This is a genomic window from Caballeronia sp. LZ035 (assembly GCF_031451175.1).
Lineage (GTDB): Bacteria > Pseudomonadota > Gammaproteobacteria > Burkholderiales > Burkholderiaceae > Caballeronia.
Map to the genome: position 1 here is coordinate 980,009 of NZ_JARUXS010000001.1, position 113,853 is coordinate 1,093,861.

100 protein-coding genes, 1 tRNA gene, 1 other RNA gene, 1 pseudogene and 1 riboswitch (1 of these 104 running past the window's edge) are annotated in these 113,853 nt (G+C 64.5%); of the genes and pseudogenes, 55 read left to right on the forward strand and 48 right to left on the reverse strand.

The window, feature by feature from the left end:
- Both QCE88_RS04605 and QCE88_RS04610 read left to right on the forward strand, forming a co-directional pair.
- Positions 1 to 118, forward strand: a pseudogene (locus QCE88_RS04605) (DNA polymerase III subunit chi); the annotation flags it as partial.
- A 103-nt stretch (positions 119 to 221) separates the two neighbouring features.
- Positions 222 to 560 carry a DUF2486 family protein gene (locus tag QCE88_RS04610; RefSeq protein WP_309899588.1) on the forward strand — a complete coding sequence of 113 codons (339 nt, stop codon included), beginning with the start codon at positions 222 to 224 and terminating at the stop codon, positions 558 to 560.
- Between the two features lie 27 nt (positions 561 to 587).
- On the opposite strand, the gene QCE88_RS04615 is transcribed toward QCE88_RS04610, so the two are convergent.
- Together QCE88_RS04615 and ilvD are read right to left on the reverse strand one after the other, a co-directional pair.
- Positions 588 to 920 (reverse strand): c-type cytochrome, encoded by a 333-nt coding sequence (locus QCE88_RS04615; RefSeq protein WP_309899590.1) that lies wholly within the window; start codon positions 918 to 920, stop codon positions 588 to 590.
- 122 nt (positions 921 to 1,042) lie between these two features.
- Complete coding sequence (ilvD, locus tag QCE88_RS04620; protein ID WP_309899592.1) at positions 1,043 to 2,716, reverse strand: dihydroxy-acid dehydratase; 1,674 nt, start codon at positions 2,714 to 2,716, stop codon at positions 1,043 to 1,045.
- Positions 2,717 to 2,824: 108 nt separating this feature from the next.
- On the opposite strand from ilvD, the gene QCE88_RS04625 reads away from it, so the two are divergent.
- Complete coding sequence (locus tag QCE88_RS04625) at positions 2,825 to 3,784, forward strand: LysR family transcriptional regulator (protein ID WP_309899594.1); 960 nt, start codon at positions 2,825 to 2,827, stop codon at positions 3,782 to 3,784.
- A gap of 58 nt (positions 3,785 to 3,842) precedes the next feature.
- A complete protein-coding gene (gene lgt, locus QCE88_RS04630; protein ID WP_309899596.1) occupies positions 3,843 to 4,745 on the forward strand; it encodes a prolipoprotein diacylglyceryl transferase in 903 nt (300 codons plus the stop codon).
- 34 nt (positions 4,746 to 4,779) lie between these two features.
- On the opposite strand, the gene QCE88_RS04635 is transcribed toward lgt, so the two are convergent.
- The 5 genes from QCE88_RS04635 to QCE88_RS04655 form a co-directional block, all read right to left on the reverse strand.
- On the reverse strand, positions 4,780 to 5,508 hold the full coding sequence (locus QCE88_RS04635) for an SIMPL domain-containing protein (protein WP_309899597.1): 729 nt from the start codon (positions 5,506 to 5,508) through the stop codon (positions 4,780 to 4,782).
- Positions 5,509 to 5,596: 88 nt separating this feature from the next.
- Complete coding sequence (locus QCE88_RS04640) at positions 5,597 to 6,055, reverse strand: EVE domain-containing protein (RefSeq protein WP_309899599.1); 459 nt, start codon at positions 6,053 to 6,055, stop codon at positions 5,597 to 5,599.
- Positions 6,056 to 6,151: 96 nt separating this feature from the next.
- A non-coding RNA gene (gene ssrS, locus QCE88_RS04645) (6S RNA) lies at positions 6,152 to 6,333 on the reverse strand.
- A 117-nt stretch (positions 6,334 to 6,450) separates the two neighbouring features.
- Positions 6,451 to 6,765: a cell division protein ZapA gene (locus tag QCE88_RS04650; RefSeq protein ID WP_309899601.1), complete on the reverse strand. Its 315-nt coding sequence runs from the start codon at positions 6,763 to 6,765 to the stop codon at positions 6,451 to 6,453.
- Positions 6,762 to 7,148: an ATPase gene (locus tag QCE88_RS04655; protein ID WP_309899603.1), complete on the reverse strand. Its 387-nt coding sequence runs from the start codon at positions 7,146 to 7,148 to the stop codon at positions 6,762 to 6,764. Before QCE88_RS04655 ends, QCE88_RS04650 begins: the two co-directional genes overlap by 4 nt.
- A 284-nt stretch (positions 7,149 to 7,432) precedes the next feature.
- Positions 7,433 to 7,788: riboswitch (cobalamin riboswitch) on the forward strand.
- Between QCE88_RS04655 and QCE88_RS04660 the strand changes: the two genes are divergently transcribed.
- The 6 genes from QCE88_RS04660 to QCE88_RS04685 all read left to right on the forward strand — a co-directional run bounded on the left by QCE88_RS04660 (position 7,779) and on the right by QCE88_RS04685 (position 14,008).
- Positions 7,779 to 9,785 (forward strand): TonB-dependent receptor domain-containing protein, encoded by a 2,007-nt coding sequence (locus QCE88_RS04660; RefSeq protein ID WP_409018039.1) that lies wholly within the window; start codon positions 7,779 to 7,781, stop codon positions 9,783 to 9,785. Its footprint overlaps the riboswitch before it by 10 nt.
- A gap of 17 nt (positions 9,786 to 9,802) precedes the next feature.
- Positions 9,803 to 10,822, forward strand: a complete 1,020-nt coding sequence (locus QCE88_RS04665) for an iron ABC transporter permease (protein WP_309903397.1) — start codon at positions 9,803 to 9,805, stop codon at positions 10,820 to 10,822.
- Complete coding sequence (locus QCE88_RS04670; RefSeq protein ID WP_309899607.1) at positions 10,819 to 11,607, forward strand: ABC transporter ATP-binding protein; 789 nt, start codon at positions 10,819 to 10,821, stop codon at positions 11,605 to 11,607. The genes QCE88_RS04665 and QCE88_RS04670 overlap by 4 nt, the downstream gene beginning before the upstream one ends.
- Positions 11,608 to 11,617: 10 nt before the next feature.
- Positions 11,618 to 12,685 (forward strand): nicotinate-nucleotide--dimethylbenzimidazole phosphoribosyltransferase, encoded by a 1,068-nt coding sequence (cobT, locus tag QCE88_RS04675; protein ID WP_309899609.1) that lies wholly within the window; start codon positions 11,618 to 11,620, stop codon positions 12,683 to 12,685.
- Position 12,686: 1 nt separating this feature from the next.
- Complete coding sequence (locus tag QCE88_RS04680) at positions 12,687 to 13,448, forward strand: adenosylcobinamide-GDP ribazoletransferase (RefSeq protein ID WP_309899611.1); 762 nt, start codon at positions 12,687 to 12,689, stop codon at positions 13,446 to 13,448.
- The gene (locus QCE88_RS04685; RefSeq protein ID WP_309899613.1) at positions 13,433 to 14,008 is read left to right on the forward strand and encodes a histidine phosphatase family protein; all 576 of its coding nucleotides are present in this window, start codon (positions 13,433 to 13,435) and stop codon (positions 14,006 to 14,008) included. Before QCE88_RS04680 ends, QCE88_RS04685 begins: the two co-directional genes overlap by 16 nt.
- On the opposite strand, the gene QCE88_RS04690 is transcribed toward QCE88_RS04685, so the two are convergent.
- Genes QCE88_RS04690 through cobU form a run of 4 tightly spaced genes read right to left on the reverse strand, consistent with a single transcriptional unit; the run spans position 14,009 to position 17,432 of the window.
- Positions 14,009 to 14,905, reverse strand: a complete 897-nt coding sequence (locus QCE88_RS04690) for a cobalamin-binding protein (RefSeq protein ID WP_309899616.1) — start codon at positions 14,903 to 14,905, stop codon at positions 14,009 to 14,011.
- Positions 14,902 to 15,912, reverse strand: a complete 1,011-nt coding sequence (gene cobD, locus QCE88_RS04695) for a threonine-phosphate decarboxylase CobD (protein ID WP_309899618.1) — start codon at positions 15,910 to 15,912, stop codon at positions 14,902 to 14,904. The genes QCE88_RS04690 and cobD overlap by 4 nt, the downstream gene beginning before the upstream one ends.
- 13 nt (positions 15,913 to 15,925) lie before the next feature.
- Entirely contained in the window at positions 15,926 to 16,867 is a 942-nt protein-coding gene (gene cbiB / locus QCE88_RS04700; RefSeq protein ID WP_309899620.1) for an adenosylcobinamide-phosphate synthase CbiB, read from the reverse strand.
- Positions 16,868 to 16,883: 16 nt separating this feature from the next.
- Positions 16,884 to 17,432: a bifunctional adenosylcobinamide kinase/adenosylcobinamide-phosphate guanylyltransferase gene (gene cobU / locus QCE88_RS04705; protein ID WP_309899622.1), complete on the reverse strand. Its 549-nt coding sequence runs from the start codon at positions 17,430 to 17,432 to the stop codon at positions 16,884 to 16,886.
- A 58-nt stretch (positions 17,433 to 17,490) separates the two neighbouring features.
- Between cobU and QCE88_RS04710 the strand changes: the two genes are divergently transcribed.
- Positions 17,491 to 18,975, forward strand: coding sequence for a cobyric acid synthase (locus QCE88_RS04710; protein ID WP_309899624.1), 1,485 nt, complete (start codon positions 17,491 to 17,493; stop codon positions 18,973 to 18,975).
- On the opposite strand, the gene QCE88_RS04715 is transcribed toward QCE88_RS04710, so the two are convergent.
- Positions 18,969 to 19,388: a PaaI family thioesterase gene (locus QCE88_RS04715; RefSeq protein WP_309899626.1), complete on the reverse strand. Its 420-nt coding sequence runs from the start codon at positions 19,386 to 19,388 to the stop codon at positions 18,969 to 18,971. The genes QCE88_RS04710 and QCE88_RS04715 overlap by 7 nt on opposite strands.
- Positions 19,389 to 19,609: 221 nt before the next feature.
- Between QCE88_RS04715 and QCE88_RS04720 the strand changes: the two genes are divergently transcribed.
- Positions 19,610 to 20,236 carry a ParA family protein gene (locus QCE88_RS04720; protein ID WP_309899628.1) on the forward strand — a complete coding sequence of 209 codons (627 nt, stop codon included), beginning with the start codon at positions 19,610 to 19,612 and terminating at the stop codon, positions 20,234 to 20,236.
- A gap of 241 nt (positions 20,237 to 20,477) precedes the next feature.
- Here QCE88_RS04720 and panD read toward each other — a convergent pair whose 3' ends face one another.
- The 4 genes from panD to QCE88_RS04740 form a co-directional block, all read right to left on the reverse strand.
- On the reverse strand, positions 20,478 to 20,864 hold the full coding sequence (gene panD, locus QCE88_RS04725) for an aspartate 1-decarboxylase (RefSeq protein WP_309899630.1): 387 nt from the start codon (positions 20,862 to 20,864) through the stop codon (positions 20,478 to 20,480).
- A gap of 65 nt (positions 20,865 to 20,929) precedes the next feature.
- Positions 20,930 to 21,763, reverse strand: a complete 834-nt coding sequence (gene panC, locus QCE88_RS04730) for a pantoate--beta-alanine ligase (RefSeq protein ID WP_309899631.1) — start codon at positions 21,761 to 21,763, stop codon at positions 20,930 to 20,932.
- Positions 21,764 to 21,832: 69 nt separating this feature from the next.
- Positions 21,833 to 22,660 (reverse strand): ScpA family protein, encoded by an 828-nt coding sequence (locus QCE88_RS04735; protein WP_309903399.1) that lies wholly within the window; start codon positions 22,658 to 22,660, stop codon positions 21,833 to 21,835.
- Positions 22,661 to 22,734: 74 nt separating this feature from the next.
- Positions 22,735 to 22,923, reverse strand: coding sequence for a DUF3460 family protein (locus QCE88_RS04740; protein ID WP_309811417.1), 189 nt, complete (start codon positions 22,921 to 22,923; stop codon positions 22,735 to 22,737).
- A gap of 404 nt (positions 22,924 to 23,327) precedes the next feature.
- Here QCE88_RS04740 and QCE88_RS04745 point away from each other — a divergent pair, with 404 nt between their 5' ends.
- Positions 23,328 to 25,133, forward strand: coding sequence for an autotransporter assembly complex family protein (locus tag QCE88_RS04745; protein WP_309899634.1), 1,806 nt, complete (start codon positions 23,328 to 23,330; stop codon positions 25,131 to 25,133).
- Positions 25,134 to 25,170: 37 nt separating this feature from the next.
- The gene (locus tag QCE88_RS04750) at positions 25,171 to 29,313 is read left to right on the forward strand and encodes a translocation/assembly module TamB domain-containing protein (protein ID WP_309899636.1); all 4,143 of its coding nucleotides are present in this window, start codon (positions 25,171 to 25,173) and stop codon (positions 29,311 to 29,313) included.
- 155 nt (positions 29,314 to 29,468) lie between these two features.
- Here the strand turns inward: QCE88_RS04750 and metG are convergent, their stop codons facing one another.
- Positions 29,469 to 31,622: a methionine--tRNA ligase gene (gene metG / locus QCE88_RS04755; RefSeq protein ID WP_309899638.1), complete on the reverse strand. Its 2,154-nt coding sequence runs from the start codon at positions 31,620 to 31,622 to the stop codon at positions 29,469 to 29,471.
- Between the two features lie 132 nt (positions 31,623 to 31,754).
- On the opposite strand from metG, the gene QCE88_RS04760 reads away from it, so the two are divergent.
- Complete coding sequence (locus QCE88_RS04760) at positions 31,755 to 32,261, forward strand: type II toxin-antitoxin system HicB family antitoxin (protein WP_309899640.1); 507 nt, start codon at positions 31,755 to 31,757, stop codon at positions 32,259 to 32,261.
- Positions 32,262 to 32,499: 238 nt separating this feature from the next.
- Here QCE88_RS04760 and QCE88_RS04765 read toward each other — a convergent pair whose 3' ends face one another.
- A complete protein-coding gene (locus QCE88_RS04765; protein WP_309899642.1) occupies positions 32,500 to 33,156 on the reverse strand; it encodes an OmpA family protein in 657 nt (218 codons plus the stop codon).
- 263 nt (positions 33,157 to 33,419) lie between these two features.
- On the opposite strand from QCE88_RS04765, the gene apbC reads away from it, so the two are divergent.
- From apbC to QCE88_RS04785, 4 genes are all read left to right on the forward strand, one after another.
- A complete protein-coding gene (gene apbC / locus QCE88_RS04770; protein ID WP_309899643.1) occupies positions 33,420 to 34,508 on the forward strand; it encodes an iron-sulfur cluster carrier protein ApbC in 1,089 nt (362 codons plus the stop codon).
- A gap of 117 nt (positions 34,509 to 34,625) precedes the next feature.
- On the forward strand, positions 34,626 to 35,159 hold the full coding sequence (locus QCE88_RS04775; protein ID WP_309899645.1) for a superoxide dismutase family protein: 534 nt from the start codon (positions 34,626 to 34,628) through the stop codon (positions 35,157 to 35,159).
- Between the two features lie 163 nt (positions 35,160 to 35,322).
- A complete protein-coding gene (gene dcd / locus QCE88_RS04780; RefSeq protein ID WP_309899647.1) occupies positions 35,323 to 35,892 on the forward strand; it encodes a dCTP deaminase in 570 nt (189 codons plus the stop codon).
- 105 nt (positions 35,893 to 35,997) lie between these two features.
- On the forward strand, positions 35,998 to 38,283 hold the full coding sequence (locus QCE88_RS04785; protein ID WP_309899649.1) for an arginine/lysine/ornithine decarboxylase: 2,286 nt from the start codon (positions 35,998 to 36,000) through the stop codon (positions 38,281 to 38,283).
- A gap of 120 nt (positions 38,284 to 38,403) precedes the next feature.
- Here the strand turns inward: QCE88_RS04785 and QCE88_RS04790 are convergent, their stop codons facing one another.
- On the reverse strand, positions 38,404 to 39,549 hold the full coding sequence (locus tag QCE88_RS04790) for a helix-turn-helix domain-containing protein (RefSeq protein ID WP_309899651.1): 1,146 nt from the start codon (positions 39,547 to 39,549) through the stop codon (positions 38,404 to 38,406).
- 407 nt (positions 39,550 to 39,956) lie between these two features.
- Here QCE88_RS04790 and QCE88_RS04795 point away from each other — a divergent pair, with 407 nt between their 5' ends.
- Both QCE88_RS04795 and QCE88_RS04800 read left to right on the forward strand, forming a co-directional pair.
- Entirely contained in the window at positions 39,957 to 42,557 is a 2,601-nt protein-coding gene (locus QCE88_RS04795) for a glycosyl hydrolase family 18 protein (RefSeq protein WP_309899653.1), read from the forward strand.
- 110 nt (positions 42,558 to 42,667) lie between these two features.
- The gene (locus QCE88_RS04800) at positions 42,668 to 43,057 is read left to right on the forward strand and encodes a putative holin (protein WP_309899655.1); all 390 of its coding nucleotides are present in this window, start codon (positions 42,668 to 42,670) and stop codon (positions 43,055 to 43,057) included.
- 22 nt (positions 43,058 to 43,079) lie between these two features.
- Here QCE88_RS04800 and gstA read toward each other — a convergent pair whose 3' ends face one another.
- From gstA to QCE88_RS04820, 4 genes are all read right to left on the reverse strand, one after another.
- A complete protein-coding gene (gene gstA / locus QCE88_RS04805) occupies positions 43,080 to 43,685 on the reverse strand; it encodes a glutathione transferase GstA (protein WP_309899657.1) in 606 nt (201 codons plus the stop codon).
- A gap of 72 nt (positions 43,686 to 43,757) precedes the next feature.
- Entirely contained in the window at positions 43,758 to 44,687 is a 930-nt protein-coding gene (locus QCE88_RS04810) for a bestrophin family ion channel (protein ID WP_309899659.1), read from the reverse strand.
- 156 nt (positions 44,688 to 44,843) lie between these two features.
- The gene (gene argH, locus QCE88_RS04815) at positions 44,844 to 46,247 is read right to left on the reverse strand and encodes an argininosuccinate lyase (protein ID WP_309899661.1); all 1,404 of its coding nucleotides are present in this window, start codon (positions 46,245 to 46,247) and stop codon (positions 44,844 to 44,846) included.
- Between the two features lie 77 nt (positions 46,248 to 46,324).
- Positions 46,325 to 47,131, reverse strand: coding sequence for a helix-turn-helix transcriptional regulator (locus QCE88_RS04820; protein ID WP_309899663.1), 807 nt, complete (start codon positions 47,129 to 47,131; stop codon positions 46,325 to 46,327).
- Positions 47,132 to 47,272: 141 nt separating this feature from the next.
- Between QCE88_RS04820 and QCE88_RS04825 the strand changes: the two genes are divergently transcribed.
- Positions 47,273 to 48,037, forward strand: a complete 765-nt coding sequence (locus tag QCE88_RS04825) for a class I SAM-dependent methyltransferase (RefSeq protein WP_309899664.1) — start codon at positions 47,273 to 47,275, stop codon at positions 48,035 to 48,037.
- Positions 48,038 to 48,082: 45 nt separating this feature from the next.
- On the opposite strand, the gene ppc is transcribed toward QCE88_RS04825, so the two are convergent.
- Positions 48,083 to 51,187, reverse strand: coding sequence for a phosphoenolpyruvate carboxylase (gene ppc / locus QCE88_RS04830; RefSeq protein WP_309899667.1), 3,105 nt, complete (start codon positions 51,185 to 51,187; stop codon positions 48,083 to 48,085).
- A 331-nt stretch (positions 51,188 to 51,518) separates the two neighbouring features.
- Between ppc and hemC the strand changes: the two genes are divergently transcribed.
- The 4 genes from hemC to QCE88_RS04850 all read left to right on the forward strand — a co-directional run bounded on the left by hemC (position 51,519) and on the right by QCE88_RS04850 (position 57,533).
- Entirely contained in the window at positions 51,519 to 52,526 is a 1,008-nt protein-coding gene (gene hemC / locus QCE88_RS04835) for a hydroxymethylbilane synthase (RefSeq protein WP_309899669.1), read from the forward strand.
- Positions 52,526 to 54,637, forward strand: coding sequence for a fused uroporphyrinogen-III synthase HemD/membrane protein HemX (gene hemDX / locus QCE88_RS04840; protein ID WP_309899671.1), 2,112 nt, complete (start codon positions 52,526 to 52,528; stop codon positions 54,635 to 54,637). The genes hemC and hemDX overlap by 1 nt, the downstream gene beginning before the upstream one ends.
- Positions 54,637 to 55,830, forward strand: coding sequence for a heme biosynthesis protein HemY (locus QCE88_RS04845; RefSeq protein ID WP_309903401.1), 1,194 nt, complete (start codon positions 54,637 to 54,639; stop codon positions 55,828 to 55,830). The genes hemDX and QCE88_RS04845 overlap by 1 nt, the downstream gene beginning before the upstream one ends.
- Positions 55,831 to 55,976: 146 nt before the next feature.
- Positions 55,977 to 57,533, forward strand: coding sequence for a GDSL-type esterase/lipase family protein (locus QCE88_RS04850; protein ID WP_309899673.1), 1,557 nt, complete (start codon positions 55,977 to 55,979; stop codon positions 57,531 to 57,533).
- 7 nt (positions 57,534 to 57,540) lie between these two features.
- Here the strand turns inward: QCE88_RS04850 and QCE88_RS04855 are convergent, their stop codons facing one another.
- The 5 genes from QCE88_RS04855 to trxB all read right to left on the reverse strand — a co-directional run bounded on the left by QCE88_RS04855 (position 57,541) and on the right by trxB (position 61,396).
- The gene (locus tag QCE88_RS04855; RefSeq protein ID WP_309899675.1) at positions 57,541 to 57,864 is read right to left on the reverse strand and encodes a rhodanese-like domain-containing protein; all 324 of its coding nucleotides are present in this window, start codon (positions 57,862 to 57,864) and stop codon (positions 57,541 to 57,543) included.
- 80 nt (positions 57,865 to 57,944) lie between these two features.
- Complete coding sequence (locus QCE88_RS04860; RefSeq protein ID WP_309899677.1) at positions 57,945 to 58,598, reverse strand: protein-L-isoaspartate O-methyltransferase; 654 nt, start codon at positions 58,596 to 58,598, stop codon at positions 57,945 to 57,947.
- A 138-nt stretch (positions 58,599 to 58,736) separates the two neighbouring features.
- A complete protein-coding gene (locus tag QCE88_RS04865; RefSeq protein WP_309899679.1) occupies positions 58,737 to 59,357 on the reverse strand; it encodes a trimeric intracellular cation channel family protein in 621 nt (206 codons plus the stop codon).
- Complete coding sequence (locus tag QCE88_RS04870; RefSeq protein ID WP_309899681.1) at positions 59,347 to 60,177, reverse strand: Smr/MutS family protein; 831 nt, start codon at positions 60,175 to 60,177, stop codon at positions 59,347 to 59,349. The genes QCE88_RS04865 and QCE88_RS04870 overlap by 11 nt, the downstream gene beginning before the upstream one ends.
- Before the next feature lie 223 nt (positions 60,178 to 60,400).
- Positions 60,401 to 61,396 (reverse strand): thioredoxin-disulfide reductase, encoded by a 996-nt coding sequence (gene trxB, locus QCE88_RS04875; RefSeq protein WP_309899682.1) that lies wholly within the window; start codon positions 61,394 to 61,396, stop codon positions 60,401 to 60,403.
- A 420-nt stretch (positions 61,397 to 61,816) separates the two neighbouring features.
- On the opposite strand from trxB, the gene QCE88_RS04880 reads away from it, so the two are divergent.
- Complete coding sequence (locus tag QCE88_RS04880; RefSeq protein ID WP_309899683.1) at positions 61,817 to 64,132, forward strand: DNA translocase FtsK 4TM domain-containing protein; 2,316 nt, start codon at positions 61,817 to 61,819, stop codon at positions 64,130 to 64,132.
- Positions 64,133 to 64,164: 32 nt separating this feature from the next.
- Complete coding sequence (gene lolA / locus QCE88_RS04885) at positions 64,165 to 64,845, forward strand: outer membrane lipoprotein chaperone LolA (RefSeq protein ID WP_309831027.1); 681 nt, start codon at positions 64,165 to 64,167, stop codon at positions 64,843 to 64,845.
- A 43-nt stretch (positions 64,846 to 64,888) separates the two neighbouring features.
- Here the strand turns inward: lolA and QCE88_RS04890 are convergent, their stop codons facing one another.
- Complete coding sequence (locus QCE88_RS04890) at positions 64,889 to 65,359, reverse strand: hypothetical protein (protein WP_309899685.1); 471 nt, start codon at positions 65,357 to 65,359, stop codon at positions 64,889 to 64,891.
- Positions 65,360 to 65,595: 236 nt separating this feature from the next.
- A complete protein-coding gene (locus tag QCE88_RS04895) occupies positions 65,596 to 66,507 on the reverse strand; it encodes a LysR family transcriptional regulator (RefSeq protein WP_309899686.1) in 912 nt (303 codons plus the stop codon).
- A gap of 114 nt (positions 66,508 to 66,621) precedes the next feature.
- Here QCE88_RS04895 and speB point away from each other — a divergent pair, with 114 nt between their 5' ends.
- Positions 66,622 to 67,638, forward strand: coding sequence for an agmatinase (gene speB / locus QCE88_RS04900; RefSeq protein WP_309899688.1), 1,017 nt, complete (start codon positions 66,622 to 66,624; stop codon positions 67,636 to 67,638).
- A gap of 21 nt (positions 67,639 to 67,659) precedes the next feature.
- Here the strand turns inward: speB and cytX are convergent, their stop codons facing one another.
- Positions 67,660 to 68,988 (reverse strand): putative hydroxymethylpyrimidine transporter CytX, encoded by a 1,329-nt coding sequence (gene cytX / locus QCE88_RS04905; RefSeq protein WP_309899690.1) that lies wholly within the window; start codon positions 68,986 to 68,988, stop codon positions 67,660 to 67,662.
- A 178-nt stretch (positions 68,989 to 69,166) separates the two neighbouring features.
- Between cytX and QCE88_RS04910 the strand changes: the two genes are divergently transcribed.
- The 4 genes from QCE88_RS04910 to QCE88_RS04925 all read left to right on the forward strand — a co-directional run bounded on the left by QCE88_RS04910 (position 69,167) and on the right by QCE88_RS04925 (position 73,281).
- On the forward strand, positions 69,167 to 70,483 hold the full coding sequence (locus QCE88_RS04910) for a replication-associated recombination protein A (protein ID WP_309899692.1): 1,317 nt from the start codon (positions 69,167 to 69,169) through the stop codon (positions 70,481 to 70,483).
- A gap of 78 nt (positions 70,484 to 70,561) precedes the next feature.
- On the forward strand, positions 70,562 to 71,860 hold the full coding sequence (gene serS / locus QCE88_RS04915; RefSeq protein WP_309899694.1) for a serine--tRNA ligase: 1,299 nt from the start codon (positions 70,562 to 70,564) through the stop codon (positions 71,858 to 71,860).
- 124 nt (positions 71,861 to 71,984) lie between these two features.
- A tRNA-Ser gene (locus QCE88_RS04920) sits at positions 71,985 to 72,075 on the forward strand.
- Between the two features lie 228 nt (positions 72,076 to 72,303).
- Positions 72,304 to 73,281: an Abi family protein gene (locus QCE88_RS04925; RefSeq protein WP_309899696.1), complete on the forward strand. Its 978-nt coding sequence runs from the start codon at positions 72,304 to 72,306 to the stop codon at positions 73,279 to 73,281.
- Positions 73,282 to 73,419: 138 nt separating this feature from the next.
- Here QCE88_RS04925 and QCE88_RS04930 read toward each other — a convergent pair whose 3' ends face one another.
- Positions 73,420 to 73,773 carry a hypothetical protein gene (locus tag QCE88_RS04930; RefSeq protein WP_309899698.1) on the reverse strand — a complete coding sequence of 118 codons (354 nt, stop codon included), beginning with the start codon at positions 73,771 to 73,773 and terminating at the stop codon, positions 73,420 to 73,422.
- A gap of 208 nt (positions 73,774 to 73,981) precedes the next feature.
- Here QCE88_RS04930 and map point away from each other — a divergent pair, with 208 nt between their 5' ends.
- The 6 genes from map to QCE88_RS04960 all read left to right on the forward strand — a co-directional run bounded on the left by map (position 73,982) and on the right by QCE88_RS04960 (position 78,030).
- Positions 73,982 to 74,764 carry a type I methionyl aminopeptidase gene (map, locus tag QCE88_RS04935; RefSeq protein WP_309899700.1) on the forward strand — a complete coding sequence of 261 codons (783 nt, stop codon included), beginning with the start codon at positions 73,982 to 73,984 and terminating at the stop codon, positions 74,762 to 74,764.
- 178 nt (positions 74,765 to 74,942) lie between these two features.
- Positions 74,943 to 75,467: a GNAT family N-acetyltransferase gene (locus QCE88_RS04940; protein WP_309899703.1), complete on the forward strand. Its 525-nt coding sequence runs from the start codon at positions 74,943 to 74,945 to the stop codon at positions 75,465 to 75,467.
- Between the two features lie 151 nt (positions 75,468 to 75,618).
- Positions 75,619 to 76,386 (forward strand): septum site-determining protein MinC, encoded by a 768-nt coding sequence (gene minC / locus QCE88_RS04945; RefSeq protein ID WP_309831050.1) that lies wholly within the window; start codon positions 75,619 to 75,621, stop codon positions 76,384 to 76,386.
- Between the two features lie 89 nt (positions 76,387 to 76,475).
- A complete protein-coding gene (gene minD / locus QCE88_RS04950; RefSeq protein ID WP_309899705.1) occupies positions 76,476 to 77,291 on the forward strand; it encodes a septum site-determining protein MinD in 816 nt (271 codons plus the stop codon).
- 9 nt (positions 77,292 to 77,300) lie between these two features.
- Positions 77,301 to 77,555, forward strand: a complete 255-nt coding sequence (minE, locus tag QCE88_RS04955; protein ID WP_035926261.1) for a cell division topological specificity factor MinE — start codon at positions 77,301 to 77,303, stop codon at positions 77,553 to 77,555.
- Between the two features lie 313 nt (positions 77,556 to 77,868).
- Positions 77,869 to 78,030 (forward strand): hypothetical protein, encoded by a 162-nt coding sequence (locus QCE88_RS04960; RefSeq protein WP_309899707.1) that lies wholly within the window; start codon positions 77,869 to 77,871, stop codon positions 78,028 to 78,030.
- Between the two features lie 461 nt (positions 78,031 to 78,491).
- Here QCE88_RS04960 and QCE88_RS04965 read toward each other — a convergent pair whose 3' ends face one another.
- A complete protein-coding gene (locus QCE88_RS04965; RefSeq protein ID WP_309899709.1) occupies positions 78,492 to 78,671 on the reverse strand; it encodes a hypothetical protein in 180 nt (59 codons plus the stop codon).
- Positions 78,672 to 78,957: 286 nt separating this feature from the next.
- On the opposite strand from QCE88_RS04965, the gene opgC reads away from it, so the two are divergent.
- Entirely contained in the window at positions 78,958 to 80,148 is a 1,191-nt protein-coding gene (opgC, locus tag QCE88_RS04970) for an OpgC domain-containing protein (protein WP_309899711.1), read from the forward strand.
- Positions 80,149 to 80,975: 827 nt separating this feature from the next.
- Here the strand turns inward: opgC and QCE88_RS04975 are convergent.
- Positions 80,976 to 82,280: an MFS transporter gene (locus tag QCE88_RS04975; protein WP_309899713.1), complete on the reverse strand. Its 1,305-nt coding sequence runs from the start codon at positions 82,278 to 82,280 to the stop codon at positions 80,976 to 80,978.
- Positions 82,281 to 82,628: 348 nt separating this feature from the next.
- Positions 82,629 to 83,117 carry a TonB family protein gene (locus tag QCE88_RS04980; RefSeq protein ID WP_309899716.1) on the reverse strand — a complete coding sequence of 163 codons (489 nt, stop codon included), beginning with the start codon at positions 83,115 to 83,117 and terminating at the stop codon, positions 82,629 to 82,631.
- A 138-nt stretch (positions 83,118 to 83,255) separates the two neighbouring features.
- Here QCE88_RS04980 and QCE88_RS04985 point away from each other — a divergent pair, with 138 nt between their 5' ends.
- A complete protein-coding gene (locus QCE88_RS04985) occupies positions 83,256 to 83,414 on the forward strand; it encodes a hypothetical protein (RefSeq protein WP_309807578.1) in 159 nt (52 codons plus the stop codon).
- A 33-nt stretch (positions 83,415 to 83,447) separates the two neighbouring features.
- On the opposite strand, the gene QCE88_RS04990 is transcribed toward QCE88_RS04985, so the two are convergent.
- Complete coding sequence (locus QCE88_RS04990) at positions 83,448 to 83,765, reverse strand: hypothetical protein (RefSeq protein WP_309807579.1); 318 nt, start codon at positions 83,763 to 83,765, stop codon at positions 83,448 to 83,450.
- Between the two features lie 252 nt (positions 83,766 to 84,017).
- Here QCE88_RS04990 and QCE88_RS04995 point away from each other — a divergent pair, with 252 nt between their 5' ends.
- From QCE88_RS04995 to QCE88_RS05005, 3 genes are all read left to right on the forward strand, one after another.
- Complete coding sequence (locus tag QCE88_RS04995; protein ID WP_409018042.1) at positions 84,018 to 86,423, forward strand: heavy metal translocating P-type ATPase; 2,406 nt, start codon at positions 84,018 to 84,020, stop codon at positions 86,421 to 86,423.
- Between the two features lie 38 nt (positions 86,424 to 86,461).
- Positions 86,462 to 86,779, forward strand: coding sequence for a zinc-ribbon domain-containing protein (locus QCE88_RS05000; RefSeq protein ID WP_309899718.1), 318 nt, complete (start codon positions 86,462 to 86,464; stop codon positions 86,777 to 86,779).
- Positions 86,780 to 87,624: 845 nt separating this feature from the next.
- A complete protein-coding gene (locus tag QCE88_RS05005; RefSeq protein ID WP_309899719.1) occupies positions 87,625 to 88,842 on the forward strand; it encodes a class I SAM-dependent methyltransferase in 1,218 nt (405 codons plus the stop codon).
- Positions 88,843 to 91,082: 2,240 nt separating this feature from the next.
- On the opposite strand, the gene QCE88_RS05010 is transcribed toward QCE88_RS05005, so the two are convergent.
- Positions 91,083 to 91,766, reverse strand: a complete 684-nt coding sequence (locus QCE88_RS05010; protein ID WP_309899721.1) for a GntR family transcriptional regulator — start codon at positions 91,764 to 91,766, stop codon at positions 91,083 to 91,085.
- 111 nt (positions 91,767 to 91,877) lie between these two features.
- On the opposite strand from QCE88_RS05010, the gene QCE88_RS05015 reads away from it, so the two are divergent.
- The 4 genes from QCE88_RS05015 (at position 91,878) to QCE88_RS05030 (ending at position 95,254) form a co-directional block, all read left to right on the forward strand.
- Positions 91,878 to 92,723 carry a fumarylacetoacetate hydrolase family protein gene (locus QCE88_RS05015; protein ID WP_309899723.1) on the forward strand — a complete coding sequence of 282 codons (846 nt, stop codon included), beginning with the start codon at positions 91,878 to 91,880 and terminating at the stop codon, positions 92,721 to 92,723.
- A gap of 4 nt (positions 92,724 to 92,727) precedes the next feature.
- Positions 92,728 to 93,378, forward strand: coding sequence for a polysaccharide deacetylase family protein (locus QCE88_RS05020; RefSeq protein WP_309899725.1), 651 nt, complete (start codon positions 92,728 to 92,730; stop codon positions 93,376 to 93,378).
- Positions 93,379 to 93,441: 63 nt separating this feature from the next.
- Positions 93,442 to 94,740 (forward strand): MFS transporter, encoded by a 1,299-nt coding sequence (locus QCE88_RS05025; protein ID WP_309899727.1) that lies wholly within the window; start codon positions 93,442 to 93,444, stop codon positions 94,738 to 94,740.
- 262 nt (positions 94,741 to 95,002) lie between these two features.
- The gene (locus QCE88_RS05030) at positions 95,003 to 95,254 is read left to right on the forward strand and encodes a hypothetical protein (protein WP_309903609.1); all 252 of its coding nucleotides are present in this window, start codon (positions 95,003 to 95,005) and stop codon (positions 95,252 to 95,254) included.
- Positions 95,255 to 96,177: 923 nt separating this feature from the next.
- Here the strand turns inward: QCE88_RS05030 and QCE88_RS05040 are convergent.
- The 8 genes from QCE88_RS05040 to QCE88_RS05070 form a co-directional block, all read right to left on the reverse strand.
- Positions 96,178 to 96,684: an MFS transporter gene (locus QCE88_RS05040; RefSeq protein ID WP_309899731.1), complete on the reverse strand. Its 507-nt coding sequence runs from the start codon at positions 96,682 to 96,684 to the stop codon at positions 96,178 to 96,180.
- A gap of 58 nt (positions 96,685 to 96,742) precedes the next feature.
- Positions 96,743 to 97,414, reverse strand: a complete 672-nt coding sequence (locus QCE88_RS05045; protein ID WP_309899733.1) for an MFS transporter — start codon at positions 97,412 to 97,414, stop codon at positions 96,743 to 96,745.
- Positions 97,415 to 97,596: 182 nt separating this feature from the next.
- Positions 97,597 to 97,728, reverse strand: coding sequence for a hypothetical protein (locus QCE88_RS05050; protein WP_309899735.1), 132 nt, complete (start codon positions 97,726 to 97,728; stop codon positions 97,597 to 97,599).
- Positions 97,729 to 97,870: 142 nt separating this feature from the next.
- Complete coding sequence (locus QCE88_RS05055) at positions 97,871 to 98,818, reverse strand: phosphotransferase (RefSeq protein ID WP_309899737.1); 948 nt, start codon at positions 98,816 to 98,818, stop codon at positions 97,871 to 97,873.
- Positions 98,812 to 100,353 carry a hypothetical protein gene (locus QCE88_RS05060; RefSeq protein ID WP_309899739.1) on the reverse strand — a complete coding sequence of 514 codons (1,542 nt, stop codon included), beginning with the start codon at positions 100,351 to 100,353 and terminating at the stop codon, positions 98,812 to 98,814. The genes QCE88_RS05055 and QCE88_RS05060 overlap by 7 nt, the downstream gene beginning before the upstream one ends.
- 260 nt (positions 100,354 to 100,613) lie before the next feature.
- The gene (locus QCE88_RS42030) at positions 100,614 to 100,946 is read right to left on the reverse strand and encodes a helix-turn-helix domain-containing protein (RefSeq protein ID WP_409018043.1); all 333 of its coding nucleotides are present in this window, start codon (positions 100,944 to 100,946) and stop codon (positions 100,614 to 100,616) included.
- Positions 100,947 to 102,450: 1,504 nt separating this feature from the next.
- Positions 102,451 to 103,887 (reverse strand): MFS transporter, encoded by a 1,437-nt coding sequence (locus QCE88_RS05065; protein ID WP_309899740.1) that lies wholly within the window; start codon positions 103,885 to 103,887, stop codon positions 102,451 to 102,453.
- Between the two features lie 24 nt (positions 103,888 to 103,911).
- Positions 103,912 to 104,385 (reverse strand): nuclear transport factor 2 family protein, encoded by a 474-nt coding sequence (locus QCE88_RS05070; protein ID WP_309899742.1) that lies wholly within the window; start codon positions 104,383 to 104,385, stop codon positions 103,912 to 103,914.
- Positions 104,386 to 104,609: 224 nt separating this feature from the next.
- Between QCE88_RS05070 and QCE88_RS05075 the strand changes: the two genes are divergently transcribed.
- Together QCE88_RS05075 and QCE88_RS05080 are read left to right on the forward strand one after the other, a co-directional pair.
- Positions 104,610 to 105,233, forward strand: coding sequence for a TetR/AcrR family transcriptional regulator (locus tag QCE88_RS05075; protein ID WP_309899744.1), 624 nt, complete (start codon positions 104,610 to 104,612; stop codon positions 105,231 to 105,233).
- A gap of 381 nt (positions 105,234 to 105,614) precedes the next feature.
- Positions 105,615 to 105,938 (forward strand): hypothetical protein, encoded by a 324-nt coding sequence (locus tag QCE88_RS05080; protein WP_309899746.1) that lies wholly within the window; start codon positions 105,615 to 105,617, stop codon positions 105,936 to 105,938.
- Positions 105,939 to 106,113: 175 nt separating this feature from the next.
- On the opposite strand, the gene QCE88_RS05085 is transcribed toward QCE88_RS05080, so the two are convergent.
- The gene (locus QCE88_RS05085) at positions 106,114 to 106,998 is read right to left on the reverse strand and encodes a LysR substrate-binding domain-containing protein (protein WP_309899747.1); all 885 of its coding nucleotides are present in this window, start codon (positions 106,996 to 106,998) and stop codon (positions 106,114 to 106,116) included.
- A gap of 120 nt (positions 106,999 to 107,118) precedes the next feature.
- On the opposite strand from QCE88_RS05085, the gene QCE88_RS05090 reads away from it, so the two are divergent.
- The 5 genes from QCE88_RS05090 to QCE88_RS05110 all read left to right on the forward strand — a co-directional run bounded on the left by QCE88_RS05090 (position 107,119) and on the right by QCE88_RS05110 (position 112,695).
- Entirely contained in the window at positions 107,119 to 108,735 is a 1,617-nt protein-coding gene (locus QCE88_RS05090) for an FAD-dependent monooxygenase (RefSeq protein WP_309899749.1), read from the forward strand.
- A 17-nt stretch (positions 108,736 to 108,752) separates the two neighbouring features.
- Positions 108,753 to 109,715 (forward strand): VOC family protein, encoded by a 963-nt coding sequence (locus QCE88_RS05095; RefSeq protein WP_309899751.1) that lies wholly within the window; start codon positions 108,753 to 108,755, stop codon positions 109,713 to 109,715.
- Positions 109,712 to 110,572, forward strand: a complete 861-nt coding sequence (locus QCE88_RS05100; RefSeq protein ID WP_309899753.1) for a fumarylacetoacetate hydrolase family protein — start codon at positions 109,712 to 109,714, stop codon at positions 110,570 to 110,572. The genes QCE88_RS05095 and QCE88_RS05100 overlap by 4 nt, the downstream gene beginning before the upstream one ends.
- 67 nt (positions 110,573 to 110,639) lie before the next feature.
- A complete protein-coding gene (locus QCE88_RS05105) occupies positions 110,640 to 111,959 on the forward strand; it encodes an MFS transporter (protein ID WP_309899755.1) in 1,320 nt (439 codons plus the stop codon).
- Between the two features lie 34 nt (positions 111,960 to 111,993).
- Positions 111,994 to 112,695: an SDR family oxidoreductase gene (locus QCE88_RS05110; protein ID WP_309899757.1), complete on the forward strand. Its 702-nt coding sequence runs from the start codon at positions 111,994 to 111,996 to the stop codon at positions 112,693 to 112,695.
- Positions 112,696 to 113,068: 373 nt separating this feature from the next.
- Here QCE88_RS05110 and QCE88_RS05115 read toward each other — a convergent pair whose 3' ends face one another.
- Positions 113,069 to 113,853 carry the 3' portion of an ATP-binding protein gene (locus QCE88_RS05115; protein WP_309899759.1) on the reverse strand. It continues 775 nt past the right edge of the window, so only the last 785 of its 1,560 coding nucleotides appear in the window; its start codon lies off the right edge, out of view; the stop codon is at positions 113,069 to 113,071.

A 113,853-nucleotide genomic window follows, 5' to 3' on the forward strand; every position in this document is an offset into this window, starting at 1 on the left:
GGTGGAGATCGTCGGCAGCGAGGGCGCGGAACTGGCGGCGGGGCGTGAGCGATATCGCTTCTATCGCGATCGCGGCTATGTCATCGAAACGCACAATCAAGGCAATCAGGGCGGTTGAGCGAACAGAGCGGCCGGGCGTGGCTGGCTAAGCTCTGTTCGAACCACCACGCCTTGCACACCGACGCGGCCCGCCCGCCGCGCTCGACAGGAGACCCCTTCCCATGACGGACAAGCCGCATTCCTTCGATCCCTCCATTCCGGTCCTCACCGATGTCGTCGTGCCCGGCAAGCCAGAGTACGCGCGCGCGCCGTCGGCCAATCTCGCCATCGAATACGACGCGGAACAGATCGCCGGGCAATTGCGCGGGCGCTTCACGCGTTTTCTGACGGGCGATGCCCGCGCGCTGATCGAGGAGCGTTGCCGCGAAGTGCTGCGCGAGCATTCGGCCCAGCTCGTCTCGGCCATCACGCGCGAGGTCGCGACGGCGCTCGAGAGCCACATGAGCGAATGGGTGCGCGAGGCGGTGGAAAACGAGCTGCGCCGTCAGCACGGCGAGTGAAGGGCGCATGAAGGGCGCACGCGCCCGTCAGCGCAGCGAGAGGATCCAGTCGGCGAGCGCCGCGGCCTGATCCGGTGAAATCTGCGTGTTGGCGGGCATCGGCACCGGGCCCCACACGCCTACACCGCCTTCCATGATCCGGCGCGCGAGCATGCCGCGCGCGCCTTCGACTTGCCCATACTTGTGAGCCACGCTGTCGAACGACGGCCCCATGAAGTTGCGCGAGACCGAATGACAGCTCATGCAATTGTGGCTCTGCGCGAAGGCGAGCATCGCGGCGCTGTCGTTCTGCGCGCAGGCTGCACCGCACACACTCCACCACACCAGTCCCGCAACGACGCCCCTGAGCTGTGCTTTCATGTGGTCTCCCCGATGCACGCGCACGCTTCACGTTGTCGCGCATTATAGGAGACATGGCGGGCGACACGCGGAATGCACAAGGGGCGCCGTCGCGCCCCTTGCGCATGATGCTCCCGCGCGTTTCAGCCCGTCACTGCGCCCTTGTTGGCCGGCTGCGCCAGCGCCGCGAACTTCGCCAGCACGCCGCGCGTGTACTTCGGCGCCGGCTGTTTCCAGGCGGCGCGGCGGCGCGCGAGTTCGGCGTCGTCCACGTTCAGCTGCAGCAGCAGCTTGTGTGCGTCGATGGTGACCGAGTCGCCTTCCTGCACCAGCGCGATGGTCCCGCCGGCATACGCTTCCGGCGCCACGTGCCCGACCACCATGCCCCACGTGCCGCCTGAGAAACGCCCGTCGGTGATGAAGCCGACTGATTCGCCCAAGCCCTTGCCGATGATCGCGGAGGTCGGCGCGAGCATCTCCGGCATGCCCGGCCCGCCCACCGGCCCGAGATAGCGCAGCACGAGAATGTCGCCGGCCGTGATCTTGTCGGCGAGAATCGCGTCCATTGCACTCTGCTCGTCGTCGAACACGCGCGCGGGACCGGTGATGACCGGATTCTTCAGGCCCGTGATCTTCGCGACCGCGCCGTCTTCCGCGAGATTGCCGCGCAGGATCGCCAAATGGCCTTGCTTGTAGAGCGCCTGTTCGATCGGGAAGATCACCTTCTGGTCGGCGCGCGGCCTGGCCGGCACGTCCTTCAGTTCTTCAGCGATCGTGCGGCCCGTGATCGTCATGCAGTCGCCGTGCAGGAGGCCGGCATCGAGCAGGAGCTTCAACACTTGCGGAATGCCGCCGGCCTTGTGGAGATCGGTCGCGACGTACTGGCCCGACGGCTTCAGGTCGCAGATCACCGGCACTTTCTTGCGCATGCGCTCGAAGTCGTCGATGCTCCATTCCACCTCCGCCGCATGCGCGATCGCCAGATAGTGCAGCACGGCGTTCGTGGAGCCGCCCGTCGCCATGATCAGCGCGACGGCGTTCTCGATCGACTCCTTCGTGATGATGTCGCGCGGCTTCAGATCCTTCTTCACGGCCTCGACGAGCACACGCGCCGATTCGGCGGCGGACTCGACTTTTTCGTGATCGGGATTCGCCATCGTCGACGAATACATCAGCGACATGCCGAGCGCCTCGAACGACGAGCTCATCGTGTTCGCCGTGTACATGCCGCCGCACGAGCCTGTGGACGGGCACGCGTTCTTCTCGACGCCCTTGAAGTCTTCCTCGCTCATGCGGCCCGCGGTGAACTCGCCGACCGCCTCGAACGACGACACGATGGTCAGATCGCGACCCTTCCAGTTGCCCGGGCGGATGGTGCCGCCGTAGACATAGATGGACGGCACGTTCATGCGCGCCATGCCGATCATGCCGCCCGGCATGTTCTTGTCGCACCCGCCGATCACCACGACGCCGTCCATCCATTGCCCCTGCACGGCGGTCTCGACGCAGTCGGCGATCACCTCGCGGGACACCAGCGAGTACTTCATGCCTTCGGTGCCCATCGACATGCCGTCCGAAATGGTCGGTGTCCCGAAAATTTGCGGATTGGCGTCGGCGTGGCGGATCGCCTCGATGGCCGCGTCGGCCAGCGGTTGCAGGCCGGCATTGCACGGCGTGATGGTGGAATGCCCGTTGGCGACGCCGATCATCGGCTTGTCGAAGTCGGCTTCCTGATAGCCGAGGGCGTAATACATCGAACGGTTGGGCGAGCGCGCGACGCCCTGGGTGATGTGCTTCGAGCGGCGATTGAAGGCCATGTTGTGCTCCTGAGGGGGACTTTTTGGTCTAGTCCGGCAAGCATGCGACTCGCGCGATGTATCTGTCCAATATATTATTCACGGCTAATAAGGTCGCAAAACATATCAATGGATCCGCGTACCCCGCCTTTCGATCTGCGCCTCTTGCGCTACTTCGTGACGGTTGCCGAGGAGATGCACTTCGGCCGCGCCGCCGCGCGCCTGGCCATGACCCAGCCGCCGCTGTCGCAGGCGATCCGCGGGCTGGAGGAGGCGCTCGGCGTCGCGCTGTTCGTGCGGACGAAACGGAGCGTGGAACTGACGCCGGTGGGCAAGGATCTGCTGCCCGAGGTGCGGCGCCTGCTCGCATCCGCCGATGCGCTGCGTCCGCTGGCGCAGTCGCTGGCGCGCGGCGAGGCGGGCGTGCTGTCGCTCGCGTTCGTCTCCACCGCTGACTACGGGCTGCTGCCGGCGCTGCTGCACGCGTTCGGCGCCCGCCATCCGGGCGTCCGGCTGCAACTGACCGAGGCGACCAGCGACGTGCAGATCGAGGAACTGGTCGCCGGCCGCATCGACGCCGGGCTCGTGATTCCTCCGCTGCCGGCGCGCCACGCGGGCGCGCTGTCGTATCTGCCGGTGGCGCGCGAGCCGCTGGTCGTCGCGATGCCCGCCGCCACCGCGCGCGAACTCGGGCAGGGCGAGCCGGAGTGGGCGGACACGCGCGTCGAACTGACCGCGCTGGCTGCGGCGCCGCTCATCGTCTTTCCGCGGCGGCTCGCGCCCGGCCTGTACGACAGCATCATGGGCTGCTACGGCGCCGCGGGCCTGACGCCGCGCATCGGCCAGGAAGCCATCCAGATGCAGACCATCGTCAGCCTGGTCTCGGCGGGCATGGGCGTCGCGCTCGTGCCGCGTTCGCTGCGGCATCTGCGGCGTACGGGCGTCGTGTACCGGCCGTTGCGCGCGCCCGAGGACCCGGCGATGCTTGTCGAAACCGGTCTCGTGTGGCGTGCGGCGGAAGTGAGTCCGGTGCTGGCCGGCTTCATCGACATCGTCCGTTCGCGGGCGCAAGGCGCCGGTTCTGTATGATGCGGCCTTGAGGTTCGCTCGAGGCCCCCTCGAAGTCCGTCAGCTCTTCGACATCAGCATGCTCATACATCCCAATTTCGATCCCGTCGCCATCCATCTCGGACCGCTCGCCGTACGCTGGTACGGCCTCATGTATCTCGTGGCCTTCGTGTCGGCCATTGTCATCGGGCGGCTGCGCCTGCGCCTGCCCTATGTGGCGCGCCAGGGCTGGACCGCGAAAGACATCGACGACATGCTGTTCTACGGCGTGCTCGGCACGATTCTCGGCGGCCGAATCGGCTATGTGATCTTCTACAAGGCGAGCTACTACGCCGCGCATCCGCTCGACATCTTCAAGGTCTGGGAAGGCGGCATGTCGTTCCACGGCGGCTTCCTCGGCGTGACGCTCGCCATGGTGCTGTTCGCGTGGCAGCGCAAGCGCACCTGGCTGCAAGTGACCGATTTCGTCGCGCCGATGGTGCCGCTCGGACTCGCGGCCGGGCGTCTCGGCAACTTCATCAACGGCGAACTGTGGGGCCGCGTGACGGACCCGAACGCGCCGTGGGCGATGCTGTTCCAGAACTCGACCAACGACGACGCCGTGTGGCTCGCGAAGAATCCGCAACTGGATGCGCAGTACCATCTCACCGAGATTTTCCAGCGCTATCACATGTTGCCGCGCCATCCGTCGCAGCTGTATGAGATCGCGCTGGAAGGGCTGGTGCTGTTCATCCTGATCTGGACGTTCTCGCGCAAGCAGCGGCCCGTTGGCGCCGTGTCCGCGCTGTTTCTGATCGGCTATGGACTGGCGCGCTTCACGGTGGAATTCGCGCGCGAGCCCGATGACTATCTCGGCTTGCTCGCGTTCAATCTCTCGATGGGTCAGTGGCTCTCGCTGCCGATGATCATCGCCGGCGTGCTGATGATGGTGTGGGCGTACAAGCGCAATCTGCGTCTGCCGCCGGAATCCGCGCAGGCTTGAAGGAACGCGGGGCCGTGCGGGCCCCGCACACCGCTTAACGCCCCATCTGCACGGAGCCGTTCACATCAACGGTCACGGTCGTCGTGCCGGCTTCCATCGCGATGGGCGCGGCCATCTTCGCATCGGCGCTCATTGCGCGCGACTGCATCATCATGACCGGGCGCGGCTGAACGCCGCTGTGTCCGATGTTCACTTCCCTGATCGAGAAGTTGCTGTAGCCGAACGACTGCGCGGCGGTCTGCGCCTGCTTGCGGAATGAGTCGATGGCCTGCGTGACGAGTTTTTGCTCGGCCGTGCGCTGCGCTTCCGGCGACAGCGAGAAGGCCACGCTGCCCACCTGCATCGACGCACTCATCTTGCCCGCGAGCTTCGAGGCCGCCGCGAAGTCGTGCGATTCGAGCACGACTTCCGTGCGGCCGCGCCACGCGGAGATCTTGCCGTCGCGATCGGTCGACGGATACACGGTGAACGAACCGCTCTTGGCCGTCACGCCGTCGACACCGCGTGCCTCGCGCAAGGCCGACTCGGCGCGTTGATTGAGCGTGTTGGTGAGCGAGGAGGGATCGGCCGCTTCCTGTTCGTAGAACAGCGTGATGGTCACGACATCCTGCGCCACCTGCGCGCTCGATTGCGCCGACAGCGACAGCACGCCCGCCGGCTGCGGGTTGATCACCGTCTGTGCGGCGGCGGATTGAGAGAAGGTGAACGCGGCGCCGGACATCGCGAGCAGGGCGAGGGCGGCGGCAGTTTTCTTGTAGGTCATCGAAGGCTCCAGACGCAAGGCAATCATGTAATGCGTCGCGTGATTTGCGACCGCCTTTAGGCGGCGGTCGCGCGTCGTAAGTTCCTTGTTAGACGAGATGCTCGGTAATGAAGCGCCATTGCGCATCGGTGACGGGCGTGATCGAAAGACGATTGCCGCGTGCGAGAACCTGCATGTCCGCGAGTTCAGCATGCTCGCGCAAGGTGGCGAGCGGAATCAGCGGCGTCTTCTTGACGAACTTCACATCGACCAGCATCCAGCGCGGCGTTTCCTGCGTGGACTTCGGATCGTAGTAGTCGCTCTTCGAATCGAACTGCGTAGGGTCGGGATAAGCGGTGGAGCAGACCTTCGCGATACCCGCGATGCCCGGCTCCGGACAGCTCGAATGATAGAACAGCACGCCGTCGCCGACCTGCATCTGATCGCGCATGAAGTTGCGCGCCTGATAGTTGCGCACGCCCGTCCACGGCAGCGTTTTCTTCGGGGCGTGTGCCAGGTGATCGATGCTTGCTTCGTCCGGTTCGGACTTCATCAGCCAGTAGCGCATGATTGTTCGTTATGCGTGATCGACGAAGGGAAGGGTGTTGCAAACGCGATGCTGCAAATGAAAAACGGCATCGGAAAAACCGATGCCGTTTGAGATGAGGTCCCCGCCATAGCCGCTAGGCCGGCATCCTGAACCTGGGTTCAAGATTGGTCGCGGTAAGCAACACTTCGGGTACATCGGACTAGCGACGCGCGCGCCCATGTTGCAAGGTTCCGCAACCGTGCCAATGTAGCATTGGTTCAAGGAATATATGACCTTGGCGAACCAGGCAGGGAAACGTCACTCTACACCAATCGTTTGCCTTCTGCAGCCCCGGTGCGGTTTCTTTTTTCGATCGACGTGGCGTGTTGATTAACCCCTCATCACCACGGTCCGATGAGCCGCATCACCGCGCGTTATTGCACTTCGTATTGTGCAATGACGGCGCCGAGCTGCTCGTTCATCGAGTGCATCGTGCGACGGATTTCCTCGGCCGGGAAGGCTTCGCCATGACGCACGCTGTCCTGCAGCTTGAGCAATTCCGACGCCAGCGACAACGCCGCCATCACCGCGATGCGGTCCGTGCCGCGCACGTTGCTCGCGTTGCGCACCTTGTTCATCTCGGCATCGACGCGTGCAACGGCTTCGCGCAGCGGGCCTTCCGTTTCAGGCGAACAGGCGAGGCGATACGGCTGCCCCAGAATGGAGACTTCGATTTGCGTGGTCGTCATGCCTTCTCTCCTTGATGATGCTCGCCGTGCATTTCCGCTTCGGGGGCATGCGCGTGTTCATGCGCATCCTGCGAATCGGCTTCGAGGAGATCGAGTTGATTTTCGGATTCGCCGTGCTGCGCGGACTTCGCGCGGGGCAGTTTTTCGAGGATCGCGTTGAGGCGGACTTGCGCGTCGTCGATCTTGGCGGAGAGGGAATCGCGTTCGGACTGCAGCGTGTCGCGTTCTTCGCGGACCTGCGCGAGGTCGGACTGAAGATTGGCGTACTCGGTGCGCAGTTGCTCGAGTTGTTCTTGCAGCGCGGCTCGCGCCTGATTGTGGCGCTCGCTGATCTGGATCAGCCGGCCGATATTTCCTGACAGTGATTCGAGTTCGTTGAGCATGTGCTGCGTCCTCTAAAGACCTCGCATTTTAGCGCGGTTCAACGGAGCTACCGATAATTGTCTCGTTTCGAGACGTAACAGCACGCGATCGTGCGCGCAAACCCCGGGTTCTCGCGCATCTCGCCGTGCATTCGTGTGCAGAAAACACGAGCGTTGATTTGCTCGTGGATGCAGTCAGGCTGATTCTCGCTCGCTGAGTTCGTTTGTTCTTCGCATCTTCACGCGCCGCCTGCTGTCCTTCGCGCCAGGGTGCGCCGTTTCTTGACGGTCCCGACCCGCGCTCCTACACTTGCCGCACTTCTGGTGCTCGCATGCGCGGCTCTCGCGCATGCAGTCAAACGGGAAGCAGGGAGCGAAGTCCTTGAAGCCGCCGAACCACTGAACGGCGGCTGAACAGGACGGAGCCAACCTGTGCTGCCCCCGCAACGGTAAGCGACCGCAACGCAAGTTGCAAGTCGTCTCATACGCGTTTTTGCAGCGCGGGCGCGTGGATCTCGCTTGAGTCTTGCGCGATTCATCCATGTGCCGGGCCGTTCATCGGCCTCTGCAAGAAACGTGTCGACGCCACTGCGCATGATGCGCGGGAAGGCGGGACGATCCGTCGCCAGCCCGGATACCGGCCAGAGTCCCATGCGCCTGCTGCCCGTCATCGCACGATCACTGCGTGACGCATGGCGGCATGGCGCGTTCGTCGCGCATCGAACCTCGCGGGGAGCGGGGCCGCGCTCATCCTCCACGGGAACACTCGTCATGCAATCGCCATGGGCCGCCGTCCGGGACGGCCTCTCCGGTCGCGGCATCGCCGCTGCCACTTTCCTTCTGCCGCTCGCCGGCGCCGCGCAAGCCGCGACGACATCCGCTGCTGATGACGCTTCGCAAACGCTTGCGCCTGTCGTTATCACGGCAACGCGTGCAGCCCAGCCGCTCGCTGATTCCATTCCGCAGACCTCGCTGTTCGATACACAAGACATCGCCGACAGCAACGCAGACGACGCCCTCGGCCTCATCGCGCTGGCGCCCGGCGTGCAGATCACGCGCAACGGCGGACCGGGCGCAAACTCGGGCCTCTTCATTCGCGGCGCGTCGTCCTCGCAGTCGCTCGTGCTGATCGACGGCGTGCGGGTCGAGTCGGCATCGCTCGGCGCGGCGCAGCTGTCGCAAGTGATGCTGGACCAGATCGGGCGCGTCGAGGTGGTGAACGGCAATGTCTCGGCGTTGTATGGCTCGGGCGCGATCGGCGGCGTCGTGCAGATTTTCACGAAGGAGGGCGAGCCGCATCCGCCGCGTTTCAGCTTCGAGACGGAGCTTGGCAGCTATCACACGCAGCGCCAGTCCGCCGGCGTGAACGGCGCGCTGGACAAGGATGGCCGCACCACCTTCAGCCTGAACGTGTCGCGTGAGAAGACCGACGGCTTCTCGTCGCTCGATCCGAATCTCGCGCCCGGCGCGAATCCCGACGCGAACGGCTATCTGAACGAGAGCGTCGCTGCGACCTTGCGCCACCGGTTCAGCGACCAATGGGATGCAGGCGTGCGCTTCCTGCAGTCGAACGGCATCAACAGCTTCGACGATGCCTATGGCCAGCCGACCGATCTCAACGAATCGCACAACCGCGTGCGTTCGGCATCGGTGTTCGCCAATGGCAAACTCACGGGCAACTGGACCACGCACTTCACGATCGCGCAGGGCCAGGATCGCGCGAACATCGAGCAGAACGGCGTCTATACGAGCCGCTTCAATTCCGAGAATCGTCAATACACGTGGCAGAACGACATCCGCATCAGCGACGCGCACACGCTGCTGTTCGGTTATGAACATCTCGACCAGACGCTCGATTCCGATCAGTTCAGCGCGCCCGACCGCCATGTGAATTCGGTGTTCGCGGGCTATGTCGGCCATCTCGGCGCGAGCGAATTCCAGGCGAATCTGCGTCACGACCAGTATTCCGATTTCGGCGGCGCGAACAGCTACTATCTGGGCTACGCGTACAACATCGACACGCACTGGAAGGCGAGCGCGAGCTATGCGGCCTCGTTCCGCGCGCCGAGCTTCGACGATCTTTACTATCCGTTCAGCGGCAATCCGTCGATACAACCGGAACGCAGCCATTCCGTCGAAGCAGCGGTTCAGTATGCGTCGAACGGACTCGGCGTGCTGCGCGTCACGCTGTTCCAGACGCGCTATTCGAATCTGATCGACTACGTGTCCGACGGCGGCTTCTACTACACCGCGCAGAATGTCGGACGGGCGAAGGTGCAGGGCGTGGAGGGATCGTGGGCGGGGCATGTCGGCAAGACGGACGTGCGCGCGGGCGTCACGTTCCAGAATCCCGTCGATGAAACGAATCACCAGGACCTGACGCGGCGCGCGCGGCATTTCGCGACGCTGAGCGCACATCGTACGATCGGGCGTTGGCGCGTGGGCGGCGAGTGGCTCGTGAGCGGCCAGCGCAGCGACTACGATTCGACGCTCGCGGGCTACGGCATCGTGAATCTGTCGGCGCGCTATGACATCTCGAAGTCGTGGTACCTCACGGCACGCGTCGACAATCTCTTCGACAAGGACTATGAGCTTGCGTATGCCTACAACACCCCGCGACGCGGCGCTTATCTCACGCTCGGCTGGCATCCGTCGTGAGCCTCGCGCCTGAGCGGATGCGCGGCATGAACGGCGCGCGCGCCGCCGCGATCTGGGCATGCCTCGCCGCAGCGGCGTGCGGCGTGCTGATCGCATCGCTTGCGCTGGGCAGCGTCGCGCTGCCGCCTTCGCGCGCGTTCGCCGCGTTGTTTCATGCACTCTTTCATGCGCAGGCTGTCACGCCCGACATCGCCGACGAGATCGTCCTCACACTGCGCCTGCCGCGCGCCCTTGCGGGCTTTGCGTCGGGCGCGCTGCTCGCGCTGGCCGGGGCGTTGTTGCAGGTGCTGTTGCGCAACCCGCTGGCGGAACCTTACGTGCTCGGCGTCTCGGGCGGCGCGGCAAGCTTCGCGCTGGCGGCGATGCTGGTCTCGCTGCCATGGTGGGGCGTCGATCTCGCCGCGTGCGTGGGCGCGTTCGCATCCATCGTCCTGGTGCTCGGGCTCGCACGCCGTGACCTGTGGCGCGGCACGCAGGACGCATCGCCACGGCTCTTGCTGACGGGCGTCGTGATTGCATCGGGCTGGGGCGCGCTCATCACGCTGATGTTGAGCATCGCGCCGGACAACCGCCTGCGCGGCATGATCTTCTGGCTGACCGGCGATCTCGACGGCGCCGCCACGCCGTGGCCCGCACTGCTGGCGCTGGTGCTCGCCCTGTTGTTGATCCTCCCTGTAGCTCCGCAGTTGAACGTGCTGTTGCGCGGCGACAGCGCCGCGCAGGCGCTCGGCGTGCCGGTGGCGCGCCTGCGTCTGCGCGTCTATCTGGTCGCGTCGCTGGCGGCTGCGGCGGCCGTGACCACGGCGGGCACGCTCGGCTTCGTCGGGCTGGTCGTGCCGCATCTGCTGCGGCTCGCGTTCGGCAACGATCAGCGCATGCTGGTGCCCGCCGCCGCGCTGGCGGGCGGTCTCGCGGTGATGGCCGCCGACCTCGCCGCGCGCACCGTGATCGCGCCCGCGCAGTTGCCGGTGGGCGTGGTGACGGCGCTGGCCGGCGTGCCGATGTTCCTCTGGATGCTGCTGCGGAGACCGCGATGAACCTGCATCTCGATGCCATCGTGCTGCGGGCCGGCGAGCGCACGCTGATCGACGGTCTGACGCAGACCTTCGCGCCGGGCGAGATGTGGTGCATCGCGGGCCCGAACGGCGCGGGCAAGACGACGCTCATCCATGTGCTGGCCGGATTGAGCGCGCCGGCGGCGGGCCGAGTGTCGCTCGATGGCCGCCTGCTAGCGTCATGGCACGCCGCCCAGCTCGCACGCGTGCGCGCGCTGATGCCGCAGGCGACTCACGACGCCTTCAGCGCCAGCGTGCTGGACACTGTGCTGCTGAACCGCTTTCCGTATCTGACTGGCTGGGGCTGGGAGAACGACGACGATCGCGCCGCCGCGCATGCGGCGCTCGACGCGCTCGGCCTCGCGCCGTTCGCTGCGCGCGACGTGCTCACGCTGTCGGGCGGCGAACGGCAGCGGGTCGCGCTCGCGGCGGTGCTGTGCCAGAACGCGCCGCTGCTGCTGCTCGACGAACCCTTGTCGCATCTGGACCTGCATCATCAGATCGCGTGCCTGCATGCGTTGCGGGCGGCGGCGGGCGTACATTCAACCGGCCCCGCGCGCACCGTCGTGTTCTCGTGCCACGACCTGAATCTCGCGCGCCGCTTCGCGACGCATGCCTTGCTGCTCGATGGCCGCGGCCACGCCTGTGCGGGCCCGGTCGCCGAGGTGCTGACGCCCGAACGCGCCAGCGCGGCGTTCGGCTATCCGCTTGCGCTGCTGCGCGACGGCGATCACGAGGCGCTCGTGCCTTCCATCCCACGTTTCTGAAGGAATATCGATGTCCACGCTCAACGACATCCCGCTCCCGCCCGCACTCGACCGGTCGCTCGAAGCCGAACTGCGCCGCGTCATCGACATGAAGACCAAGCCGCGCGGCAGCCTCGGGCGGCTCGAATCCCTCGCGCTGCAAACGGGACTGATCCAGCGCACGACGAAGCCGCGCATCGTGCGTCCGGCGATGATCGTGTTTGCCGCCGATCACGGTATCGCCGGGGAAGGCGTGAGTTCGTATCCGCAGGAAGTGACCGCGCAGATGGTGGCGAATTTTCTGGCGGGCGGCGCGGCGATCAATGCGCTGTCGCGCTCGGTGGGCATGACACTGGAGATCGTCGATGCGGGCGTGGCGACGCCGATTCCGGCTGTGAAAGCGGGTCCGGACGTGGGCTATGAACGCCAGTCGCTCGGCCCCGGCACGCGCAACTTCGCGCGAGAACCCGCGATGTCGCGCGCAACCGCGCTCGACGCCATCGCGCGCGGCGCGGCCTGCGTGCGCCGGCACGCGGCGCTGGGCACGAACGTGATTGGGTTCGGCGAGATGGGCATCGCGAACACGTCGGCGGCGGCGTGCCTGATGAGCCGCCTGTGCGGCGTGCCGATCGACGAATGTGTCGGCCGGGGCACGGGTCTCGACGATCGCGGTCTTGCGCACAAGCGCGAGGTGCTGGGCCGCGCGCTGGCCTTGCATGCCGATACCGGCGATGCCCTCGATACCCTCGCAACCTTCGGCGGCTTCGAGATCGCGATGATGACGGGCGCGTGTCTCGAAGCCGCGCGTGCGGGCATGACGATTCTCGTCGATGGCTTCATCGCGACCTCGGCGCTGCTGGTCGCCGCGACGCTCGCGCCGGCAGTGCTCGACTACTGCGTGTTCGCGCATGCCTCGGACGAGACCGGTCATCGGCGCATGCTCGCGTATCTCGGCGCTGCGCCGCTGCTGCAACTCGACCTGCGTCTGGGCGAAGGCACCGGCGCCGCGCTCGCGCTGCCGGTGTTGCGCGCGGCCGTCGCCTTCCTCGATGAAATGGCGAGTTTCGAGTCGGCGGGCGTGTCGGATCAGGCTGGCTGAGATGCAGCGTCCGCTCGACGAACTGCGTTACTTCTTCACCGCGCTCGGTTACTTCACGCGCGTGCCGGTGCCGCGCTGGGTCGGGTTCGAGCGCGAATATCTGAACGCGGCGGCGCGTTATTTTCCGCTGGTGGGTGTGTTGGTCGGCGCGGTTGCGGCGCTGGTCTGGCTGGCCACGTGGCGCGTGTTTCCGGCGGGCGTCGCCGTGCTGCTGTCGATGGCCGCCACACTCGTGCTGACCGGCGCATTCCACGAAGACGGCCTCGCTGATTGCGTCGATGCCTTCGGCGGCGCGTACACCAAGGACGATGCGCTGCGCATCATGCACGATTCGCGCATCGGCGCGTTCGGCGCGATCGCACTCGTGATCGCGCTGGCGCTCAAGTGGCAGGCGCTGGCCGCGTTGCCGCCGTATCGCGTCGCGTGGACGATGATCGGTGCGCATGCCGCGAGCCGGGCCTTCGCGATCAGTTATCTCGTCACGCTCGACTACGTGCGCGCCGAAGGCAAGGCCAGGCCGGTCGCACAGCGCATGAGCGCGGCATCGTTTGGATGGGCGCTGCTGTTCGGCTTGCCCTGGCTCTTCGCGCTGGACTGGAAGCTGGCGGGCGTGACGCTCGCCGTGCTGTGCGTGCTGCGCTGGATGATCGGCCGGTACTTCGTGCGGCGCATCGGCGGCTATACGGGCGACTGCCTCGGCTTCGCGCAGCAAGTGTTCGAAATCACGATCTATCTCGTCGGGCTCGCATGGATCTCGTTCTGATCCGCCATCCGGAAGTGGTCATCGAGGCCGGTGTCTGTTACGGGCAGACGGATGTGCGCTTGCTGCGTGACGTTGCCGAGTCGGCGCTTGATCTGACGGCACGCATGCAGACGCTGAAGGTGCCCGGCTGTGTCGCGGGCTGGCACGCAAGTCCGTTGCGGCGCTGTGCGTCTCTCGCCGGTGCGCTTTCGCCGGATGGCCCGATTCATCTCGATCCGCGCCTCGCCGAGATGAACTTCGGCGCGTGGGAAGGGCGCGCGTGGGATGGCATCGAACGCGCGCTCATCGATGCCTGGGCGGCCGACCTCGAGCATGCGCGTCCCCATGGCGGCGAGAGTCTGGTGCAGTTCGCGCGGCGCGTGATCGCGTGGTTCGACGACACCTGCGCCGGCGAGCAGACCGTGCACGTCGTCGCGCATGCGGGCGTGATGCGGCTGCTGGCGGCGCATGTGCTGGGCATCGCGCATGAACACGCGCTGCAATGGCCGCTCGATTTCAACGGTATCGCGTGGTTCAGGCGCGTGCGCGGACAGTGGCTGCTGGTGCGCTGGAACGCTTGACTATCGGGCCCGGCGTGCGCGGGCGTCTTCCAGATCGCGACACAGTTGCGCTGCGCCGAGCGCGAGGCGGGGCGTCGGCCGGTTGATGAGATCGCCGTCGATGCCAAACAGATTGCCGCGCGCCACCGCGGTCAGCGCGGTCCAGCGCCGCCACCGGTCGAATGCGGGCAAGGGCCGGTCCGGCGCCGTCGCGCCGGGCGTCGCGGTGACGATGGCTTCGGGGTTCGCCGCGAGCACGGCTTCCGCCGAGACCGTCGGCACGCGCAGCGGCTCGGCCGCGAACACATTCACGCCGCCGCACAGCGTGATCACTTCATCGAACACATTGTCGCGATTGAGCGTCATCAAAGGTTCGTCCCATACCTGATAGAACACGCTCACGGGCGGCCGCCGGGCATAACGCTCACGCAGTTGGGCGATGTCGTCGGTGAAGGCATCGGCGGCGGTGCGCGCGGTGGCCTGCGTGCCGAGCAGCGTGCCGAGCTTGCTGAGGCTCGTCGCGACATCGGCGAGATGTTTTGGTTCGTTGAAATAGATCGGCACGCCAAGCGCTTTCAGCCGGTCCAGCTGGCGCGCTGCATTGCCATGCCGCCACACCACGACCAGGTCCGGATGCAGCGCGACGATGCGCTCCAGATCGAGCGCCTTGTTGTCACCGACGCGGGGAATCGCCTGCGCTTCCTTCGGGTAGTCGCTATAGCTCACCGCGCCGACCACGCGCGCGCCGCCGCCCGCCGCGAACAGCAGTTCGGTGACGTGCGGCGCGAGGCTGACGACGCGTCGCGCCGGCTGCGCGAGCGTCACGGTGGCGCCGCTGTCGTCGGTGACGGTGATGGCGGCGTGCAGATTCACGCAGACCGCCATGAGAACGCTTGCAAGCAGAGGGCGCACGATCATCCGCGGATCTCCGCCATCGCGCGTGCAAGGCGCACCCAGTCGCCCTCGGCGCCGGGCAGGCCGACGCGCAGGCTCGGCGTCATGCCGGGCAGGTCGAAGAGACGCGTCCAGATGCCGCGCCGCGCAAGTGCGTGCTGAAGCGCGGCCGCGTCCGGGATGGGCATCCATGCGAACAGCGGCGTGCCGCGCGCATCGAGGCCGTGATCCGAGAGCAGGGCGGCGAGACGCGCGCCGTCGCGATGCAGACGGGTGCGTGTGTGGCACTGCCATGCGCAGTCGGCGAATGCGGCTTCGACCGCATGCCGCGCCGGCCCGCTCACGGTCCACGCACCGAGCATCGCGCGCAGTGGGTCGATGACGGCAGGCGAGGCCAGCACGAAGCCCGCGCGGATGCCGGCGAGCCCGAAGAACTTGCCCACCGAGCGCAGCACGACAAGACCTTCGCTTACGGTTTCGCCCGCCAGCGATGCGGAGGGATCGACATCGGCAAAGGCTTCGTCGACGATCAGCGTGCCGCCGCGCGTAGCCAGCCGTTCATGCCAGCGCAGCAGCGTGTCGCGCGGGAGGGATTCGGCAGTCGGATTGTTCGGGTTGGCGACGATGACGTGATCGAGCGCATCTGGCAACGTGCTCGCGTGGATATCGAGTGTCACGACTGTGTGGCCGGCACGCCGAAAGGCCGGCGCGTACTCGCCGTAGGTCAGCGGCGCGATGCCCACGGTGCCCGGCCGTAACAGCGCGGGCAGCGCGCGGATCGCGGCCTGCGAGCCCGCCACCGGGAGCGCGCATGGAGCGCCGTAGTAGAGCGCTGCGGTGTCCGCGAGACCGTCATCGTCTTCGGGCAGACGGCGCCAGGCATCGGGCGGCACCGGCGGGACCGGGTAGCCGTGAGGATTGATGCCGGTCGAGAGATCGAGCCAGTCTTCGAAAGGAATGTCGTAGCGGCGCGCCGCTTCGCGCAGGTTGCCGCCGTGGCGCACCGGAGTGTTGGCGTCGTCAGTTTGCATGGTGTGAGTCATGTCAGCCGCCCGCCGTCACGCTCGCGACCGCGAGCACCAGCAGCACCGCGAGCCACATCAAGGTCGCGCGCTCGACCAGCCGCAACGCCGCGACCACATGCTTCGGATTCGCGCTGTGCCCCGCGCCTAGTGTGGGCCGCGCCTCCAGCTTGCCGTGGTAGATCGCCGCGCCGCCGATCAGCACGTTCAGACTGCCCGCGCCCGCGGCCATCACCGGGCCGGCATTCGGGCTGTCCCACGAACGCGCCTGGGTGCGCCAGCAGTGCCAGGCCATGTGCGTGTCGCCGGCGAGCGCGTAGCTCGCGGCCGTCAGGCGCGCGGGAATGAAGTTGAGCACGTCGTCGAAGCGCGCGGCCGCCCAGCCGAAGCGCAGGAAGCGCGGCGTGCGATAGCCCCACATCGCGTCGAGCGTGTTGGCGAGCCGGAACATCAGCGCGCCCGGGCCGCCCGCGATGGCGAACCAGAACAGCGCGCCGAAGATCGCATCGTTGCCGTTCTCCAGCGCCGATTCGACCGCCGCGCGCGAGAGGGCGTTTTCATCGGCCTGCGAGGTATCGCGCGACACGATGCGCGCCGTGAGCGCACGGGCGCGGTCGAGGTCGCCGAAACTCAGTGCGCGTGCAATCGGCGCGATGTGCTGACGCAAACTCTTTGCGCCGAGCGCGAACCAGAGCAGCAGCACGTGCACGAGACTCGCATAGGCGAAGGGCAGCACGCTGACCAGCAGCCACGCCACCAAGACCGGCGGCGCCACCAGCGCGAACCACGCGAGCATGCCTGCGGGCCGCGCGCGGATGCCGGTGTTCATGCGTGCTTCGAGCTTCGTCGCGAGCTGGCCGAAGCCGACCAGCGGATGCCGCGCGCGCGGCTCGCCGAACAGACGGTCGACGATCACGCCAAGCACCGCGAGCAAGGCCATGGCGTAGACGGAGAGCAGCAACATCGTATCGATTCCTCCGTCAGCCCTTGAGCACGAGCGGCAGGCCCGCGGCCATCAGCACGGCGCGCGTGCTGGCGGCGGCGACGCGCTGGTTCAGCCGGCCCAGTTCATCTACATAGAGACGCGTGACCGAGCCGAGCGGCACCACGCCCAGCCCGATCTCGTTGCTGACGACGATGACCTTGCCGCGCGCGTCGGCCAATGCGGCGTCGAAGTCGGCGAAGGCGGCGCGGGCGCGCTCGGGCAGCACGGCGATGTCTTCACCGGAGGGTTCGGAGGAGAACAGCAGATTGGAAAGCCACAAAGTGAGGCAGTCGATCAGCACGCAGCCGCCCGGGCGATCCGCCGCGCGCAGCGCGCCCGCCAGATCGAGCGGCGCTTCGACCAGCGGCCAGTGCGCCGGCCTGCGTTCGCGATGCAGCCGCACGCGTTGCGCGAACTCGGCGTCGCCGATGCGCGCCGTCGCGATATAGGTGACCGGCAGTCCGCTGCGGTCGGCGAGGCGTTCGGCGTGCGCGCTCTTGCCGGAGCGGGCGCCGCCGAGGATGAAAGTGAGATCCGGGGTCATCGCGACATTGTACTGACGGGCTAAGATAGCGCGTCGTTCATCACAGGATTGGCCCCGTATGTCTTTCACGCCCCGCGGCACGCTGATGATCCAGGGCACGACCTCCGACGCCGGCAAGAGCACGCTCGTCGCGGGCCTGTGCCGTCTCGCCCGGCGCGGCGGCGTGCGGGTCGCGCCCTTCAAGCCGCAGAACATGGCGCTGAACAGCGCGGTCACGGTGGACGGCGGCGAGATCGGCCGCGCGCAGGCGTTGCAGGCCATCGCGGCGGGCGTACCGGCGCGCATCGACTTCAATCCGGTGCTGCTCAAGCCCACCAGCGACCGGGGCGCACAGGTCATCATCCACGGCCACGCGCACGCCAATCTCGATGCGCGCGCCTATCACGACTTCAAGCGCATCGCGCTGGAGGCGGTGCTCGTCTCCCACACGCGTCTTTGCAACGAGTTCGACGCGGTGATCGTCGAAGGCGCGGGCAGTCCGGCGGAAATCAATCTGCGCGACAACGACATCGCCAACATGGGCTTCGCGGAGCGGGTCGACTGCCCGGTCGTGCTGGTCGCGGACATTGATCGCGGCGGCGTGTTCGCGCATCTCGTCGGCACGCTTGCGTGTCTTTCCGAAAGCGAGCGCGCGCGTGTACGCGGTTTTGTGATCAACCGGTTTCGCGGGGATATCGGCTTGCTGAAGCCGGGCCTCGACTGGCTCGAAGCGCAGACGGGGAAGCCGGTGTTCGGCGTGCTGCCGTATCTGCACGGTCTCACGCTCGACGCCGAGGACATGCTGCCGAGCCAGCCGCACGCGCGCGGCAGTGCGCCAGTGCTGAAGGTCATCGTGCCGGCGCTGCCGCGCATCAGCAATCACACGGACTTCGATGCGCTGCGGGCACACCCGCAGGTCGACTTCAGTTATGTGCGCGCGGGCGTCGCGCCGCCGCCGGCCGACCTCATCGTGTTGCCCGGTTCGAAAAGCGTGCAGCGCGATCTCGCCTGGCTGCGCGAACATGGCTGGGACCGCGCGATCGGGCGGCATCTGCGCTACGGCGGCAAGGTGCTCGGCGTCTGCGGCGGGATGCAGATGCTCGGGCGGGAAATCGACGATCCGGACGGCGTGGAAGGCGTCGCCGGCTGTGTGGACGGGCTTGGCCTGCTCGAACTCGTCACCGTGCTGACGCCGCACAAGCAGCTGGAGAATGTCACCGGGCATTTGACGGTAGGCGCGGCGAACGCGCCCGTGCGCGGCTACGAGATCCACATGGGCCGCACGCACGGCGCGGCGCTCGCGCGGCCTTTGGTCGCGCTCGATGGCGGGCGCTTCGACGGCGCCGTGTCCGCCGATGGCCAGATCGCCGCGACCTATCTGCACGGCGTGTTCGACACGCCCGAAGCCTGCGCGGCCCTGCTCGCGTGGGCGGGCGTGACGGACGCTCAGCCGCTCGACTATCCAGCGCTGCGCGAGGCGTCGCTGGACCGTCTGGCCGATTCGTTCGCGCAGGCGCTGGACCTCGATGCGCTACAGGCGGCGTTCGGGCCGCCGCATCAGTAAAGAATCATCTGCGTGCAACGGAACAGGGCGATGAGCTTGCCGTCGCCGTTCGTTACCGTGGCGTCCCAAACCTGCGTGCTGCGCCCGAGGTGCACCGCCGTGGCGGTCGCGACGATCTTGCCTTCGCGCGCCGTCGAGACGTGGTTGCTCTTCAGTTCGAGCGTGGTGAAGTTCTGCGCTTTGTCGGGCAGATGCGCGATGCACGCGTAGCCGCAGCAGGTGTCCGCGAGGCCGACCACGGTTGCGGCGTGCAGGAAGCCGTTGGGCGCGAGGAGTTCCGGCCGGATCGCGAGTTTGCCGCTCAGCCGGCCCTGATCGAGGGAGAGCAGTTGCACGCCCAGCAGATCGGGCAGGCAGCCTTTCTGACGATTGCGCAGGAAGTCGAGCGTGACATCGGAGCGGAGCGAAGTCATGGGTGTGGGCGGTTCCGGTGAGGGTGGTGGGAAGGTCGGAAGCGGGACGACAGGCGCCGGCCGCGGCCTGACCGATCGGCCGACATGCCGGATGTCACGCTTTTGCCGATAATATCAACGCTCGAAACAGGCATCCGCCAGGAATTTCATTCAATAACGACGAAAACGCGTGTCGTCCGGCCCAATCCGGTCGGCGCGCCGAACTTTCTCCGGGACCTTTCATGACTGTGATCGTGGTGGCAAATCCGAAGGGCGGCGTAGGCAAGAGCACGCTCGCAACCAATCTGGCAGGCTATTTCGCGGCGCAGGGCGAATGGGTCGCGCTCGCCGATCTCGACAAGCAGCGCTCCTCGCACGCGTGGCTTTCGCTACGGGCGGACACCTTGCCGAAGATCGAGGAATGGGGCGTCGATATCGATTCCCCGGCGAAGCCGCCCAAAGGTCTGGAAAAAGCCGTCGTCGATACCCCTGCCGGCGTGCATGGCAATCGCCTCGCGCTGGCGCTGGAACTGGCGGACAAGGTGATCGTGCCGCTGCAGCCGTCGATGTTCGACATTCTTGCCACCCAGGACTTTCTCGCGCGGCTGGCGAAGGAAAAGGCGGTGCGCAAGGGCGCGATTGAAATTGGCGTGGTGGGCATGCGGGTCGATGCGCGCACGCGCTCGGCCGACCAACTGCATCGTTTTGTCGAGGGACTGGAGTTGCCGGTACTCGGCTTCCTGCGCGACACGCAGAACTACGTGCAACTCGCCGCGCATGGCTTGACGGTGTGGGACGTGGCGAAGAGCCGGGTCGAGAAGGATCTGGAGCAGTGGGCGCCGATCGTGGAATGGGCGGGGAAGAAGTGAGGGGGTGGCGGGCCTGATTAGCAGGTCGCCGGTACGGTCGGAGGCTTTCCAGGCCGCTCGTCCGGGTGGGCAACGGCCGATGTGGTGAAACCGGCTCGGTTGCCCGACGTATCAACTCGCGGGCATGCTTTCCAGTGCGCGGGGCGACGCCAGCAAGCCGGTCAGAATCGTGTCCGCGACGCGCCTGGAGAATTCAGCCGCCATGCGGATATTGCTGCGTCGCCGCTCCCCAAAAAACCCCTTACGTCCAGCTCTGCACCGGCACGTGATCCCGGCTGCCCTTGATGCGGTTCTCTTCATCGACGAACACGAGATCCGGTTTCCAGCCCGCCTTGATCTCTTCCTCGTCCACCTGCGCGAACGCCGCGATGATCACCAGGTCGCCCAGTTGCGCACGTCGCGCGGCCGAGCCGTTCAGCGAAATCATGCCGCTGCCGCGTTCGCCCTTGATCGCATACGTGGTCAGGCGCTCGCCGTTGTTCACGTTCCAGATGTCGATCTGCTCGTTCTCCATCAGGTTGGCGGCGTCGAGCAGGTCTTCGTCGATCGCGCACGAACCTTCGTAGTGAAGCTCGCAGTGCGTGACCGTCGCGCGGTGGATTTTCGATTTGAGCAAGGTGCGCTGCATGGTGCTTCTTTCCTTTTCCTTCAGATGCTTGAAATGCGTGAAATGCGTGAAATGCTTGAGATACGTCAGATTTCCAGATTGTCGATCAGGCGCGTCGCACCGAGCTTCGCCGCCGCGACCACGACGAGCGGCGCGTCCACATCCGCTTCGCCCGGCGGCAGCAGGTCGACGCGCTTGCGCACGCTGATGTAGTCGGGCTTCCAGCCGCGTCCGGCGAGCGCGTTCATCGCGTCGCGTTCGAGCGCGGCGATATCGCGATTGCCGGACAACAGCGCCTCGCGCACGCGCTGCAATTGCGCGACGAGCTGCGGCGCCTCGGCGCGCTCGGCGTCCGAGAGAAAGCGGTTGCGCGAACTGAGCGCCAGCCCGTTGTCCTCGCGCACGGTCTCGGCGGCGATGATCTCCGTCGGCAGCGCGAACTGGTTGCACATGGCGCGCACGATCATCAGCTGCTGATAGTCCTTCTTGCCGAACACCGCGACGCGCGGCTGCACGCACGACATCAGTTTCATCACCACCGTGCACACGCCGGTGAAGAAGCCGGGGCGGAATTCGCCTTCGAGAATGTCGCCGAGATTGTGCGGCGGATGCACGCGATACTCCTGCGGCTGCGGATACATGTCCTTCTCGGTCGGCGCGAACAGCACGTAGACGTTTTCCCGCTGCAGCTTCTCGATGTCGTCCTGCAGCGTGCGCGGATATTTGTCGAAGTCCTCGTTCGGGCCGAATTGCAGGCGGTTCACGAAGATGCTGGCCACGACCGGGTCGCCGTGCTGGCGCGCGAGACGCATCAGCGAGAGATGGCCTTCGTGGAGGTTGCCCATCGTCGGCACGAAGGCGGTGCGGTTCTGGCCGCGCAACTGGTCGCGCAGTTCATGAATGGAGCTGATGACTTTCATCGAGCGGGTGTCTCCTGTCGGCGCGGCCTCGATGCGGCCGCGTCTGAACAAGCCAAGGGGTAAGCGGTGTCAGGCGGGAGCGTACGCGAGTCTGACGTAGATCGGCGCATACGGCTCGGCCTGCGTGATCTCGATCAAGGCTTCGCGCGACAGCTCCAGCATCGCGATGAAGTTCACCACGACCACCGGCACGCCGCGCGAGGTGTCGAAGAGTTCGGTGAACTCCATGAAGCGCGCGGTCTGCAGGCGTCGCAGGATCACGCTCATGTGCTCGCGCACGGACAACTCCTCGCGCGAGATCTTGTGATGCTGGACGAGCTTGGCGCGCTTGATGACGTCGGCCCACGCGGCGCGCAGGTCGTTCATGTCGACGTCCGGGAAGCGCTGCTCCGCCGCCTGTTCAATATGAATGTCGGCGCGCAGGAAGTCGCGCCCGAGCTGCGGCAACTGGTCGATCCGCTGCGCCGCGAGTTTCATCTGCTCGTATTCGAGCAGGCGCCGCACGAGTTCGGCGCGCGGATCCTCGGCTTCCTCGCCGGTGTCGGCCTTCCTGACCGGCAGCAGCATGCGCGACTTGATCTCGATCAGCATCGCGGCCATCAGCAGATACTCCGACGCGAGCTCCAGATTCGATTCGCGGATCTGCTCGACATAGCCGAGGTATTGCGCGGTGACATCCGTCATGGGGATGTCGAGCACGTTGAAATTCTGCTTGCGGATCAGGTAGAGCAGCAGGTCCAGCGGGCCTTCGAAGGCTTCGAGGAAGATTTCGAGCGCATCGGGCGGGATATAGAGATCCGTGGGCAGCTTCCACAGCGGTTCGCCGTACAGATGCGCGATCGCGACGCCGTCGATGGTGTCGGGCGTCGAATCGGTCGCGGGGGCGGCGAGCGCCACCGCCCGGTCTTCCCGTGCGCCTTCACGCCGCGCTTCGGGCGCCGAAGGCGGCTCGTGGCCGGCTGCGCTCACGTTCAGAAGTTCTGGTAGTAGACGTAGGGCGTCTGCTGCACGCGCGATTGCTGCTGCTCGCCGCGCTCGTCGAGGTCGATCGGCTGCTTGTCCCACAGAAGCGCGCGGCCGCGGCGTTGCTCGGCTTCCAGCGTGGGCTTCTGCTCTTTCAGCTGATTGATGAACTGGGTGATGTCCGACTGGTACATGATCCGGCTTCCGTTGTCCGTTGAGTCGATGCGGGGTTCGATGCGCGGTGCGGTGGGGTCTGCTTCGAAGCGGCTCTGAGGTCCGCTCCTGCCCGCGCGCCGCAATTTTACCGCAAGCCCGCGCCCCCGACGCCGCTCGCTGCAACATGCACGTCCGTGCGCGATTCGCGGAACCCCGCGCGCCGTGTGCCGTCCAACCGGCGCGCTTGCAGGGCCGCATGTGCTTGTCCATGCTCGTCCGCACCGTTTCGCGGACTGCAATGCGCCGCCGGCCTGCGCCAGTGTGGTGAAATAGCGCCTGCGCCGCCTGAACCTGCCGCCGCGCCGCGCGAGCCTGACGACGCGGCGGCTGCACGCTCGGTTGCCATCCTTTCAAATTCAAGTCATCCCGATGCCGGAGGTCACGTTTGGCGGGGCGTTCGTTTGATCCGCTGCGCGCGTTGCGCGCCAAGCCGCTGTGCCCGAGGCGTTTCCCCGCCGTGCTCGCCGCGTTCCTCGCGTGCGGCGTGCTGGGCGTGTTTGGCTTGGTGACACCGGCTTTCGCGAAGTACGACGTCGATATCGACGCGCCGCGCAGCATCAAGAAGCTGCTGAAAGACAATCTCGACCTGTCGCGCTTCGCCAAGCGCGACGACGTCAGCGACGACCAGATCCAGTTCCTCATCACGGCGGCGCCGAAGGACGTGCGCGATCTCGTCGCGACGGAAGGCTATTTCTCGCCGGTCGTGCGCACCGACGTCGCGAGCGAGGACGGCAAGCGCACCGTCAAGATCAGCGTCGATCCCGGGCCGCGCACGCGGGTGGCGTCGGTGCAGCTCATCTTCACGGGCGCGGTGACCACCGAGGACCGCGCGCAGGAGAACGCGGCGCGCTTCGCGTTTTCGGTCAACGAAGGCGATCCATTCACGCAGGACGGCTGGAACGACGCGAAGAACGCGGCGCTGCGCGCGCTGCAATCGAAACGCTATCTCGGCGCGAAGATCGTCCGTTCGCAGGCGCGCATCAATCCGCGCGCGCATCTCGCCGATCTCTCCGTCACCTTCGACAGCGGCCCGACCTTCACACTCGGCAAGCTCGACGTGAGCGGCACGCGGCGTTACCCGGCGTGGATCGTCGATCACGTGAATCCGATCCAGCCCGGCGAAGTTTATGACGTCGCGCGCATCAACGAACTCCAGCGCCAGGTGCAGAACACGCCGTATTACGCGAGCGTGGCCATCGACGTGGACAACGACGTGAGCAAGCCTCAGGACACGCCGCTGCACCTGAAAGTGTCCGAGTATCCGTACAACAGCATTCGTTATGGCGTCGGCTACGCGACCGACACCGGTTTTCACATCCAGGGCGCCTACAGCTACCTGAATACCTTCAACGCCGCGTATCCGTTCACCATCTCCGGCCGCCTCGACCAGACGCAGCAGTACGGGCGCGTGCAGCTCGCGATGCCGCCCGACGGACATGGCTGGGTCAACGCCGTGTTCGGTTCGTACACCATCACCGATGTCTCCAGCACGAACATCTACAGCGGCCGGGTGGGCGTGCAACGCTCGCGCTCGCGACAGAACATCGACACGACTTTCTCGCTCACCTTCTACGACGACCGCCTGACGCAGAACGAGCCCAACCCGTCGACGGCGCGGGCGCTCGTGCCGGCGTGGAGCTGGGTGCGGCGCGACGTCGACGATCCGCTGTTTCCACGCCGCGGCAACATCATCCGCGCCGAAGCGGGCTTCGCGGTGAAGGGTGCGATGACCGACCAGACCTTCGCGCGGCTCTATACCAACGCGCTCCAGTTCGTGCCGCTCGGCAAGAACGACCTGCTGGTGTTCCGCGCGGAATTCGGTGGGGTCTTCACAAGCGGGCCGTCGAGCGGCGTGCCGGCGTCGCTGCTGTTCCGCGCGGGCGGCGCGAACTCGGTGCGCGGCTATAGCTATCTGAGCATCGGCAACAACGTGGCCGGTTCGATCCTGCCCACCAAGTACATGGTCACCGGCAGCAGTGAATATCAGCACTGGTTCACGCATGACTGGGGCGGCGCGATGTTTTTCGATATCGGTGCGGCCACCGATACCTGGAGCGAGCGCGTGTTCGAGCCGGGCGTGGGCGTCGGTGTGCGCTGGCGCAGTCCGGTCGGGCCGGTCAATGTCGATCTGGCGTATGGCCTGAAGAACAAGAGCATCAAGCCGTACCTGACGCTCGGCATCGCCTTCTGACGCGCGCGACAACCATGACACGGAACCGTGAACCCGCATGACCGAGCCGACCCCGCACAGCGACGCTGAAGCCCCGCCGCCCGGCAACGACGCCGGCGCGGGCGCTTCAACACCGCCTCCGCCTCCGCCGCGCCGCAGCGCCGCGCGGCGGCTCGCTCGCTGGCTCGGCGTGCTGGTGCTGGTCGTGGTGCTGATCGTCGGGCTGGCGGTCGGCACGGTGCTCTATGTGCTGAACACCGAGCGCGGCACGCGCTATGCATGGAACGCGGCCACGTCGCTGCTCAAGGGGCAACTGACCGGCACGCTCGACGGCGGTGCGATCGCCACCGGCCTGCGCCTGCGCGACGTCCACTGGAAGGACGGCAAGGGCACGGACATCACGGTGGACAGCGTCTCGGGCCGCTGGGCGCTCACGCGTGAGCCGCTGCGCTTCACGATCGACTATCTGCACGTGGGGACGGTCGATGCGCGCATTGCGCCGTCCAACGAGCCCAGCAAGAAGACCGAGTTGCCGACGGACCTGCGCAGCCCGATCCAGCTCGTCATCAACGATGTGTCGGTGGACAAGCTGCGCCTGCACCAGGGCACGACGACCACCGAGTTCTCGCGCCTGCTCGTCAGCGGCCGCACCGATGGCCAGCATCACGAAGCGACCGTGCAGCGGCTCGATACCCCGTTCGGCGCGGTGACGGCGTCGCTGAAGCTCGACGGTGGCGCGCGGCCCTTCCCGTTGTCGGGCGACGCGGGCTATTCCGGCAAGCTCGCCAACGAGGCGGTGACCGTCAGCGCGCGGCTGTCGGGCTCGCTCGAAGACCTGATCGCCGATATCGACGCCAGCGGCATGAAGCTGAACGGCCGGGCGCACGTCGAAGCGCTGCCGTTCGCCGACGTCCCGCTCAAGTCGGCGCTCGTCACCTTCGATCACGTGAATCCGCAGGCCTTCAGCCCGGCGGCGCCCGAGGCGGATCTGGCCGTGCGCGCCGAAGTGAAACCGGTGGAGGGTGCGGACGCCAAGGGCTTCGTCGTGAGCGGCCCGGTGTCGATCGTCAACGCGAAGCCGGGTTCCATCGACAAGAAGTTGCTGCCGCTCATCGATGCGCACGCCGACGTGCGGCTCGACGCCTCCGCGCAGACCATCACGAATCTCGATGTACGGCTCCTGAAGAACGCGACCGTCACCGGCGGCGGATCGCTGGCGGGCGGCAAGGGCAAGTTCGACCTGAAGGTGGCGAAGCTCGACCTCAACGCGATCGAACCGACCCTGCGTCCCACCGATTTCGCCGGCCCCATCGGCATCGTGCTGGACGGCGACAAGCAAAGCATCAGCGCCGACCTCAACGATCCGAAAGCGACGATCCGCGCGCAGGCCAAGGTCAGGCTCGACCCGCAGCAGACGACGCTCGACGAAGTGAAGCTGACGGTGGGCCGGGGCCGCGTCGAGGCGAACGGCGTGCTGAAGAAGGACGCGCATTCGAGCTATGACCTGAAAGCGAAGTTCATCGACTTCAATCCGCTGCTGCTGCAACAGCAACTGATCGCGCAGAAGCCCGCGCCCGTGAAGAAAGGCGCGGCGAAGAAGCCCGCGGCCGCCGCGCGGCCGGTGGAAGCGCGCGTGAACGGCACGCTCGCCGCTGCCGGCACGCTCGCGCCGACGCTCACGGCGAAAGCCACGTTCAAGCTCAACGACAGCATGTACGACAACCTGCCGCTGACCGGCCAGGGCACCGTGCAGGTCGCGGGCACGCGCCTGTTGCCGAGCAAGGCGTCGCTGTCGGTGGCGGGCAACGATGTCGATCTGAACGGCAGCTTCGGCGCACCCGGCGACCGGCTGCGCTTCCGTGTCGATGCGCCCGCGCTCGAACGGCTCGGCTTCGGCCTCGCCGGCACGGTCAAGGCGGACGGCGACCTGACCGGCTCGATCGCGCATCCGAACGTCGCGGCCAACTATCAGGCCGATGGCCTCGTGTTCGGCGCCAACCGGCTGGGGCACGCGGAAGGCCGCGCCGATATCCGCGACGGCGCCAATGGCGCGCTCGTCTTCACGCTGAAGGCGCGCGACGCGAGCACGGACGGCATCGAAGTCGCGAATCTCGACGCCAGCCTGAACGGCACGCGCGCGCATCACACGCTCGACGTGACGGCGACCGGCAAGGTGCGCGGCCAGCCGGTCAATCTCGCGCTCGGTGCGAACGGCAAGTTCACCGACGCGCCCGACGGCCCGCACTGGGACGGCACGATCACGAAGCTCTCGAACAAGGGCACGCCCTCGGTCAATCTCGAAGCGCCGCTGACCGTGAGCTACGGGCCGCAGCGGCTCGTGCTCGGCGCGACGCGGCTGGTTGCCGAAGGCGCGGTGCTGAGCCTCAAGTCCTTTGCGATGGAACATGGCCGGATCCAGTCGGCGGGCACGCTGACGAATCTGTCGGTGCCGCATCTGCTCGAAGTGCGCCAGGAACTGACCGGCGCGGAGCCGCCGATCCGCACCGACCTCGTCTTCGACGGCGACTGGGACTTCTCGCTCGGCACCACCGCGACGGGCCACGTGCAAATCAAGCGCCGTGCGGGCGACGTGACCATTGACGGCACGCGCGGCGTTTCGGCGCTCGGCATCTCGGACATCACGGCGCGCGCGGATTTCTCCGGCGGCAACCGGCTCAACGCGTCGCTGCATGCGCAGGCGAGCCGCATCGGCGTGATCGACGCGAACGTGCACACGCCGCTCGTGAACCGCGACGGCATGCTCACCGTCGATGACAACGCACCGCTCACCGGCGCCGTCGACGCCAATATTCCCGAGCTGCGCACGACCGGCGGGCTGCTCGGTGCGAACTATCTGCTCGGCGGCAGGATGGCGCTGAAGCTGGTGATCGCGGGCATCGTCGCGAAGCCGACGCTGTCGGGCTCGCTGACGGGCGACAACCTGTCCGCGACGGTCGTCGATCAGGGCGTGCAGCTGAAGGACGGCATCATCCGGATCGCGCTGGCGGAGAATCTGGTGGATTTCCAGCGCGTCGAGTTTCATGGCGCGAGCGGCACGCTGCGCGCGACCGGCAAGGTGCGGCTCGACCAGCAGCAGCCCGACCTGACGGCCAGCATCATCGCGGACAAGCTGGAACTGTTCGCCTCGCCGGACCGCGAACTCACGCTCTCGGGCGAGGCGAAGATCGCCAACGCGGGGCTGGAGGGCGGTATGGCGATCGACGGCAAGTTCACCGTGGATCACGCGCTGATCGACTTGCCGGAGTCGTCCGCGCCGAAGCTCGGCGATGACGTGGTGATCGAACGCCCCGACGGCACCATCAAGGGCGACAACCAGCAGCTCACCGCCGCGACCGGCAAGCCGGTGGGACCGTTCACGCCGCGCGCGAACATCGAGATCAATCTGGGGCAGCGCTTCCGCTTCAAGGGCGCGGGCGCGGATCTCGGGCTGGCCGGCTCGATCACGGCGACGAGCGCGCCGAACATGCCGCTGCGCGCGGTCGGCAACGTGCGCGTGACGACGCCCGGTTCGTCGTACACCGCGTTCGGGCGCAAGCTGAACATCGAGAACGGCTTCTTCACCTTCAACGGACCGGTGGCGAATCCGGGCATCAACATCCTGGCGATGCGGCGCAATCAGGAAGTCGAAGCGGGCGTGCAGGTGACCGGCACGGTGCAGGCGCCGGTCGCGCGGCTGATTTCCGAGCCGAGCGTGCCCGACAACGAGAAGCTCTCGTGGCTGCTGTTCGGGCACGGCACGGATCAGGGCAACAACGTCGGCCAGCAGAGCGCGATGACGAGCGCGCTCGCGCTGCTCGGCAGCAAGGGCGGCGCGAAGATCGCGCAGACGGTCGGGCTGGACGAGTTCACGGTGGGTTCGAGCGAGGTGGGCCTGACCGATCCGCAGGTCGTGCTGCTCTCGAAGGCGATCAACGAGCGCCTGGTGATCGGCTATGAACAGGGCTTGCAGTCGGCGGCCAACGCGGTCAAGGCGACGCTCAACCTGTCGCGCTTCTGGGCCGTGACGGTGTACGGCGGCACGTATCAGGGCGTCGATCTGTCCTATACGCGCAGGTTCAGTTCGTGGGCGCGGCTGTGGTCGGGGGCGTCGTCGCGGGCGGCTGCGTCGGCTGCGGATTCGGCCGCGGCGGCGTCCGGGGCGTCGTCGAGCGAGGCTTCGCCGCCGGGCGACGCGGACTGATCAGGTTCAGTCACGAGCGCACGCGGGAAACAAGAAGGGAATGCGGTTCGCGTGCGTGTGAAAAAAAGAAGGGCACGCGTTTCGCGTGCATGAGAAAAAAGAAGGGCACGCGTTTCGCGTGCCCTTCGGCTTTGAAGCGATGTCCTAGGGCGCGCTTACTTCACGCGCATGCCGGGTTTCGCGCCGCTGTGCGGCTCAAGGATGTAGAGGCCCGGCTCCGCCTTCTCGTTCGCCGCCGACGCCGCCAGCACCATCCCTTCGGACAAACCGAACTTCATCTTGCGCGGGGCGAGATTGGCGACCATGACCGTCAGCTTGCCGATCAGGTCCTGCGGCTGATACGCCGACTTGATGCCCGAGAACACGTTGCGCGTCTTCTCCTCGCCGACGTCCAGCGTGAGTTGCAGCAGCTTGTCGGAGCCTTCCACCGCCTTGCAGTCGACGATCTTCGCAATGCGCAGATCGATCTTCGCGAAGTCGTCGATGGAGATGACGCCGCTTTCGTCCGTCTGGTCCTGCTTCGGTTTGGCGTCCTTCTTGGCGGTCGATGCCGGTGCCGCCGCTGCCGTGGCCGCTTCCGCGCCCGGCTGCAGCGATTCGCGATTGGCCTCGAGCAGCGCCTCGATCTGCTTCGGATCGACGCGCGTGGTCAGGTGCTTGTACGCGTTGATCGCACTCGCCGATGACAGCGGCCGCGTCGCGTCCGTCCACACCAGCGGCGCGATGCCGAGGAACGCTTCCACCGCCTCGATGAGCTTCGGCAACACCGGCTTCAGCGCCAGCGACAGCAGGCGGAACGCTTCCAGACTCACGCTGCAGGTTTCATGCAGCGCGACGCTGTTGGCCGGGTCCTTCGCCTGATCCCACGGCTTCGCGGTATCGACATAGGCGTTGACGGTGTCCGCGAGGTCCATGGTCGTGCGCAGCGCGCGGCCATATTCGCGGGCTTCGTAGAACCCGGCGATCTGCGGAATTGCCGCACGCAATTGCCCGAGCAGCGGATGATTCATCGCGCTGTCCTGCACGCGGCCTTCAAAGCGCTTGATCAGGAAACCGGCTGCCCGGCTCGCGATGTTCACGTACTTGCCGACCAGATCGCTGTTCACGCGCGCCTGGAAGTCCTCCAGGTTCAGGTCGATGTCTTCCATCGTGCTGTTCAGCTTCGCGGCGAAGTAGTAGCGCAGCCACTCGGGGTTGATGCCCGTGTCGATCACGCTCTGCGCGGTGATGAACGTGCCGCGCGACTTCGACATCTTCGCGCCGTCGACCGTCAGGAAGCCGTGCGCGAACACGTTCGTGGGCGTGCGATGGCCGGAGAATTCCAGCATGGCCGGCCAGAACAGCGTGTGGAAATACAGGATGTCCTTGCCGATGAAGTGATACTGCTCGGTCGTGGAGCCGGGTTTGATCCAGTCGTCGAACGCCAGGCCGATACGGTCCGCGAGGTTCTTGAAACTCGCGTAATAGCCGACCGGCGCGTCCACCCACACGTAGAAGTACTTGCCCGGCGCGCCCGGAATCTCGAAGCCGAAGTAGGGCGAGTCGCGCGAGATGTCCCAGTCGGCGAGCTTGGCCTCGCCCTTGTCGCCGAGCCATTCGCGCATCTTGTTGGTCGCTTCCGGCTGCGCGAGCCCGCTGACCCAGCCGCGCAGGAACGACTCGCAGCGCGGGTCGGACAGGCGGAAGAAGTAATGCGTCGAGGTCTTGCGGATCGGCGTGGCGCCCGAGACGACCGAATACGGATTGATGAGTTCGGTCGGCTGGTAGGTCGAGCCGCAGACTTCGCAATTGTCGCCGTACTGGTCCTTGGCGCCGCACTTCGGGCACTGGCCCTTGATGAAGCGGTCCGGCAGGAACATTTCCTTGACCGGGTCATAGGCCTGCTCGATGTCGCGTGCCTCGATCAGGCCGGCCTGTTGCAGCGCGGCGTAGATCGAATTGCACAACGCGCGGTTTTCTTCGGCGTCGGTCGAGTAGTAGTTGTCGAAGGAGATGCCGAAGCTGTCGAAGTCGCGCTTGTGTTCCTTCCACACGCGTTCGATCAGCTGTTTCGGCGTGATGCCTTCCTTCTCGGCGCGCAGCATGATGGGCGTGCCGTGGGTGTCGTCGGCGCCGACGTAATAGACCTCGTGGTCATGCATGCGCAGCGTGCGAACCCAGATGTCCGTCTGAATGTACTCGACCATATGGCCGATGTGGATCTGACCGTTCGCGTAAGGCAGCGCGGACGTGACGAGGACCTGGCGGCGGCCGCTGGCAGATGAAGCGGCGGGCGCGGCGGCGGCGGGGGCGGGAATCGGTGCTGACATGGAGGCGCGGACCGTGGGAGAGCGGTGAGGGGTGAAAGACGAAAGATCGATTTTAGCAGGCAGGTCAAGAGCGAACGGTGCCCGCGCAACGTGCGCGCTGATCGCTACTGCGGGGCATCGACAAAAAACATCATGAAGCGTGCAGATTTCGCCTGGAGGGTTGAAACGTCGGCGTTGTATCTTCGGCGTTCCCGAAGCGTCGCCAGGAGCATCCGCATCATGCTGTCTTATCCAGTCACTCTGGAACTCGATACCAACCACACCTATCTCGTTACGTTTGCCGACATTCCGGAAGCGCTGTCCGTCGGTGATGATCACGACGAGGCGCTCGTCAATGCAGTCGACGCGCTGGAAAGCGTGCTCGAAAGCTACTTCGAAGAAAAGCGCGAAGTGCCCATGCCATCCAGGGCAGGAAAGGGCCAGCCAGTCGTGTCCTTGCCGGCGCTCGTCGTCACGAAGGTGCTGCTGCAGAATGAAATGCTTCGCCAGGGCGTCCGCAAGGCCGAACTTGCGCGGCGGCTGAACGTCCACATGCCGCAAGTGGACCGCCTGCTGAACCCACGCCATTCGTCGAAGCTGGAGGCGATCGAGGCGGCGTTTCTGTCGCTCGGCAGGCGTCTGAAAATCTCGGTGGCGTGAATCGGTCCGGCACGTTCACAAACCGTGCGCGCAAAAAAAAACCGGGGTCCAATTGGGCCCCGGAGCAACAACGACAAGAGGAGAATGGCAGGCGATGGCGTGGCCATCCACCTACCGTAAAGACAGACACGCGCCGCGCGCCCAAGTTTCAAATTTTTTTCAGACGCTTGCGTCTTCGTGCCGGACCGCGCTCCGCCGCACGTTCCGCGCGGCGAATTCTCCTTTCAAATCAATTGCCTTACTGCACTTGTCCCGGCTGTGCCGTCGCACGCAGATAGATCTCCACGCGACGATTCTGGGCGCGGCCGGCTTCCGTCGAGTTGTCGGCGATCGGCTGATTCTGGCCCATGCCCTGCGATGACAAGCGTTGCGCCGCGACGCCGTGCGTCGCGATGTACGACGTGACGCTCTGCGCGCGATTCTGCGACAGCGTCTGGTTGTAGGCCGGCTGGCCCGTGTTGTCCGTATGGCCGATGACGTTCGCCACCAGCTCCGGATGCTGCTGGAGCGTCTGCGTGACCGAGTTCAGCACCGGGTCGAACGAAGGCTTGATGGCGTAGCTGTTCGTATCGAACGAAATCGAGTTCGGAATGTTCACCTTCAGCGAACCGTCCTGCTGCTCGGTCACCTGCGTGCCCGTGCCCTTCGAGTCGCCGGAAATCTTGTTGCGGATGGACTGCCAGTTGTAGCCGACGATGCCGCCCGCCGCCGCGCCGGCACCCGCGCCGATCGCCGCGCCCTTGCCGCCGCCGAAGATCGCGCCGATCGCCGCGCCGGTCGCGGCGCCCGCGCCGGTGCCGACCGCCGTGTTGGTGCCCTGCTGCGTCTGGCAGCCGGCAAGAATGGAGCCCGCAATGGCGAGCACGGACAGGCGCGTCAAGAACTTCGTATTCATCTCTGATCTCCTTTGAATCGACAAGCATTCGGCGACAGGCGCCGACAGTGCGGGAGGGTCTTCGGACGGGCCTCCGGACGAGCCTCTACAATAACGAGAAACCGGCCCGAGCGCCCTGTGCGATGCGTCCCCGGAAACAATTGCAGCGGGATAGTGCAGCGCACGCGAGCCGCGCGCAACGGCCCATAACAAATACTTTCAATTTCGTCAGATTGTTGCAATGCGCCGGAAGCGGAGAGCAACAAGCGTTCCACGGAGCCCCAATGAGCATTGACCGCGTGAAGATCGACACCGTACTCGCCACCCTGACCGATCCGAATACCCACCGCAAGTTCGTCGATACGAAAAGTTTTCGCAGCGTGTCCGTTGACGGGTCGACGGTCGCGGTGAGCGTGGTGCTCGGCTATCCGGCGAAGTCGCAGTTCGAAACCATCCGCGAACAGGTGGCCGGCGCGCTGCGTCAGATTGCCGGCGTGTCCGACGTGAAAGTGGACGTTTCGTCACAGGTCGTGGCCCATACCGTGCAGCGCGGCGTCAAACTGTTGCCGGGCGTCAAGAACATCATTGCGGTGGCATCGGGCAAAGGTGGCGTCGGCAAGAGCACGACGGCCGCGAACCTCGCGCTGGCGCTGTCGGCCGAAGGCGCATCGGTGGGCATGCTGGACGCCGACATCTACGGCCCCTCGCTGCCCATGATGCTCGGCATCACGGGCCGCCCGGAGTCGCCGGACAACCAGACGATGAACCCGCTGATCGGCCATGGCATCCAGGCGAACTCCATCGGCTTTCTGATCGAGCAGGACAACCCGATGGTCTGGCGCGGACCGATGGTCACCTCCGCGCTCGAACAATTGCTGCGGCAGACCAACTGGCAGGACCTGGATTATCTGGTCATCGACATGCCGCCCGGCACCGGCGACATCCAGCTTACGCTGGCGCAGAAGGTGCCGGTGACGGGCGCGGTGATCGTCACGACGCCGCAGGACATCGCGCTGCTGGACGCCAAGAAGGGCTTGAAGATGTTCGAGAAAGTCGGCATTCCGATTCTCGGCATCGTCGAGAACATGAGCACGCACATCTGTTCGAACTGCGGCCACGAGGAGCACATCTTCGGCGCGGGCGGCGGCGAGCGCATGGCGAAGGAATATGGCGTCGAGATCCTGGGCCAGTTGCCGCTCGACATCGCCATCCGCGAACGCACCGACGCCGGCCAGCCGACCGTCGTGTCGCAACCGGAGAGCCGCATCGCGGAGACCTATCGCGCGATTGCCCGGCGCGTTGCGATCGCGGTGGCCGACCGGCAGCGCGACATGAGCTCGAAGTTCCCGAGCATCGTGGTGCAGAACACCTGAACGGAGCACCGCGCGGATCACGGCGAGCCTTGTGCGGTGCGGCTCGCGGTATCATGTCGCCTTCGATGCGCGGCCGCGTGGATGCACAGGGCGTCAGCGGGCCGCCGAGAGGATCGCATGAGAATCAGATTCGACGGGAAGGCGCTCCGCGCCTTGATCGCGACGGCCGTGTGCAGCGTCCTGCTGAGCGGCTGCGGCCTCATCTTCCAGAACCACGAAAAACGCGCGGACGCGGTGCTCCAGCCGACGCCCGGCAATGCCGCGCGCGGCACCATCACGTTGATCGAGCGCGCCGACGGCGTGCAAGTCTCCTACAGCCTCACCGACATGCCGCCCAACAGCGACCACGCGCTGACCGTGCATGAGCGCGGCGACTGCATCGCCATCAACGACCAGGACACGAGCCCGGTGTTCGCGCTGCCCTCGGAGCGCCGGCGGACGTCGAGCCGCCTCGAGGGCGAGCTCGGCAACATTCACGCGGACGCGAACGGCGCGGCGACCGGTTTCATCGTGGCGACGGACGTCTCGCTCGACGGCGTGCGCTCGGTCATTTCCCGCGCCATCATGCTGCACCGCGAAGCCATGGACCCGTATGCGAGCGCGCCGCACAACGTGGGACCGGCGCTCGCCTGCGGCGTGATTCGCCGCTAGGCGCGCGCGCCGGGCACGCACCCACGGCGCCGCGGCGCGATCGCGTAAAATACGCGCTTTCGTCTGGCGGGCGCGGCAAGGAATGCCGCAGCGAGCCGGGCTTCGTTTGACAGCAGGCGGCGGTCGCGAGACCGGAGCCGTTCACCGTTGAGTAGCGTCCCCTATGAGCATCAAGTCCGACAAGTGGATTCGCCGCATGGCCGAGCAGCACAAGATGATCGAGCCGTTCGTGCCCGATCAGGTGCGGGTCACCGAGGACGGCCGCAAGATCGTGAGCTACGGCACGTCGAGCTACGGCTACGACATCCGCGTTGCCGACGAATTCAAGATCTTCACCAACATCAATTCGACCATTGTCGACCCGAAGGCCTTCGACGAAAAATCGTTCGTGGACTTCAAGGGCGACGTCTGCATCATCCCGCCGAACTCGTTCGCGCTGGCCCGCACGGTGGAGTATTTCCGCATTCCGCGTTCGTGCCTGACCGTGTGCCTCGGCAAATCCACCTACGCACGCTGCGGCATCATCGTCAACGTGACGCCGTTCGAGCCGGAATGGGAAGGTTATGTGACGCTCGAATTCTCGAATACGACACCTTTGCCTGCCAAAATCTACGCCAACGAAGGTGTCGCGCAAGTTCTGTTCTTCGAGAGCGACGAAATATGCGAGACCTCGTACGCGGATCGCGGCGGGAAATATCAAGGGCAGCACGGCGTGACGCTGCCGAAAACCTGATCATCGCCGCGCGTTTCGAGACGCACACGGCAGACGTTTGGTCGAAGACCGCTGGCTTCGGGATTGCTTCCTGGACAGCGGTCGTTCCATTTGGAGAATCGCCTCATGAAGTTTCGCTTTCCCGTCGTCATCATTGACGAAGACTTTCGCTCCGAGAACATCTCGGGTTCCGGCATCCGGGCGCTCGCCGAGGCGATCGAGAAGGAAGGCGCCGAAGTCCTCGGCCTGACGAGCTACGGCGACCTGGCCGCGTTCGCGCAGCAGTCGAGCCGCGCGTCGTGCTTCATCCTGTCCATCGATGACGACGAACTGCTCCCTTACGCCGACAACGTCGTCGTGGAAGGCGACACGCCCGAGCTGGCCTCGGCGATCGTCGCGCTGCGGGCGTTCATCGAAGCGGTGCGCCGCCGCAACGCCGACATCCCCATTTTCCTGTACGGCGAGACGCGCACCTCGCGCCATCTGCCGAACGACATCCTGCGCGAACTGCACGGCTTCATTCACATGTTCGAGGACACGCCGGAGTTCGTCGCGCGCCACGTGATCCGCGAGGCGAAGGTGTATCTCGACGCGCTGGCGCCGCCGTTCTTCAAGGAACTGGTGCAGTACGCGGACGAAGGTTCGTACTCGTGGCACTGTCCCGGCCATTCGGGCGGCGTCGCGTTCCTGAAGAATCCGCTGGGGCAGATGTTCCACCAGTTCTTCGGCGAGAACATGCTGCGCGCGGACGTCTGCAACGCGGTGGAGGAACTGGGCCAGCTGCTCGATCACACCGGCCCGGTCGCGGCGTCGGAGCGCAATGCGGCGCGCATCTTCGGCGCGGATCATCTGTTCTTCGTGACCAACGGCACGTCCACGTCGAACAAGATCGTCTGGCATGCGACGGTGGCGCCGGGCGACATCGTGCTGGTGGACCGCAACTGCCACAAGTCGATCCTGCACGCGATCACGATGACCGGCGCGATTCCGGTGTTCCTCACGCCGACGCGCAATCACTTCGGCATCATCGGGCCGATTCCGCGCGACGAGTTCAAGCCGGAAAACATCCGCAAGAAGATCGAGGCGAATCCGTTCGCGCGCGAGGCGCTGGCGAAGAACCCGAAGGTCAAGCCGCGCATCCTGACGATCACGCAGAGCACCTATGACGGCGTGATCTACAACGTCGAGATGATCAAGGACCTGCTCGGCGACATGCTGGACACGCTCCATTTCGACGAAGCCTGGCTGCCGCACGCCGAGTTCCACTCGTTCTACCAGGACATGCATGCCATCGGCGCGGGCCGTCCGCGCACGGGCGCGCTCGTGTTCGCGACGCACTCCACGCACAAGCTGCTCGCCGGCATCTCGCAGGCGTCGCAGATCCTCGTGCAGGACAGCGAGAACAGCACGTTCGACCGCCATCGCTTCAACGAGGCGTATCTGATGCATACGTCCACGTCGCCGCAATACGCGATCATCGCGTCCTGCGACGTGGCCGCCGCGATGATGGAAGCGCCCGGCGGCACGGCGCTGGTGGAGGAATCGATTGCGGAGGCGATCGACTTCCGCCGCGCCATGCGCAAGGTCGATGCCGAATACGGCGACGACTGGTTCTTCACCGTCTGGGGCCCGGACGCGCTGACGGAAGAGGGCATCGGCGACCGCGAAGAGTGGATGCTCAAGCCGAACGACCGCTGGCATGGCTTCGGCGCGCTTGCCGAGAACTTCAACATGCTCGACCCGATCAAGGCGACGATCATCACGCCGGGGCTCGACGTGGACGGCGAGTTCGGCGACACCGGCATCCCGGCCGCGATCGTCACGAAGTATCTGGCCGAGCACGGCATCATCGTGGAGAAGACCGGGCTGTATTCGTTCTTCATCATGTTCACGATCGGCATCACCAAGGGCCGCTGGAACTCGATGGTCACCGAACTCCAGCAGTTCAAGGACGACTACGACAACAACCAGCCGCTGTGGCGCGTGCTGCCGGAGTTCGTCGCGCAGCATCCGTCGTACGAGCGCATCGGCCTGCGCGATCTGTGCGAGCAAATTCACAGCGTGTACCGCGCGAACAACATCGCGCGCCTCACCACCGAGATGTACCTGTCGAGCATGGAGCCGGCGATGAAGCCGTCCGAAGCGTTCGCCAAGCTGGCGCACCGCGAGATCGACCGGGTGCCCATCGACGAACTCGAAGGGCGCGTGACCTCCATCCTGCTGACGCCGTATCCGCCGGGCATTCCGCTCTTGATCCCGGGCGAGCGCTTCAACCGCACCATCGTCGATTACCTGCGCTTCGCGCGCGAGTTCAACGAGCGCTTCCCCGGTTTCCACACGGACATTCACGGGCTGGTCGGCGAGATGATCAACGGCCGGGTTGAATACTTCGTCGACTGCGTGCGCGGCTGAGCGGCCGCGAGCGGTTTTATCGTGCGGGTTGTGCATCTGGCGCCCGCGCAGGTTTGACAGCCTGCGCGGGCGCTTTTTTCATGAGCGTCGCGGCGGAACGTCTCCGTACGCCGCGCAGTGTCAGCTGCCCAGCCCGGGTCCTGAATAGGAAGCGGGCATCTCGCTGACGTTGCGGCAGCCGGCCGCGTGCAGGTCCTTGACGACGTCACACCAGGCGTCGTTCACGGCTTCGGTCATCGAGCCATGCGTCCCGATCGACAGCGAAGCGGCCACGTCGCGAACGAAAACATCGTGCATGACCTGCCGGTCGCATCGCGTCAGGCTGACTGCGTGCATGTCGCGTTGGTGCGCGGGTGTCGGATGACTATTGGCGAGCGTCAGCAGCACCGCCATCGCCACGGTGACCAGCCCGGGTGGCCAGCTTCCGGGATGCTTCCGCACGGCGGCGCGAGCGGACGAGGACGGCGTACCGGACGGTTCGTCGCGCGCCGTCTCGTGCGTCCCGGCGTGTGCCTCCGCGGCCGGATCCATCGCGCAGAACCGGTAGCCGACGCCCGGCATATGGACGATCCGCTGTGCAAGGCCCAGCGGCTCGAGCGAGCGTCGCAATCGGGACACGAGACGCGTGAGCCGGTGCACGTCGATGTTTTCCTCGTTGCCCCAGATGCGCATGATCAGTTCCTGGCGCCGCAGCGTAACGCCCGGCTGCTCGACGAAGGCTTCCAGCAGCGCGCGTTCGAAGCCGGTCAGGTGGCCCGTCGTGCCTGCGAAGGTCACGGTCCCGAGCCGGGCGTGAATGACGGGCAAGCCGGTGGAGACGGAGGGAGTGGCGTGCGGCCCACCGCCCGCGCTGGCCGCGCGCCGCCGCATGTGACATTTATCCAGCAGCGCGCGCCAGCCACGCAGCCGGTTCGCGGGCGCGTCGTCGACGCCTTCCGCAGCGGCGAGGTCCTGCATCTGCAAGCCTTCCGCATCGAACCGATAGCCCATGCGCGGCAGGGTCACGATGCGCTCGCACAAGCCCAGGGGCTTCAGTGCCTTGCGCACGCGATACACCAACTGCGTGAGATAGAGATCGTCCATATAGGCGGCGCGCGGCCCCCAGATGGCATCCATGAGTTCCTCGCGTTCGCACACGCGTCCCTGCGCCGTCACCAGCAGCCGCAGGACTTCCTTTTCCTGGCCTGAGAGGCGGGCGGCCACCTGACCGCTGCAGACGCGGTCGTGTTGCCAGTCGAATCGTGTGCTGCTCCGTGCGTTGTCCATCATGCCCTCGTGCGTTGAAGACGCGTACCCTAGCAACAGGGACGGGTTGAAGACCATGGAAGAAGTGGCACGAATGCACGCAAGGGCGGACATAGCTGGAACACCCGCAAGACGATTGGCTGCACTAGCGTTGAAGACCCGTGTGGATATCGGCGGGCGTGGTCGCGGTGTGTCTTCAAGGCATCGGGCAGGGGGCGGTCAGGCGCGGCTGCACTTCTCGAATGAAATCAAGCCAGCCCGCTGGGGCCCTGTTCTTGTGGAGGCGAGCAAGGCGCGGCGGACATTGAGTATTCCACACGTTTTCCATGTGCTGATCACCTTGCATTCCTGAACATGATCCTGTCTCCCGGGGCACGAAGCGCGCCGGGCAGACAAGCTTTTTCACACTGGATCAAGAGGAATGGAAAATGAGTAACACACGCAAGGTGACGAACCGCGCCGTATCCAACGAGGTCATGACGGACCGCAAGGTCGAAGGCGGCCGGCCGAACAGCAAGCTGGTCTACAACGGCGACCCCGGCAACACCTATGGCGCGAAGGGCGCGACCGAGCAGAAGTACGGCATGAACGACTACGACCCGGCGACGGAAACCCAGGCGTTCAGCTATACGTCCGGCCGCGTGGCGAAGCGCGTGTATAACCGCTACAAGTCGAACGACAAGAAGGTGTTCGGCTATTACACGGACTGGTCGCAGTACGACGGCCGCTACCTCGACGATTTCGCCGACGCGGATTGCGGCCGCGGCGTCGACCTGATGGCGCTCGATCCGTTCGCCTACGACAAACTCATCATCGGCTTTCTGGGGATCGTCGGCGACAAGGGCGAGAATGCCGCGCACATCCAGCAGGCCGCGAAGGACTTCGCGCGCGACCCGAACGAAGCCACCTTCGTCGATGCATGGGGCGACGTGAGCTCCTATATCGACTGTGGCTTCTCGTCGCCCGCCAGCGGCAGCTACACGGAGTTGTTCTATCAGAACAAGGCGCAGGGCGTGCTCGGCGGGCTGCGCAAGCTGCACGAGAAGAACCCGAAACTCGTGATGGCGCTCAGCATCGGCGGCTGGACCATGAGCGAGGCGTTTCACTGGGTCGCCGCCGACGCCGGCAAGCGCAAGACGTTCATCGACAGCGTGCTGGACATCCTGTCGCGCTTCCCGATGTTCACCGAACTCGATCTGGACTGGGAATACCCCGGCGCGGAAGGCAACACGGGCAATACCTACGATGCCACCGACGCGCCGAATTTCGCGACCCTCGTGAGCGAACTGTGCGCGGCGCTGAAGCAGGCCGGCCGCCCGGACGTGAAGATCAGCATCGCGGTGTCGGCGGACGTCGACAAGATGAAGGCCGCGCACCTGGACAAGATGCTGGAGGCCGGCGTCTATGGCTTCAACCTGATGACCTATGACTTCTTCGGCACGCCGTGGGCGGAGGAACTCGCGCATCACACGAACCTGCATCCGTTCAACACCGATGGCTTCAGCGTCGATGCCGCCGTCGATTATCTCGAACAGACCGTCGGCATTCCGCTCGAACGCGTCGCGCTCGGCTACGCCGCCTATAGCCGCAGCGGGCGCAATGCCAGCATCGAGAGCTTCTCGCCGCTCCAGGGCAGCTACGATCCGGGCCAGGGCGCGACCACCGGCAGCTTCGAGTCGGGCGTCACCGAGTGGTACGACCTGATCTACAACTATGTCGATCTCGAGAGCCAGGCGGGTATCAACGGCTACAACGTCTACACCGACGAAGTCGCCGATGCCGACTATCTGTACAGCCCGGACTCGCGGCTGTTCCTGTCCGTCGATACGCCCCGCACCGTGAAAGCCAAGGGCGAGTATGTACGCGAGCGCGGGCTGGCCGGACTCTTCACGTGGACCATCGACCTGGATAACGGCCTGCTCGTCAATGCGGCGCGCGAAGGACTCGGCAACGAGATCGACGTGGAGCACATCGACATGGAGCCGTTCTACTTCAAGGGCATCAACGTGACGGGCGAGAATCACCCGCCGGTTGCCGTCATCGACGGTCCGGCGACGGCCGCCGCGGGCGCGACCGTGACCTATACGGGCGCGGGTTCCAGCGATGCCGACGGCGACGCGCTGACCTGCCGCTGGTCGGCGCCGGGCCTGTCGTTCGATGGCGCGACCACGATGGAAGTGAGCGGCGCCGTGCCGGCGAGCGCAGCGCCCAGGTACACGATCAGCCTGACGGTCGACGACGGTAAGGGCGGCACGGATACCGCGAAGCTCGAACTCGACGTGCAGTCGGGCAGCGATCATCCTCCGGTGGCCAAGCTGCTGGTGCAACTCGACGCGGGTACGCCGTTCCGGCTGTCGGGCGCGCAGTCGTCCGATCCTGACGGCGATGCGCTGACCTATGCGTGGAACGCACCTGGCATGCCGTTCGACGGCTCGACGCAAGCGAGCGTCGCGGCGTCGATGCCGGCCGTCACCGTGGTGACCGACTACCTCGTGCAGTTGTCGGTGAGCGACGGCACGTCGAGCGCGAGCGAGACGGTGTGCCTCGAAGCGACGCCGGTGTCCAAGCCGGTCACCGCCGTGATCACCGGGACGACCAGCGTTGCGGCGGGCGGACCGCTGGCGTTGTCGGCCGCGGCATCGACGGGTCCGGGTGTGCTGACCTATCTGTGGAACGCACCGGGCTTGCCGTTCGATCAGTCGCGCGACATGAGCGTGAACGTGACGGCGCCGGCGGTCAGCAGCACGACCGCGTATCCGGTCCAGCTCACGGTGACGGGCAACAGCGGCAGCGGCCCGGCTTCGACCGCCACGACGACCGTGACGGTCTCGCCGGTGAACGACGCGGGCACCTGGGTGCCGCAGGACTATCCGGGCGGGTCGACCGTGACGCACAACTACCAGGGTCAGGGGCTGCACACCTACGTGACGCAATGGTGGGCGACGCAGTTCGACGAGCCCGGCAATCCGGCCTGCACGGGCAAGACCGCGGCGGATTCCAAGCCCTGGATCGACAAGGGCGCGGTCTGACGCGCGGCAAGACCAAGCGGGGCGGCTGACGCTGCCCCGAAGCGGCTGCGCGGCGGCGTCTTCATGGGCGCCGCCGCGCTGCCGGAACCCCACGTTGCACACTTCAGATCATGATCGTTCTCTATCCGGTCACGCCTGCCTGCGGGTCCGAATGCCTGATGGACATGGTGCGCTGCTTCGATCCGTTGGCATCCGGCATGCATGCCGATCCGGCGCAGACGCTGGGCGTTGTGTGCGGCGCGCTGATTCACCTGACGCGCTCGCGCGAGCATTCGTCATGGCGCGCGGTGATCTTCTTTCTTATCTCGCTGGTGGGCGGGTACTACCTGTCCTGTCGCGCGCTGCTGGACTGGCCGGCTATCGAGCCCTGGTTCACGGGTTTCGTGTGCAGCGCGATGCTCGTCTCGGTGGCCACGCTGTCGTTCGACTGGACCGAGCGCCGCATCGTGCCGACGCTCGACCGTCTGTACAAATGGCTCGTGCGGCGCATCTGCCGATGACGCTATGGTCAAGCGGCAAGGCTCACAGCAAGCCTTCTGCCTTCATTGCCGCCTGCACGCCGTGGCGTGCGCCGACCCGTTCCTGATACGCGACGAGCGCCGGCCATTTGCCGAGATCGAGATCCACATGCTTCGCCCAGCCGAGCACGGTGAAGAGATAGGCGTCGCCGATGCTGAACGTGTCGCCGAGCAGGAACTGCTTGTCGTCGATGTGATGCGCGACATACGCGAGACGGCGCTCGAGCGTGGCCATGGCGGCGGCTCGGGAATCGCTGGCCAGGCGCGGGGTGAAGAGCGGAGAGAAGTTCTTGTGCAGCTCGGTGCCGATGAACGTGAGCCAGCTTTGCAGCCGATAGCGCGCCATCGCGTCGGCGAGCGGGGCGAGATTTTTTTCCGGCGCCTGATCGGCCACGTACTGCATGATTGCCGGACCTTCGGTCAGCAGTTCGCCGTTGTCGAGCAACAGCGCCGGAACATAGCCTTTCGGGTTGATCTGGTTGAAGTCGGCGCCGCTCGCGGTGGTCTTGGTCTTGAGATCGACGGCTTCGGTGGTGTAGGCCAGACCGGATTCCTCGAGCGCGATATGCGAGGCGAGCGAGCACGCGCCCGCCTTGTAGAACAGTTTCAAAACGTTTCCTCCAGGTTGAGTGCGCACGATTATCGACGATGTCATGCGCACCCTGCTTGAGAGGAAGAAGGGTCAGTCGAGAATGTAGTCGGGCGTGTTCGTCGCGCAGCGCGGCGCGCGCGCGAAGCCGGAGTCGGCGGCGAGGTCGTGCAGGGCGGTTTCGATCCCTTCGCAGATGGTATTCAGCGCGAGATCGTTCTCTTCGAGCCCGAACGGGTCCTCGATCTGCGCGGCGATCGCTTCGAGCGCCATGAACGCATAGGCGAGCAGCAACGCGAACAACGGCGTGAGCAGGCCGGCGCCGTCGACGAGGCCGAACGGCAGGAACGCGCAGAACAGATAGATGGTGCGGTGGATCATCACCGAGTACGAGAACGGCAGTGGCGTCGAGGCGAGGCGTTCGCAGCCGCCGATCACGTCCGACAGCACGTTCAGGTTGTGCTGCAAGGCGAGCACCGCATAGCCGTCGAGGGCGCCTTCGCGCTGACGCTGTGCGACCCATTCGCCGAGCCAGAGCATGATGAGCGCCGGGCGAAAGGTCGCGGCCGCGAGACGCGCGTGCAGCTCGGGCGGCACGCGCGGGGCGAGATCGGCCAAGGCGTCGGTGCCGCGCAACTGGTGACGCAGCGCATGCGCCAACGCGCCGAGCGCGGCGATGAACTGGCGCGACTGCACCGGCTCGCGCGGCGCCGCGAGCGTCAGCGCCTGTTGCGCGAGCGCGCGCGAGGTGTTCAGCAACGCGCCCCACAGCTTGCGGCCTTCCCACCAGCGCTCATAGGCCGCGCTGTTGCGAAAGCCGAGAAACACCGCGAGCGCGATGCCCACCAGCGCGAACGGCGGCGTGCCGAGTTCGACCGGATAGGCGCGCATGGTGTCGTGCATGATGATCGCCGTCACCGACAACACGAAGATCAGCCCGAGCCGCGGCAGAAGCTGCGGCAGCACGGAGCCGCGCCAGACGAACAGCAGCCGGAACCAGTTGAGCTTGGGGCGGATGATCATGGCGTGGAGGGTGTGGGAGGCGTGGAGGGCGCGACACCCGATTATCGCGAATCAGCCGGGCATTGCGCAGGGACACTCGGTCGCGGCCGGGAACGAAAAAGGCCGTTCTTGCGAACGGCCTCGGGGGTCTTCAGGGCGCGGTGAAATCTCGCACGGTCAGAGCGCCGCGCGCGCGGCCTGCGCCGCCGCCCGCACCTGATCCGGCGCGGTGCCGCCCGCATGGGCGCGGCTCGCGACCGAACCTTCGAGCGTCAGATACTCGAACACGTCCTCGCCGATCAGATGCGCGACGTTCGGCAGTTCCTTACGCATCTCGTCCAGCGACAGGTCCGCGATGTCACACTCGCGGTCCACGCAAATGCGCACCGCGTGCGCCACCGCCTCGTGCGCATCGCGGAACGGCAGGCCGCGCTTGACGAGATAGTCCGCGAGATCGGTGGCGGTGGAGAAGCCTTGCAGCGCCGCGGCGCGCATCGCCTGCGGCTTCACCGTGATGCCCGCGGCCATTTCCGCGAAGATGCGCAGCGTGTCGGCGACTGTATCGACGGTGTCGAACAGCGGCTCCTTGTCTTCCTGATTGTCCTTGTTGTAGGCGAGCGGCTGGCCTTTCATCAGCGTCAGCAGCGCCATCAGATGGCCGTTCACGCGGCCGGTCTTGCCGCGCGCGAGTTCCGGGACGTCCGGGTTCTTCTTCTGCGGCATGATCGACGAACCGGTGCAGAAGCGGTCGGCCAGATCGATGAAGCCGACGCGCGGGCTCATCCACAGCACCAGTTCCTCGGAGAAACGCGACACGTGCGTCATGACGAGCGCGGCGGCCGCCGTGAATTCGATCGCGAAGTCGCGGTCCGACACGGCGTCGAGCGAGTTCGCGCAGATGCCCTCGAAGCCGAGCGTCCTGGCGACCGCCTCGCGGTCGATCGGATAGCTCGTGCCGGCCAGCGCCGCCGCGCCCAGCGGCAGGCGGTTCACTCGCTTGCGGGCGTCGCGCATGCGTTCGGCGTCGCGCGAGAACATCTCGACGTAGGCGAGCAGATGGTGACCGAAGGTCACCGGCTGCGCGACCTGCAAATGCGTGAAGCCGGGCATGATGGTGTCGGCGTGTTGCTCGGCCATGTCGATCAGCGCGCCGCGCAGATCCTTCAGGAGATCGCCGATGCGGTCGATCTCGCCGCGCAGCCACAGGCGGATGTCGGTGGCCACCTGGTCGTTGCGCGAGCGGCCGGTGTGCAGGCGCTTGCCGGCATCGCCGATCAGCGCGGTCAGGCGCGCCTCGATGTTCAGATGCACGTCTTCCAGATCCAGCTTCCACTCGAATTCGCCGCGCTCGATCTCGCCCTTGATCTGCGCCATGCCGCGCTCGATGGCCGCGAGGTCGTCGGCGCCGATGATCTTCTGTGCCGCGAGCATCGAGGCATGCGCGAGCGAGCCCTGGATGTCGACGAGGGCGAGGCGCTTGTCGAAGAACACCGACGACGTATAGCGTTTGACGAGCTCCGACATCGGCTCGGAGAAGCGCGCGGACCAGGCCTCGCCTTTTTTGTGGAGTTGGGAACTCATGGTGATGTGCTGTGCTGTGGCGGACGGAAGGAGCGGCGCGTTGCGCAGCCGGAAGACTGGGATTTTAACAAAAGGCGTCACGCCTCCCCGACGAGGATCACGAGCTTCAGATCTTCGCGATGCGCCGGCTTGAAGGTGATCTGGTTGAACACCACGCGGCCGCGCGCCGGATGATGGAACGCGCGCTCGCCGCCTTCGCGCTCGAACACGTCCTGCGAGGCCCAGTAGCGCGCGAACGCATCGCTCGCGGCGCTCAGGGTGTCGATCAGCGCGCGCGTCGGCGGATCGTTCAGATGGCGGATGGAATCCGCCCGGAACTCGGCCGCGAGCCGCCGCGCGCGCGTGTCCCAGTCGACGATCAGTTCGCGCGCCGCCGCCGACGTGAAGGTGTAGGTCAGCAAGTTGCGGTCGTGCGCGCCGTCGAGCCAGCCGACGAACAGATCCGCCGCCGGCGCGTTCCAGCGCAGCGCGTTCCATTGGCGGTCGAGCACGTAAGCCGGCGCGCCGATCAGGCCGACCGTCTGCAGCAGCGCGGCGGGCGCGTCCTGGCTGGCGGGGTCGGGCTCGGCGGGATCGCGCTGCGCCGCCAGCTCGAACAGATAGGCGCGCTCGGCGCGCGACAGCTGCAACGCGACCGCGATGCGCGCGAGTGCGTCGGCGGAGGCGGATACCGGCCGGCCCTGTTCGATCCAGGTGTACCAGGTGGGGCTCACGCCGCACAGTTGCGCCACTTCCTCGCGGCGCAGGCCGGGCGTGCGGCGGCGCGGGCCGGGCGCCAGCCCGACGGCCTGCGGCGAGAGGCGTTCGCGATGCGCGCGGATGAACTCGCCGAGCGCGCGGGCGGGCGTTTCGGCGAGGATGTCGGACTTTTCTATGGAACTCATGCAAGGCGCTGAAAGCGGGGTTCAGCCATGACAGGTGGTGGAGATACCAGAATAACTGCTTGACTTGTACCGGTACAGGGCGGGCTCTATTGTAGCGGCTTGTAGCGCCAGACCTTCCCCACACCGAACCGGAGATTCGCCATGAAACACCACGAACAGGTCGCGGACGCCTTCGGCAGCACGGCTGCCGCTTACCTCACGAGCGCCGTCCACGCGAGCGGCGCGGACTTGCAGACGCTCGCCGCGACCTTCGCGGCCACCTGCGGCAACGCGACCGTGCTGGACATGGGCTGCGGCGCGGGCCACGCGAGCTTCGCGATTGCGCCGCACGTGCGCGAAGTGGTGGCCTACGACATCGCGCCGCAGATGCTGGCGACGGTCGAAGCCGCCGCGCGCGAACGCGGCCTCACGACCGTGCGCACGCAGCAGGGCGCAGCGGAAACGCTGCCCTTCGCCGATGGATCGTTCAACTGGGCCGTGAGCCGCATGAGCGCGCATCACTGGCGCGACGTGCCGGCGGCGCTGCGGGAGGTGCATCGCGTGCTGAAGCCGGGCGGGCGGCTGCGCTTCATCGACATTGCGGGCGTCGACGATCCGCTCTACGACACGCATATCCAGGCCATCGAAGTGCTGCGCGACGCCTCGCATATCCGCGACTATCGCGCGGACGAATGGCTCGCGATGCTGGACGCCGCCGGTTTCGAGGCGCGCGTCGGCGAACGCTGGCGCATTCCGCTCGAATTTGATGCATGGGTGACGCGCATGCGCACGCCGCCCGAGCGCGTGACGGCCATTCGCTCGATGTGGGACAGCGCGCCCGACGAAGTGCGCCAGTACTTCAGCGTGACGGAGGATGGCTCGTTCGAACTCGATGCGATGCTGATCGAGGCGCAACGGCGCGACTGAGGTCAGCGGCGCCGTTGTGCTGCACACACAAGGCGCCGCCACGCATCAGCCGGTGTTGCGCAAGCCGGCCGCGATGCCGTTGATGGTCAGGTGAATGCCGCGCCTGAGCCGCACGTTCTGGTCGCCCGCGCGATGCCGCTTGAGCAATTCGACCTGAAGGTGATTGAGCGGATCCAGATACGGGAAGCGGTTCTTGATCGAACGCGCGAGCAGCGGGTTGTCGGAGAGACGTTCGCCCCGGCCGGTGATCTCCGCGAGCACGCCGCACGTGCGCTCATGCTCCGCGACGATGCGGTCGAACACGTGCTTGCGCAGCTTCTTGTCGCTGACGAGCTGTGCATAGCGCGACGCGACCGCGAGATCGGTCTTGGCGAGCACCATGTCCATGTTCGACAGCAGGTTCTTGAAGAACGGCCAGGTCTTGCACATCTTGCGCAGCAGGGCGAGGCGTCTGGCGCGTTCTTCCTCGGAGCCGGGTTGGTCGAGATACGCCGTCACCGCGCTGCCGAAGCCATACCAGCCGGTCAGCAACAAACGGCACTGGCCCCACGAGAAACCCCACGGAATCGCGCGCAGATCCTCGATCTTGCGCTGCTTCGGGTCCTGCATCTTGCGCGAGGCCGGCCGGCTGCCGATGTTCAGCTCGGCGATCTCGGCAATCGGCGTCGACGAGAAGAAGTAGTCGGTGAAGCCCGGCGTCTCGTAGACGAGCGCGCGATAGGCGGCCATCGCCGAATCCGAGAGCGTCTGCATCACGTCTTCGAACTGCGGCAATTGCGCGGGCGCATTTTCGTGCGGCAGCAGCGAGGCTTCGAGCGTCGCGGCGACCACCGTCTCCAGATTGCGCCGGCCGATTTCGGGATTGCCGAACTTGCTCGAAATCACTTCGCCCTGTTCGGTCAGGCGGATCTGTCCGTCGACGGTGCCGGGCGGTTGCGACAGGATGGCCTGGTAGGTCGGGCCGCCGCCGCGTCCCACCGTGCCGCCCCGGCCGTGGAACAGACGCAGCGTCGTGCCGCGTTCCTTGAACAAGGTGACCAGCGCCAGTTCCGCGCGATACAGCTCCCAGTTCGAGGTGAGAAAGCCGCCGTCCTTGTTGCTGTCGGAATAGCCGAGCATCACTTCTTGCTCGTTGCCCTGGTTGCGCACCAGCGCGTCGATGCCCGGCAGCGCGAAGAACTCGCCCATGATGACCGGCGCATTGCGCAGGTCGGCGATGGTCTCGAACAGCGGAATCACCATCAGGCCGTCGCGCGCGGAGTCTTCCCGGCTGCCGAGGCAGCCTTGCAGCACGCCGGTTTCCTTCTGCAGCAGCATCACTTCCAGCAGGTCGCTGACCGTTTCCGTGTGCGAAATGATGTAGTTGCGCACGGCGCGCGCGCCGAACTTGCGACGGGTCTCGCGCGCCGCTTCCAGCACGCCGAGTTCGCTTTTCGCGAGGTCGGAATAATCGGCATACGGCAGGCGCAGCGGACGCGGCTGGGCCAGTTCCTTCAGCAGCACCGCGCGTTTTTCTTCCTCGGAGAGCGCCGCGTAGTCGGCGCTCACGCCGGCCCGCGCGAGCAGTTCGGCGATGACCGCCTCGTGGATGTCCGAGCTCTGCCGCAAGTCGATGCTCGCCAGATGGAAGCCGAACACTTCCGACGCGCGCACCAGCGGCGAGAGCCGCAGGATGGACATGGACGCACCATGATGCTCGGCGAGCGAATCGACCAGCACATGCAGGTCGCGGGTGAATTCGGAGGCGTCCGCGTAAGGCGTCGCGCGAATCTGCGGGGCGCCCGGCCCGGCGCTGCGCAGCGCCACGACGCCTTCGCCGAGACGCACACGCGCGCTGGCCGCGAGCCGCGTGTACATGCCGATCAGCGCGCGCCGGTACGGCTCGTCCGTGCGATGCACCGACTGGTCCGGCGAGGCGTCGGCGAGCGCCTGAAGCGCCTCGCTCGACCCGGCGAGCAGGTTCGACACGGACAGTTCCGCGCCCAGCAAATGCACCTGTTCCAGATAGTGCTCGAAGATCACCGCTGCCTGGCGCGTGATCGCGGTTTCGAGCGTTTCGCCGACGACGAACGGATTGCCGTCGCGGTCGCCGCCAATCCAGCTGCCCATCTGGAAGAACGGCGGCAGGCGCACGGGCAGCCCGTGTTCGCCGAGCGCGGTCTCGATGTCCGCGTAGAGCGCCGGAATCTCGGCCAGGAAGGTGGCGCGGTAGTAGGACAGCGCGTTGTCGATTTCATCGGTGACCGTGAGGCGCGCTTCGCGCAGCATGCGGGTCTGCCATAGCGACGTCACGCGCGCGCGCAACACCGCTTCGTTGCGGGCGCGTTCACGCGCGGTCAGTTCCTGGTCGCGTTCGGCGAGCAGGCGGGCGATGTCGTGCTGCGCATCGAGAATGCTCTTGCGCGACACTTCGGTCGGATGCGCGGTGAGGACCGGCACGATCAGCGCGTCGCCGAAGAACTTGTCGAGCTGTTTGCGGGTCGCGCTGACGGTCTGTTGTTCGCGCATGCGTTCGATCGCGTAGGCGATCGTGCCGGGTTGCGAGCCGGAGCCGGCGAGCGCGTGAATGCGGCGGCGGCGGTTGTGATGACGGTCTTCGGCGATGTTCGCGAGATGCGAGAAGTAGCTGAACGCGCGCACGACCGAGACGGTCTGTTCCGGCGACAACGCGCGCAGCTTCTTTTCCAGCGCCTGCGAGGCCTCGACGTCGTCTTCGCGGCGGAACTTCACGGCCGTCTGACGAATGGCTTCGACCACGTCGAACACGGCGTCGCCTTCCTGCTCGCGCAGCACTTCGCCGAGCAGACGGCCCAGGAAGCGGATGTCTTCGAGGAGCGGCCGGTCCTTGTCGTCGCGCGCGCGGGTGGAGGGTTTCGGCATGGTCTTCGACGCGGCGGGCGTCTTGAGCGCAGGCTTGGGAACGGACTTCTGCGCCGACTTTGAAGCGGCCTTTGAAGCAGTCTTTGAAGCCGCCTTGATGCCGGGCCGGGGTTTCGGCGCGATGGCGGCCTTCGATGCCTTGGCGACGGTGGCCGGCTGGCCGGGGCGGCGACGGTGGCGGTCGCTGGCCGGCGCGGGCGTGCCGGCGGGGGAAGACTGGGGCGATGCGGCGTTGCGGCGCGCGGAGCGAGCCGATGCAGAAGACGTCACGTTGAGTTCCTCTCAGAAGCGGCACAGCCAGGGCACATCGACTCGAAACGCCGAATCGGCGCGTGGGTACGGCGAGCAAGCGCCGGCCGCCGAACGGCCGTGCTTCACACTTGCGACAGCATGCCGCGCGATTCACCGCGTCGCGCCACGCGAACCGGGCGAAGGCGGCGCCGAGCCGCCATTCCGCTGGGTCCGAACGTGCCGCGAATGCCCCGAAAGGCGCATCGGACAAGGCTTTCGCGCGATGCCGGCGGGTCGGTGAGCCGTGGCGTGCGTGCTACCATTGTTCGCTAATGTCCATTCATCAATCCCGTCATTCAATCAAGCATCAATGAATTCCGAGACGCATTCGGCGACACCGCCCGCAACCCTGACCATCGCTTCGCGGGAAAGCCGCCTTGCCCTGTGGCAAGCCGAACATGTGCGGTGTGCGCTGCACAAATTATATCCACGTTGCGACGTGAAGATCCTTGGAATGACCACGCGCGGCGATCAGATCCTCGATCGCACGCTGTCGAAGGTCGGCGGCAAGGGTCTTTTCGTGAAGGAACTCGAAGCCGCGCTCGCCGAAGGCCGCGCCGATCTCGCGGTGCATTCGCTCAAGGACGTGCCGATGGAACTGCCCGAAGGCTTCACGCTCGGCGCCATTCTCGAGCGCGAGGACCCGTGCGACGCCTTCGTCTCGCCGCATTTCGAATCGCTCGAAGCGCTGCCGGCGGGAAGCGTCGTCGGCACCTCGAGCCTGCGTCGCGAAGCCATGATTCGCGCGCGCTTTCCGCTGCTCGACGTGCGCCCTCTGCGCGGCAATCTCGACACGCGTCTCGGCAAGCTGGATCGCGGCGAGTATGCGGCGATCATTCTCGCGGCCGCGGGTCTCAAGCGGCTCGGCCTGGAAGCACGTATCCGCGCGCGTCTCGAACCGGCGCAGAGTCTGCCGGCGGCGGGGCAGGGCGCGCTCGGCATCGAGATTCGCGCCGACCGCGCCGAACTCGCCGCGTGGCTCGCGCCGCTGCATGACATGCGGACCGCGCTGGCCGTCGAAGCGGAACGGGCCGTATCGCGCGCACTGGGCGGCAGCTGTGAAGTGCCGCTCGCCGCGTATGCCGAATGGCAGGGCGACGCGCTGCATCTGCGCGGCGCGGTATCGATGCCGGATGGCCGGCGCGTGTTGCGCGCCGAAGAATCCGTGCGCGCGCCCGACCTCGCCGCCGCGCTCGCGCTGGGCCAGCGCGTGTCGACGGACCTCGAAGCGCAAGGCGCGCTGGAGATCGTCGCGGCGCTCGCCACTTCGCGCTCCGGCGACGGTCCGAACACGGCGCCCGCGGGGCCGCGTTCCTGATGCCGGGCCCGCGCCGCGCCACCGTCATCGTCACGCGTCCGGCGGGACAGTCGTCCACGCTGCTCGCGCGTCTCGCCAGCGCGGGGTTCGACACGCTGGAATTTCCGCTCATCGATATTGCGCCCGTCGCCGACGACGCCCCGCTGCGCGCCGCGCTCGATCAGCTCTATCTGCCGCCTGACGCGCCCGAACGTTACGCACTGGTGGTGTTCGTGTCGCCGAATGCGGTGGATCACGCGTTCAGCCGGCTCGCCGCGCCGTGGCCCGCTGATTTGCCGGTGGCCGTGGTGGGCCCCGGCTCGGTGGCTGCGCTTGCCCGCCAGGGCGTGCATGCGCCCGCGCAGCGCGTGATTACGCCGTCGGCGGAGGAAGCCGATCCCCGTTTCGATTCCGAAGCGCTGTACGCAGCCATCGAAGCCGAGTTCGGCGCCACCGGTCTTGAAGGCCGGCGCGTGCTGATCGTGCGTGGCGACGGCGGCCGCGAATGGCTCGCCGAGCGCCTGGTCGCTGCGGGCGCGCAGGTGGAGAAGGCCGCTGCGTACCGGCGCGTGTTGCCGGAGCCGTCGATGCAGAAGTGGGAGCGCGTGCACGCGCTGCTCACCGGCGAGCCGCCCATGCAGGACGCGCCGCACGCGTGGCTGCTGACCAGCTCCGAAGGCGTGCGCAATCTGAACGAACTGGCCTGGGAGCATCTGACCGCCGATGAAATCGCGCGCCTGAAACGCGCGCCGCTGGTCTGCCCCCATCCGCGCATCGCCGAGGCCGCGCGGGGAGCGGGTTTTGATAGGATGACGGTGTCCGGCGCGGGGGACGACCGCATCGTCCACGCGCTGGAAGCCTTGTTTCCGTCCGGCACGAGCGACGCGGAGGCATCGGCCCGGACGCTCCATACGGCCCAGACCCACGGGCACCCTGAGGCTGACGCACCTGCTGCTCCGGCTTCTCAACCGGCCCCGGCCCCTCAACCGGCCCCTCAACCGGCTCCATCACGCATGACTGATCCGAACAATTCCAAGAAAGACGCACCTCAGCCGAACGTGACACCGCCCTTGCCGCCCAACACGCCGTTCACGCCATTCGAGCAGCAGAAGCGGCGCGGCGCCGCGGGCCTTGTCCTGTTGTGGGTCGTCATCGTCGTTCTGGCGGTGGCGGCGGGCGCGGGTGCGTTCGTCCTGAACCGCAAGTTCGACCGCGCCGGCACGCAACTGTCGCAGCGGCTCGCGCAGGCGGACCAGCAGAACGCCGAGCTGCGCGCCAGGGCCGATCAGGCCGCGAGCGCCACCACCGCGCTCAACACCCAGCTCATCCAGATGCAAGGCAAGCTCGCGGACGCCGAAGCGCACAGCCAGGCGTTGCAGCAGCAATATCAGGATCTCGCGAGCAATCGCGACGACTGGACCGTCGCCGAAGTCGAGCAGATCCTGTCGAGCGCAAGCCAGCAGCTCCAATTGACCGGCAACGTGCAACTGGCGCTGTTCGCCCTGCAGAGCGCCGACACCCGCCTCGCCGCCACCAATGGCCCGCAGGTCGTGGCGATCCGCAAGGCGATCGCGCAGGACATGGACAAGCTCAAGTCCGCGCCGACCACCGACCTCACCGGTCTCGCCATCAAGCTCGACACGGCCATCGGCCAGATCGACCAGTTGCCGCTCGCCGGCGAAGCGCCGATCGCCCGTGCGCGCGCCCAGGCCGACGCGCCCGCGGACAGCGCTTCCGTCGCCGCCGCCACCGGCGAGCCGCGCTGGAAGGTGCTGTGGCGGCAGATCACGAACGGCATCGGACAACAGCTTTCGAGCCTCGTGTCGGTGCGCCGCATCGATAACGCCGACGCCATGCTCACGTCGCCCGACCAAGGCTACTTCGTGCGTGAGAACGTCAAGCTGCGGCTGTTGTCGGCGCGTTTGTCGCTGCTGTCGCGCAGTGAACCCACGCTGAAGTCGGACCTGAGCGCCGCCGACGCCGCGCTCGCCCGCTACTTCGATCCGTCGTCGAAGAAGGTGGAAGCGGTGCGCGAGCTGGTGAAGCAGGTCGATCAGGCGTCGCTCGCGGTCGCCGTGCCGAACCTCAACGACAGCCTCGCCGCCGTCCACCAGTTCAAGCGAGGCGGATGATGACGACTCGTGGACTCATCTGGCTTGCGCTGCTGTTCGCCGTCGCGGTGATCGTCGCGACGGTCGGCGGCTTCAACGGCGGACAGATCCTGCTGGTCATGCCGCCGTATCGCGTAGACATGTCGCTGAACCTGTTCGTGGTCGCGCTGGTGGTGTTGTTCCTGGTGCTGTACGCGTTGATTCGCGCGGCGCGCGGCGTCTGGAAAATGCCGTCGCGGGTGGCGGCCTATCGTGCGCGCAGCAAGCTGGCAAAGGCGAATGCCGCGCTGCGCGACGCGGTCGGACATCTGTATGCCGGCCGTTTTTCGAAGGCCGAGAAGGCCGCGCGCGATGCGCTCGCCGTGACCGACAACAAGGGCGCGGCCGGGCTGATCGGCGCGAGCGCGGCGCACCGGCTGCACGAGTATGCCCGGCGCGACGAATGGCTTACACAGGTGGGCGGCCCCGAGTGGCAGGACGCGCGCCTGATGGCCACCGCCGACATGCGCGCTGACGGCCGCGACGCCGATGGCGCGCTCGTCGCGTTGACCGAGATGCAGGCGCAGGGCGGCCGGCGCATTCACGCGCAGCAGATCGCGCTGCGGGCGCAGCAGCAGTTGAAAAACTGGGGCGAAGTCCTGAAGCTCGTGCGCATGCTGGAGAAGCGCGAGGCGCTGCATCCGGCGGTGGCCATGCGGCTGCGCCAGGTAGCGGCGGAAAACCTGCTGCGCGACCGGCGTCACAATCCCGATGCGCTGATCGAGTTCTGGCAGTCGCTCTCGGCCATCGAGCGTCAGTCGCCGCGTCTCGCCGATCTCGCCGCCGAGCTGCTGATCGCGCTCGACCGTCGCGCGGAAGCGAAGAAGATCGTCGAGGACGCGCTCGCGCACAACTGGGATGCGCGGCTGTTGCGGCGTTATCCGGACTGCATCGTCGGCGGCGACGCCTTCCCGCTGATCCAGCGCGCCGAGGCCTGGCAGAAGGAGCGCAGCGAAGACGCCGATCTGCTCTTCACGCTCGGCCGGTTGTGCCTGCATCAGCAGTTGTGGGGCAAGGCGCAGGCTTTTCTCGAATCGGCGCTGAAGCTCGCCGACAACGAACCGCTCAAGATCCGCACGCATCGCGCGCTCGCCCGTCTGCATGAACAGCTCGGCGATACGCAGCAGGCCGCGGAGCACTATCGCGCGAGCGCGATGGCGATGAACGTCGTGTGATTCGTGCCGCGCCGGGAAGGATAGAAGCCGCATGAGCGAACGTTCATGCGGCTTTTTTTTCGAGGCATGGCCGTGTCCAGGGGCGCTGCAGGGACGACAATGCGAAAAACCGCATGTCCGGCGTCCGGCCGGAAACGGAGGCGGATATGAAGCCGGTACTGCAGAGGTACGTTCTTGGGTTGCTGGCGCTGCTCGCTCTGTGGTCCGGCACGCCGGGGGCTTTCGCCCAGACGCAATGGACCGGCACGTGGTCGAGCGCGCCGTCCATCGCGTCCGACGACGGCTTCGATAACCAGACGATCCGGCACATCGTGCGTACGAGCATCGGCGGTACGGCGGCGCGGGTGACGCTCTCGAACCTGTACGGAACGCAGCCCGTGACCATCGGCGACGTGCATCTCGCGCGGCGCGCACGCGGGTCGGCCACGGTCGCAGGCACCGATCGCCTGGTCACGTTCAGCGGCCAGCCCTACGTCACGATTCCGGCGGGCGGCTCGGTGCAAAGCGATGCCGTTGCCTTCGACGTGCCCGCGCTCGCGGATCTCGCCGTGAGCCTGCATGTGCCGTCAAAAACGCCGCCGAATTCGACCGGCAACGATCTCGGCTTGCAGGACGTCTACATCGCGCCCGGCGACGTGAGCGCCGATGCTGCGTTTGCGGGCGGTGTCGCAAATGCGGCGGGCGGGCAGTCGGTCTATTTCCTGACGGGCATCGACGTGATGAATGCCGCCGCGACGGGCGCGGTGGTCGCGTTCGGCGCGTCGATCACGGAGGGGCTCGGGACCACGCCGAACGGCAACCGGCGCTGGCCCAACCGGCTGGCGGTGCGGCTGGCGCGCGCGGGCATGACGGTTGGCGTGCTGAGCGAGGCCATCGGCGGCAACGGTTTCTTCACGGATGGCGCGGGTCAGGCCGGACTCACGCGCTTTGCCCGCGACGTGCTGGGGCAGGCGAACGTGAAATGGGTGATCGTCTCGGATGAGGCTGTCAACAGTCTCATTAACGACACTCCGCCGACCGCGACGCAACTCGAAGACGCCTACCGGCGTGTGATCGGGCAGGCGCACGCCGCGCAGCTCGGCGTGGTCTGCTCGACGCTGACGCCGTTCCAGGGCATCGCGGAGTGGACGCCGGCCATCGAAGCCACGCGCGAGCAGATCAACGGGTTCCTGCGCGATCGCGCCAGCAGCGGCTGTGATGCGGTGCTCGACCAGGCTGAGGCGACCGGTGACGTCGGCAATCAGGCCGCGTATGCACCGGCGTTCGACAGCGGCGACCATCTGCATCCGAACGACGCGGGCGCGCAGGCCATCGCGGACGCGGCCGATCTGAGCTGGTTCGCGGCGCTGCCGGCCGTCAACGCACCGGGCGCCTGTGGCCGACTGGCGCCGGGTGAAGGTTTCGGCGTGGGTGGAGCGCTGGCGGCGTGCAGCGGCGGCGTCACGCTGACGGTGCAGGACGACGGCTATCTCGTCGCGATGCAGAACGGCGTGGTCGTGTGGTCGTCACAGAACGCCGGGCCGCCGGGAGCGGAAGTTCGCATGGAGGCAGACGGCAATCTGGTGCTGTACGACAAGAACGGCGCGCGGGTGTGGCAGACCCGCACGTCGGGTCATCCGGGTGCGATTGCGCTGATCCAGAAAGACGGCCATCTGGTCATCTATGCCGCGAACGGCACGGCGCTGTGGTCGAGCGCCGGATGACGCGCGATCAGTACGTGGGCACCGCCGGATCGACCTGACGCGACCATGCGTCGATGCCGCCGTACAGGTTGAACATGTGCGTGAAGCCGCGCGATTCCAGGAACATCGCGACCTGTGCGCTGCGCGCGCCGTGATGGCAGATGCAGACGATCTGCGCGTCGTCGTCGAGTTCTTCGCTGCGGGCGGGAATGTCGCGCATCGGAATCGACACGATGTTGTCCAGCTTGGCCGTCTGGACTTCCCAGGGCTCGCGCACGTCGAGCAGAACGGGCGCGGGGCGCGAGGAATCGGCCAGCCACGCGGCGAGTTCGGGTGCGGTGAGATTTTGCATGGAGATCTTCGAAGGGCGACAGCAAGGACAGCAAGGGACAGGAGCGCGCCGCCGTGAAAGCACGGCGGCACGAAGCGCAATCAGAAGCGGAACAGCGACGGATGCACCGCGTTCTTGAGCGGCGCGACCAGCGTTTCGAACACGTCCGAGACGCGGAACTGCTTTTCGTCTACACGGGTCACGATCTGCGCTTTCATGACCGGCGCCACGCCGACGAAGGCCGCAATGCGCCCGCCGATCTTCAACAATTCGAGGAATTCCTGCGGCATGACCGGCAGGCCGCCCGACACGCAGATCACGTCGTAGGGCGCGCCGTCGGTCCAGCCGCGCGCGCCGTCGCCGGTGATCACTTCCGCGTTCGTCACGCCGTTCGCCGCGAGATTCTGGCGCGCGAGGTCGGCCAGTTCCGGCGAGATTTCGACGCTCGTCACGCTGCGCCCGCGATGCGCGAGCAGGGCGGCCATGTAACCGGAGCCGGTGCCGATTTCCAGCACTGTCTCGCCCTTGTGAACTGCGAGTTCCTGCAGGATGCGCGCTTCGACGCGCGGCGCCAGCATGCGTTCGCCGCCGGGCAGCGGCACTTCGAGGTCCGCGAAGGCGATGTTGCGGTACGCGGCGGGAACGAAGTTCTCACGCTTGACGATCGACAGCAGATTGAGCACGTCCTGGTCCAGCACTTCCCACGGACGAATCTGTTGCTCGATCATGTTGAAACGCGCTTGCTCGATGTTCATGTTCTGTGTGCGTAGTGGCGACCTGGGGCGGAGATGCGCCGTGGCCGGCGCCGTGGCCGGATACGGGGCGGGAAACGAAGCGATTGTAGCAAAACGAGGGGTTTTCCCGCCCGCTTCGCGGTGTGGGCCCCGCGGCGTCTAGTGCGGCAGCCGGATGTCGAGCTTGAAGGTGACGAGGCGCGCGAGCAGGATGAACGCCGTCGACAGCAGCACGTTGTAGATCGTATCGACGTCGAGCCGCTCCAGCCCGAGATAGATCCAGCAGCCCGCGAACGCGCAGACCGCGTAGGGCCGCGAATCGCGCAGGATCAGCGGGACTTCGTTGCACAGCACGTCGCGCATGACGCCGCCGAACACGCCGGTGACGACGCCCATCATCGTCGCGGTGAAGGCGGGCATTTGCGCATCCAGCGCGATGGACGTGCCCGACACGCTGAAGAGACCGAGGCCGATCGCGTCGGTGACCAGCAACGCGCGCTGGTCGAACAGGCGCGAAGTCACGCGCAGGAACAGCGGCGCGAAGATCGCCATCGCGAAGATGAAGAGCACGTAGTCCTGATGCTCGACCCAGTAGAACGGCCGGCGCGACAGCAGCACGTCGCGCACCGTGCCGCCGCCGAACGCCGTGACGAGGGCGACGAGAAACGCGCCGACCGCGTCGAGCCGGCGCTTGCGCGCCTCGATGAGCCCGGAGAAAGCGTACGCGAAGATCGCGAGCCCCTCCATGATGGTGATGGCAAGCGTCAGTCTAGGATGCACGGTCGGGCCCCGGCCTGGACTTGTTTTCGCCACCACGGTCCTGCGGATGATTGTGTTGACGCGACGTGCCGCCCGGCTGCAACAGCACAAGCACGGCGCCCGCGCCGCCGTCGTGCGGGCGTGCCTGGCAGAACGCGATGACTTCCGACTTCTGCACGAGCCACGCGCGCACTTTGCCCTTCAGCACCGGTTCGCGGCCGATCGAACCGAGTCCCTTGCCGTGGATCACGCGCAGGCAGCGCAGCCCGCGCTTCACCGATTCGCGGATGAACTCCGCCAGCGCCTCGCGCGCTTCCTCGCGCCGCATGCCGTGCAGGTCGAGTTGTGCCTGCACGATCCACGCGCCGCGCCGCAGTTTCCGCACGACTTCCTGACTGATGCCCGGGCGGCTGAAGGACAGCGTTTCGTCGATATCGAGCAGGCTTTCGGGATCGTATTCGTCCGACAGCGCTTCCTGCAGCACCGCTTCTTCGTCACGACGGCTCTGCAGCGGCAGCGGCGGGGGCGGCACGCGGGTCAGCGTCGTGCGGGGCGGGGTTTTCAACGGCTCGACAGCGCCGATCGAGTCGATGGCGCGGCGGAATTCATCGGCATCCGCGACGGTCTCGCGCTCGGCGCGCGCCGCCGCGACGCGCTGGATCTCGCGCTGTTCGGCGTCGGCCTTGAGCGCGCGTTTGAGCGTCGAGAGGCCCGCCAGTCCGTCGCGCCTGACGGAGGCGGCGACGTCGGCAGGCCTGGCCGGCTCGGCCGGCTGGGCCGTTTGCGGCACAGGCTTGCGCCGGGCTTTCGGTTCGTTCGGATGAGGGTGATTCTTCGGCATCGTTCGGCCAGTTGGGACGTCTGGAAACTGAGTCGAGGATGGGGCGCGCGCGTGCACATAACCGGGAGCAGGCCTGCCCGCCGCGCGCCTGCCGCAAAGAAAACGGGCCGGCGGCGTGAACCGTGGCCCGTTCTGCAAGCTTCCATCACAATGCGCGAAGCGCCTTGCGCACCGTGCGGGCTGATCACATTCTAGCGGCTCGCCGCGCGCACGGTCCGACGGATCAGCGATCCGCTTCGTGGCTCATCGAATGCGGGGTCGCTGTCTCGTGGATGCTTTCGAGGTAGCGCTGCGCATCGAGCGCGGCCATGCAGCCCGTGCCCGCGCTGGTGATGGCCTGGCGATACACGTGATCCTGCACGTCGCCCGCCGCGAACACGCCGGGGAGGCTGGTGGAGGTGGCGTCGCCGGTCGTGCCGCCCTTCGTGATGATGTAGCCGTTCTTCATCTCCAGCTGATTGATGAAGAGATCGGTGTTGGGCTTGTGGCCGATCGCGACGAACACGCCCTGGAGCACGACGTCGGTGGTCGCGCCGGTCTGCGTATGCTTGACGCGCAGGCCCGTGACGCCGGTGGCGTCGCCGGTGACTTCGTCGAGCACGTGGTTCCACTTGATCTCGACCACGCCTTCCTTTTCCTTCGCGAGCAGGCGGTCGATCAGGATCGGCTCGGCGCGGAACTTGTCGCGGCGATGGATCACCGTCACCTTCTTCGCGATGCCCGCCAGATAGAGCGCTTCCTCGACCGCGGTGTTGCCGCCGCCGATCACCGCGACTTCACCGTTGCGATAGAAGAAACCGTCGCAGGTGGCGCAGGCGGACACGCCCTTGCCCATGAACGCTTCTTCCGACGGCATGCCGAGATACTGCGCCGACGCGCCGGTCGCGATGATCAGCGAATCGCAGGTGTACTCGCCGGAATCGCCAATGAGCCGCATCGGCTTTTCATTGAGCTTTGCGGTGTGGATGTGATCGAACACGATGTCCGTGTTGAAGGCGCGCGCGTGTTCCTCGAGACGCTGCATGAGTTCCGGGCCCTGCACGCCCGAGGGGTCGCCCGGCCAGTTTTCGACGTCCGTGGTGGTCATCAGCTGGCCGCCCTGGGCGAGACCGGTGATGAGCAGCGGCGACAGATTCGCGCGCGCCGCATAGACCGCGGCGGAGTAGCCGGCAGGGCCGGAACCGAGAATCAGCACTTTGGCGTGTTTGGGCGAAGACATGATATTGGTCCGTTTTCGATGGTCGGCTCGAAAGCGCGCCGAATGAGCTTGCGGCAGCGTGGCCAGCGCGGCTGGGCGTTGGCCGCCATGCGCGAACCGCAGCAATATCGACGCCCGCCGCGCGGCTCGTGGCCGCGTGAAGGCGCCGGAGCGCTTTCGATGAACCGTATTTGAGTGCAAAACGGGGATTATAAAGGGGCCTCGAAAAGCCTTCCGAGTGAACCTTTCAATTGCAGCGATAGGTGCGGCGCGCGGTGTTCTCCCCGATGACGCGCGCGTGACGAGTGTTACAGGTTGCAAGCGCCGGACCGTTTTTACGCCGTTCCCCGCAATGCAGCGTTTACAATAGGCCACCGTTCCAGGCGGTCCCGGCGCACCGGCCGGCGAGGCCGCAAGCAGGCGAGACCAAGCATCGAATCAATGGCCAAAGCACCTTATTCCGCGAGCCCGCAGGCACTGCCGCACCGCATGTCGCGGCTCTTCACCGAAATTCGCTGGATCCTCCAGGTCGCGCTCGGGCTGTTCCTCGTGATGGCGCTGCTCTCGTACAGCCGCAGGGACCCGAGCTGGACCCACGCGATCAGCGTCGAACGCATCGCGAACTGGGCCGGCCGCGTCGGCGCCTATACGTCCGACATCCTGCTGCTCGTGTTCGGGCTCTCCTCCTACTGGCTGATCGTGCTGCTCGCGCGGCGCATCATCGCGAACTACCGGCGCATTACGCAACCTCCGGTCGTCGAGGAAGACGCGCCGAAGGACCGCACCTGGCTCGCCGAAGCCTTCGCCTTCGTGCTCGTGCTGCTCGCGTCCGATGGCATCGAGGCCTTGCGCATGTGGTCGCTCAAGGTGCAGCTGCCGCGCGCGCCCGGCGGCGTGATCGGCGACATCGTCGCGCGCCATGTGTCGCATGCGCTGGGCTTCACCGGCGCCACGCTGTTCCTGCTGATTGCGCTCGCCATCGGGCTGTCGCTGTATTTCCGCTTCTCGTGGCTCTCGGTGTGCGAGAAGGTCGGTGACGGCATTCTCAACGCGATCACCGGCGCGCAACTGCGCCGCGAGGCCGGCCGCGACCGCAAGCTCGGCGAGGCCGCCGCGGTCAAGCGCGAGGGCAAGGTCGTGCGCTCGCGCGAAAAGAGCGAAGATCACGAACCGGTGATGATCGTGCCCGCCGTGCCCACGCCGGCGCGCTCGGAACGCGCGGAAAAGGAAAAGCAGGTGCCGCTCTTCAAGGACCTGCCGGGCGACTCCACGCTGCCGCCGCTGGCGCTGCTCGACCCGCCGCCGAAGAACCAGGAAACCATCGCCGCCGATACCCTCGAATACACCTCGCGTCTCATCGAGAAGAAGCTGAAGGACTTCGGTGTCGAGGTGAGCGTGGTCGCGGCGTATCCGGGTCCGGTCGTCACGCGTTACGAAATCGAGCCCGCCACGGGCGTGAAGGGCAGCCAGATCGTCGGCCTCGCGAAGGATCTGGCGCGCTCGCTGTCGCTGGTGTCGATTCGCGTCGTCGAAACCATTCCGGGCAAGAACTACATGGCGCTCGAGCTGCCGAACCAGCGCCGCCAGACCGTCAAGCTGTCCGAGATCCTCGGCTCCGAAGTCTATGCGAACGGCGCGTCGCCGCTGACCATGGGTCTTGGCAAGGACATCGGCGGCAATCCGGTCTGCGCCGATCTCGCCAAGATGCCGCACTTGCTGGTCGCGGGCACGACGGGTTCGGGCAAGTCGGTCGGCATCAACGCAATGATTCTCTCGCTGCTCTACAAGGCGAGCGCGGAGCAGGTGCGGCTGATCCTGATCGACCCGAAGATGCTCGAAATGAGCGTCTATGAAGGCATTCCGCATCTGCTGTGTCCGGTCGTCACCGACATGCGCCAGGCCGGTCACGCGCTGAACTGGGCGGTCGCCGAAATGGAGCGCCGCTACAAGCTGATGAGCAAGATGGGCGTGCGCAATCTCGCGAGCTTCAACAGCAAGATCGAAGACGCGAAGAAGCGTGACGAAAAGATTCCGAACCCGTTCAGCCTGACGCCCGACGAACCGGAACCGCTGACGCGCTTGCCGAACATCGTGGTCGTGATCGACGAACTCGCCGACCTGATGATGGTCGTCGGCAAGAAGGTCGAGGAGCTGATCGCGCGCATTGCGCAGAAGGCACGCGCGGCGGGCATCCACCTGATTCTCGCGACGCAGCGGCCCTCGGTGGACGTGATCACCGGCCTCATCAAGGCCAACGTGCCGACGCGGATGGCGTTCCAGGTATCGTCGAAGATCGACTCGCGCACGATCCTGGACCAGCAGGGCGCGGAGTCGCTGCTCGGCATGGGCGACATGCTCTATCTGCCGCCGGGTTCGGGCATGCCGGTGCGGGTGCATGGCGCGTTCGTGTCGGACGAGGAAGTGCATCGCGTGGTGGACAAGCTGAAGGAGCAGGGCGAGCCGAATTACATCGAGGGCCTGCTCGAAGGCGGCCTCGCCGGCGAGGGCGACGAAGGCTCGGCCGGCGCGAATGGAACCGGCGGCGCGGACGACGAGTCCGATCCGTTGTACGACCAGGCGGTCGAAGTCGTCATCAAGAACCGTCGCGCGTCCATTTCACTGGTGCAGCGGCACTTGCGCATCGGCTACAACCGCGCGGCGCGCCTGCTGGAACAGATGGAGAATTCGGGGCTGGTGTCGGCGATGTCGTCGAACGGCAATCGCGAGATCCTGACGCCGGCACGCGACGCCGAATGACGCGCGGCGCGAATCAAAGGGAGAACACCACAATGCAACACCATACGGGGAGCCGCACGCTCAAGGTCCTGAGCGCCGCCTTGTTTTCAGCGTCGATGCTGCTGGCGTCGCACGCCTTCGCAAGCGGCACCGAACAACTGAAGGCGTTCGTCTCGCAGGTCAAGGCGGCGCGCGGCGACTTCACGCAGCAGGAGATCAAGGCGCCGGGCAAGGCCAACAACGGCGCCACGTCCACGACCGTGCCGACCAAGGGCGCGACGTCGAGCGGCACGTTCATGTTCGCGCGGCCGGGCAAGTTCATCTGGTCGTATCAGAAACCGTATGCGCAGGTCCTGCAGGCGGACGGCGACAAGCTCTACGTGTACGACAAGGATCTGAACCAGGTCACCGTGCGCACGCTCGGCGGCGCGCTGGGTGCGAGCCCGGCGGCCATCCTGTTCGGCAGCAACGATCTGGACAAGAATTTCAACCTGCGCGACGCGGGCGAGAAGGGCGGAATCGACTGGCTCGAACTCACGCCGAAGGCGAAGGACACGCAGTTCGAGACGGTCGGCATCGGCTTCAAGGACGGCAACCTGCAAGCGATGGAATTGCACGACGTGTTCGGCAATGTCACGCTGCTCACGTTCTCGAACATCCAGAAGAACCCGCCCATGAAGAGCGATGCGTTCAAGTTCACCGTGCCGAAGGGCGCGGACGTGATCAACGGCTGATCATCACAGCCCGGCGACCGCCGGGCCGTGCTTTCATCGCGGCTCAGTTGTAGCTCGTCGTCAGCAGGACGCGGGTCACGGATGCGGGCGTGTCGTCGAGCGCGTGCATCGACAGCGTGCCGCCGAGTTTGCCTACGTGATACGTGCCGCCCGAATCGGATGGCGTGGTGTTCCCCTCGCTGTCGATGAAGCGGGTCGCAAGCAGCCGCGAACCGGACGCCGGGCTGTGGCCGATCACCAACGTCGACACGGCGGCGCTCGGCGCATCGCTTGGCTCGGCCGAGAACATCACGTGCGCGGTGCGCCCGCTCATCTCGTCGATCCGCTTGGGGGAGGGCGTTGCAGAGCCATTCCCCGACCCGACCGATACATCGAACGGCGGCGCCACGATCGATCCCGTGAAGTAGATGACGCCGCCGTTCGTTCCCGCGCTCGCCATGGCGCAGTAAGTCACCGCGCTTGCCAGAACGAGTTGTCCGGCCCGTCGTGCCCTACCCAGCTTTGCATCGATCATGGTTCCCTCGTCTTAAGAGAAGGCGCAGCCTGTCCGCGATGGTCAGTCAGCGTGGCAATCGAGCGCGCTCCCGGTCGTTCGGACCCGTTGTCGCGCTCAATATTGAGATGCCCGTGAATCGATATTAGGAGAAGTCGTATTGCCCGATCAATACGATTCCGGTATTCAATTTGTAGAAAATTGTCATGCTTGTTGATGGGCTGTTAATGGCTCAAAACGCTTGCCTGTGCGCAATATCAGCCGTGTGCGGCCTGCATGTCTTCGATGAACGCATCGACGATCTCGCGTTTCGCCTCACGCGCGCCGCCCGCACGCCGTGCGCGCGTGACCATCTGGAAAGCAACGCGATAGCGCATCACCTTGGGATTCAGCGGCGCGAGCACGCCTTCCTTCACATACGGCGCCGCGAAATGCTCGGGCAGATAGCCGAGATGCTGCCCTGACAGCACGAGCATCGCGACGGCTTCCATGTTGTCCGCCACCGCGCCGATCAGTCGCGGCGCAAGCGTGCCGGCCTCGGGCAGCGGATAGCTGCGCCATGCCCAGTCGTGCTCATTGGCCTCGCTCATGCGCACACGTCCTGCGCGCGCGAACAGTGGATGCTCCCGGCCGCAGTAGGCGAACTGTTCCTCGGCGAAGATTTCGACGTAATCGAGCGACGGCACGCGATGCCAGAAATAGCCGATCGCCATCTGGATGCGTCCCGCCAGCAGCATCTCCTCGAGTTCGCCCGGCGAGCGCACGAGCACCGCGAAGCGCACGGATTCGTCGCGCTGGCGAAAGCGCGCGATGGCTTCGCTGACGCGTGCGTTCGCGCTGACCGGCGTATTGCCGATCATCCCGAGCGTGAGCGTGCCGACCAGCGTCTTGCCGACGTTGCGGGCGGTGGAGTCGAAGGTCTCGATGGCCGCGAGCAGCGTGCGGCATGCCTCGACGAACTGTTCGCCGCGCGAGGTCAGCGCAAAGCCGCCGCGGCCGCGCTCGCAGAGGCGATAACCGAGCCGGGTTTCGAGCGTCGCGAGCTGCGTGCTGATGGTGGACTGACCGACGTTCAGCGTGGCCTGCGCCGACGACACGCCGCCCGCGTCGGCAATGGCGAGGAACACGCGGATCAGCCGCAGATCGAGATCGGACAAGTGAGTGAACATGCGCGCCGCCAATACATCGATAAAAATCGATGTGAAGTTGTTTTTGTCGTCATTTTAACGCCGGAGAAAAGCGGCTATGAATGGCAGCATCACTATCCTGATTCATCCGACGCCATGAATACTTCCGCGCTGTTCGCCCCCGCAGAACACTTCGATTCCCACTTTCTCGACGCCCGCGCCGAACGCCCGCAGCCGCTGTCGGGCAACCAGATGCCGCGCTGCGGCGGCATCACGACGATGATGCGTCTGCCGCATGTCCCGTCCGCCGCCGGGCTGGATGCGTGCTTTGTCGGCGTGCCGTTCGATCTCGGCACGTCCAACCGTACGGGCGCGCGCTTCGGCCCGCGTCAGGTGCGTAGCGAATCCGTGCTGCTGCGGCCGTACAACATGGCGACGCGCGCCGCGCCGTTCGATTCGCTGCGCGTCGCGGACATCGGCGACGTCGCGATCAATCCGTACAACCTGCTCGATTCCATCGACCGCATCGAGCGCGCGTACCGCGAGATCCTGCAGCACGACTGCACGCCGCTGACGCTCGGCGGCGACCACACCATCGCGCTGCCGATCCTGCGCGCGATCCACGCGAAGCACGGCAAGGTCGGGCTGATTCACATCGACGCCCACGCGGACGTCAACGACACCATGTTTGGCGAGAAGATCGCGCACGGCACGCCGTTTCGCCGCGCGGTGGAGGAGGGCTTGCTGGACTGCTCGCGCGTGGTGCAGATCGGCCTGCGCGGCACCGGCTACGAAGCCGGCGATTTCGACTGGTGCCGCGACCAGGGCTTTCGCGTCGTGCAGACGGAGGAATGCTGGAACAAGTCGCTCGCGCCGCTGATGGACGAAGTGCGCGCGCAGATGGGCGACGGTCCGGTCTACATCACGTTCGACATCGACGGCATCGATCCGGCCTTCGCGCCCGGTACGGGCACGCCGGAAATCGCCGGCCTGACGGTGCCGCAAGCGCTGGAGATCGTGCGCGGTGCGCGCGGGCTGAACATCGTCGGCGCGGATCTGGTGGAAGTCGCGCCGCCCTACGATCCGTTCGGCACCACGGCGCTGCTCGGCGCGAATCTCGCGTTCGAACTGCTGTGCGTGCTGCCGGGCGTCGAGTATCGCGCGGCGCGCTGAATTGCGCTTGTGCCTGCTGCTTCAGGCGTACGCCCGCCGCCGTCCCGCCACGAGCAGCAGATAGCACACCGCGCCGAGCGCGAGCGCGGGCAGCGTCGCGCCGAGATTCGGCAGCCACTGATTGATCGCGTGGTAAGCGGCAATGCCGATGCCCCACGCGATGAACGCGCTCACATGCCAGCCCCCGGAATAGCCATAGCGGCCGCTGGTGTCGGCGAGCACGGCAGTGTCGATGCGCCGCTTGCGCACGATGAAGTGATCCGCCAGCACCACGCCGAAGAGCGGCGCGAACACCGAGCCGATCAGCAGCAGGAAGTTCTGGTACTTGCCCATCTCGACGACGAGCGCGACCAGCGTGCACAGCGCCCCGAACGCGCACGACAGCAGCGGCACGCTGCCGCGCGCCCAGAAAGTGCCTGTTGAAACGGCGGCGGAGTGGATGTCGGCGAAGGCGTTGTCGGTTTCATCGATCAGGATCAGGAACAGCGCAAGCCCGCCGCCGGCCTGCGCGAACGCGGTGGTCAGGAGCGCATCGCCGCCGCCGGCCGCGAGACCGTAGATCGCGCCGAGCGCGTAGAACCAGAGATTCGCGATGCCGTAGCCCAGCAGCGTCCCGCGGAAGGTGCCGCCCGCGCTGCGGCCGAAGCGCGTGTAGTCGGCGATCAGCGGCAGCCACGACAGCGGCATCGCGACCACCAGGTCGATGCCCGCGCCGAACGCCATCTCGCCGGTCCCGGAGCGCGCCATCAGCGCGGCGAGATCGTGCTTCGCGAGCAGGTTCCAGGTCAGCCAGCCTGCGCCGCCGAGCAGCAGCCAGATGCCCCAGGTGCGGAGAAAGCGCCGCACGAAGGACAGCGGGCCGCTCACCGCGAGCAGCGTGGCGAGTGCGCCGAAGATGAGCGTCCAGACGATCGGCATCGAGAAGTGGAAGGATTGCTTCGCGAGGGCATCGGCGGAATCGCGCATCACGATGATCTCGAACGAGCCCCATCCGACCAGCTGCACCGCGTTGAGCACCGCCGGCACGGAGGCGCCGCGCACGCCGAGCGTCGGCCGCAGCGAGGACATGGCGGCGAGGCCGGTGTCCGTGCCGATCACGCCCGCGAGCGCCAGCAGCACGACGCCGACCGCCGTGCCGATGCCGATCGCCGCAAGCGCATGCGGCAGGGACAGCCCCGGCACCAGCAGCGCGCCCGCCTGCGCGACCAGGAGGCCGATGCCGAGCGAGAACCACAGCGCGAAGGCGTCGCTCGTGGCGAAGGCGCGCCGTTCGGCCGGCACGGGGGTGAGCGGCGCGTAGGTGGAAGTTTCGCCGTGCGCCGCGGCGTTCGTCGTGTGCTCTTGCCCCATCGGATTGCGTCCTCATATGGTCGAGGTGTTGTCGAGACCGTGCCCGGCGGGCGCGTCCGCTGCATGAGCGGCCCGGCTGTCATAATGACCCGTTCCGCCACCGGCCAGCGCTTCTGTCAGGAAGCGCGAGATTATCGCCGCGATCCACCCAACCGCGTCAACCTGCATCGCACAGCCCATGTTCGAAGAAAACCGTGGCACCGTTCCGCTCGCGGAGCGCCTGCGCCCCCGCACCATCGACGACGTGATCGGCCAGAAACACCTGCTTGGGCCGAGCAAACCGCTGCGCGTCGCGTTCGAATCGGGCGAAGCGCATTCGATGATCCTGTGGGGCCCGCCCGGCGTCGGCAAGACCACGCTCGCGCGCCTCATGGCCGACGCGTTCCACGCGCAGTTCATCTCGCTTTCGGCGGTGCTGTCCGGTGTCAAGGATATCCGCGAGGCCGTGGAGACGGCGCAGATTCATCGCGCGAACGGACATCAGACGCTGGTGTTCGTCGATGAGGTGCATCGCTTCAACAAGAGCCAGCAGGACGCCTTTCTGCCGCACGTGGAGTCCGGCCTGTTCGTGTTCGTCGGCGCGACGACCGAGAATCCGTCCTTCGAGGTGAACAGCGCGCTCTTGTCGCGCGCGGCGGTCTACGTGCTGAAGAGCCTCGACGCCGACGAGCTGAAGGAATTGCTCGAGCGCGCGAGCCGGGAACTGGGCGGGCTCACGTTCACGGATGAGGCCCGCGATGCGCTGGTCGGTTCCGCCGACGGCGACGGCCGCAAGCTCCTGAACAACCTCGAGATTGTCGCGCGCGCGGCGGCGCAGCAGAAGCAGAGTGACGTCGACGGCGCGTTGCTCGGCAGCGCGCTCGCCGAGAACCTGCGCCGTTTCGACAAGGGCGGCGACGCGTTCTACGACCAGATCAGCGCGCTGCACAAGTCGGTGCGCGGCAGCAATCCGGACGGCGCGCTGTACTGGTTCTGCCGCATGCTCGACGGCGGCGCGGACCCGCGCTATCTGGCGCGGCGCATCGTGCGGATGGCGTGGGAGGACATCGGGCTCGCCGATCCGCGCGGCGCGCGCATTGCGCTCGACGCCGCCGAGACCTATGAACGGCTCGGCACGCCGGAAGGCGAACTGGCGCTCGCGCAGGCCCTGATCTATCTGGCGGTCGCGCCGAAATCGAATGCGGGCTACAACGCGTACAACGAGGCGAGGCGCTACGTCGGCCGCGATCAGTCGCGCGGCGTGCCCGTGCATCTGCGCAACGCGCCGACCAAGCTCATGAAGGAACTCGGCTACGGCCACGAATATCGCTACGCGCACGACGAACCCGACGCCTACGCCGCTGGCGAAACTTATCTGCCCGACGGCATGCGCGAGCCTTCGTGGTATCAGCCGACGCCGCGCGGGCTCGAAGGCAAGATCGGCGAGAAGCTCGCGCGCCTCAGCGATCTCGACGCTGCGTGGCGGCGCGAACACCGCGACGACAAGAAGCGCTGAGGGCTGGCGCCTGTCCGGCCGCCGCTGGCCGTGCGCTAGAATCGACGTTTCACGAATACTCAACACAGCAGCCCCGCCATGCTCGATATCCAAACCCTCCGCAAAGACCTGGACGGCGTCGCGAAGCGCCTCGCCGACCGGGGCTTCACGCTCGACGTCGCCGCGTTCGCCGCGCTCGAAGCCGAGCGCCGCGAGATCCAGACGCGCACCGAAGACCTGCAGTCGCGCCGCAACAGCCTCTCGAAGCAGATCGGCGCGATGAAAGGCCGCGGCGAGGACACCTCGGCGGTGATGGCGGAAGTGGGCGGGATCGGCGACACCATGAAGGAGTCGGCGGCGAAGCTGGACGACGTGCAGAAGCGCCTGTCGGACCTGATGCTCACCGTGCCGAACCTCGCGCACGAAAGCGTGCCGGTGGGCCGCGACGAGACGCAGAACGTCGAGGTGCGGCGCTGGGGCACGCCCCGCGCGTTCGACTTCGAGGTGAAGGATCACGTCGATGTCGGCGCGCCGCTCGGCCTCGACTTCGAAACCGGTGCGAAGCTGTCGGGCGCGCGCTTCACACTCCTGCGCGGGCAGATTGCGCGGCTGCATCGCGCGCTCGCGCAGTTCATGATCGACACGCACACCGAACAGCACGGCTACACCGAAACGTACACGCCGTACATCGTGAATCCGGAGATTCTCTACGGCACGGGCCAGCTGCCGAAGTTCGCGGACGACATGTTCCGTGTGGAGAAGGGCGGCGAGGAAAACACGGTCACGCAGTACCTGATTTCCACGTCCGAAATCTCGCTGACCAACACCGTGCGCGAGAGCATTCTCGATGCAGGCGCGCTGCCCGTTAAGCTCACCGCGCATTCGCCGTGCTTCCGTTCGGAAGCGGGCTCGTACGGGCGCGACACGCGCGGGCTGATTCGCCAGCATCAGTTCGACAAGGTGGAGATGGTGCAGGTCGTGGCGCCCGAGCATTCGTACGCCGCGCTCGACGAGATGGTCGGCCAGGCCGAAACCATTTTGCAGAAGCTGGAGCTGCCGTATCGCGTGATTACGCTGTGCACAGGCGACATGGGTTTTTCAGCGGCGAAGACTTTCGACCTCGAAGTCTGGCTGCCGGCGCAGAACACGTATCGCGAGATTTCGAGCTGCTCGAACACCGAAGCTTTCCAGGCGCGCCGCATGCAGGCACGCTTCCGCAATGCCCAGGGGAAGCCCGAGTTCGTGCATACGCTGAACGGCTCGGGACTGGCGGTGGGCCGCACGCTCGTCGCGGTGCTGGAGAACTTCCAGAACGCGGATGGCTCGGTGACGATTCCCGCCGCGTTGCGTCCTTACATGCGCGGTCAGGAACGTATCGAAGCGGCGGCTGCGGCCTGACGCCGGGACCAGGCTCATTTTGCTGAAGGTTGGCAAAAGGGGCTTGGCAAGGCCCGGAGACTTCGATATAGTTTCGTTCTTCGCCAAGCAACGACCCGCTTGACGAAGGCCCGAGAGGGTAGACGGAGAGGTGGCAGAGTGGTCGAATGTACCTGACTCGAAATCAGGCGTACGGTTTTCCCGTACCGTGGGTTCGAATCCCACCCTCTCCGCCAAGAACATCGAAAGCATCAAACCGAAAGGCCGCCCATTGGGCGGCCTTTCGTCATTCTGGCGCATTCAAAGCCATGCCCCTATGCGGCGATCATCTCGATTTGATTTTCCTTGTTGACGGTTTCGGTCGGTCGTTTAGAATCACCCCCAATATGTCCCTCACCTCTGAGCCCGATCGAAAGATTGGTGTCCCATGTGGGGGATTTCCATTTGTGGCGACCGATCCTTGCATGACGGCAACCAACAAGCCGGAGTTCTCTCCGTTAAAACTGCACCGCCCTTACGCGGACCAACGGGAACTCCTGAAATCGCGAAACCTGGCTGTTGGTGATGAGGCTGCGGCTTTAGCAACGCTGCAAAGAATCGGCTATTACCGGCTGGTTGGTTACTGGTTCCCCCTTCGCGTCCCGACTCCAGGCAGCGATGTCCGCCGCAACGATGATTTTCTCGACGGAGCGTCGTTCGAATTGGCCGAGGCGCTCTACGAGTTCGACAGGAAACTGAGATTGCTCGTTCTCGACGCCGTCGAGAGGGTCGAAGTCGCGGTGCGTGTCGATATCGCGCATTTGCTTGGGCGGCGGCATCGTCGTGCCCACGAATCAACAGCTCATCTGGACGCGAACTTCTGTCAAAAACGACAAGGCCCGAGGGGACTGACGCCGCATCAGGCGTGGCTGGAAAAATACCGAGAGGCGCTCAAAAAAAGTCGCAAGGAAGATTTCGTCGCCCATCACGAGCAAAAATACGGCGCAGCGCTTCCGATTTGGGTCGCCACGGAGATTTGGGACTTCGGCTTACTGTCGAAATTTTTTGCCGGTATGAAATACGGTGATCAGAACAAGATCGCAAGCCGATATGGAATGCCCGGACAGCATCTGGCGTCATGGTTGCGCACAATCAACTTTGTGCGAAACGTCGCGGCGCATCATTCCCGGTTGTGGAACCGTAACCACCCCGAACCGCCCAAATTTCCTGACATTCAACCGCAACACGACCTGCACCACCTGACGAAAGATGAGTTTGCAAGGCGGCGGACGTACGGCACGCTGTGCATCCTCCGAACTCTGTTGCGAGTCATTTGCCCGGAAAGCGGGTGGTCTGATGCAGTGAAAACGCATTGCCTTGGTTTTCCGGAGTCGAAGCTCGTGAGCCTCCGCGCCGCAGGTTTCCCGCCGCGCTGGGAGCGTTTGCGGATATGGACCGCCTAGCTCGCCGCATGAAGCGTCGCGGCACCGATTCCGGTTGCATTGCACGGTGCTCGATCTGCATGTCCTGACACTTTCGATCTGGGCCGCCTCAAGCTCGCTCGACGCTTCGTCACCCGCGCGCCAGCGCCCGAACATCACTCAAGTCGTACACCGGGCAATATCAAACCGCAATTCCGGCTCGGGCACACCGCCATCGTCGCTGGATGACTGCTGCACCTTCACCTCCGACCCATACGCCGATGGCGTCAAGATCACAAGCCACGCATTCGACCCGACCATCACCTCGGTCGAACCCTGCGCGCGCGTCGTCTGCGCGGACGGAATCATGCGTTGCAGGCAGTTGGAAATATCCGACGCGGGCCGCGCCGATGACACATGAATCACGGGCTTCGACGCGCGCAATTCGGGACCGCTCGTCGAACTGCAGGCGGCGAGGGCAGCAGCGCCCGCCACGGTGGCAAACAGATAAGCAAATCGAGGCAAGGTGGTCACGCTCCAACAAGTCTGAATCCGGGCCACTAAAACACAAACCCGTGTGCATCACAAGAGTGCACGTCCGCCGCGTGCGTCCTGACCCCTCGGCCCAAGGCCCGGCGGCGCCGGAATGCTATCATCGGCCCCATTGTCCTCGTGCGCCGTCCGCCTGAAATCCGGTCGAAGGCCGCGCACGGAGGCCGCTTGAACCCATCCGCTTCGCCCCATGGCCATCACGCTCAAGACTCCCGCCGACATCGACAAGTTGCGCATTTCCGGCCGCCTGGCCGCCGAGGTCCTCGCGATGATCGGCGAACACGTTCGTCCCGGCGTCACCACCGACGAACTCGACGCCCTCTGCAACCGCTTTATCGTCGACGAACTGAAAGCCATTCCCGCCAACGTCGGCTACATGGGCTTTCCGAAGACCGTGTGCACCTCGGTGAATCACGTCGTGTGCCACGGCATTCCCGGGCCGAAGGAGCTGAAGGACGGCGACATCATCAACATCGATGTCGCCATCGTCAAGGGCGGCTACTACGGCGACACGAGCCGCATGTACTTCGCCGGCACGCCGAACGCGGAGGCGCGCCGCCTCACGGAAACCACCTACGAAGCGATGGTCGCCGGCATCCGCGAAGTGCGCCCGGGCGCGACGCTCGGCGACATCGGCGCGGCGATCCAGGGCGTGGCGCACCGGGAAGGTTTTTCCGTGGTGCGCGAATACTGCGGCCACGGCATCGGCCGGGTGTATCACGAAGACCCGCAAGTGCTGCACTACGGTCAGCGGGGCGCGGGACTGCGCCTCAAGCCGGGCCTCGTGTTCACGATCGAGCCGATGATCAACGCGGGCCGCGCCGCCACGCAGCAGTCGCGCGACGGCTGGACCGTGACGACCAAGGACCGTTCGCTGTCGGCGCAATGGGAGCACATGGTGGCCGTCACCGAAGAGGGGTTCGAATTGCTCACGCCCTGGCCGGACGGCACCGGCGCGTACGCGGCGCCATGAATGATCGCAGCGAACATGAGCAGGGCTACGCATTGCCATGTGCGCTGTAAAGCACTTTCCCGGATTTAGGAATTGACGGGTTCGCCCGATCGGTTGAAGCTACGCCCATGGCTGAACATGCCGGACCGGCCGCACGAGCCGCACGCATGGAGCCTGAAGTCAGAGAGAAATTGCCCGCATGAGTCCCTCATTGACCGTCAGCCGCATCGCCGCGCAACAAGGTCCGGTCCTGCGCGAACTTCGCACGGCATCGCTGCGCGAGGCGCCTTACGCATTCGGCGAGACGCTTGAAGATGCGCTGCTGCTCGAACCCGCGCAATTCGACTACACCGCCGCGCTGCACGCCAGCGCCGACAAGCTCGCGACTTTCCTGCTGTACACCGAAGGCCATCCCTGCGGGCTGGTGCATGCGTATATCGAGGACGCACCGGGCGGGCGCGCCTTCGTGAACGCGCTGTGGGTCGCGCCGGCGGTGCGTCATCTGCGCGGCGGCGAACTGCTCGTGAACGTCGCGTCGCAATGGCTCGCGGAGCAGGGCGCGGCAGACGTGCACGCGTGGATCGCCGATGAGAACCGCACCGCGATGCGCTTCTATGAACGCCTGGGCTTCGGCCCGACCGGTGACCGTCGCGCCATGCCCATGCATGAGCAGGAAGCCGAATCCCTCTATGTGCATCGCCTGCATTCCGGGCAGCCTGTCTAAGCGCATCGCGGTCGTCTCGTGCGTGCGCGCGGCACGCACTTCTCGTCGCATTCTTCGTCGCACTTCTCGTTTTCGATAGCTGAATTCGAGCCAAAAATAATGGCCGTGTGCGACAACGCCTGTAAAATACGCAAAATTTTTGGCCGTTCCTATGTCGCTCAACAAAACGCCCTATTTCGAACTGCGCAGCGGCTCCGTCGACACGCTTCTCTTCGTCGTCAAGACTCCCGACCTCGATGCCCTTCGCACCGAACTCACGCGGCGCTTCGAGGCGACTCCCGAATTCTTCGCGGGCGATGTCGTCGCCATCGACGTGCGTCGTCTCGCTGAAGGCGAGCGCATCTCGCTTGCGGAACTCGAGAAGCTGCTTGCCGGCGTGCGCATGCGTCCCATCGGCGTGGTCGCGCTGCCCGCGCAGACGTGGGCGATCCAGTGGGCGAACGAAGGCGGCCTGCCGATCCTCGAAGCACGCGATCGTCGTGGCGCGCCGAAGCCTTCCGTCGACGAAGCCAAGCCGAACACCGAAGCCGCCGCCGTGATCGAGGCGGCCGTCGCCAACACGCCGCCGCCCGCCACGCTGCCGCAGCCGGCGACCATCATCGACCGGCCGTTGCGCTCGGGTCAGCAGGTCTACGCGAAGGGCGACCTGATCGTGCTCGGGCTCGTGTCCTACGGGGCCGAGGTCATCGCGGAAGGGAATATCCATATCTATGCGCCGTTGCGGGGCCGCGCGCTCGCGGGCGTGCACGGCAACCTCGACGCGCGGATCTTCTGCACGTGTCTCGAACCGGAACTGATTTCCATCGCGGGAATCTACCGGACCACCGAGAACCCGCTGCCGGCCGACGTGCTGAGCAAGCCGGTGCAGATCTGGCTGAACGAAGAAAAACTGATGATCGAACCGCTGCGGCTGACCTGACGAGTCGCCTCCACCCGCGCGCCACCGATGCCCCCGGCGCGCACTCCGGGCAACGCGAGCGGACCTATTGACGAACACAAGGTACTTGTATGGCAAAAATCATTGTGGTGACTTCGGGAAAGGGCGGCGTCGGCAAGACGACGACCAGCGCGAGCTTCGCATCGGCGCTCGCCTTGCGCGGCCACAAGACGGCCGTGATCGACTTCGACGTCGGTCTGCGCAATCTCGACCTCATCATGGGTTGCGAACGCCGCGTGGTGTACGACCTGATCAACGTCATCCAGGGCGAAGCCAATCTGAACCAGGCGCTCATCAAGGACAAGAAGTGCGAGAACCTGTTCATCCTGCCGGCTTCGCAGACCCGCGATAAGGACGCGCTCACGCTCGAAGGCGTCGAGAAGGTGATCGACGATCTGGTCAAGATGGACTTCGAATACATCATCTGCGATTCGCCGGCGGGCATCGAATCCGGCGCGCTGATGGCCATGCACTTCGCCGACGAAGCGCTCATCGTGACGAATCCGGAAGTCTCGTCGGTGCGCGACTCGGACCGCATCCTCGGCATTCTCTCGTCGAAGACCAAGCGCGCAATGGAAGGCAAGGATCCGATCAAGGAACACTTGCTCATCACGCGCTACAACCCGAAGCGGGTCTCCGAAGGCGAGATGCTGTCGCTGAGCGATATCCAGGAGATCTTGCGCATTGACCTGATCGGCGTGATTCCGGAGTCGGAAGCGGTGCTGCATGCATCGAACCAGGGCTTGCCCGCCGTGCATCTCGACGGCACGGATGTCGCCGAATCGTACAAGGACGTGGTGTCGCGTTTTCTCGGCGAGCAAAAGCCGCTGCGCTTCACCGATTATCAAAAGCCCGGCCTGCTGCAACGCATCTTCGGCACCAAGTAAGGGGACGCAATGTCGATTCTTTCGTTTTTGCTGGGCGAGAAGAAAAAGTCCGCTTCGGTCGCGAAGGAACGCTTGCAGTTGATCATTGCGCACGAGCGCGCAGGTGGCAAAGCCGCCGCCGATTACCTGCCGGCGTTGCAACGGGAACTCGTTGCGGTGATTTCGAAGTACGTGAAGATTTCCAACGACGACATTCGGGTCAGCCTCGAACGTCAGGACGATCTCGAAGTGCTGGAAGTGAAGATCGAAATACCGCAGGCGTGAAGTCGTGCGGCGCGTCCGCGTGCCGCACCGTTCGCTTTCCAGAAAGAGCCGGAATCGCTTGATTCCGGCTCTTTTCATTTAAGGCGCTATCGTTTGCGTGCAGTGTTCGCCGCGCTTCGACGTGCCGCGGACAGGCGCATCGACAGTCGCTGACACTTGTCCACACATCGTTTCGAATTCGGGCCGCTGGCATGCCTGCGCCTGTCATCGCATGGGCCTGTCGACACATTGAACTGTTTCGCGGAGGTTCCTGCGCCGCGAGCTTTGCCGCGCGCCCAGCGCGCGTTCGATGTTTTTCGACAAGAGGTCGTTCATGAAAGTGTCCCTTCGCCGCCTGCTCGTTCAGATCGCGATCATCGCCGCCGGTGCCGTTACGCTGTCCGAGGCGTACGCCGCCGCGGTGATCATCGCGCCGGGCGCACCGCCCGCGCCGCGCTACGAGCGCATTCCGCCGCCGCGTGCGGGCTTCATCTGAGAAACCGGACACTGGGTCTGGCAAGGGCGCTACGTCTGGGCCGCCGGACGATGGGTGGAAGTGCGCGCAGGGCGCCGCTGGGTCTCGGGCGTGTGGTCGCCGTATCGCGGGCAGTATCGCTACGTGCCGGGGCACTGGATCTGATTCGTATCATTCCGACATGCCGGGCACGCGCAAGGATCGGGAACGCCCGGGCCGACTAAGCGGGCCAGGCATGTTCGCTGCGTGTGAGCGAAGCATGTTCTGAACTACAGCATGCGCGGAGCAGAAAAAAGAACAGGCGCGAGGCTTTCGCCTGGCGCCCTGGAACGCTCCCGCGCTAGCAGGAACGGAGAGGAGAAGGGAGGCGTTCACACTCCCGGCAAGCGCCGGATGCCTGAACGACATTGCCCGGTGTGACAGCCTCTCGGCAGCGAAGTTCAAACAGCTTGAAATTTTTTGCGGGCGAGCAAGCGAGCAGGTCAGGCGGTGAGCACTTCGAACGCAACGACCGCCAGAATGGCGCCGACGTTCGCAATCACCGCTTCCGCGACGACACCGCGCCAGGTTGCCGGCCGGAATTTCACGGCGAGCAGCAGGGCGCTCAGCAGCGCGATGGCGATCATTGCCACCAGATGCGAGCCTTGAAGATGAAAACGCATGTTGGCCTCCCGATTAAAGCGCGGATAAGAATCCGCGATTGGCTTTTCTGAATCGTTTTGGTTTTGTCGACCGTGTTTTGATGCCGCTTCAAGTATAAGCACAGCAAAAATGACTGAGTGACGGGCCAAAAAGTCATTTTGCCGCCAGCTTGCCGACTGGCATCGGGTGTTACTTTAAATAACGGTCGATAAAGGGAATTTTCGCTCGGGAGTCAGTACAAACCCCGTATGTGCGCGTGACGTTTCCTTGTCGGCGCCGAACCGCAGCCCGTGGAGCATTCACCCGATGACTTCCCCGACAACACGTTCTCTCGAAGTCGATTTCTTTCGAGGAATCGTGCTGCTGATTATCGCGGTGGACCATATAACGGGAAGCGTGCTGTCGCGCTTTACGCTGCATCAATATGCCTTTTGCGATTCCGCCGAAGTGTTCGTCTTCCTGGGCGGTTACGCGTCGGCGGCGGCTTATACGGCGCTTGCGACTCGCCGTAGCATCAAGGCCGCACGCCGACGTTTTTTCCGCCGCAGCTGGGAGATTTATCGCGCCTATCTGTTCACGGCGTTGCTGATGTTGATCGGCGGTGGCCTGATGATGGCGCTGAAGATCGACACACCGATGCTCCAGTACACCGAATGGCCCAACTTCCTCGCGCGGCCACTCGGACTGATCGGCGAGATCGTGACGCTCAGGCAGCAGCCGTATCTGTCGGCGGTATTGCCGATGTACGCTGTCTTCGCTCTTGCCGTGCCCGTCGTTGTGCCGCTCGCGCAGAAGAAGCCGGTGGTCGCGATCTTCGCCAGCCTGCTGGTCTGGCTCGCGGCCGCGCCGCTCGCTCGCGCGCTGCCCGGCACCTATGCGGAAGCGTGGTCGTTCAATCCCTTCGCGTGGCAACTGATGTTCGTGACCGGCATGCTCGCGCGCGTCCAGCCGATCAGTGAAGGGTTCCATGCGAGCCGCATCGCGCGCGGGTTGACCGCCGTGGCAATCGCTGTCGCGCTGGTGTTCGCGTTCTACAAGCTGTTCTTCGAAATGCAGCCGCCGCCGGGATTCATGAAACAGAATCTTGCGACCCTGCGCATCGTCAGCTTCGCCGCCATCGCGTGGATCGTTGCGCGCGCGGTCTATGCAGGCTGGGTCGGACGGCTCGCGCGCAAGCTGCCGGGCATCGTGACGATCGGGCAGCAAGGGTTGGTGTGCTTCATTGCGGGCGCGTGTGTGTCGCTCGTGCTGGATTCGGCGCTGCGGGCCATGGGCGTGCTCGGACTCGGACGCTATCCGTCGCACTGGATTTTGGGACTGATCGCGGATGGCATCGCCATCGTCACGCTGTTGATGCTTGCGCGTTTCTGGGCCGATCGCAAGGCGGCGAAGGCGGCGCGCGACAAGCAGGCCCAACCGCGCCCGGCGCCGCAGCGCGTCGCGCTCGTCAACGGGCGGCCGGTGCCGGTTCAGGCAGGTAATCGGAACGACCGCTGAGCGGTAGCGGAGGGCTGGGCGCGTCAGGCAAATCAGCAGGTCAATCAAGTGCAGCGGCCTACACCGCCACGCGTCGCGTTCGTCAACGGCCGGGCGGTGAATGTGCAGGCCGGCTACCGGCGCGACCGCTGAGCGGCGCCCGGCCGGCCGTGCGCGTCGAACAAATCAGCAGGGTCATTCAGGTGCAGCGGCCTATGGCGCGCGCGTCGCGCTCGTCAACGGCCCGCCGGTGAATGTGCAGGCCGTCTACCAGCGCGACCGCTGATGGGTGCCCGGCCGGCCGTGCGCGTCAAACAAATCAGCAGGTCAATCAGATGCAGCGGCCTACGGCGCTGCGCGTCGCGTTCGTCAACGGCCGGGCGGCGGTGCTTGTGCAGGCCGGCTACCAGCGCGCCCGCTGAGCGGCGCCCGGCCGGCCGTGCGCGTCAAACAAATCAGCAGGGTCATTCAGATGCAGCGGCCGATGGCGCTGCGCGTCGCGTTCGTCAACGGCCGGGCGGCGGTGCTTGTGCAGGCCGGCTACCAGCGCGACCGCTGATGGGCGCCCGGCCGGCCGTGCGCATCAAACAAATCAGCAGGTCAATCAGATGCAGCGGCCGATGGCGCTGCGCGTCGCGTTCGTCAACGGCCGGCCGGTACTCGTGCAGGCGGGACACTGGCATGAACCCCAGGCGGCGCTGGGCGGCCGCTCACGTCAACGAGCCGTACAGGTCTATCAGCCGCATATGCCCGCGCCGCCGCATCGCGCTCGTCAACGGCCAGCCAGTGCCCGTTCAGCCAGGCAACCGGCACGACCGCCGAGCGGCGCCGGACTCATTCAAGCGTGCTCACTCCAGCGTGATATCGCGGGTTTCGCGCATGCACAGCACCGCGATGAGGCTGACCGCCGCCGCCGCCGATACATACCCGCCCACCCAGCTCAATCCGCCGCGGTTCGCGAGCAATTGCGCGATGTACGGCGCCACCGACGCCCCCAGAATCCCGCCGAGGTTGTACGCGACGCCCGCGCCGGTATAGCGCACGTTGGTCGGAAACAGCTCGGGCAGCAGCGCGCCCATCGGCGCGAACGTCACGCCCATCAGGAACAGTTCGATCGTCAGGAACAGCGCAACCAGGATCGTGTTGCCGCTGCCGAGCAGCGGCGCCATCGTGAAGCCGGACAGGATCGCGAGCAGACAGCCGACCGCGAGCACCGGCTTGCGTCCGAAGCGGTCGCTGGCGATCGCGGAAATCGGCGTGGCGAGCGCCATGAACAGCACCGCGAAGCACAGCAGCCCGAGAAAGGTTTCGCGAGCGAAATGCAGCTTGCCGACGCCGAATGACAGCGAAAACACCGTCGAGATGTAGAACAGCGTGTAGCAGACGACCATCGCGAACGCGCCGAGCAGCGTGGGCACGAGGTGACTGCCGAGCAGCGTCGCGACCGGCACCTTGACGCGCTCCTCGCGCTCGATGGCCGCGCGGAACGCAGGCGTCTCCGCGATCTTCAGGCGCACGTACAGGCCGAGCGCGACCAGCACCGCACTGACGATGAACGGCACGCGCCAGCCCCAGCTGCGGAACTGTTCGTCGGAGAGCGACAGCGCGAGACCGAAGAACAGGCCGTTGGAGGCGAGGAAGCCGATCGACGGCCCGAGTTGCGGGAACATCCCGAACAGCCCGCGCTTGCCTTGGGGCGCGTACTCGGTGGCCAGCAGCGCCGCGCCGCCCCATTCGCCGCCGAGCCCGATGCCCTGGCCGAAGCGCAGCACGCACAGCAGGATCGGCGCGAGGCTGCCGATGGAATCGTAGCCGGGGACGAAGCCGATCAGCGTCGTGGACACGCCCATGACCAGCAGCGAGGCGACGAGGGTCGACTTGCGGCCGATGCGGTCGCCGAAATGCCCGAACAGGAACGAGCCGATCGGCCGCGCGACGAACGCGATGCCGAACGTGACGAACGCCGACAGCGCCTGTGCGGCAGGCGAGTCGTGCGGAAAGAACACAGGTCCGATGACGAGCGCGGCGGCGGTCGCATAGACATAGAAATCGTAGAACTCGATCGCGGTGCCGATGAAGCTCGCGAAAATCACGCGGGAAGCGCTTTGGGATCCGTCGCCGGGCTTGGCGGCGGAAAGCGAGGGTGAGGACATGCTGTCTCCGTTGTCTTGGCGTTGATGCTGGGCGTTGATGCGTTGATGCGTTGGGGCGTGGCGCCGTCGATTGTCGCGCGCATCGCCGGACGAAGGGCGATGGGATGACGAACGATGTCGTCTATCCGCGCGTCAGCTTTTTGTAGGGATGGTCATGCGGTGACGCTGGGAGCCAGGGTCGGGCGGCATGCGCGAGTACCGCGCGTGGTCGCGGCGCAGATGGGCTGCGCCTCAGGCGCTTCGCACGAAGCGCGGGGTGGGCGCGGGGCGAAGGCCACGCCGGAAGCGGGTCCGGCCGGGGTGCGAAAAATTATAACGAGCGTGCGTGGCGACCGCCACCGGTCGATGCTAGTCGATGGTCGTCGCCTGAGGCGAGTGCGAGGTTTGCAGCTGGAACTGGCCGTTGTCGTTGAACATCCAGCCCTCGAACAATTCCAGCTGGCCATGGCCGTTCAGGAGCCGCACGGGCGGCGCGGGCAACGGCGCCGCGCGGCGCAGCGAGGCCAGCGCGGTGGATTCGGCTTCGTCGTCGCCGTTGGTCCGGTACACGGACGACTCGACCAGCCGGCCGCCGCGATCCACCGTGAACGAGACGAGCACGAAGGAGCGCAGCATCGCTTGCGGCGTGCCCTTGAGCACCAGCGACGGATTGCGCTCGAAGATGCGTTGCGCGATGCGCTGCTTGTAGTCGTCGAGAGTCGAGCCCTGCAGGGGAGAAGGCGGGGCCGTGCGCGCCGCGACGACACCGGGCGGCGGCGTGAAGGTGCATGAGGGCAGCGCGAGCAAAGCGCACACGCCGAGCAGGGCGGCGAGGGCGGGACGGGGAAGGGCGGACATGTGAGGGCACCGTGGAAGGCTCTGCTTCCATGGTAGTGCCTGGGAGGCCGGGCCGGATGGGCGGCAGCACGATAGTGCGGGCGCGCGACTTGCTGCTTCGGCTTTCATGAGGAAAGCTTCGAAGGAGGACATGACATCATGAACGCAGACAATCAGGCGCCGGACAATGCCCAGCCGGCCGAGCATAGCGACAACGAAAAGAGCAAGCTGCCGGAGCGGAGCGACGAGAACCGCAAGCAGGGGCCGAACGACCGGCCGGGCAAGGAGTCGGGCGAGGGCGAGACGCCGGTGGGCTGAAGCGCGGCGTCCGCGGGGCGCAACGTCCCCGGATCAGTCGACGTAGGGTTTGACCAGTTCGGCGCAGCGCAGCGGCGCCGACGCTCTCACTGCGCCTGTTTCCGCTGCGCGGGTTTCGACGCAGCGGAATACGCTATTGGTCTTCTGCAGAATGTACGTGTCTTCGGGCAGGCCGGTGCTGCGGGCAGCCACGCTTGTTACCGAGACGATGCCGTAACCATTCTGGATCAGATCGAAGAAGGTGGTTTCCGAGTGACGCCATTGCGCGTTCGGGTTGGGCTGCGCCTGCGCCGGCAGGCTGGCGGCGAGCAGCGCACCGAAGAGAAAGGGCAGGATGCGGCCTGATTTCATGAGCGTCTCCGCGTAGTGATCGATGTGGGCGGTTAGATGGGCCTGCGGCCCGTGTGTTCACCGCGATTTTTACGCATGACCGACACAGCGCGATTCATTTGCGCGCCCAGGCACCTTGTGCCTTCCTTTGCATGGCGCCATGCAAGCGTCGACGTGCTGTCGCGCGAAAGGACTGTTTTCACGGAATCGTCCCTTGACCCTGGAGTTCCTCCAGGGTGTTTACTCGCCCCATGGCGTTAAGGGATAGCGAAAATGAAACAGTGCTGCGAAGGACATGATTCGATCATCGAGCTTCGAAAGGAGCCGGACGTGGGTGACGTTGGACACGCGCATCGTGATGGGCTTCAACACGGGCACGGACACGAACCTGGTCACTACCACGGACCTGGCCACGACCACGACCACGGCTACGACCACGACCACGACCACGGCCACGACCACGGCCACGGCCACGGCCACGGCCACAACCACGACCACGACCACGACCACGCCACAGACACACAACCGGCAACGGCCCCCGTCGCGCTGGGCCAGTCCGTCGTATCGGGAGGTTTCGTTCGTACGCAGATGCGCATTGCGCAGATGGACTGCCCGACCGAGGAAGCGCTGATCCGCAAGAAGCTCGGCGCCCTGCCGGAAGTCCGCGAGATGCAGTTCAACCTGATGCAGCGCGTGTTGACGGTCGTGCATCGACCCGACGGACTCGATGCCGTGCTCAAGGCACTCTCGTCGCTCGGCTTCGCGGCGGAACTCGCGGATGACGCCAAAACCGGCGCCCGCGCCGCCTCTCCCGCGCCCTCCCGCAAGCGCCTGTGGCTGCTCGGTGCGGCCTGCGTCGCCGCGCTGGGCGCGGAGACCGCGAACTGGCTCGGCGCGCCCGAGTGGCTCGTCGCGGCGCTCGCGGTGCTGGCGATCGCGGCTTCGGGCGTCGGCACCTACAAGAAAGGCTGGGTGGCCATTCGCAACCTGAACATCAACATCAACGCGCTGATGAGCATCGCGGTGACCGGCGCGCTCGCGCTGCGCCAATGGCCCGAGGCAGCGATGGTGATGGTGCTGTTCACGATCGCCGAACTCATCGAGGCACGCTCGCTCGATCGCGCGCGCAATGCCATTGAAGGCTTGATGAAGCTGGCGCCCGACACCGCCACCGTCCGGCAGCCGGACGGTTCGTGGCGCGACGTCGAGGCAACGGCGGTCACGCCGGGCGCCGTCGCGCGGGTGCGGCCGGGCGAGCGCATTGCGCTGGACGGGAGGATCACTGCGGGCCGCTCGACGATCGATCAGTCGCCGATCACCGGCGAGAGCCTGCCCGTCGAGAAAGCGCCCGGCGACGACGTCTTCGCCGGCACGATCAACCAGTCCGGTTCGTTCGAGTACGAGGTGACGGCAGCCGCCGGCCAGTCGACGCTCGCCCGCATCATCCACGCCGTGGAGAACGCGCAAGGCACGCGCGCGCCGACGCAGCGCTTCGTCGATCAATTCGCGCGCATCTACACGCCGATCGTGTTCCTGGTCGCGGTCGGCGTCGCCGTGCTGCCGCCGCTGCTGTTCGCGGGCGCCTGGCTCGCCTGGCTGTACAAGGCGCTGGTGTTGCTCGTGATTGCGTGCCCGTGCGCGCTGGTGATCTCGACACCGGTGTCCATCGTCAGCGGGCTTGCCGCGGCGGCGCGCAAGGGCATGCTCGTGAAGGGCGGGACCTTTCTCGAACAAGGTCGGAAGCTGCGCTGGCTCGCACTCGACAAGACCGGCACGCTGACCCGCGGCAAGCCGGTGCAGGTCGCGTTCGAGCAGACGACGAGCGATCTTCCGGAGGCGGAGGTGCGCGCGATTGCCGTCAGCCTGGCGAGCCGCTCCGACCATCCGGTATCGACGGCCATCGCCCGCGCCGGCGCGATGGATGCGGTCGGCCTGCAGCCCGTCGATGACTTCGAAGCCCTGCCGGGGCAAGGCATTGCGGGCCGGGTGAACGGGCGTCGCCATACGCTTGGCAACCACCGGATGGTGAAGACGCTCGGCCTGTGTTCGACGGAACTCGAAGCGCAGTTGCAACGTCATGAGCAAGACGGCAGGACCGTCGTGATGCTCGCTGATGAAGCGCGCGTGCTGGCGCTGTTCGCTGTCGCGGACACGGTGAAGGAGACGAGCCGCGCGGCCGTCGCCGAGCTGCATGCGCTGGGCGTACGCACCGTCATGCTCACCGGCGACAACGCGCACACGGCGGCGGCGATTGCCCAAGAAGTGGGCGTCGAGCGCGCCGAGGGCGACCAGCTTCCCGAGGACAAGCTGCGGGCCGTCGAGCAGCTCTCGGCGGGGCAGACGATGGTGGGCATGGTCGGCGACGGCATCAACGATGCGCCGGCGCTGGCGCGCGCGGACATCGGCTTCGCGATGGGCGCGATGGGTACGGATACGGCCATCGAAACCGCCGACGTCGCGCTGATGGACGACGACCTGAGAAAGATTCCGGCGTTCATCCGCTTGTCGAAGGCGACGCATCGCGTGCTCGTGCAGAACATCGTGCTGGCGCTGGGGATCAAGGCGCTGTTCCTGGGGCTCACCATCGGGGGCATCGGGACCATGTGGATGGCCGTGTTCGCGGATGTCGGCGCGAGCCTGCTGGTGGTGGCGAACGGCTTGCGTCTGCTGCGCAAGTGACTCGCGACTTGCGACTTTCGACTTTCAGGAGAGGCGGTATGAACTGGTTCGAGCGCGCGTTCGGCGGGCATCGTGGTCATTCGGCGCAACGCGGTCATGGCCGTTCACATGAAGGGGGACACGGGCATCATGGCGGACAAGGGAACGAGGGCTGGGGAAGGGCGCCCGCGCCAGCAGCGCCGCGTCCGCCCGCCGCGGTGATCTGCCCGAGATGCAATGCCGGCCATCCGGAAGGTGCGCGCTTCTGCTCGCAGTGCGCGACGCCGCTCGTGCCGCAGTCGTGTGCGCAATGTCGTCAGGCACTCGTGCAAGGCGCGAAGTTTTGCAGCCAGTGCGGCGCGGCAGCGGGGACTTGAGAAGAGGATGCGTCGGGAGCGGCGAGGGTTGCCTCGGCGTTCCCGGTCTTGGGCGCGCAAAAAAAATGTCCGGGCGGAGAGCCCGGACCAAAGCACGACGGGCCACCAGTTCCGTCGTGCGCGTGGCTTGACGACGACATGAATACGGCTGACGTGTGCAGCGCGTGGTCGTCGAGGTGAGTGAGATCGGCGCCGTCCCGGAGGGCGGCTGCGCTGCTGCTTCCGGTGGTATTCGCTATTCCCGCAGGCGGGTGGTTCGAATCGGATCGGGCCGGTGCAGCAGCGTTAGGGATAGAGTACGAAACGGCCGCGTCGCCACGATGAGCGCGAGATGAAAAAGTGTTCATGTGGTGGGGCGGCGGGGGAATGGCCATGAGGCCGTACCTGCACGATCACGCCGGATCAGGCGCCGGCGGTCATACAAGTACTGGCGGCACAGGCAAGGATCGTCGAGGCCGACGAACTTGCGAAGCGCATTGCCGCGTCGCTGACGGGCTATTGCTGGCGCTGCCGGCACAGCACGACTTCGTCGCGCGCAATCACACACTGGTAGGTAAATTCGCGTGACGAGCGCAACGCGAGTCTGGCGAATGCGCTTCTCTGCTCAGCCTCCGCCCCGACGCTCGCCGCTCCGCCGGAAGGGAGCCAACCGTCGTACTTCCCACGAACCTGCGTTGTTTGAATGGGTAACTCGATCCGCCTGTTGGGTGTCAGAGAAGCAGCGCTGGAACTTGCATTTTGCTTATGGCTCTCGACGTTTGGCTGAACTTTTAAATACAACGATTCATTTTCCATTGTTTAAGTTAGCATAGGCTTCCTTCGTGACAGGGGCGGTTGAAATTCAAATGAATGGATATCTGCGTAGTGTCGCCAAATCAATTGCACTGAATGCGCCGCCCATAAAAAAGCTGATCGATTCAAAGAGCGCGCTCCTTCTGGAGCGTGATGCCGCCGCCGCGGATCGCGACCGCTCGAGAATCGAGCGGGACGAAGCCACGGCAGAGTGCCGCCGAATCGAGGTTCAGCGCAACACGCTCGCCACCGAGCGCGACGAGTTGCTTGTCTATCTCCAGGCGGCCAATGACAAGCGCGACGAGTTGCTCGCGTATCTCCAGGCAGCCAATGACGAGCGCGATTCGTTGCGCTCGTCCGTCGAAACGCTCGAGACTCAAGAGCACCAGACACTGAACCGCGTTCACGCCGATCTCGACAGGCTTCAACGTTTCGGCGAAGGTCCGCCGTTCGTGCCCAACGGGCATTTTTATTCGCCCATTCCCGCTCTGAAGGAAGTGCAACGGAATCAGCAGCGCATCTTCGGCGAATGGCCGCGCGAGTTGCCGGGAATCGACCTGCGCGAAGCGTCGCAATTGTCCTTGCTCGAGTCGTTTCTTGATCAATATCGCGATCTGCCATTCGGTGACGATGAAACCGCGGGATTTAGGTATCGCTATCGGAACCCGGCTTACGGGCATTCAGACGCAATCTTCCTCAACATGATGTTGCGCCACGTCAAGCCAGCCCGCGTAATTGAAATCGGTTCAGGCTATTCGTCGTGCATGCTGCTCGATACCAACGAGCACTGGTTCGATAATTCGATCGTCTGCACGTTTATCGAGCCTTATCCCGAGTTGCTCCATTCGCTCTTGAAGGAGGGCGACACACAACGCGTCACCATCATTCCGACCGGCGTTCAGGACGTTGATCTGGCAACCTTTGGCGCGCTGCAAGCCAACGATGTGCTGTTCGTCGACTCCACGCACGTGAGCAAAGTGGGCAGCGACGTGAATCAGATCATCTTCAACGTGCTGCCCTCGCTGGCGAGCGGCGTGTACGTCCACTTCCACGACATCTTCTATCCGTTCGAATATCCACGCCAATGGATCGAGGAAGGGCGTGCCTGGAACGAGGCGTACATGTTGCGTGCATTCCTCCAGAACAACTCGGCGTTCGAGGTCGTCATGTTCAACACCTATATGCAGCATTTCCACGAAAGCTGGTTCGTGAAGAACATGCCCCTCTGCATGAAGAACACGGGTGCGAGCATCTGGCTGCGCAAGCGCTAGACAATCGGGCTGCGCGTTGGCGCGTGCCAATTCGCAGGAGCTTGGCCTTGGAAGCAGTCCCGCGACGATGCATGGCCCGTTCAAGCGTGATAGCGGAAACGGGCTGCTTGAATTGATGGTTTCGCGGCAGAAGCCCTCGAAACCCTGCGTATCGGCGGGCGACACGGCGTTGAAAAGACTGGAGGGCGGCTCGTCGGGTGGGGAGGATTGCGTGATGTCGAACGCGTCACGAAGCGCCGCTTTCGCTGACCACCTCTTTCGCATGACCTCATTGGGACAGGTTCGCAGATTTCGAGATCTACAGCGCGGCAGGTCGAAAAGTGAGGGTGTGCACAGGACTTCGCATGAGCATGTGAGGCCCTTAACCCATGGCGAGCGCATGAGGCAAAAAAAACGGGCCGCAAAGGCCCGTTTTCATCGAATGTTGGCGGAGGCGGTGTCCGCCAGAGAGTGAGTAAATATAGGATTTTCAGCCCGATTTTTGAAGACCATCCACCATCCCATCCACCAAAACGGAAAATGTTGTCTCAGCTGTGAGAAGCGCTCATTTTGCCGACTGGTTTGATCGTAAAGCTCGCACAGTGACCCAGGCGGCAATAAGGCTGCAGGGCCACGATCTGGAAAACAGCGTCGTCGTGCACGATGCGCATAGCCGCTTGAACTCTAAGCGGTACCGGATGCAATGCACTGTGCCGACAAGATATGGTCGTCCGCCGCACTGACTTCTGTGCCGCTGAGCATGCGGATGCAGGTTTAGTCGGCACTTCCTCCCAGCGCACTTCTCATGCTCTGGCTGTGCCCTCGCACGCCGTTCGACGAACTTCAAGGGACAACCTTCCGAGCCGGTTGCAATCATGCATTTAAGGCACGATCCCGAGTTGCTTCCGACGTGGCTCAGAAGATAGCGAGAGCGCTCAAGGCTGCAGGGTGGGGATAACCGGCCCGGCACCAATGCCGGTCTCAAAGTCGAACACCGACCCTAGCTCGATGTCCGTGGATGGTCAGCCTACCGGCTAGATGATCGTCCAGCGGTGATGACCGGAGCCGAATTGCAGGCCACGGAGATGCAGGCAGTGACGCAAGCGGGCTGGAGTCACACGCCGTTCACGGTTTTGATCTCGGCTGTATTCCGTGGTCTGGCTGCAGCTTTTTCGAGCGCAGTTGGTCTGAATGCTTCGAGCGTCGACATGTCGCGCGAGGTCTTTGCGCCTAGCTGAGTCGAGGGTAACTGAACGGCCGCTTCGCGCAATAGCGGATGGGGACAACGGGCCTAGCTGCGGACGTCCGCTCTCCAGCCTTATCGCTGCAAAGCGGTCGACAGATTTGTACTGCTCAGAGCGGTCGCTCAGCAATGCGTACTTCTGACCCACTCCGATCAGTCGGCCGCCTCCAAAGCGGTCAGTCAGCCAGATCCAGGTTCCGAGAAGTGGAGTGCCGTTAAGCGGCTGTTGACGACCTCACGCGATCGGCCAAGATGAGACGATCGCCGCAAGGGTTCTTTCGCCAATTCTAATGTCGTTACCGCTGCTGAAAATGATCGTCCAGAAGACCATTAGTTTCGCGCCCAACTGCCGTCGGGGAAACAGGTCACATACGGCATGTACGTGCGGGGCTTTGCCCGCTACGCCACAATCAACCGCCGAGCCTGGCTATGGCCAGCGAAGAGTCGGACACCTTCGCTGGCCTATCCGCGCCATCCGATTGACGGTTAGCATTTGAAGGGCGCGGATGGACGCTGCTGCAAAGCATGCGAGCCGCTATCGAGCGGTCATCGAGTACCGTTGCGTCACCGCCGCGCGCTCGGCTCTTTGTGCCGACGATGCGAAAAGCATCGTAGTACCCGATGCGAGCGTGAGCGTGACAGTGAGTGCATAAGCCCGGTTCGTGATCATAGACAGACGCGTGGTGTCCTTGCTGGATCGTGTGGGCAGTACGCCGGAAGTTAACGATCGCTTCCCGTCTGGCCGTGCAGATACGGGCGCATCCTTCGGCGACGTCAGGAACGACGCGCCGCAATCACCTTGCATTAGCAGATTAATTGGGCACCCGGTGATACATGGGTCGGCCGGAAGTCGGCACGAGAGAGGCAGAGCAGGGGCGTCTCCTTTGCGTGGCAATTCTTCCGTATGAGTCGCGGTCGCAGACGCAATATCGGCGCCCGTCACATCGGGATCGTCACGTTTCAAGCTGCTGCGCAGTGACGATGGTGCCGGAGTGTCCGATGATTCTGATTAGCGGCGTTACAACCGTGACAACGCTTCTCGCGCATCTGCCTCGGTGCGCGAAAAGTGATCGCACAGAAGCATGCAGGCTCGGTCCGCGTCGCGCGCAAGCGCTGCTTCTAGCAGTGTGGTGTGTTCGGTGGCGATGTCGCGCGTGTCGGCCTGATCGGCACGCGTTGACAGGTGACGATAGCGGTTCATCTGTTCGCCGAGCATGCGCACGAACTGCATCAGCCATGGCGAGCGGCATGCACCCAGTAACGCCAGATGAAATTCGACGTGGGCGGCGTCCCAATCCTCCGCAAAGCCCGCTTCGCCGTGTTGCGTGCGCATGTCGAGCCGGCTCATCCGGTGATGCGCAGCGATCAGTCGCGTTTCCCACTCGATGTCGCCTTGCGACATCGATTCGACCAGCGCCCGTGTTTCCAGCGTGCGGCGCAGCGCGCCGAGATCCTGCAATTCGTCGAGCGACACCGGCGCAACCCGGAAGCCACGCTGATCTTCCGCGACCACCAGTCCCGAACTGGACAGCCGGGCCAGCGCCTCGCGCGTCGGGATCACACCCGCACCGTAAGTGGCGGCGAGATCGCTGATCTTTAGTTTGCCGCCGGGCGGCAGCACGCCCGCGACGATGTCGCGGCGCAGCTGCTCAACTAGCGCGCTCGCCTGGGTGCGCGGCGAAGAAATCGGTACGGTGGACATGGGGCAAAGCGTGCGGTTGCGGGAAAACCCTCGAGAGCGAGAAGTCGTGATGAAGTATACACTTCCAAAAAATATATATTTTATTGGAAACATCGTCAAAGGATCATCGATATGAAATTGCTGCGCTATGGACCGGCGGGTTCCGAACTGCCGGGCATGCTCGACGCCAACGGCACGCTGCGGGCGCTGTCGCCAATCGTGTCGGACATCGACGCGACCGTGCTGTCACCGGAAGGGCTGCGTTTTCTGCGCGCGCTCGACGCATCGAAGCTGCCGGAGGTGGCGGGCACGCCACGGCTTGGCTCGCCGCTCGCGGCGGTGCGCGAGATCGTCGCGATCGGGCTCAACTACCGTGATCACGCGATCGAAGCGAATCTGCCCATTCCGACCGAGCCGGTCGTGTTCAGTAAATCGACGTCGTCGATCAGCGGTCCCGACGACGACATCGTGCTGCCGGCGGGTTCGCAGAAAACCGACTGGGAGGTGGAACTCGGCATCGTGATCGGCAGTACGACTTCGCGCGTGGATGAGCAGGCGGCCTGGGCAAGCATCGCCGGTTACGTGATGGTCAACGACGTATCCGAGCGCGACTGGCAGCTGAATCGCAATGGTCAGTGGGGCAAGGGCAAGAGCTTCGACACCTTCACACCAGTCGGACCGTGGTTTGTCAGCGCCGACGAGATTGCGCAGCCGGGCAGGCTGGAGCTGGAGCTGAAGGTGAACGGCGAACAGCGTCAAAGCGGCAACACCGAAGACCTGATTTTCCCGGTCAACACGGTGGTCAGCTACGTGAGCCAGTTCATGACGCTCAAGCCCGGCGATCTGATCATCACTGGCACGCCTGCGGGCGTCGGCCTTGGCATGAAGCCGCCGCAGTTCCTGAAGGTTGGCGACACGATCGCTCAGACCATCACGGGGCTCGGCGCACAGACGCATCGCGTCGTGAACGGAGCGTGACGCGATGAAACGCATTTCTCTGAGTTTTGACAACGGCCCGACGCCCGGCGTCACCGAACAGGTGCTGGCGACGCTGCGCCGTCACGACGTCAAGGCGACCTTTTTCGTGGTCGGCAGCAATCTGCGCGATCCGCGTGCGGCCGCGCTGCTTGATGCGATCGCCGCCGACGGACATTGGATCGGCACCCACACGCTCACGCATTCGGTGGCGCTCGGCGAAAGCGACGAGCCGGGTTATGTCGAACGCGAGATCGGCGAGCCGCAGACGATGATCGGCGCGCATAGTCACGTGGAAAAGCTGTTCCGGCCATACGGCAATCTCGGCATCCTCGGCCCTCATCTCTTCAGCGAACACGCGGTCGATTATCTGCTCGCGCATAAGCAGACGAGCGTGCTGTGGAACAGCGTGCCGCACGACTGGGACGATCCCGCGAACTGGGTGGACCGGCTGCTTGCGGACGTCGACGCGCAGGACTGGACCGTCGCGGTGCTGCACGACATCGAAGGCGCGGCGGTGCTGCGTCTGCACGAACTGCTCACGCGCCTGAAAGCGCAGCACGTGGAAATCACGCAGGCGTTTCCCGATGCCGTGATCGCCACGCGCGCGGGCGCGCCGGTGTCGCTGAACGACGCATACGTGATGGGGCGCGCGTAGCGGCCGCCCGAACTAGGCAACTGCAACAAAACTGATAACCAGCCTTAGCGCCGGAGACAACCCATGCAACCCACCGAGCGGTCCATCCTCGCCGCAGCACTCGACGATGAACACGCGTCGCTGCACCGCAGGATCAGCTGGCGACTGTTGCCGATGCTGTTTCTCGGCTACGTGTTCGCTTACCTAGATCGCATCAACATCGGTTTTGCCGCGTTGCAGATGAAAGGCGATCTCGGCTTCACCGATGCGGTTTACGGCTTGGGCGCAGGCGTTTTCTTCGCCAGCTACTTCCTCTGCGAGGTACCGAGCAACTTGCTGATGCAGAAGATCGGCGCGCGTCTGACGATGTCGCGCATCATGATCCTGTGGGGCATCACGTCGTGCTGCATGATGTTCGTCAAGAGTCCAACGAGCTTTTACGCGGTGCGCGTGCTGCTCGGTGTGTTCGAAGCGGGTTTCGCGCCCGGCGTGATGCTGTATCTGACGTTCTGGTATCCGCGTCACCGGCTTGCGCAGATGACCGCGCTGTTTCTAAGCGGCAGCACGATTGCCGGCCTGTTCGGTTCGCCGTTGTCGGGCTGGATCCTCGACTCAATGAACGGCGTCGCCGGATTGCGCGGCTGGCAATGGCTCTTCCTGATCGAAGGCGCGCCGACGGTGCTGCTCGGCGTGCTCGCACTGTGGCTGTTGCCCGATACCCCGCATCACGCACGCTGGCTCACGCCGCTTCAGCAACAGACCGTGACGCGCGAAGTGTCGCCGGGACGCGAGCGCGATGGACACGGCTTTCGCGAGGCGTTGCGCGATCCAAAAGTCTACGCGATCGCGGCGGCGTGGTTCACGATCGTCTGCGGCATTTACGCAGTGACGTTCTGGATGCCGATGATGCTGCGCTCAGCCGGCATCGCGACCGCCTCAGCGATCGGCCTGTGGGGTATCGTGCCGTACGGCGCGGGCGCGATTGGCATGGTGCTGCTGTCGCGCAACTCCGATCGCTCGATGGAGCGCCGCTGGCACGCGTTCTTCTGCTGCCTCTCGGGCGCTGCGTCGCTGACCGCGTTGTCGTTCGCCGCGCAGAACCTGCCTCTCACGCTGATCGCGCTGTCGATCGCGACTATCACGCTGTTCGCCGCGATGCCCATCCTGCTCTCCGTGCCAATGGCGACGCTGCCGCCAAAGGCCGCACCCGGCGGGATTGCGTTAATCAACTGCATCGGCTTGACAGGTGGCTTCTTCAGCCCGTTCCTGCTCGGCTGGGTAAAAACCGCGACTGGCAACCTGAATAACGGCTTGTATCTCATCGCCGTCATGCTGGTGCTCGGTGCGGTGATCATCGCCATCGTTGCCAAACCGCGCGCATAGGCGCGTCTCGTCAGCCGGAAGCGAGCCCGCGGCAGATTTTTCGCCGCGGGCAAACTGATTAGCGCGCGCCGATCGCTCGACGCGCGATCACTTCGCTATCCGCGAACGTCTTCAAAGTCGCTCTATCGGTAGAACTCTTGGTAGCAGGACCGATTGAAACGAAACCGCCGGCTGAATACTTTAAACGTACATTGGATGCTTAAGCGTTTTGTCGAACTGGCCGGCTCGACATCGAATCCGGATCCGTAACTAAGAAGACATCATGGAGACGCGCTCGCGCTGCCTGCTGTTCGTCGGCGGACCGATCAGCTATATCGATCGCGTCGCGCTTTCGATCACCGCGCCGCTCATCACGGAAGAACTTGGCCTCGATCCGGCGCAGCTCGGCATCGTGTTTTCGAGTTTTTCGTCGGGTATGCGGTGTTCTGCTTCATCGGCGGCTGGTCGGCGGACAGATACGGTCCGCGTCTCGCGCTCACGATGTCGATGCTGTGGTCGCTCTTTTGCGGACTGACGGCGGCGACGGTCGGTCTCGCGAGTCTACTTGCCGTACGGATCGCCTTCGGAATGGGCGAAGGGCCGTTCTGCACGAACATCAAAAAGCTGGTGTCGAACAGCCGAGCATTACGATTGGCTCGACGGGGCATCACCGTTCAAGCAAGCCGAGTTTTAGAGTATTGGAGGTAGGACATTTCGTCAGTTCTGAGCCGCTGATCTCGCGCGCAAGCAACATCCGAACACCATGGAAAGTTGATTCCCTGTCAACGCTCGCTTAGCCAGTTCAGGGAGTTCCGCCCGAACCATGAACGTTCGAACGGCGGAATGTCGTCAGCAAGAGACATTGCGGCACCGTGTCTTGAGCGGCGGATATGGGTCGGAAGCAGTCGTTTCCAAGGCTCCAGATTGAACGGCTCGAATGGGTCGAACTGCGTCAGTCCGCTCTTCCAACTGATAGCCCGAAAGCAGCCAGTTGGCAGTGCGTATTCCCGACCCTTTGCAGCCGGTCGCCGCATCGCGAAATGTGTGGCGCGTTTGGGAGCCAAAGGGGCCGTTCGAATGGTCGTCCTCCATTCAGGCGCTCGGCAGAAACTGGCCGCGTTGAGGCAATGCCACTGCGACCTGCTTGCCGAAGACCGGCCGTTGAGCGTGGGCGGACGAGACCTTGGATACCCGCATTGGGTGGCGACCCGAACCGACCGCTTGTGGCCGGGTTGAAGCGGTGCCAGTCACGAAAAGCACGCCCAAGAAGAGTCATTAACGAGTCTGGACGAGTCCTCACGTATTCGAGCCGGACGACGACCTCGACCGTCCCTTCATGGCTGGCTCTTGCTGCAGCGGCGGGCCGTACCCGAACGTAGGACCGCGCCGAGCCGGCGGCGGGTGAGCTTAGCGTACGACTTTCCGTTGCGGAAACTCCCTCATATCGCGACAGAACCCTCATCCTCGCGGCATTGACGCAGAAAGTCTGCCGACCACCCGACGGTGCAACGTCCAGACGACGAGGCCGGCCACCGCGCACGCCCACCACAGATTGCGGCCGCCCAGCGTGCCGTATATCAATGTGCCGGCGGCTGGACCGTACAGCGAATGGCCGAGCCAGGCGGCGGTAAATATCCCCAGATAGCGGCCGCGGTCGCGACCATCGCTGCGGTTCATTACGGCTAGCGTCCACGCAGGCGTTAGTATGATCTCGGCCGCCGTGATGCAGGTCATCGTCGCGATGGCCAGCGCGGGGCCGCGGCCGACATTCAGCAACGGAAACGCGACCGCGAGCAGTAGAGTGCCCCACCGGCTCGCGGCGACTAGGCCGATTCGGTGAATCAGCACCATCGCCGGCGCCTGCGCGACCACAATGAGTATCGCGTTGAATGAGAACAGATAGCCAATCCAGCGCGTATCAAGCCGATAGTTTTCGGACAGGAAGAGACCGAATGCACCGTACATTTGGTCGAAGATGCCTAGTGCGATCAATTGGCCAAGCACGAACAGCAGGAATACGCGATCACCCCACGGAGATACGGACTCGGATGCGTATGTGACCGCGCGGGGGGCCGCCGAGTCGTGGCTGGGGCGGGACTCGGTCGCGCTGGCGCGGTCGCTCGCGTGACGAAATTAGTAGACCCCCGCCAAAGACGTTTGCCGCACCAGCGGCGGCGAACAGAGTTGGGTAGCCGATGTCTGACAGCCCGGCTGCGGCGACACCGGCGAGCGCGACCCCAACGTTGAAGCAGATCCGGTGCAGGCCCTGCATCCAGTTCGCATTGTCTGACGTGGCGGCTTCCATCACGAGCCGCAGATTCGCGGGCCGGAACGCGCCGTCCGCGATACCGATTGCGGGCACAATGACTAACAGCCAAGTCACTGTGGGCAATTGCGAAAGGCCGACGGACAAGGCACCGCTTGCGCAGAGACAGACCGCAGTGAGCTTGCGCGCATCCACGCGGGCCGTCAATGCCCCGCCAGCATAGGCACCGGCGACGCAACCCGCTCCGTAGGCGGCCATCAGCAATCCGATCGTTATGAATCCCAGCGTGTAGCTGCCTCGAAGGAGCAACGGCATGAACAGCTTGACGATGACGCTTGCGCTATTGAGCATGGTCGCGCATAGCTGGGCGTGTACCTCGACGGGAAGCGCAAAGAAGCGCGACAACGATGCAGGAGGCAGTGTGGCCATCGGGGTTCAAGAACGAAAGAAGCGGCAATTGCCGCAAATGCAGCGGGACCGCCAGTTTGGGTCAGAGTGTGACGCGGATCTTTGCATCGGCAGCTAGACAGGTTGCGAGCGTCATAGCTTCATTGGCCGAAGGTTGCGAGACGATGATCGAGCCGGCGACGCCCTGATTCGATTCGGCCGTTTCAATCCATTGCCCGCGCGCGCAACTCGTCCACGAACTCCACGCCGTCGTGCGCCGCGAGATACTCGGCATTGGCGATGCCGTCGAAAATAGCTGGAGCGAGGCATCGGCAGTCGATAAATTGCCAACCCATGCCTGCGTGCGAGTTGTCAAGGCGGCATGCTCTTTGAGGAGAGGGAACAAAAGTCTGGAGCGATTCGCTCCGGGACCGACCGTTCCGTTGCTCCCCCTTTCCCATAAGCTTGCCGGTTCCATGCCGCGATGCGACCCGTATGTCACTGAGTGCACCAATCCGTACCGCGAAGCCCGGAAGGCAATACCGCCAGTCGATCCACCTCGTAGCGATCTGTCACATCGGTAAGCTGAGTGATGGCCGATGACCACACTCGACTTTTAGTCCCAACTACGCGAGATAGCAGCGGCAACGCACGTGCTTCGTTTGCAATGAGCAATTCAGGAAGTAGCGCTAGCGATTCAGCAATCGCCCTATTTACCTCTGTGTACCCGCGTAAGCAGGCTGACCATAGACGATGCTGTTCACCATCGCTTGCGGCGTTCAGCCACCACGCTACCGTCGACAAATCGAAGGCAGTTGGCCCCTGTGAAGCTTGTTCGAAGTCGAAGAAAGTCACACCGAGCTTTGATCGTCGGGCGTTGTCGATCCTCGCATCACCATGGATGAAAGCGTGTTCGAGACTGGCTGCTTCAAGAGCCTTTGCTGCGTTCTCTAAGTTTCTACGAAGGCGTGCACAAGCCTTCGGATCGTCCCGGTCAGCCAACATCTTCGACGCGTACTCGCAGTAGTCAACTGGAGAGGTCTTCGGCAACAACGCAGTCGCAGATGCATGGGCTTGCAAGTGAAGCGTCGCTAACGAAGAGCCGAAAGCACGGAAGTCTTCTTCGTTCAAAACCAGACCCTTGCCGCGAGCTTCAGTGCAAACGATGTAGTCGCGTGGAAGTCCCCCGTCGAAAGCAACAGCTCCACTAGCTACTACACGGACGGAACCTTGAACGTGACGACGCTCCAGGTCCTGCAGGAGCCGGGCTTCCAATTTCGGATCGATCGCAGACGGCAGGGGAGGGGAATAGACTTTGAGGAAGAATTTCTCGCGGCCTTTTTCAAGCAAGAAAATTTTGTGGTAACCGTTCGAGACGAGCTTGATCTTTTCAAAGTCTTCGCCGAACTGGCTGTAAAGCGCATCTCTTATTTGTTTGGTTACCAAAACGAACCTCGCGATCTCGCTTGTGATGACAGCTGCCCCTCTTTCAAAAGCCCCTCCAGCTCGGCGCGCGATATTCCTAGCAGCTTTTCCGTAACTTCCTCCAACCAAATGCGTTCCGGCCTCACTTTACCAGCATGGGTAGGATCTCCGGGAACGGCATCGATCTCACCAGGTCGTTTCTCTGAGGTTGTTGCTGCTCTGATCAAATCGCTAAGCGACTCTTTCAGATATCCGTCATGAAACAGATCTGCGAGCGACATTGCTGCAAGCGCGTCTTTGAACACGCGCTTATTTTTCCCACTCGCATCAGGCAGCGTGTAGCAAAATCTCGCTAAGCGAGGGTCGCAATAGGGCCGAATTGGCCAAAGTCCTCGCCGAAGAAGGCTAGGGGCGTGATTCGCGCACGCCAAGAGGGCGGACGACGAGACGATAGGCACGGCCGCAGGGAAATTTGCAGTCCGTTCAGGGTATTGACCAATACTTTCGTTCACTGTCAAGATGCTTCCCGACGGCAATAAGAGCTCATCCCCGCCATACCCTCCCACGATGGCCACACACCCAGCGCGAACAAAATCGTCCCAAAGCCTGCCAAATGCGCCATAACAATATTCGCCATACGCGTCCGGTTGATATTGATCAGCAACACTTCGACATGTTTGGTCTAGTAAGCTCCATGCACCCACACGCAAAATCTCGTGTTGCAGCCTTTCTTCAATCTGCGCGATCCGATACGTTTGCGGACCATTCGGGTTTGATTCACTGATGACGGCGCCTAGCGAGCAGGGCTTTAGACCACGGTGCTTCATCAAAGCCACGAGCAGTGCGGAATCGACGCCGCCGCTCACCTCGACCGCAATCGAGGGGCTTATTTTGTAGCGGTCGGCGACAAAAGCCGACAATCTGTCAGAGAGAAGCATGCTCGCGTCGCATCCCGGCTTAAGGCTTCGTCTGGCCGGCAACCATGCGTCTGGAGCCGCATCTATCCGAACGCCTGTATTGTTGATAATCGCCGTTGACCGTTCGGGGAGCATCTTGATTTCGGCCGCGATAGTTGAGCTTCCGTAAGGCACAGTGCCTGCATGAATCGCCTTAGCATAGTCTGCATCGAGAGTGCAGCGATGCGTCTTCAGCAACCGCACAATATCCCAATCTATATCAACACAATCGGGGGATTTGAGCAGATATAACGGGACAGGATAGTATGCACTAGCCCGAATTGAAAGCTCCAAGTTCTTTCCCGGTGAGCCATCAAGCCGCAGGGCAAAGAAGGCACATCCAAGCAAGTCGAATTTGCTAATCAACGTTGCGACGCGTTCCTCACTATTTCCTGAACTATGCAGCTCTATGTCTTCGACAGTTGCAATCGAGGATTCGGTGCTCTCAAACGTAAGCACATGCGTTACGTCGTCGGACCGCAGTGTAATGCTTTGAAGAAATGGGTTGTTCTCCAGGACCAGTTGATTAGTGCCGTGCCCGTGCGAACGCCTTGCCAAGTGAAGTTCACGAGATTGCAGATCGATTCTTCCAGAGAGCATCGCTTTATCCTCGATCGAGCGCTACGACTTAGCGGTATCCGAACCGAGCGCTGTCCATATTGATTCCTCCTTTCGGCGGTGGAGCTTCTCTTCTGATGCTACCCGCATCATCAGTTTCCTCCCTCGCGACGAAATGCTCGTTGTTTGATTCATCCAACTGCTCATGCAGAAAATCCATATCGGCTCCCTGATAAACTGACGATCGCGGCAAGCGTTCGTCATTGAAACGGCGACTACTCTGGGTTTAGGGTATGCCTGTGCTACAGGCGCGAAGCCCTAAGCAAGATCATTAGCCCCGCTACAATCTCGTCGCGCTTGTCGTACTGATGCTTCCGAAGCTCTCGGATGAGCCCCTGCTCATTTGGATTAAGCTGGCATTCAAATTCCTCCCCTAAGATTAAGTAGCTTAGATTCACCCCCGACATCCCGAGGTTGTACAGGTAGAGCAATCCTGGCTCTCGCGATCCATTTTCATAGTTAGATTGAGTCTTCTCGGTTACTCCTCCTCGTGCTGCAAAATCACGCTGCGACTCGCCAAGCTCATTGCGTGCACGGCGTAATCGAATTCGGAAAGCTTCCAATCTGTTCTTCATTCGCGTTCTAGCCTCGCCTTAATAGAGAAAGACGCCATCTTGGCAAGACTCTTGAGTTCGCTAGTACTGGCACTAATCTTCGAGAAAATTCGACAGCAGAAGTTGATAGCGGACGTTCAATCACAGCAGAGTCATGAAGCCACCGTCGCCGGTTAGCGTTGTCGCCCAACTTCAAAAGCCCAGTTATGCAAATCCTTATTTTGGATGCGTAATATTGGTCACTTCGCCATTCCGTTCTCTCTAGGAACTCAAGACTAATACCTTTGATACGACAGATCCAGAACGCACGATCCGAAATTGGGCTGAGACACCGTCGAACGGTTTGGCGAGAAGGAGTGTCCGCTGACTTACCATGGGAGGCTGGCTCCAGCCTGTAAATCTGTTCTAACTGTAATGCAGGGTACGATGCAATTGCGCTGAGATCATCGATGCGGAGTTCGCACGGAATATCTTGGAACTCACACGGTGGCGACTGCGTCGAGTACGTCGGTGAAAAGCGTAGTCGGCTTACCCTGCGTGCGAAGAACGAAGGTGTGCAAGGCAGTCTTTTTCTGCAAAAGTCGACCGAGTCGGCCCTTTGCCAACCCTTGTCCGCACCCGAGGCTCCTAAGCACGACCCCGCCTGCAGCCTCATGGGTGTCAACACCGGTCTTTCCGCGTGGAGCTTCGGCTCCGGATGCGCGCAGCGTCGAGGAGCAACATTTTCCCTCTGGTGACCGAACGATCGACTGCGGTTCGCTCGTGTTGTGCTTGGGCACAGCGCCTTCCTTCGGCGATCCAAAACAACGCCACGACTGGCCGAACGACAACGAGGTAGCTGATTCGCGCGCTCACTGGACGGGCCTCGCGACTGCTCAGCCGGCTCGCTTGGAGGCGATGCATGGAAAGGTCGTCACGTTACTTGCCGACCGGTTGAAGGCGGCGGGTAGGGGTGCCAGACTCCCGTATCTGGAGCGAGAATTTGAAGCTGGAGCGATGGCGCGGCAGTGGGAGGGGCCCGCTCTAATCATGCAATCTTGATTGCCTAATTTTTAGGCAAATCCGGACAAAATTGCCACCGCCGTCCTTTCGGGACGGGGGTGAGGGTCAACTTTCGATTTTTTAATTTCGCGGGTGTAAAAATCTGACGGAGTGGTCGGTCCCGGGGCGAATCGCTGCGGACTTCGCATACCCCCTCCCCGTTTCTCGCTGCCGCTCCGCACAACTGGCAAGAGCGAGATCGCGCAAAAACAGTCGTTCAAGGACATCTAGCGCGGAAGTCACGCTCTAGAGCATTAAACGTTCAATTGTAGAGAGTGGCGCGTCCTGGAAACTTCCCGCAGTCGGCCAGTTTCGGCCAGCCGGCCCTATCGCAAAACCGTCATCCGAACTATCGAGCCGAAGAGCAGCAACAGATACATCCCCGTCGCGCCCTTCAAACGAGACATCCTTACGCAAAGCGGTGAGCTGCAAGCCTGGTAGCAGGAGCGCGTCCGTTCAAGCCGCGAGTGATGGCACGTTTGACTCAACGAGGCGCGGCCCTTGCAGCGGCATGAATGCTCGATCTAGAAGCGACGATGGACAGGACGGCGGACACAGTCAGACTGGCGCCGACGCACATCATTGCAACGACCAGTGCCCTGGCCAGGGTCGACGGATCTGGTGAAGTCCCCGCGACGCTGAAGAAGACGCCGCCGATGACCGCGACACCCAGCGCCGCACTGATTTGCAACGCCGAATTCGTGATGCCCGCAATCATCCCAGAACCTGTGACCGGTGCGCGATTGATGACAGAGCGTACCAGCGTAGGCAGCGCCCAGCCTTGGCCAAATCCCAGAAGTGCTACCGCGCCGATCAGGGGTAACTGAGCCGGCATCTGTCCGGGTGCGCCAGCGACGAGGGCGGCGAGAAGCGTGCAGCCGGCAACTTCCAGCATCATGCCGATGGCGGGCACTCGTTCGCCGAAGAGTCGAATGGCCAAGGGCGTCGTCAGCGGCCCGATGAAGGCGCCCACTCCGAACGGCAGGAAGACCAGACCTGTTTCGAACGGGCTCATCTTAACCGCTGCTTGAAGATAGACGGAGAACGTCAAGAAGAAGGCAGAGACGACGTAAAAGAAGATGACCCCCGTAAGCCCGCTCATCAGGCCGGGCCTTCGGATCAGCTCCATGCTGATCAGAGGCACGCCGCCTCGGCGAGCGTAGGCCACCTCGTATTTGCAAAAGGTTACCCCAACGACAGGGCAGGCGATCAGCATTGCGCAGGCCCACCACGGCCAATTTAGCTCTCGCCCTTCGACCAGAGGCACGATGAGCAAGCCCAGCGTGAGCGCGCATAGCAGCACCCCGATCCGGTCTACAGGTGCCGGGCTCTCGCCACGGACGTCGGGTAGCAACGGTAGCCCGAAGATCAGGACTGCGGCGACGACCGGCAAGTTGATGAGAAAGACGACGCGCCACGCCAGGTGAAAGATGTCCGCGGAGATCAGCGCACCCCCGAGCGCCTGCGCGGCTACGGCAGCCAGTCCCACCGCGGCGCCGTAAAGGCCCAAAGCGCGTGCGCGCTCGTTCTCCGGAAAGAGGGCATGAATGGAGGCCAGTCCTTGGGGCGCCATGGCGGCGGCGCTCAGGCCTTGCAGCACACGTCCGAGAATCAATATGGCGGATGACGATGCAAGCCCGCAGATCACCGATGTGAGTCCAAAGCCCGTGACGCCGATGAGGAATATCCTCCGCCGGCCGAAGAGGTCGCCTAGCCGTCCTCCTGTGATAAGGAAGACCGCGTAGGCCGCAGCGTATCCGGAAATGACGAGTTGCAGTTCTGCAGCGCTTGTGTGGAGGGTGCTTTGAATGGACGGCAGGGCGACGTTCACGATGAAAAAGTCCAGCGGAGGCAGAAACGCGCCCACCAGCAACACCGCGAACGCAGACCATCGACGCGTGGAGGAGGTTGTTGTATGCATAGGGTTATACGGCCGTGGATTGCGTCAGGCCGGACGGCCAAAGCGTTCTGTTCCCGTGATGGGATGCCAGTTCAGGAGCGGCGTGGCGTAGTGCATGGTGAAGGTGCGCTCCATGAATGCCCAGCGGCCCTCGCGTCGCTGATAGACGTCATGGTATTGGCCGCTCACCTGAAGCGTGCCCTGATCGACGTCATAGAAAAGACAGTCCGCCGCCACTAGGCCGTGACCGTTGTCACCCTCCACCGTGATCAGGGCATTCGCCATCCAATGATGCATGTGGGGCATGCGCTTCATGTTGATGCGTGCCTGCGCCAAGATGGCCTCCAGGCCCTCGGAATTGCCGTTCGCGCCTAGGTGCAGTCGCGATTCGGGATGCCAGAGAGTGGCTAGCAGCTCGATGTTCATGGTGTCAAACGCCTCGGCGTAGTTCGCGATCAGCGCATCGATGGCAAAGCGGCTTTCGATGGCGTCAAGACGTGCTTCGATTTCTGTGGACATTAGCTTATTAAGTACCGATTGGTACAGAAATAGTTAAAAAAACTGCGGGGCTTGTGTGATGGCCCCGCGCCGCTCTTTATTTACATACCGAACGGTACAAATATAAGCGTGCATGAAAGCCCGTGTCAACCTCTGTGTTGAACGGCCCGCTGTCATACGCGGGAGCGACTTGCCCAAAGATTCTGTATCGACTAGTATGTATTTCTTTTCCGACGGAGATGTTCATGGTTCAGCGGGGCCGGCCACGCGCGTTTGACCGCGATGCGGCGATCACTTCGGCGATGCACCTGTTCTGGGAACATGGCTACGAATCGACGTCTCTATCGCAGTTGAAGGCGGCGATCGGCGGAGGCATCTCCGCGCCCAGCTTCTATGCGGCCTTCGAGTCCAAAGAGGCGCTGTACAAGGAGGCGCTGGAGCGATACATGGAGATTTATGGCAAGTTGACCCGCAGTCTCCATGACACGTCGCTTCCGCCAAGGGAGAGCGTGTTGCTGGCGCTGCTCCGGTCGGCACGGATGCAGACTGAGAGTGGCCACCCGAAAGGCTGTATGGTCGCGCTGGGCGTTGTCGGAGCCAGTTCCATCGGCAGCGAAGCTGTGACCAAGTTGCTTCGTGAGGTGCGCAGTCGCACGCGCGCTGGCTTCCGCGCCTGCGTGTCGCGCGGCATGAAGAGCGGGGAACTGCGCAGCAGCACGGATCCGGAAGCGCTGTCCATCGCGTTAGACTGCTTTTTCCAGGGGCTGTCCGTGCTCGCCCGCGATCGTGTCCGGCAGGCCGTCATCGAGAAGGCCGTGACCGACGCGATGGGGATGTGGGATGCCGCGGTGGATCAGCCGAACCCTTAGGAGGTTCGCAAAATCCGGTAATCTACGGGGCCGCTCGACCAACGGAGACGAGAAGCGCGTTGCGTAGACCTTCCTTGGTGTCACCTGGTTTGTTGGGGCTATTACATGCTCGCAATCCAGGACAACAGGGACTCCGAATGCTCGATATGCCCGCTTCACATTTCGTTGCCGCCATCTGAGTTCCTGCTGCGTGAGCGACCGCTTCAGGTCGCTTTCTTTCTCACAGACATTGCGACGTAGCCTGCCGCAACAGCTCAGAGAGAGGACGGACAACGCTGCTTTCCTCCGCGAGCGATCACGGACAAAATTCTTAAAGAATGCCCACTTCACGCCGTTAACGCCAGCAGGCAATGTTGCCGTTAGATTAGAAAAGGAAAAGCTATGGCCGATGTTCAAAGCCAGTCCAGCCGCCCCGCAATGACCACTGGCAAGGGCATGGCAATCTATGCTGCTTGTTTGGTCGTTCTGGTGGTAATGATCAACCTCTGTTCCCATGCGCGTATCGTTTCACCGTTCATGGCAATAGTTGGATATCTGATCCTCGGCTTTGCCCTGAATCGGATCGTCCTCCGCGGTTTGATCGAGTGGCACCCCGTCTATAACACGCTGAGCAATGTGTCGCGCGCAAAGCTTGGCATGCTGTTGTTCTGGCCGCTGCGCTACCCGGTCATGTTCTTCCAGTTGCTCGTCTCGAAGCATCTTTAAGAAGAAGATAGATGCCCGCTGCGAATGGCGGGCAGCAGCTGCTAACGGCCGATGTCCGGCGCGCCTGTCTGCTCTTGCACCGCGCGAAAAACGTATGTTACGTCACGGTCTCTGCCGCCTTGAATCCTCTTGAATTCGATCGGCAAGCCTCGCCCGTACAGTAGCGGTTCTCTCTCTATCCGCTAATGCGGCGCACCAGCGTACAAAAGTGCTCCGCCGCCGGCGTCAAAGGGAGCCCGATGCGTTGCACGATACAGATCGGCGGCGCCGGCAACGCCTCGACCACCTTTATTTCTTGGAAAGCCTTGCTTAGAAGCGGATATTCGATCCACTGAATCGGGACCATCATCAGCAGATCCGAGTTCGCGAGTGCAGTCATGAACGTGAGCGCGGACTGGGCGCGCATCGCCAGACGCGGCGCAGGCAGTCCGTGTTTGTCGAACAGTGGACCGAGTTCCTCTTCCGCCCGGTGTGTGATCGACGTTGTGATCCACTCTGCATCGACGAGATCGCGCAGAGTCGTGGCATGGGCAAGCGGGTGGCCCTTGCGGCCAAGAATGACGCGCGTGTTCTCAAACAGCTTTTCCACCTGTAACTCGTGTGGCACCACCAGCGGCGCGGGTCCGATGTAACAGTCCACCGTGCCGTCCAGCAGCGATGCCTCGACGAGCGGATACACGCCATCGATGATTTCCAGATGGACCTCTGGATAGCACGCGCGAAACGGCTGAAGCACTCGGGGCAGGAAGCCCAAGTGCGGCGCCGTCGACATGCATAGCGTGACCCGCCCGTGCGTCTCGCCCCGCAGTTGCCCGATCTCGTCCCTCGCGCGCTGCAACTCATTGCGCACTGCGTTCGCCCGCCGCAGGAAAACGCTGCCGACCGGCGTCAGCCGCACGCCTTTCGCGTGCCGTTCGAACAGCGTGACCCCGAGTTCCTTCTCCAGTTCGTGAATGCTCCGCGATAGCGCCGGCTGGGGCTGACCCAAATAACGCGCCGCCGCCCGCAGACCGCCCCGCTCGACCACCGTGACGAAATCCCGCAACGCATTCAGCTTCATCGTGCTCACCGATTCAAATTCCGTATCACTCGAACAATTTTGCCATCTTTCTGAATCATTTGGCTGTTTTTAAGATGCTCTACATCCCAACCGCAGCACAGAATGACAGGAGACAGCATCGTGCAAAAGCGCGCGCCACGCGTGTTGATCGTGGGCGCCGGCCCCGCCGGTCTCGCGTTGACAATCGAGCTCGGTCATCGGGGCATTCCCTGCCTGCTCATCGAACGTAACGACCGGGTCGGCTACGCGCCGCGCGCGAAGACTACCAACGTGCGCACGCGGGAGCACCTGCGCCGCTGGGGCATCGCCGATCGGCTGCGCGCCGCCTCGCCGCTCGGTGTCGACTATCCGTCGAACGTGGTGTTCTGCACGCGGCTTGCAGGGTTCGAACTCGCGCGCCACGAAAACGCGATGTATTGCGCACCCGGCCGCAATCCGCTCTATTCCGAGCATGCGCAATGGATTCCGCAGTACACGGTCGAGGAAACGCTGCGGGCGCATGCGCAGTCATTGCCAAATGTCGAAATCCGCTTCCGATGTGAGCTCCGCGGGTTCGTACAGGACGTCAACACGGTCAGCGCGACGCTGCACGATCTCGAGAATCGCCGCGACATTGTCGAGGAAGTGGACTATCTAGTCGGCACCGACGGCGCGCGGAGTCTGGTGCGGGAACTGATCGGCACGCACATGGAAGGAGAGTACGGTCTCTCGAAGAACTACAACATCGTGTTTCGTGCGCCCGGCCTTGCCAGCGCGCATCGTCTCGGGCCGGCGATCATGTACTGGCAGGTCAATCGCGAAGTACCGAGCGTCATCGGCCCGATGGACAGCGACGACCGATGGTTTTTCATGCCCACGCACGTCGACGCCGGCATGCGCATCGGCGACATCGATGCGCGCGCGATGATCGCCGCCGCCACGGGAATCGATCTGCCATACGAGGTCCTCAGCAGAGACGAATGGGTCGCAAGCAAACTGCTCGGCGATCGATACCGGAAGGGCCGCGTCTTCCTCGCCGGCGACGCGTGTCATCTTCACCCGCCTTTCGGCGGCTATGGCATGAACATGGGTATCGCCGACAGTGTCGACCTCGGCTGGAAGCTGTCTGCGACCCTGCAAGGCTGGGGCGGTCCGGCACTGCTCGATAGCTACGAGGCGGAACGGCGGCCGGTGCATCAGTGGGTGCTGGACGAGGCCGTGGTCAACCATGCGACGCTTGGCAATCAGCTACTTGCAGACGATCTCGAGGCTCTGGGCGAAACGGGTTCGCGCGTGCGCCATGAAATCGGCAGCCGGATCCAGGCGGCCAAGATGCGCGAGTTCGCAACTCTGGGCGTCGTACTTGGCTATCGATACGACGATTCTCCGATCGTCGCGGGTGACGGCAGCGCTGCGATAAAACGGGACTTCGTCAACTACGTGCCGTCGTCGCGTCCAGGCGCACTGGCGCCGCACGCATGGATGCATGACGGCAGCTCGCTGTACGACCACTTCGGCAGCGGCTTCACGCTGCTCGCGTCCGCAGCTGTGACTGCGCAGGAAATCGAATTGGCCTTAGCGGATGCAGCTGCGTGTGGCATGCCATTCAAAGTGATCCAGCCGGACGAGGGCGGTGTCGCAAACCTGTATCCCGCCCGCTTCACGCTGATCCGCCCCGATCAGCATGTCGCTTGGCGCGGCGACGGCTGGCCAGGTGCGGAAATGTTTCACAGGGTAACCGGCTTCAACGCCCGCTGATAAAGGAGTCGATTCCGATGACCACGCAATCAGGGCGGCGCCCGGACACGGTCGGTGTCCACTCCGTTCTCGAGTTCGTCTTCTCAGTGCCCAATCTCGACGAAGCCGTGCGTTTCTATACCGCCTTCGGCTTGGACGCTCGCAGGTGCAACGATCGTGTTGATTTGTTCACCGCCGGCCATCTGCATCGATGGGCGTCGATCCATGCTGGCAGAGCGCACAAGCGTCTCGAGTACGTGAGCTTTGGGGTCTTTGCGGAAGATCTCGAAGAAATGCGATCGCGCATCGCGCGCGAAGGCATCGGCATCGCGCCGCATCCACTTTCGGATGGCTCGGGTCTCTGGCTGCGAAACCCGGACGGCACGCCGGTGCAACTGCGGGTCGGCCCCAAGGTCTCGCCCGACGAGAAAACCACGCCGTCACCCAGGCAGCTGCTCGCAACCGGACAAGGCGCGGCACCGTCGCGCAGTCGTGTTGCGACAGTGCGCCCGCGCCGTCTGTCTCATGTGCTTTTCTTCAGCCCCGACGTACTACGCATGGTGCGCTTTTGCGAAGACGTGCTTGGCCTGCGTTTGTCAGATCGCTCGGGCGACGTGGTTGCGTTTCTGCACGGCCCGCACGGTTCCGATCATCACCTCGTCGCGTTTGCGAAATCGAGCGGCTCCGGACTCCATCATTCGAGCTGGGACGTTGGCAGTATCGACGAGGTCGGATGCGGCGCTGATCAAATGCGCGACGCGGGCTTCCTCGAGGGATGGGGCGTCGGCCGGCACGTACTCGGTTCAAATTACTTCCATTACGTGCGTGACCCCTGGGGCAGCTTCGCTGAATATTCGTTCGACATCGACTACGTGCCGCACGACGTCGAGTGGCCGTGTGCCGACCACGCGCCGGCGGACTCCCTCTATATGTGGGGGCCCAGCGTTCCAGAATTCTTTTTTGTCAATTGTGAGCAGGCGTCGGCCAAGGAGACCACGTGAGATTAATTGCATTCCAGACCAAAGACGGGCAGCCCGCGATTGGCGCGCGTATCGACGCAGATAATCTGGTCGATCTGACGGCTGCGGGCTTGCCCGATTCACTCGATGAGTTGCTCCGCATGGGGGAGGCCGGCATGCAGGCGGCGCGCGACGCGCTGAAACGGCGCGGCGTCGTCAAATCGACCACCGGCTTGCGATATCTGCCGCCGCTGCATCAGCCGTCGAAAGCGCTGGCTATCGGTCTCAATTACGTCGACCACGCAGCCGAAAGCAGTTTCGCGCCACCGAAGGACCCGGTGATTTTCAGCCGCTATTCATCGTCGTGGGTTGCACACGAGCAGCCGATCGTGCGTCCCCGCGTTTCGAAGCAGTTTGACTATGAAGCAGAACTCGTGGCCGTGATTGGCAAGGCGGGCCGCTATATTCCGAAGGCGTCGGCGCTCGATCACGTCGCTGGGTACTCGGTGTTCAACGAAGGCTCGATCCGCGATTACCAGTTGCGCACCAACCAGTGGACTATTGGCAAGAATTTCGATGCGAGCGGCGGGTTTGGCCCAGAACTCGTCACCGCCGATGAGCTTCCGCGCGGCGCGAAGGGCCTGCGAATCTGTTGCCGCTTGAACGGTGAGACGATGCAGGATGCGAACACTGAGGACATGATCTTCGACGTTGCGACGCTCGTCGCCGCGTGCTCGGAAGCCGTCGAGCTACAACCGGGCGACATCATTATCACGGGCACGCCGTCCGGTGTCGGCCTGGCCCGCAAACCGCAAGTCTGGATGGAGCCGGGCGACGTCTGCGAGATCGAGATCGAAGGCATCGGCCTGCTTCGCAATACCGTGATCGACCAGACCTGAAAGGGTAGAAGGCAAGCGCAGAACAAACGCGACCGACCATACAAACCAGTTCGGAGGAGACGACGTCATGGACCAGGACCTGAAACGCGCGGAAGTCGAAGCGGCGATCGCCGGCTTTCGCAATCGCGTGCTGCCTCTGCTGTTTGCGGGGTATGTGCTCAACTTTCTCGACCGCACCAACATCAGTTATGCCCAGTTGCAAATGGGCGCGGATCTTGAGATCTCGCTCGCGGCATATGGTTTTGGCGCTGGCCTGTTCTTCTTCGGCTATGCGGGCTCGTGCGTGCCGGCCAATCTTGCTTTGAAGCGTTTCGGCGTGCGGCCCTGGCTGGCCTTCGTGTTCGTCGCCTGGGGGCTCGTATCGTGCCTGATGGCTACGCTGCAAGGCGAGAAGTCGTACTACGTGCTGAGGTTTCTGCTCGGCATGATCGAAGGCGGCTTCGTCCCCGCCGTCAACTTCTACTTCGCCAGTTGGATCCCGCCACGCTATCGCAGCCGCATCAACGCCGTCTTCATCATGGCGATTCCGCTTGCGATGATCTTCGGCGGCCCGCTTGCAGGCGCGCTGCTAAGCATCAATGCGTGGATGCCGGGCTGGCGCTGGCTCTTCCTGATCGAAGGGCTTCCGACGGTCGTGCTCGGCCTGATCGTCCTGCGCTTGCTACCGGCAACACCGCAAGAGGCACACTGGCTCACCGATGCGCAACGCCGCGCTCTTCAAGCGGTGATGAGCGAACAAACCGCAGAGGCTTCGCTTTCGTCCGATGCGCGCGCGTCGGGATTCGCCGTGTTCCGCGAGCCGTTGCTGTGGGGGCAACTCGTTGCGCTGCTGATCGCCTACGCGGCTACCTTCGCACTGGCCTATTTCCTGCCGACGATCCTGAAGAATCTGTATCACGTCACGCCGCTACAGATCGGCACGCTGTTGATGATCCCGAATGTGGTGGCGCTGACGTTCAGCTATCTGATCGGGCGCAGCAGCGAACGTTGGGGCGATATTCGCTGGCACCTCGCAGCGGTATGTTGCATCGGCAGCGTTGGATTTTTTCTGCTGCCAAGCGCGGCCGAGATATCGCTTGGCGCGTTTATCGCAGCCGTGTCGATCATTACGAGCTATACGATCGCGTACTATGGCCCGCTCAATACTTCGATTCAGAACACCATCGGCGCGCAAGCTGGACCGCTCGCGCTCGTGACAACCATCGGTTCGATCGGAGGATTCTTCGGCCCTACGCTAACAGGCTGGGTGATGCAGGCGACCGGCGGACAGTGGGACATTGCGGCGCGCGTCTTCGCCATCGCAACGCTGACCAGTGCAATGCTCGCGATCGCTTGCGTGCGCCACCGGCATGGGGCGGCCAAACATCTGGCTCGGTCTCGCGCCTGATCGCGCCCATTGCCGAACACATCGAGAGGCTGGCATGAACAACACAGAAGATCGAATCGCCATCGTCACAGGCGGTGCGAGTGGCATCGGACAAGAATGCGTGCGGCAGTTGCGCGCCGCAGGCTGGCGTGTCGTCACCTGGGATCGCAGCGCAGAGGGCGGCGGAACCGCCGTGAATATCGCTGACTATGCCGCTGTGGCCGCCGCCGCGAAACAATTTGACGGGATCGACCTGCTGATAAATGCCGCCGGCATCGCGGGCTCTCGTGAGCCTGTTGCCGAAAAGGACCCGAGCGAATGGGACAACGTGCTAGCCGTGAATCTCAACGGCACGTTCTACTGTTCGCACGCACTGTATCCGCACTTGCGCAAGAGACGCGGCGTAATCGTCAACGTCGCGTCCGTAGCCGGCACGGTCATGATGAAAGGGCGCGCGCACTATGCAGTCTCGAAGGCGGCCGTCGCGACGCTGACGCGCTCGCTCGCGAACGAATGGGCATCCGAGGGCATCCGCGTTATCGCGGTCGCGCCCGGTTATGTGAAGACGCCGATGATCCAGCGCTCGATCGAGGCGGGCGAACTTAGCGAGGTGAAACTCGCGGCGATGCATCCGATGAACCGCCTGGCGTCGACTCAGGAAATCGCCGCGTCGATGATCGCCCTTGCGCAGCCGCCGTTCGAGTTCATGACGGGCGAGATCGTAACGATCGATGGCGGAATGACGCTCGGGAAATGACATGCCCCACGGCCACGCATTGAAACGATATCGCAAATCGCAGTCCCCTTCCTTGATGAACAGTGGGTTAGATGAACCTCATCAAACTAGAAGAATGTTAAATGTGACAATCCGACGAACGGTCGGAGTCGACTCTCGCAGATATCTGCTCGGCTCCCCTAAAGCCTTCCAGTACGCTTCGCGGGAGCGTGATGGCAGCCTAGGCCTCCTTAGAATCCTGGCGCAAATTCGTGCAGTGAAGCAGGAAAGGCTCTTGATCAGCGGCTCGGCGCGTGTCTGGGTGAACTCCCGCAGTCGGCCAGTTTCGGTCATTGTCCGTTGCAAGCGTCTGCCGGCCGGACGACCGTTCGAGTCGGCAACCGGACACTGGTCCTTAAGTTACAAGTAACCCAGACAACACGGCATAATCCACCGGCTTCGCCAGATGTACGTCAAAGCCCGCATCATGTGCCATCTCCCGATCTTGTTGCTGGGCTCGACCGGTCAACGCGATAAGCCGTATGTTTCTCCACTCTGCGCGTTGACGTAGCAGATGTGCGACTTCGTATCCGCTCATGTCGGGTAAGCCGATATCCAAGATGATCGTATGGGCCCGGAAGTCGGCTTGAACTTCCAATGCAGTGCTGCCGTCGCCAACGGTGCGTATTTCGTGTCCGTCCATCTCCAGCAGCATTGCAAGGCTCGCAGCAGCGTCCTGATTATCGTCAACAATAAGGATTCGCTGGCTACGGCACGGGGAGATCGACACATCAGATTCTGCTGCCGGACCGAGCGAACTCGATTCTGCGACGACTAAGGGAATCAGAACGGTGAACTCGCTGCCAAGGCCCTTTCCCTCGCTTTTGACCAATACCTCACCGCCGTGACGATCAACGAGCGCTTTGACGAGGGCCAGTCCAATGCCGAGTCCGCCCTGAGAGCGTGAATCGCCTTGAGGCAATTGCGCATAGAGGTCGAATATTGACGCAAGGTCTTGGCCTCCAATGCCAATTCCGTTGTCGCGAACGACGATGGCAGCGTGCACACCCTGCTGTCTGACAGTTAACCAGATGACGCCGCCATCTGGCGTGTATTTCGCTGCGTTATTCAACAGGTTCTGGATCACCTGCGAGAGCCTCGTCGGATCGCCTCTTACTTGAAGCGGCGCAGCTTGAAGAT

Excerpts from the sequence above, each read along its gene's own strand:
- QCE88_RS04990 (WP_309807579.1), bottom strand. The coding sequence starts at position 83,765 with ATGAAATCAGGCCGCATCCTGCCCTTTCTCTTCGGTGCGCTGCTCGCC.
- QCE88_RS05000 (WP_309899718.1), top strand. The coding sequence starts at position 86,462 with ATGAACTGGTTCGAGCGCGCGTTCGGCGGGCATCGTGGTCATTCGGCG.
- QCE88_RS04790 (WP_309899651.1), bottom strand. The coding sequence starts at position 39,549 with ATGGACAACGCACGGAGCAGCACACGATTCGACTGGCAACACGACCGC.
- QCE88_RS04660 (WP_409018039.1), top strand. The coding sequence starts at position 7,779 with ATGCGCCTGCTGCCCGTCATCGCACGATCACTGCGTGACGCATGGCGG.
- dcd (WP_309899647.1), top strand. The coding sequence starts at position 35,323 with ATGAGCATCAAGTCCGACAAGTGGATTCGCCGCATGGCCGAGCAGCAC.
- QCE88_RS04625 (WP_309899594.1), top strand. The coding sequence starts at position 2,825 with ATGGATCCGCGTACCCCGCCTTTCGATCTGCGCCTCTTGCGCTACTTC.
- hemC (WP_309899669.1), top strand. The coding sequence starts at position 51,519 with ATGAATTCCGAGACGCATTCGGCGACACCGCCCGCAACCCTGACCATC.
- QCE88_RS04820 (WP_309899663.1), bottom strand. The coding sequence starts at position 47,131 with ATGAGTTCCATAGAAAAGTCCGACATCCTCGCCGAAACGCCCGCCCGC.
- QCE88_RS04880 (WP_309899683.1), top strand. The coding sequence starts at position 61,817 with ATGGCCAAAGCACCTTATTCCGCGAGCCCGCAGGCACTGCCGCACCGC.
- QCE88_RS04940 (WP_309899703.1), top strand. The coding sequence starts at position 74,943 with ATGAGTCCCTCATTGACCGTCAGCCGCATCGCCGCGCAACAAGGTCCG.
- QCE88_RS04870 (WP_309899681.1), bottom strand. The coding sequence starts at position 60,177 with ATGCCGAAGAATCACCCTCATCCGAACGAACCGAAAGCCCGGCGCAAG.
- QCE88_RS05020 (WP_309899725.1), top strand. The coding sequence starts at position 92,728 with ATGAAACGCATTTCTCTGAGTTTTGACAACGGCCCGACGCCCGGCGTC.
- QCE88_RS05050 (WP_309899735.1), bottom strand. The coding sequence starts at position 97,728 with ATGGGTTGGCAATTTATCGACTGCCGATGCCTCGCTCCAGCTATTTTC.
- lgt (WP_309899596.1), top strand. The coding sequence starts at position 3,843 with ATGCTCATACATCCCAATTTCGATCCCGTCGCCATCCATCTCGGACCG.
- QCE88_RS04910 (WP_309899692.1), top strand. The coding sequence starts at position 69,167 with ATGTTCGAAGAAAACCGTGGCACCGTTCCGCTCGCGGAGCGCCTGCGC.
- lolA (WP_309831027.1), top strand. The coding sequence starts at position 64,165 with ATGCAACACCATACGGGGAGCCGCACGCTCAAGGTCCTGAGCGCCGCC.
- QCE88_RS05095 (WP_309899751.1), top strand. The coding sequence starts at position 108,753 with ATGACCACGCAATCAGGGCGGCGCCCGGACACGGTCGGTGTCCACTCC.
- QCE88_RS04785 (WP_309899649.1), top strand. The coding sequence starts at position 35,998 with ATGAAGTTTCGCTTTCCCGTCGTCATCATTGACGAAGACTTTCGCTCC.
- QCE88_RS05030 (WP_309903609.1), top strand. The coding sequence starts at position 95,003 with ATGGAGACGCGCTCGCGCTGCCTGCTGTTCGTCGGCGGACCGATCAGC.
- panC (WP_309899631.1), bottom strand. The coding sequence starts at position 21,763 with ATGAAAGTCATCAGCTCCATTCATGAACTGCGCGACCAGTTGCGCGGC.
- QCE88_RS05040 (WP_309899731.1), bottom strand. The coding sequence starts at position 96,684 with ATGTACGGTGCATTCGGTCTCTTCCTGTCCGAAAACTATCGGCTTGAT.
- QCE88_RS04650 (WP_309899601.1), bottom strand. The coding sequence starts at position 6,765 with ATGACGACCACGCAAATCGAAGTCTCCATTCTGGGGCAGCCGTATCGC.
- QCE88_RS04715 (WP_309899626.1), bottom strand. The coding sequence starts at position 19,388 with ATGACTTCGCTCCGCTCCGATGTCACGCTCGACTTCCTGCGCAATCGT.
- minD (WP_309899705.1), top strand. The coding sequence starts at position 76,476 with ATGGCAAAAATCATTGTGGTGACTTCGGGAAAGGGCGGCGTCGGCAAG.
- QCE88_RS04825 (WP_309899664.1), top strand. The coding sequence starts at position 47,273 with ATGAAACACCACGAACAGGTCGCGGACGCCTTCGGCAGCACGGCTGCC.
- QCE88_RS05015 (WP_309899723.1), top strand. The coding sequence starts at position 91,878 with ATGAAATTGCTGCGCTATGGACCGGCGGGTTCCGAACTGCCGGGCATG.
- ilvD (WP_309899592.1), bottom strand. The coding sequence starts at position 2,716 with ATGGCCTTCAATCGCCGCTCGAAGCACATCACCCAGGGCGTCGCGCGC.
- minC (WP_309831050.1), top strand. The coding sequence starts at position 75,619 with ATGTCGCTCAACAAAACGCCCTATTTCGAACTGCGCAGCGGCTCCGTC.
- QCE88_RS04655 (WP_309899603.1), bottom strand. The coding sequence starts at position 7,148 with ATGCTCAACGAACTCGAATCACTGTCAGGAAATATCGGCCGGCTGATC.
- QCE88_RS05085 (WP_309899747.1), bottom strand. The coding sequence starts at position 106,998 with ATGAAGCTGAATGCGTTGCGGGATTTCGTCACGGTGGTCGAGCGGGGC.
- QCE88_RS05075 (WP_309899744.1), top strand. The coding sequence starts at position 104,610 with ATGGTTCAGCGGGGCCGGCCACGCGCGTTTGACCGCGATGCGGCGATC.
- QCE88_RS04640 (WP_309899599.1), bottom strand. The coding sequence starts at position 6,055 with ATGCGCTACTGGCTGATGAAGTCCGAACCGGACGAAGCAAGCATCGAT.
- QCE88_RS04810 (WP_309899659.1), bottom strand. The coding sequence starts at position 44,687 with ATGATCATCCGCCCCAAGCTCAACTGGTTCCGGCTGCTGTTCGTCTGG.
- QCE88_RS04995 (WP_409018042.1), top strand. The coding sequence starts at position 84,018 with ATGAAACAGTGCTGCGAAGGACATGATTCGATCATCGAGCTTCGAAAG.
- QCE88_RS04610 (WP_309899588.1), top strand. The coding sequence starts at position 222 with ATGACGGACAAGCCGCATTCCTTCGATCCCTCCATTCCGGTCCTCACC.
- QCE88_RS42030 (WP_409018043.1), bottom strand. The coding sequence starts at position 100,946 with ATGAAGAACAGATTGGAAGCTTTCCGAATTCGATTACGCCGTGCACGC.
- QCE88_RS04895 (WP_309899686.1), bottom strand. The coding sequence starts at position 66,507 with ATGTTCACTCACTTGTCCGATCTCGATCTGCGGCTGATCCGCGTGTTC.
- QCE88_RS04710 (WP_309899624.1), top strand. The coding sequence starts at position 17,491 with ATGTCTTTCACGCCCCGCGGCACGCTGATGATCCAGGGCACGACCTCC.
- QCE88_RS04860 (WP_309899677.1), bottom strand. The coding sequence starts at position 58,598 with ATGAACATCGAGCAAGCGCGTTTCAACATGATCGAGCAACAGATTCGT.
- QCE88_RS04750 (WP_309899636.1), top strand. The coding sequence starts at position 25,171 with ATGACCGAGCCGACCCCGCACAGCGACGCTGAAGCCCCGCCGCCCGGC.
- QCE88_RS05080 (WP_309899746.1), top strand. The coding sequence starts at position 105,615 with ATGGCCGATGTTCAAAGCCAGTCCAGCCGCCCCGCAATGACCACTGGC.
- cobU (WP_309899622.1), bottom strand. The coding sequence starts at position 17,432 with ATGACCCCGGATCTCACTTTCATCCTCGGCGGCGCCCGCTCCGGCAAG.
- minE (WP_035926261.1), top strand. The coding sequence starts at position 77,301 with ATGTCGATTCTTTCGTTTTTGCTGGGCGAGAAGAAAAAGTCCGCTTCG.
- trxB (WP_309899682.1), bottom strand. The coding sequence starts at position 61,396 with ATGTCTTCGCCCAAACACGCCAAAGTGCTGATTCTCGGTTCCGGCCCT.
- QCE88_RS05025 (WP_309899727.1), top strand. The coding sequence starts at position 93,442 with ATGCAACCCACCGAGCGGTCCATCCTCGCCGCAGCACTCGACGATGAA.
- speB (WP_309899688.1), top strand. The coding sequence starts at position 66,622 with ATGAATACTTCCGCGCTGTTCGCCCCCGCAGAACACTTCGATTCCCAC.
- QCE88_RS04845 (WP_309903401.1), top strand. The coding sequence starts at position 54,637 with ATGACGACTCGTGGACTCATCTGGCTTGCGCTGCTGTTCGCCGTCGCG.
- QCE88_RS04615 (WP_309899590.1), bottom strand. The coding sequence starts at position 920 with ATGAAAGCACAGCTCAGGGGCGTCGTTGCGGGACTGGTGTGGTGGAGT.
- apbC (WP_309899643.1), top strand. The coding sequence starts at position 33,420 with ATGAGCATTGACCGCGTGAAGATCGACACCGTACTCGCCACCCTGACC.
- QCE88_RS04975 (WP_309899713.1), bottom strand. The coding sequence starts at position 82,280 with ATGTCCTCACCCTCGCTTTCCGCCGCCAAGCCCGGCGACGGATCCCAA.
- QCE88_RS04685 (WP_309899613.1), top strand. The coding sequence starts at position 13,433 with ATGGATCTCGTTCTGATCCGCCATCCGGAAGTGGTCATCGAGGCCGGT.
- QCE88_RS04925 (WP_309899696.1), top strand. The coding sequence starts at position 72,304 with ATGACGGCAACCAACAAGCCGGAGTTCTCTCCGTTAAAACTGCACCGC.
- QCE88_RS05065 (WP_309899740.1), bottom strand. The coding sequence starts at position 103,887 with ATGCATACAACAACCTCCTCCACGCGTCGATGGTCTGCGTTCGCGGTG.
- QCE88_RS04775 (WP_309899645.1), top strand. The coding sequence starts at position 34,626 with ATGAGAATCAGATTCGACGGGAAGGCGCTCCGCGCCTTGATCGCGACG.
- hemDX (WP_309899671.1), top strand. The coding sequence starts at position 52,526 with ATGCCGGGCCCGCGCCGCGCCACCGTCATCGTCACGCGTCCGGCGGGA.
- cbiB (WP_309899620.1), bottom strand. The coding sequence starts at position 16,867 with ATGTTGCTGCTCTCCGTCTACGCCATGGCCTTGCTCGCGGTGCTTGGC.
- QCE88_RS04850 (WP_309899673.1), top strand. The coding sequence starts at position 55,977 with ATGAAGCCGGTACTGCAGAGGTACGTTCTTGGGTTGCTGGCGCTGCTC.
- panD (WP_309899630.1), bottom strand. The coding sequence starts at position 20,864 with ATGCAGCGCACCTTGCTCAAATCGAAAATCCACCGCGCGACGGTCACG.
- QCE88_RS04855 (WP_309899675.1), bottom strand. The coding sequence starts at position 57,864 with ATGCAAAATCTCACCGCACCCGAACTCGCCGCGTGGCTGGCCGATTCC.
- QCE88_RS04960 (WP_309899707.1), top strand. The coding sequence starts at position 77,869 with ATGAAAGTGTCCCTTCGCCGCCTGCTCGTTCAGATCGCGATCATCGCC.
- QCE88_RS04890 (WP_309899685.1), bottom strand. The coding sequence starts at position 65,359 with ATGATCGATGCAAAGCTGGGTAGGGCACGACGGGCCGGACAACTCGTT.
- cytX (WP_309899690.1), bottom strand. The coding sequence starts at position 68,988 with ATGGGGCAAGAGCACACGACGAACGCCGCGGCGCACGGCGAAACTTCC.
- QCE88_RS05045 (WP_309899733.1), bottom strand. The coding sequence starts at position 97,414 with ATGGCCACACTGCCTCCTGCATCGTTGTCGCGCTTCTTTGCGCTTCCC.
- QCE88_RS05060 (WP_309899739.1), bottom strand. The coding sequence starts at position 100,353 with ATGCTCTCTGGAAGAATCGATCTGCAATCTCGTGAACTTCACTTGGCA.
- QCE88_RS04680 (WP_309899611.1), top strand. The coding sequence starts at position 12,687 with ATGCAGCGTCCGCTCGACGAACTGCGTTACTTCTTCACCGCGCTCGGT.
- argH (WP_309899661.1), bottom strand. The coding sequence starts at position 46,247 with ATGAGTTCCCAACTCCACAAAAAAGGCGAGGCCTGGTCCGCGCGCTTC.
- QCE88_RS04635 (WP_309899597.1), bottom strand. The coding sequence starts at position 5,508 with ATGACCTACAAGAAAACTGCCGCCGCCCTCGCCCTGCTCGCGATGTCC.
- QCE88_RS05005 (WP_309899719.1), top strand. The coding sequence starts at position 87,625 with ATGAATGGATATCTGCGTAGTGTCGCCAAATCAATTGCACTGAATGCG.
- QCE88_RS05110 (WP_309899757.1), top strand. The coding sequence starts at position 111,994 with ATGAACAACACAGAAGATCGAATCGCCATCGTCACAGGCGGTGCGAGT.
- QCE88_RS04795 (WP_309899653.1), top strand. The coding sequence starts at position 39,957 with ATGAGTAACACACGCAAGGTGACGAACCGCGCCGTATCCAACGAGGTC.
- QCE88_RS04690 (WP_309899616.1), bottom strand. The coding sequence starts at position 14,905 with ATGATCGTGCGCCCTCTGCTTGCAAGCGTTCTCATGGCGGTCTGCGTG.
- QCE88_RS04800 (WP_309899655.1), top strand. The coding sequence starts at position 42,668 with ATGATCGTTCTCTATCCGGTCACGCCTGCCTGCGGGTCCGAATGCCTG.
- cobT (WP_309899609.1), top strand. The coding sequence starts at position 11,618 with ATGTCCACGCTCAACGACATCCCGCTCCCGCCCGCACTCGACCGGTCG.
- QCE88_RS05010 (WP_309899721.1), bottom strand. The coding sequence starts at position 91,766 with ATGTCCACCGTACCGATTTCTTCGCCGCGCACCCAGGCGAGCGCGCTA.
- QCE88_RS05070 (WP_309899742.1), bottom strand. The coding sequence starts at position 104,385 with ATGTCCACAGAAATCGAAGCACGTCTTGACGCCATCGAAAGCCGCTTT.
- QCE88_RS04980 (WP_309899716.1), bottom strand. The coding sequence starts at position 83,117 with ATGTCCGCCCTTCCCCGTCCCGCCCTCGCCGCCCTGCTCGGCGTGTGC.
- QCE88_RS04765 (WP_309899642.1), bottom strand. The coding sequence starts at position 33,156 with ATGAATACGAAGTTCTTGACGCGCCTGTCCGTGCTCGCCATTGCGGGC.
- cobD (WP_309899618.1), bottom strand. The coding sequence starts at position 15,912 with ATGCAAACTGACGACGCCAACACTCCGGTGCGCCACGGCGGCAACCTG.
- map (WP_309899700.1), top strand. The coding sequence starts at position 73,982 with ATGGCCATCACGCTCAAGACTCCCGCCGACATCGACAAGTTGCGCATT.
- QCE88_RS04760 (WP_309899640.1), top strand. The coding sequence starts at position 31,755 with ATGAAGCGTGCAGATTTCGCCTGGAGGGTTGAAACGTCGGCGTTGTAT.
- QCE88_RS04965 (WP_309899709.1), bottom strand. The coding sequence starts at position 78,671 with ATGCGTTTTCATCTTCAAGGCTCGCATCTGGTGGCAATGATCGCCATC.
- metG (WP_309899638.1), bottom strand. The coding sequence starts at position 31,622 with ATGTCAGCACCGATTCCCGCCCCCGCCGCCGCCGCGCCCGCCGCTTCA.
- serS (WP_309899694.1), top strand. The coding sequence starts at position 70,562 with ATGCTCGATATCCAAACCCTCCGCAAAGACCTGGACGGCGTCGCGAAG.
- QCE88_RS04720 (WP_309899628.1), top strand. The coding sequence starts at position 19,610 with ATGACTGTGATCGTGGTGGCAAATCCGAAGGGCGGCGTAGGCAAGAGC.
- QCE88_RS04670 (WP_309899607.1), top strand. The coding sequence starts at position 10,819 with ATGAACCTGCATCTCGATGCCATCGTGCTGCGGGCCGGCGAGCGCACG.
- QCE88_RS04665 (WP_309903397.1), top strand. The coding sequence starts at position 9,803 with ATGCGCGGCATGAACGGCGCGCGCGCCGCCGCGATCTGGGCATGCCTC.
- QCE88_RS04985 (WP_309807578.1), top strand. The coding sequence starts at position 83,256 with ATGAACGCAGACAATCAGGCGCCGGACAATGCCCAGCCGGCCGAGCAT.
- QCE88_RS05105 (WP_309899755.1), top strand. The coding sequence starts at position 110,640 with ATGGACCAGGACCTGAAACGCGCGGAAGTCGAAGCGGCGATCGCCGGC.
- opgC (WP_309899711.1), top strand. The coding sequence starts at position 78,958 with ATGACTTCCCCGACAACACGTTCTCTCGAAGTCGATTTCTTTCGAGGA.